This window comes from Marinomonas sp. IMCC 4694, from assembly GCF_008122525.1.
Lineage (GTDB): Bacteria > Pseudomonadota > Gammaproteobacteria > Pseudomonadales > Marinomonadaceae > Marinomonas.
In genome coordinates, this window is the sequence record NZ_VSRV01000001.1 from 807,399 (window position 1) to 922,741 (window position 115,343).

A 115,343-nucleotide genomic window follows, 5' to 3' on the forward strand; every position below is an offset into this window, starting at 1 on the left:
GCCGGTTCTGCTATTTTTGGTAAAGACGACTATAAGGCCGTTATCGACACGATGCGAGACGAGCTGGCGAGTGTGCGCCGATGAAAACGCCGCGTTATTTTTCGACTTGGTTTGAGGGGTGGCCTGAATTAGTGTGCTTGGATCTTGACGGCACCTTAGTAGACAGCGTGCCTGACATCGCAAGCGCCGTGGATGCAGCCTTGTATGAGCTCGGTTCAACCTTAGCGGGTGAAGATCTTGTTCGCAGCTGGGTCGGTTTTGGTTCGGCTAAGTTGATCGATCAAGCGTTAGAGTGGGCGAACCTAGAGACGGATCTGCACGGCGAAGCCTATCGTATTTTCTTATTGCATTATCGGGCTCACCTTACCGACAAAACGACCTTATACCCTAATGTGAAAGCCTTGCTCAAAGCGTTTAAACACAATGGTGTGCCCGTGGCGCTGATCACCAATAAACCCAGTGTGTTCGTTAAACCCATGCTGGATCATTTCGGCCTTACAGAGCAGTTTGGCTGGTTATTGGGCGGCGATACCTTGGAAGAGAAAAAACCGTCGGCATTGCCTTTGTTGTATTGCAGCGAGTCAATTGACGCTTTGCCAGAGAAATGTTTAATGATTGGTGATTCGATAACCGATTTTAATGCCGCGAAAAACGCCGGTTTTAAATGCGCACTGGTGACCTATGGTTACCATCAAGGCGTCGACTTAACCACATTGGGAGCCGACGCTATTCTGGATGATTTGGCTGAGTTACTGGTTTAATGACGTCTCGGGCAGCGCAGTCATCCGGCTGTTGTCTGCCATATGAACCGTGTGAGTTGGGAAAGCGACTTCGGCACCGTGCGACTCAATAATCTGCATGGCCTTGAACAAAACGTCTTGCTTGACGTTATGATAGGTGCGCCAGTCTACGGTTTTGGTGTAAGCATAGATGAAAAAATCCAGCGATGAAGGGCCAAACTGATTGAAATTTACCATGTAAGTTTCGTTGGTATCGAGGTCTTCATGAGTGGCAATCATTTGCTTGATGTCGGCCAAAATTGTTGGTAGTACATTAAAATCGTCGTAGCGCACGCCAAGCGTTTCATTGATGCGTCTGTGTGTCATGCGCGATGGGTTTTCCACAGAGATCAGTGAAAAAGTAGAATTGGGTACATACAAAGGGCGTTTTTCAAAAGTACGAATACGCGTCTGTCGCCAGCCAATGTGCTCTACCGTACCTTCAATGTCTTGATCGGGTGAACGCACCCAATCACCAATGGCAAAAGGTCGATCCAAATACACCATTAAGCCACCAAAAAAATTCGCCAACAGATCTTTCGCCGCGAAGCCTACCGCGATACCGCCAATACCGCCAAATGCTAGTACGCCAGATATACTGTAACCGAGCGTTTGTAATACCACCAAGGCCGCCGTAATGACGACAGAAGCCCGCAATAATTTACTGATGGCACTTGCTGTGGTGTAGTCCACGTGAGTGGCTAATTTGCTTGACGTCGTTAGGGTTTTTTCACACTCAGAAATACAGCGTAAAATAAACCAAGTTAGAATAACAATGACACCTATTCCGCGTATTGACTGGATGAGTGACGTAAAGCCAGGTTCGATTTCAGTGCCTGAAATTTCAGCGGCCACGCTAAGCCCTGTTAGCCAAATAAAAACACCGATGGGCTTTTGGGCCGCATGAATGAGCACATTATCCCATGGTGTTTTGGTTTTTTCGAGTTGACGGTCGATTCGGGCTAGTAACCGAGTGGCGACAAAATTGACCAAAAGCGTACCAAGAACAACGACAAAAACGCGCACAACCCAGTGCATCTTTGTGTCGCCTAAGCCTAAATATAGCTGCATTGTTTCCCAATTCATGATTCTACTTTGTCTCTTTTTATAATCGTGTAGGGGTTAAATCAGCAACAAGGTGCCTAACCCTAAAAAGGCCACGAAACCAACAATGTCAGTCACCGTGGTTAAAATAACCGACCCAGAGAGCGCCGGGTCGATGCGTAATTTATCGAGCAAGACGGGAATCAAAACCCCAGAGAGCGCGGCCATAATAATGTTGACAATAATAGCCAGTCCAATCACCGCGCCGAGCATGGGGCTTTCGAACCACCATAACGTTACAACACCAATCACGATCGCCCACAAAATCCCGTTTAATCCACCGACCTTGAGCTCTTTGGATAGGAGGGATTTTAAGTTACTTCGGGTGATTTGCCCGAGCGCCAAACCGCGTACGATTAAGGTTAAAGTCTGGCTGCCAGCAATACCGCCCATTGACGCGACGACGGGCATCAGTACGGCCAACGCAACGACTTGTTGCAGCGTGCCTTCAAAAATACCGATAAACGCCGACGCTAAAAATGCGGTCAGCAAGTTAATACCCAACCAGATACCGCGCGTTGCTGCGCTGCGTTTTACGGGCGCGAATAAGTCGGATTCCTCATTAAGGCCGGCGGTCGACATTTGTTGGGCTTCGTGTTCTAAACGCCACGTTTCCATGGCTAAGCCTGCGTGAAATCGACCGAGTAAAATTTGATTGTCGTCGACGACAGGCAGTGCAGACAGAGCAGAACGCTCAAGCAGCTCGGCTGCTTTGGTCAGTTCGGTGTCGGCGCGAATAAAAGAGCACTCTTCATCGATCAAGCTAGAAATGGGTTCGTGCCCTTGAGCTTTAAAGAGCTTGTCAAATTTTACACAACCAACCCAACGCCCTGTTCGGTTCACCAGGTAAACCATGTCGGTGTAATCTGGCGTGCTTTTTTTCAGTAATCTCAGTGCTTCTGATGTGCGTATGGATTGTGAAGCGATTAGTAATTCATGGTCAATCCAGCGACCAACGACATCGTCGTCGTAGACAATACCTTGTTGATAATATTCGCGTTGTTTGTTGTCCATCTGCTTGAGTGCGATGTCAACAAGGCGATCCGGTAGGGAGTCGGTGATTTCTAATAGATCTTCGGCGTCCACATCCGTGAATAAAGCTTCAATTTCGGAATCGTCGAGCTCTCGAAGTAATAGCTGGCGAGATTCCCCTCGCATTTCAACAAGAATATCAAGCCGATTGGCTTGTTTGATGTTTGCCCAGGCTTGTCGCCGTTGGGTAAGGGGAATGGACTCCAGGGCTAAGGCAACGTCGTCGGGCGTTAATTCAGAAATCAGCTTATTAATGGACTCTGGAGAATGCGCGTCCTGAATGAGAGTTTCGATGAGATCAGCGACTTGGCTATGCACAGACAGTCCTTAATTACACAAATGAGAAGGTAAAGATAACATGCTTTCTAGTGTGTGGTATAACCCCTTGTTGATCAAACAAGGCTCTGTTTTTGCACAAGATTACCTTAATCGTGAGAAAGTCAGTTGAAGGGGTGCTGTTGCCTTGAGGATCTTGGTGTTATACAAAATTCAGCGTATGAGGGCTGGTCCGATTGTCTATCCGAGGCAAGACAGTGTGTTCATGACAGTGTAGAATCTGCCCCTCAAAGGTAGGAGAACGGCCTTGGTATTTTCCGCTGACTGGTTTCACTAACCGATAGTATATTGATAGAGATTTTTTGAGCGCGCCCATATTTTATGTTACTGATGATCGACAATTATGACTCCTTCACTTACAACCTAGTGCAATATTTTTGCGAGTTGGGTGCCGAAGTACACACTTTTCGTAACGATGAAATTACCCTAGATGATATTGAGCGGCTTGCTCCTTCGCATTTGGTGATTTCTCCTGGACCTTGTACGCCGAATGAGGCGGGAGTTTCATTGGCGGCCATCGCTGCTTTCGCGGGTAAAATTCCTATTTTGGGTATTTGTTTAGGCCATCAAAGTATTGGTCAAGTCTTTGGTGGAAAGATCATTCGTGCTAAAAAAGTGATGCATGGTAAGACATCGCTTATTTACCACCACAATACCTCGGTTTTTTCTGGGCTGCCAAACCCGCAAACGGCGACGCGATACCATTCTTTAGTTGTCTCATCACAAGACCTACCAGATTGTCTTGAAGTGACGGCTTGGAGCCGAAACGAGGCCGGCGAAAACGATGAGATTATGGGGCTTCGTCACAAAACGCTTGATGTAGAAGGGGTGCAATTTCATCCTGAATCGATTTTAACCGAGGCGGGTCATGCCTTATTAGCCAATTTTTTATCACGATAGTGCGACGATCGTGGAGATAACAGAACAGGAGACGCAAGTGAATATTCAAAAAGCGATTGCGGCCGTGGTCGAATGTCAGGATTTGAGCGGTGATGAGATGAAAACCGTAATGACAGACATTATGACTGGGAAAACCACCCCCGCTCAGATAGGGGGTTTTTTAATCGCATTAAGAATGAAAGGTGAGACGGTTGAAGAAATTACCGCTGCCGCTCAAGTCATGCGGGCGCTGTCTAGTAAAGTCGAATTGGATCTTGATCACGTGGTTGATACCTGTGGTACCGGTGGTGATGGCGGTCACTTATTCAATGTTTCAACTGCATCCGCTTTTGTGGTGGCATCGGCAGGTGGCAAAGTGGCCAAACACGGTGGACGTTCTGTATCCTCTAAGTCGGGCAGTGCTGATGTTTTGGAGCAAGCGGGTATTTTTTTGGGTTTGAGTCCAGAGCAGGTTTGTCGTTGTATTGAAGAGATTGGTTTAGGGTTTATGTTCGCGCCAAATCATCATTCTGCGATGAAATATGCGGTTGGTCCTCGTAAAGAAATGGCGACCCGAACTATTTTTAACTTGCTTGGCCCATTGACCAATCCGGCGAATGCAAAACGTCAAGTAATGGGCGTATTTCACCAAAAGTGGGTGCGTCCGATTGCAGAAGTGCTTCAGGCGCTCGGCAGTGAGCATGTCATGGTGGTCCATTCGCAAGATGGTTTGGATGAAATTAGTATTGCCGCTCCTACGTATGTGGCCGAACTGAAAAATACTGAAATTACGGAATATGTTATTTCCCCCGTAGATTTTGGTATCCCATTGCAGTCTACGGACACGATCCAAGCCTTTGATGCCAATGAAAGTTTAGCCTTGATAAAAACCGCTTTGGAAGGCAAGGGGAAAGTTAATCCAGCCAGAGACATTGTGGCTCTTAATGCTGGTGCAGCGATTTATGTGGCGGGTATCGCCGATACCTTGGCGGAAGGCGTCAATATCGCAGAAGATGTGATTGGCGGTGGCACGGCGAAGGTCAAGATGTCTGAGTTGGCCAGCTTTACCCGTTGTTTTATGAGTCCTGATTCACTGTAATAAATAGGAGCAGTAGCCTAATGCAAGCAGAAACACCGACTATTTTGAAAAAAATCGTGGCTCGTAAGTACGAAGAAATCGCTGAGCGCAAAGCTCATACACCTTATGGAAACTTGGAAGTCGCGGCGTCTGTCGCTAATGTGCATAATGCGCCAAGAGGCTTTGCACAAGCATTAAGGCATAAAATTGCCCTTGGAAAAGCCGGTGTTATCGCGGAGATAAAACAAGCATCGCCGAGTAAAGGTGTTTTGCGTGCCCCGTTTTTTCCTGCAGACATCGCAAGGTCTTATGAAAGAGGGGGAGCGGCGTGTTTGTCTGTTTTAACCGATAAAGACTTTTTTCAAGGTCACGACGACTTTTTAGTTGAAGCGCGTGCAGCGTGTAAGCTCCCCGTGATCCGTAAAGATTTTATTGTTGACGAATATCAGGTGCTGGAAGCCAGAGCCATTGGTGCTGATTGTATCCTCTTGATTGCAGCGTGTTTAAGCGGGGAAAAACTGCGACAACTCGATACTATGGCGCGTGATTTAGGTATGGATGTGCTGGTGGAAGTTCACAATCGCCCAGAACTTGAGCTGGCGTTGGCTTTCACTGAAACAGAGTTATTTGGTATCAATAATCGTGATTTGCACACGTTTGAATTGAGTCTTGATCACACATTTGAATTGATGGATAGCGTACCTAAAGACCGTCTTATTGTGACGGAAAGTGGCATCCACACTCGAGACGATGTGGCCTTGATGCGTCAAAAAGACATACATGCGTTCTTAGTTGGCGAAGCCTTTATGCGCGCTGATGATCCGGGTGATAAATTAGCAGAACTGTTTCAGTCTTAAAATAATGGGTAAGGTGAAGTTATGAAAACAAGTGTTAGTTGGCAAGAAGACGTACATTTTACCGCTGAGACAGGGTCTGGTTTCAAAATAGAGATTGATGGCAACCAGGTAGCGGGTCCAAGACCTATGGAGCTTTTACTGGCAGGGTTGGGAGGGTGTACCTCTTATGATGTGGTTGGGATTCTTAAAAAATCTCGCCAAGACGTCGTGTCTTGCGTGGCGCAAATAGACGCTGACCGTGCTGATACCGTGCCTGCCGTCTTTACTGAAATCCGTGTGCACTTTGTTGTCACAGGTCGTGGTTTAAAAGAAAACGTTGTGGCGCGAGCGGTTAAGTTGTCCGCAGAAGAGTACTGTTCTGCATCTTTGATGTTGGAAAAAGGTGGTGTAAAAATCGTTCATAGCTTTGAAGTGCTCGAAGCGGAATAAGCAATGCGTTGATATAAAAAAAGCCGCTTTTAAGGGCGGCTTTTTTATGTGTGGTGTCCTCGGCAGACAAAGAATAGATATTTAAGTCATTGTCTTATATGTTTTTTATTTTATATTTTTTTTGATGATGCCCCCAATAATGCCCCCATTTTGCCAATGTGTTCGTATTGGTTTCATTGTGTTCTTTTTCCATAATAGCGCTGTATTTTCACTTGAGCTGGTCAAATTGCGTACAGAAAGTGCGCAATTATTTGAAGCACGATAGCTTATATCGTATCATTTGTGGTACAAAGGCTTATGGAAAATCAAAGTCGAAAGAAAGTCTCTGCGTGTTTCTATCGGTCGATCTCAGGTAGCGAGCCTTTGCGTGAATGGTTGTTGTCGTTGCCCAAGGAAGACAGAAGCGTTATCGGGCAGGATATTAAATTAGTGGAATATGGCTGGCCTGTTGGTATGCCTGTTTGTCGCTCAATGGGGAGCGGGTTATGGGAAGTGAGAACCACTTTAAGTGGTGGTCGTATTGCCCGTGTTTTGTTCTGCTTTCATGATGAGCGCTTAGTACTGCTCCATGGCTTCATTAAAAACACACAAAAAACACCAAAGCCAGACTTAGAGCTAGGCAAAAAACGCCAACGGGAGGTAGAGCATGGCTAATACACATATTGGTTCATCATTCGATGACTTTTTAGAAGAAGCGGGAGTGTTGGCGGAAACAAACGCTGTCGCAATTAAGCGAGTGATCGCATGGGAAATTCAACAAAAGATTGAAAGCGAACACCTGACCAAAACAAAAATGGCGCAAATAATGAACACGAGTCGTGCCGCGCTTGATCGGTTGTTAGACCCTAACAATACGTCAATTACCCTTCATACCTTGGATAACGCGGCCAAAGCCTTGGGTAAGACCCTTCGATTGGATTTAATTTAAAGTACGGGCGATCGTTTTCGGTTTGTTTAGTAACATTGCAATCTGGAGCGATTACATTCGTCGAATGGCGACCAATCACCCATTGAGTATGAAAACTCCTTTAGGAAAGTGTCCGGTTGGACTTGACCCGAACATTTAAGTTCTCGATCTTTGGGTGGCATAGCTAATCCTTTTGTATTTACGCTTTCAGTTCGGTTGGGTTGGGGGTATCCAATTGGAGGCATCGACTTTTGACTTTGCCTAAATGCCCCCAGTAATGTCCCCCAAAAGTGGGGGCATCAACTGAATCAATAGAAACTAATTGAAACCTTCTAAAAGCGAGAATAGGGCGATAGGCCAGTAAATACGAGGGTTTAAGGCATAAAAAAGCCGCTTTTAAGGGCGGCTTTTTTATGTGTGGTGTCCTCGGCAGGATTTGAACCTGCGACCTATCCCTTAGGAGGGGATTGCTCTATCCAGCTGAGCTACGGGGACGATCTTGATTAAAAGTTTATACATTAATTGTGTGGAAAATACAATAATCAATGTTTATATTATTGATTTGTATGGTTTTTTAAGCTCTGCCTAGGGTATGTTTACTGCTTATGGGCTGTGTCGACCCTCTTGCTGTATAAACTTTATTTTTGCTGCTGTGTCCTTGGAGTAGCTCGAATAGGTGTTTGTTGCGTTTCTGGAGGGTGTTCAAGATTCTTGCGTTAGTATGGTTTTTTGTTTTGCAGGATTTAAGTAGGACTTCGCACTCTTGCATCAGAAGGCGAATAACATCCATTGAGCTGTCTTGCTTACCTAACCAAGCTTTAAAGGCTTGTTCTGTCGGGTTTTTTCGATCGATTATGTCAAACTTAATGAGAATATTAATTCTTTTCTCATTAAGTTTGTTCATTTCGTTTAGCAAAAGCTGTTTTTTATTGGACAGAGTCAAGACGGTTTCACTGTCCAGTTTTCCATAAGCAAACCGCTCTTCATCAAGTGTGAGCGACAGTGCCTCGAGTATGTCTTTAGTTTTGCTAAATATAGGCGTGAGCGGAATCATAGAATGAGTCGAATGTAAGCTGTTAAGACATTACAGTTTAGAATAGTGAGTCCATTGATGCCATGTTACTGGCAAGCTTTTGTGTGTCTATCTTGTATTCGCCAGCGGCAATTGCGCTTTTAATTTGCTCTACCTTGTCCATATCTATGTCGGGTAAATTGTTAATTTTTGATTGCTGCGCCTGCATGGTTTGTGCCGCACCGCTTAGTTTGACCGTATCTTGTGCTAAGGTGCCGCTACTTACTTCCGTGTTATTCTTTTCAGTAGATCTGCTAGAAACGTCATCCTTTTGGAAACGCTCGCTCTTGTTAATGGTGTTTTGGTTTGTTACACCTGTAAACTGTATCGCCATTGAGTTTTCCGCCCTTCAATGATTGCCTTTCTACGTTGTCGGCGAGACTTGTGAAAACTTTAATAATAAAGCCTCATAAATTTTGAAATTATGGATTGCCGAACACTACTGTCAATAGTTTACAAGAACCTCACTGTTAGTTACAACTTTGGCGTATATAATTCGTTCAGAACTGGTGTTTTTTACACGGATTTGCTGTCCCTTGCTGCCGCTTTCTAAAGCGATGCCGTTCATCTTTACCGTAATGCTGCCGCTGCTTGCGGTTATTAAGACGCTATCGCCTTTTTTAACCAAGGTGGGTTGGTCGATAAGGTTATCTGTTATGACTGTGTTTATGCGCAGGTTGCGTGATGCTATCAGCCCGTAGGGTGTATTTTTGGGCGTGAAAATGTGACCTCTAAGGTTGGATATATCCACTTCGACAGTTGTTGTGTTGCCACGATTGATAACATGCCCTCTCGTAATGGGTGTGCTTGTTTTAATCGCTTCAATTGTGATCGATTGAGTAACGGGAATATACGATGTCCAAGCTGGTGTTTGGCAGCTGATTTCGTAGTTCGTGCGTTTAATGGCGTCGGGTCTTTGGTTTTTAACTTGGATGTCGTCGCTGTCGCAAGCAGGTAAATAGCTGAGCGCAGCAAGGTTGTTCATTGTAATGTTAATGATCGCATCGGGATAAATTTTTGACAGGCGAGGTATTTCAGTCTCATTGATGTAGAGGGTGATTTGTTCCTCGGGAGATTTTGCAGAAGTGAGTCCAATCTGTAAAAAAATGAGGGCCATAATCAGTCTTGTGATTGGCATGATTCGCTCTCTTTGATGGTTATTATGACGTTATAATTAAGATAGTTAGTAAAATTTTAGAAATCACTTTATCATTGGACGATACATTTTAACAATTCTAAGGTAAGCCCTTAGAATCATGCTTACAAATTTTGGAGGCGAATATGGCTGGCGTTTTGGATACGGTTAACCAACGGACACAGCTGGTCGGAGAAAACCGACTTGAATTGCTGTTGTTTCGTCTAAATGGTAAGCAAATTTACGGCATTAATGTTTTTAAAGTGAAAGAAGTGCTTCAGTGCCCTAAGCTCACAAGTATGCCTCATAGCTCCCCTGTCGTACGTGGTGTCGCTCACATTCGGGGTGGCACTATTCCTATTTTAGACTTGGGGTTAGCGACAGGCGCAAGCCCGATGGAAAATATCAGCCAATGCTTTGTTATCATCACAGAGTACAATCGTCGTATTCAAGGTTTTTTGGTTCGCGGTGTAGAGCGTATCGTTAATATGAATTGGAGTGATATACAGCCACCGCCAAAAGGTCTATTAAATGACAATTATTTGACCGCTGTGTGTCAAGTTGACAAGGAAATGGTTGAAATTATTGATGTTGAGCAGATTCTTTCCGAAGTGGCGCCGACCAAGCAAGACATATCGGATGGTATTTTGAATGATGGAATTACAGAGAACGCCAGAAAACATCATATACTGATTGTGGACGATTCATCCGTAGCGCGTAAGCAAATTAAGCGTTGTATGGAACAAGTTGGTTTTGTCACGACGGTGTTGTGTGACGGCAGAGAAGCGTTAAATTATCTACAGGCTATGGTTGCTGAAGGTAAAGACGTTACAAAAGAGTTTGCTATGGTGATTTCTGATATTGAGATGCCAGAAATGGATGGTTATACGCTCACTACCGCCATCAGAAATGACAGCCGTTTGCAGGATTTATTTATTCTACTTCATACGTCGTTAAGTGGTGTATTCAATGAAGCTATGGTTAAGAAAGTAGGTGCGGATGGCTTCTTAGCGAAGTTTCAACCTGATGAGCTTGCAAGATTAGCAATAGAAACAGTACAGGTCCAATCTGATCAGTAATTTGATTTATTAGCTTATTGGATTGTTATGATTGATCTGTTAGTTATGGAGTTTTAATGCTCAGTAGTACCAATGCAATCACACCGAATGGTTACTTACGTTTTAGAGACTATCTACAAAAAGTGTGTGGGATCTCACTAAGTGACAATAAGCAGTATTTAGTTGCTAGTCGTCTTGGTAAGGTGCTAGAGAGGGACGGTTTTGCAAGAATAGAGCAGCTTGTTGATGCTTTAGAGCGTATCGGCAGTTCTGCTTTAAAAGAAGAAGTCATTAATGCAATGACGACAAACGAAACGCTGTGGTTTAGAGATTCTCATCCTTTTATTATTCTGAAAGAGAAGATTCTCCCAGAAATGGTGGATGCGCCTTTAAGAATATGGTCTGCCGCTTCCTCTACTGGTCAAGAGCCTTACTCAATCAGTATGGTTATTGACGAATTTAAGGCGTCTCAGCCTGGTGTTTTGAAGTTTGGTGAGAAGATTGTTGCGACAGACATTTGCACTAATATTTTAGAACATGCAAAGCAGGGTGAATACGACAGTCTGGCCATTGCTAGGGGGTTGGGTGCCGACTTTCAGGGGCGCTATTTTGATAAGCTCAATGATGCCACTTGGAAAATAAGGTCTACCGTGAGTTCTCGAGTTGAATTCAGATATTTGAATCTCATTGAGTCATTTGCGGCGCTGGGAAAATTCGATGTGATTTTTTGCCGCAATGTTATGATTTATTTTACGACAGATCTAAAGTTAGACATTCTAAAAAGAATGCATGCTTCGTTGAAATCAGGAGGATATTTGTTTCTTGGTGGCTCTGAGGCAATCAGTGGATTGTCCGATTATTTCGAAATTGTGCAGTGCCGTCCAGGCATCGTCTACAAGGCTAAGGTTTTATAAGCCAAGGCTGTTTTCACCAAATTACTTCTCGTTTAAGGCTCATCTGCGTTGTGTGGATGGGCCTTTTTTTATGTCTATTCTCCTACTTTAATGTTGCCGCTTTTTGCCGTTGATCGTTGTTGTTTTTTTAAGGTTATGATTTTAAAGAGTTTTTATTTTGGCATTATAATTGCTTTAAATTTATTAACGATACTTTCTGTAATATTCATTGAGGATAAAATGGCCATATCTTTTGCAAGTGCATTTGCCGGATACGATAAGACATTGCAGTTTCGCAGTGATAGAGCGTCCGTGCTTGCTAATAATATCGCTAATGCCGATACGCCGAATTTTAAGGCTCGGGATATATCGTTCGACTCAATGCTAAGCAACGAGAGTAGTAAATTGTCCATGGTTGGAACCAATTCTAAACATATTTCTGGTCATGGTGCTTCAGGCGAGCCTGAAGGTTTGTTTTTTCGAAATGCAACCCAGCCATCTTTGGATGGCAATACGGTAGATATGCAAAGAGAGCAGGCGGAATATGCGCAGAACTCGATGCAGTTTGACACAAGTTTTATGCTGTTGGATAGGAAAATCAATGGCATGAGAAAAGCGCTTACTGGGAATTAATAACAATGTCTTTAAGTAATATTTTTACCATCTCTGGATCAGCAATGAGCGCTCAAACGGTACGTTTGAACACCATTGCAAGCAATATGGCGAATGTGGACAGTGCAGCAAGCGCGGCTGATCAAACCTACCGTGCTCGCAAGCCTATTTTTTCGCAAATGATGAACGACAATATGCGACGCTATGGCTGGAATAATGTTAAGTCAGATAACAGCGGTGCTGGGGTGGGCGTTAAGGTTGACGCTATTGTTGAGTCCGATGCACCTCTACAACCTCGCTATGAGCCAGATCACCCGATGGCCAATGAAGAGGGGTATGTGTTTTATCCAAATGTGAATCCAATGGAAGAAATGGCCGATATGATGTCAGCCTCTCGATCTTTTCAAACAAACGTTGAAATTATGAACTCCGCAAAAAGTATGATGCAAAAAATGCTCACGCTTGGGCAATCATAGGGGGTAGCTAATGACAGATATATCTAACGCAAAGGGTCTTGGCGGGCTGATTTCTCAATATGGCACTGAAGCGGCTAAATCAAAGGCTGGTATCGAGAAGCCTGAAGTGGATAAAAAAGACACCGCCTTAGCCGATCAGAATGTTTTTTTAAAGCTGTATATTGAGCAGCTAAAAGGCCAAGATCCGACGGCTCCTCAAGACACCAACGACATGGTTGCACAAATGTCTCAGTTTAGTTCCCTTGAGCGGCTGACCAGTATTTCGGATCAGCTTGAAAATATGGCGACGTCGTTGACATCGAACCAAGCGCTGAGTGCCTCGACGTTGGTAGGCAGATCCATAATGATGGAGGGTAATAAAGCGAAGGTGACTGAAAACGTAGACGCTGTCCAGCTTAGAACCACGCTGCCAGAAGGCTTACAGTCAGCGACATTAAAAATATACGATGCTGATAACCGCCTTGTCCGTACGACACCGCTGAAAAGTGATGAGTACAAATGGGACAAACTTGACAATGAAGGTCATGTTTTGCCACCTGGCGAATACCGTTTTGATGCGTCTTATGTCAATGATAAGGGTGAGACGTCAGCCCTCAGTACCCGTCTGCCAACGCGGATACAAGGCGTCACTATCAACGGTGAAAATGGCACTGAGCTGAATGTGGAAAATCACGGAAAAATCAAACTCACGAATGAATTAGAAATATTAGGGTAACTGGGGAATATTATGGGATTCAATACAGCGCTGTCTGGCATTAAAGCCTCTGCCGATTTTTTAAGTGTTACGGGTAATAATATCGCTAACTCTGATACAACAGGTTTTAAAAAATCTCGTATCGAATTTGATGATCTTTACAATACCAGTGTGCTCGGCGCAGGCAGTGGTAATAGTATTGGTTCCGGTGTGAGTGTGAGTGGTGTTTCGCAGGCGTTTTCGGCAGGTACCCTATCTTATACCGACAGCAACCTTGATCTGGCTATTGATGGCGGTGGTTTCTTTGTCGTGGATGCGGGTGTGACAAATTCATATACTCGAGCAGGCAATTTCAAATTAGATGAAAATGGCTTTTTGGTGACCAGCTCAGGTAATAACGTTCAGGGGTTTAATGCCGTAGACGGCGTGGTTGGTGGTAACTTAGAAGACCTTAAGATTCCTACTGAGCGTATTCCCCCTGAAGCAACGGCGAATATAAGTCTAACCATAAACTTAGACTCTAAAACCGAAGATGTTCCTCCTGTTATGAACGTGGACTTTGACCCTACTGATCCTGATACATATAACTTTACTCAGACTCAAGGTGTTCAGGACGCAAATGGTGTGTCTCATATCGTGACGTATTATTATGCGAAAAGTGATTTGCCAAACACTTATAAGGTGTATGCTACCGTCGATGGTAACGTTACCGATGACACTGGTGCTAAGTTCTTAGGTGACACCTACGCGACTTATAATTCGGCCGAAGGTGGTACGGATTATAATGGAGATGGTATTGAAGAGCAGCCCTACGAATTGTTGTACATTGGCGCTACAGTGCCTAATGCGGTTGACGTCGCGACCGGTACGAAAACGCCATTAGCGCTGGGTGGCACGTTAGGAGGAGTGGCCATTACATCGACATTGGCACCAACCGAGGTGCGTGATGCTCGTATTTCTGGGCGTGACGCCTTTAGCCCGCTGAATCCTGACTCTTACTCATACGGTAATACCAGAACCATTTACGACTCGCTCGGTGAGTCACATACTCTAGGGTATTATTTTATTAAACAGGGTGAAAATAATACTTACGAGATGCGTGTCACGATGGATGGTGAAGAAACATTCATTGATCCGATGAGCGGTGAGGAAACGCGTTATTTAGAAAAAAACACTTCAGTGATGTTCGATGCGGCTGGGAATCTAATGGGTACCTATCGAGGGATTCCTCCATTAGGGGTAGAGCAACCTATTACGCTAGAGGTGAGAGGGCTGGATCCGACCAATAGAAGTCAAATTGCGCCTCTTGATCTTGCTGGATCAACGCAGTTTGCTATCGCCAACACAGACTCTTTTGAGCAAGATGGTTTCTCGGCGGGTGAGTTGCAAGGGGTTTCTTTTGACAGCGAAGGTTTGCTGGTTGCGAATTACACCAACCAACAAACGGCAACACTTGGCCAGTTGGCTTTAGCCACATTCGACAGTACCAGCGGCTTGGTGCCGAATGGTCATACTGCATGGCTCGCAAGTAAAACGTCCGGGCCAGCCGATATTGGACGACCGAACTCCGGCACTTTGGGTAAAATTGCGGGTGGGGCGTTAGAAGAGTCGAACGTCGATCTTACGTCTGAATTGGTTGCTCTTATTGAGGCACAACGTAATTATCAGGCTAACAGCAAGACGTTAGAGACAGAAAACACAGTGACACAGACAATTATCAATCTTCGATAACGTCTTAAATACAGTCCATTTTGATACCGGGTTGGCCTTGCTATCCCGGTTTTTTTTTGCATTTTTTAGATGTTATTAGTTGGTATGATTCTTGAAGGATAACCGTCAAGTGAATTTAAATGGTTATGGATATTCTTCTAGGAGAAGGTAAGTGGATAAGGCCTTATATTTAGCCATGAGCGGCGGTGTACAAACCATGAACGCTCAGACAATACACGCTAACAACTTAGCCAACGTAAGCACAACGGGTTTTCGTTCAGATTTCGAGCAAGCTCGTGCCATGCCTGTCTATGGAGAGCATCATCCAAGCCGTGTTTACGCGATGACTGAGAACCCAGGAACACGGTTTGCCCAAGGTGACATGATACAAACCGGTCGAAATTTAGATGTGGCTGTAGCAGGCGACGGTTTTATAGCTGTCTATGATGAAGCTGGTCAAGAGGCCTATACACGCGCTGGCGATTTGCAAATTAATGCAGCAGGTCAATTAGTAACAGGCCGAGGGTTGCCGGTGGTTGGCACAGCAGGGCCCATTTTTTTGCCACCTTCTAGTAACATCAATATCACAGCGGATGGTTCAATCTCAATCGTCCCTCAAGGTGGCGCCGCCAACGAGGTCGCTGTTTTGAATCAGATTAAGTTAGTCAACCCAGATAAACAGAATGTGCGTAAAGAAGAAGATGGTCTATTGCATTCACGTGATGGTCAAACGTTCGCTGCAGACCCTAATGTGCAATTAGTCAGTGGTTTTATCGAGGGAAGTAACGTCAATGCTGTCGAAGAAATGACGCACGTTATGAACCTTGCGCGTCGTTTTGAAATGAACGTAAAAATGATGGACACCCTACGAGATAACGCGGACTCCTCTGCTCGGATATTACAGCGTGCCACCTAGCCAACAGGCTAGGCACAGTTAACAAATAATTGGATCAAACGAGAGGCTTTTATGAATTCGGCATTGTGGGTCAGTAAAACCGGTTTAAGTGCGATGGATAAGCAGTTAAACGTCGTTGCCAACAACTTGGCGAACGTCTCTACCACGGCGTTTAAAAAAGATCGTGCGGTATTTGAAGATCTTATGTACAAAGCGGTACGTGCGCCGGGTGGGTTAAGTGCTCAAAATGCAGAATTGCCATCTGGGTTGCAGTTAGGTACGGGTGTCAAAGTTGGAGCAACACAGAAAGATTTCTCCAACGGCGATTACAACATGACGGACAGACAGCTTGACATTGCCATACAAGGTAAAGGCTTTTTGCAGGTGTTGCAGCCGGATGGCACGATTGCTTATACGCGTGATGGCAGTCTGCAGTTGAATAGCCAAGGTCAAATTGTTACATCAGGCGGGTTGGTTGTTGAACCGGGTATTCAAATTGATCGTGATGCTGTCGATATTTTGATATCAGAAGATGGGGTCGTGTCGGTTCGCAAAACTTCCGACGCTGATGCGCAGCAGGTTGGAACCATCAACATTGCTGGCTTCATTAACCCCACAGGACTAAACGCCGCCGGACAAAATCTTTACACTGAAACCAATGCCAGTGGACCGCCATTGGTCGGGGTGCCCGGAACCGATTCCCTGGGCCGGATCGCCCAAGGCATGTTGGAAGCGTCCAACGTAAACTCGATTGAAGAATTGGTGAATATGATCACAACGCAAAGAGCGTACGAAATGAATTCAAAAGTCATCGCCTCGGCGGATGGGATGATGAGTTTTGCAATACAGCAGTTATAACTTGGTGAGCTAACTATGATAAAAATTAAAATGGCGATTGCCATCGTGTTGAGTGCTTGCCTTTCGGGCTGCCTTTCTTGGGACATTAACGCGCAAGCGGTTGCAGAAGCTGCCGCGGCTGGTGTGGCGGCGGCCGCAACGGACGCCGTGATCGATGCCGCAGCAGGCAATGAAACCCCGCCAGAGGAAACAGCACCGGTTGACGAACCCAGAAAAGGCTATGTACCGGACCCAAATGATCCGCTTAATGGCCCCAGTTTTAGCCAATCAATTCAGTCTGATGATCCGTATTACGCTCCTGTCTACCCGAATGGCATGTCACCCTCTCAGGCGCCAACAGGCGGTATTTATCAGGCCAGTATGGGAGACGTGTTTTTTGGCGACCAAAAAGCCAGCAAAGTGGGTGATATTTTAACCATTAATTTGAACGAAACAACGACATCGACAAAAGCCAATGCGGCCACGGTGTCAAAGTCGTCATCGGCCACGATCGACAACCCCACGGTGTTAGGACAAGAGCTCAAGGTCGATACAATACTTCCACAACAAGGTACGGACTTTTCAGGCAACGCATCCGCGAATCAAAATAACAGTTTAAACGGCACCATTTCAGTCACCGTTTACAAAGCGTATCCAAACGGTCAGTTAGCGGTTCGGGGTGAAAAGTGGTTACGTCTAAATCAAGGTGACGAATACATTCGTTTTTCTGGGGTGGTTCGTAAGCAAGATATTTCTCCAAACAATACCGTCGATTCTGAGCGCGTCGCCGACGCCAGGATTACCTACTCTGGGACTGGGGATGTGGCGGCAGGCAGCGAACAAGGTTGGGTAAGTCGCTTGCTGAATTCCAGCAATATGCCTTACTAATCAAATCATCGACTAATCGAGGGCTTTGCTTCCTCAAAGGGTAATGTAATGAAACTCATAACATTCGTCGTCTTATCTTTCTTGTCGTTGGCTGTTCAAGCTGAGCGTCTTAAAGATATCGCGAGCGTTCAAGGCGTTCGAGAAAACCAATTGTTTGGTTACGGTTTGGTCATTGGTTTGAATGGAACAGGTGACAGCACCCCGTTTACCAATCAGAGCTTCTCCAGCATGTTGTCGCGTTTTGGTGTGACCCTCCCAGATGGCGTAAGTGCAACGTCTAAAAACGTCGCCGCGGTTTCTTTGACAGCGACCTTGCCTGCGTTTTCTAAACCAGGACAGAAAATTGATGTGACGGCGTCGTCCATTGGCAACGCGAGTGCATTGCGTGGCGGGACGTTGTTGCTGTCCACCCTCAAAGGAGCTGATGGTGCTGTGTACGCCATTGCACAAGGCAATCTTGTGGTGGGTGGGATGGGAGCAGACGGCTCAAGAAACTCTGTGAATGTGCCGACGGTTGGACGTATACCCAATGGTGCGAGTGTCGAGCGCATGGTCGCCAGTAGTTTTAATACAGGCGATACCTTGACGTTTAACTTAAACCGCCCTGATTTTACCACGGCAAGACAAGTTACCGACACCATCAACAATCTTTTGGGTCCAGGTGTCGCGACCACATTAGATGCCACCTCGATACGCGTCTCAGCACCCAGAGATTCAAGTCAGCGAGTGACTTACCTGTCTATTCTTGAAAACCTAGAAGTGGAAGTAGCACAAGAGCGCGCCCGCATCGTGGTGAACTCCCGTACAGGTACGATCATCATTGGTCAACACGTTAAAGTCTCCCCCGCAGCGATCACCCATGGCAGCTTAACCGTCACGATCAGAGAGATACCGCCGGTAGTTGGGCAAGATGGCACCACCACAGGCGGCCAGACTATTATTTCCCCTCGTGAAGGTATTGAAATAGCGCCAAACAGTGGCCGAATGTTTGTTTTTGATCCTGGTGCATCATTGAACGATATTGTTCGTGCGGTTAATCAGGTGGGCGCGGCGCCCGGCGATGTGATGGCCATATTAGAAGGCTTAAAGCAAGCTGGTGCGATTAACGCTGACCTAGTCGTTATATAGGGTGACTCATGAATTCAATTCCGCCTAAGCAGGATTTCTTTGCTGACTTTTCAACCTTGACCGATCTGAAAACGAAAGCCGCCCAAAACCCAGACGCGGCGATCAAAGAAGTTGCACAACAGTTTGAGTCTATATTCATCAATATGCTGCTAAAGAATATGCGCTCGACAAATGAGGCCATTGGTAGCGGGCTTTTTTCCAGTGCGCAAACAAAGCAATATCAAGAAATGATGGACTCGCAGATGTCGCAAAGTATGGCGAAATCAGGCGGGATCGGTTTGTCGGAAGCGCTTATCCGTCAGTATCAGGCGCAACAGCAATCCCGTGTTGGGTCACCTGAAGCAAAAGCGCGTGGTGATACGGATTTCCTCAATCAAGTCGCAAAACAAGATCTGGTTAGAATACAAGCCTTGGCACATCGCGCCTCAACCGAATTTATGCGGAGCGTTCAGCCAAGTGCAGAGCAGGCAGCCAGTATGGCTGCAACGAATGGGGTATCCGCGGCGGGAAACATAGCGGCACCGTCGGCATTGTCCGTCGTGTTTGCCACCCCAGATGAATTTGTGGATAACCTCTGGCCTTATGCCCAGCGAGCGGCAGAAAAATTAGGAGTGAGTCCGAAGGCAATTTTAGCGCAGGCTGCGCTAGAAACAGGCTGGGGAAAATACCCCATCGCCAAAGAAAACGGCGCGGCCAGTTTTAATGTGTTTGGTATAAAAGCGGACACTCGATGGCAAGGCGATAGGGCTGTGGTGAATACATTGGAGTTTAGAGACGGAGTGGCAAAGCGAGAAAAAGCCGCTTTTCGTGCTTATGACTCGTTTTCACACAGTTTTGATGACTACGCCGATTTCTTAGCATCCAGTGATCGTTACAAAGAAGCCCTTCAGGCGGGTAAAGACGCGTCAATGTTTGCCGCTTCTTTACAGCAAAGTGGTTACGCAACCGATCCAAATTACTCTCAGAAAATGGACAGTATTATATTGAGTAAGTGGATACGAGGCTTGTAGAGGGGTTGGTCGATTAATGGTAAGTATTGGTAAAGTTTTTGCATATTCTGCCGATAGCCATTATTCAGTTTTAACATGATTTATGAAAAACCTACTAGGGGTGTGAGCGATGAGCTCAAATTTATATTCAATTGGTTTGTCTGGGCTTCAGTCCAGTAATGCTCGTATTAATACGACGAGTCAGAACACATCCAATGTGGATACAGAAGGCTACAGCCGTCAACGAACCGATACGGCGAGTTCTGCATTAGGCGGCGTTGTTCTTCGTGATACTTTTCGTCTGGTTGATAATTTTGTTAGCGCTCAGGTGCGTTCCGATACGTCCGAGTTTGCGTATTATGACGCACTTCATTCAATGATGACGGCCTCTGACAACTTGCTGTCAGAGCAAAATGTGGCCTTAACTGGTTATTTAGATAAAGCGTTTGGCGCTTTGCAGGCCGCCAATAATGACCCTACGTCTTCGTCATTAAGAGAACTTGCCCATTCGAGCTTTAAAGACCTCGTCAATCAATACAAAACTTTGTCCAGCATTGTCACGCGCCAAGAAGATTTAGTGGACGAGCAAATTTCCTCATCTTTAACAGAAGTGAACGCCATTGCAGACAAAATTTCAGACTTAAACGCCAAAATTTCACGAGAAGAAGGGGCGTCCTTTGCGTCTGCGAATGAGCTACGCGATCAGCAAGAGCAGCTAGCTAAAGATTTGTCAGAATTTCTCAGCATCAAAACACAGTTTAACGACAAAGGTCTCATGAATATTCATTTGTCTAATGGCCAGCCACTAGTGATGGACAACGCACCGACTGAGGTGTTTGTAAGGCCAAATGAGCTAAACCCTAAGCAAGTCGAGTTAGCGGTTAACTTTGGTGACCATAATGTGGGCTTGAAAATGGAGGGGTTAGGGGGCAGCGTGGGCGGTTTAGTAGATTACCGTTCTGAATTTAGTTCGTACGCCGATCGCACGTTGGGGCAGAGTGCTATTGCTATTTCTGACGCGATGAACGCACAAAACGCAAAGGGGTTAGATGCAAACGGTCATTTTGGGAAAGATATTTTCTCTCTGGCAAACATAGAGGTATACACCGCTTCTGACAGTGCGCGGAAATCCTCTGCCGTGGAGGTACGGGTATCTCAAGGTGAAGCTGCAAAAATTACCAAAGACACCTATGAGCTAGTCAAGGTTGATGATCAAATGTTCTCCATCAATAGGTACGATCTTAACAATCGGCCCGTTGGACAACCCGTGCTGCTTGATCCGTCGGCGACGGCGCTCACCAGTGATGGTTATTACAAACTCGACGCGTTGGGTTTAGATATTAAATTGAGCGATCTCAATGCCATTGAAAATGGCGACGTGTTTCGTTTTGTTCCTACGCAAGGCGCGGCGTCAAAATTAGGCCTTTTTGCCAAAAATGGAGACGATATCGCCTTGAGTTCTCCTATCGGTGTCGTCACGCATTCCAGTAATTTATCCAACGCTAAAATATCTGTCTCTGAGATTACCAGTACCCGCCCCGATGCCTCCGCTTTTTCTGCCGATGGTTCACTTTACCCGAGTTCGCCACACAGTATTTACTTTACATCGCCTAATTCTTACGTGGTTCGTGATTCGTCTGGGTCGGACGTTGCAGCGGTCGATAATGTTCTTCAATACAATAACTTACTTGAGCAAGCGGGTTTATCTATAAAAGCGGGGTTTGATGTTTCGATTTCTTCAACCCCTCGTGCGGGAGATGAATTTTCAATGAGCCCTGACGAAGTGGGCGTGGCCGATAATTTGAACGGCTTAGCACTGATGAATTTACAAAACCAGTCTTTGGTTGAAGGTAAGGCAAGTTTAACAAAAGCATTTGCTGGTTTTATTGCTCATGTTGGCGTCGAAGCGGCAGAAGCAAAAGGCCATGCGGCATCGAGTGAGGTGGTTTTGAACGACAGCACAAACCGTCGTGATCGATTGTCTGCGGTGAATCTCGACGAAGAAGCCGTAAATTTAATGAAATATCAGCAGTCCTATTCTGCTTCTGCACAGGTTATCACTGCAGCGCGTACGACGTTTGAAACCCTGCTTGGTATCATGAGGTAACTACATGCGAGTGACGAACAATTTAATTTATGGTCAGTCAAGCAGGGCGATCGGCCAAGCCAATGAAAAAATGATGAAGGTGCAAGAGAAAATTGCAGCTCAAACTGACATTGTAAAGCCTAGCGATAACCCCGTGGGGGCGAGCCAGTTATTAATGTACGAGGGCAGCAATAATCGCTTAAAACTGTTTGACGAATCGATAAAAATGGCAACCAGCAGCTTGGAATACCAAGAGGTTGCACTGGACAGCCTAAATGACTCATTGGATGACGCTCGCACCTTATTTATTCAAGCGCAAAACCATATAAACACGCAAGATGATATCGATGCAATTATTCAAGAAGTGACACTGATCACAGAGTCCATGGCGGAACTGATGAATTCTAAAAGTGCAGATGGTAACTACATCTTTGCCGGCACAGACACTCAGGGTCCTCCTTTTTTATTGGACGGTCAGGGGCGATATCAATGGGCCGGAAATGAAAGTGTGAGATACGCTCAAATCTCAGAAGACATGAAAATACCCATCACAGATTCAGGCAAAAAATTGTTTCAAGACATTTGGACCAACCGAACTTTTAGCTCCCAAGTGATTGCAGGGGATGTGTCATTAAAAGCGAGTGTCAAAAACCAGGGTGATTTTGATCAGTTTATGGACCGTCACTATGATCCACAGGACCCGTTACGTAATGTGTATGTCATCACCACTCTGCCTACAGGTGCTGAAAACGGTACGCTTCCTTCGGTTGATTTATCGCTGATTGGTTCGGAAAGTGAGGTCGATGCCAAAAGAAGAGAATCCTTTGATGGCACGCCAGGTGTTTTTAGTGTCACCAACAGTGCCGGTGACGTGGTGTCTTCAGGGTCCTATACAACGGGTAAGCCGATTAATTTTAATGGCATGTCGCTGTTATTGAGAGGGGCGCCTGGTGCCAGTGTCGGCGTTTCTTTAGACAAGCCAAAACGAGACAACGTGTTAAACGAGATTAATGACAGCCTGGTCACGTTAGGAAATAAAAATGCCACTGAGGAAGAGCGCTCTGCGGCGTTTTTTAGTGCCACTGAGAGTATCAATAATGCTCAGACTAAGGTCGGCGAGGGTCGGTCATCTGTCGGTGCCAGGCTCAACACACTAAGAGATAGGGAAGATTTCAGTTCGGCGAATCAATTATCCAATACAATTGCGCAAGATCGAGTGGGCGGTTTGGATCTTGCGGCAGCGGCGACAGAGCTGTCTATGAATGAATCGGCGTTGAATGCCTCTCAGCAGGTATTTACCCGAATCAGTAATCTCTCTCTTTTTAATAAAATGTAATGTGCCACAGGGTAAGGAATCAGTATGTCGGCGTTTGAAATAGAATCCTGTTTTGGGGCTGAGATTAATGTCGGGTATTTTGATATTTATGAAATACTCGATCTATTGGGCGTTAAAGAGGACGTGGTTAGTAATAATCGTGTGCAAAATTTAATCAAAAAACATGGGGAAAATGAACGTATTGTTGCGGTGGCTATTCGCCAAGTATTGTTAGACTTGCTCGCGCCAGCCCTAGAGAGTGTTTTTCTCCCTTTTGATCCTTATTTCTCCGACGATAAGCTCCAAAATACCAAAAAAGAGCGGCTGTATGATGCGCAAGAGCGCTTTCTTATTTTATGCCTTTCTATTGCAAATGGTCGTTCTGTCAAGAGTCTCAAAAAGCTCAACCCCGAACTTAATACCAAAGAGTTGAGGCAAAAAAATAAGCAAGGGCAGAACCTCTTTCGCTATTTCAGAGAAATGCTGAACGAGCATACACGAGAATTCATTCAAAGTTACAAAGCGCGTATGGAAGCGGTAAGCAATGAGGTCTCAGAGAGCACTGCGCAAAAAAAAGAGCCAAATGATCAAACTAATAGTGTCACCGGCATTAACGCTGCAGGTACTAACGTTGCTGGCGCTGAGGCGATGGAAAGCGCCTCAGCCGACGCCAAAGTAAACGGCGCAAAAAAAAACTCCAGTACAAAATTAACTCCCACCACGTTTGCCAATGAATCGACAATTGCCCTAAAGTTATTTCAAGATGGTAAAACACTGCTGTCAGACCAAGTTGAACGGTTTAAGCGGGGTGAATCACTTGATATGCTTGAGCTGATGAAATTTTGTCACCGACTCATTGAGTCTCATACGCGAAATAATTTTTCCTTAATGGCGATTAGAAATATCAAGGATGCCTCCACCTATTTGGGGTCGCATTCCATTGGTATGGCGGTGTTAGGAATTCATTTTGCTAAGGCGTTAAAATTATCCAATGCGTACGTAGAAGGCATAGCGTTAGGAGCGTTATTGTTTGATTTAGGGCGTTTTCGTTTGCCTGTTGCAATGATAATGAAATCCACCAAAATGACAGACAGTGAATTTGATCTATTTAGAAAACACATTCAATTTGGTGAGCAAATATTAAGCCGCTGTGAAGGTGTCCCCAAAATAGTTCATCACATGCTGGTGGACCACCACGAAAAAATAGATGGCACAGGGTATCCTATCGGTAAGCAAGGCCAAGAAATATCCGTGTATGGAAAAATGGCCGCGATTATCGATGCGTATGATGCGATGACGTCAGAACAAAGTCATAAAAAATCTATCGTTCCTATTCAGGCCTGTAGGCAAATGAAAAAAGAGTCAGGCACGGCGTTCGATGCTCAGTTATTGTCGGTGTTTTTAAAAAGTATAGGCCCTGTTCCTGTGGGCTCTTGTGTCCTTCTGTCAAATGGTCGCATTGGGTTTGTCTTAACACTCGACACCCAGCTTATGCCGGCTTTGATTCGGCAAGTTTACAGTATGACAAACAAAGCATTTATTGCCTCAACTGACGTTGAATTAGGTAAGTCTTCAAATTTAGCGATTCAAAAAGAAATCGATCCTCAAGCGTTTGGCTTGTTGTTCAGTGATCATGTTTCTTAGCTCGCCTCCTGGTTTTCTCTCTAAAATCCCCGCGTTATCTACCTCAAAATCGCACCTAGCTTCTCTGGGTTAAGGTGCTTTTGTGTCTTTGTATAAAATTTTTCACTTTAATGTTTAAAGTTTTTTCCTTTTTGTTCGATAACCTGATTGTAGCGTTTTTAAGGGTGTTCATAAAAAATGAACGGTTTAAAAACAAAAAATTAAAGATTTATATCGAGTTGTCGATAAGATAAATAAGAGACAAAAACCAAATAACTAATTAAATCAAAAGGTTGTCTCGTTAATAATTGTTTTAGGAGAGAATAAAATGTCTTTATATGTCAATACTAATGTTTCCTCGTTGAGCGCTCAGCGTTCTTTGTCGAGTTCGGCACGAGATTTAGATACGTCTTTTGAGCGTCTATCCACAGGTTACCGTATCAACAGTGCGGCGGATGATGCGGCGGGTCTTCAGATTTCTGATCGATTAACATCGCAAATTAATGGTTTGAACCAGTCTGTACGAAATGCAAATGATGGTATTTCTTTGGCTCAGACAGCAGAAGGCGCACTTGAAGAAACCACCAATATGCTTCAACGCATGAGAACGCTTTCTATTCAAGCGGCAAATGGTTCAAACACAGAAAAAGATCGTGTGGCCTTGCAGCAAGAGATGACTCAGTTGTCCACTGAAATCAACAGAATCGCAGAAACAACCACTTTTGGTGGCGCTAACCTGTTAGATGGCACATTTAATGGTGTGTTTCAAGTCGGCGCTGACTCTAATCAAACGATCAGCTTTACTTTGGCGTCTGGTGGGATAAGTAATTCAGTGGATTATGCCGGTAATGGCGGCTTTACTGTCTCCGGTTTGTCTGCAAACTCCGCGATAACAGCGCAAATTAGTGTGGCGACTGCGTCAGTTTCGAACGTGGCCAATGCGCAAAGCATGATTGATGTGTTGGATACCATGATTTCTGCGGTGGATTCTAAGCGTGCCGAATTGGGTGCCGTGCAAAACCGATTTAGCTCGACAATATCTAACTTGAGTAACGTGTCTGAAAACGTTTCTGCTGCTCGTGCTCGTGTTCGTGATGCTGACTTTGCACAAGAAACGGCGGCACTGACCAGTGCGCAAATATTACAGCAAGCAAGTAGCACTATTTTGGCTCAGGCGAATCAGCGCCCACAAACGGCTTTGTCTCTATTAGGAAACTAATGAGAAATAAAATTTAATGCGACTTAGATTGAGTCGTTATTTAAACGTCATTCCAGTTTTTCTCGGAATATAGGTTACTTCTCTCTCCTAGAGGTGCCTTTGCTGCCGGGTGATTTTTTCACCCGGCTTTTTTTTGTCTGAAATAACGTGGAAGTGCATTTTTATATTTTACCGAAAGGGTTTGCAGTGTGTTGAGTCGTGTGTTTTTCCGTTGCGATTGCGGGCTCAAAGGTCATCAAAAAAGAAGTAAGTGCTCGCGTAAGGATTGGCGTGTGGCTCTGACCTTGTTGTGTCGCAGTTTGCCAGCACTGCCATGTTGTAAGTCTGATTTGACGAATGCGTTTTGAGCGCACTGTTTTGACCATAATGCTGTGAAGAGGCCTGGTTAAGCTGGGGCGCTCCTATTTACAGCCGAGTTCAGTTATCACGCACCAGTGCTGTTGCGATAAGTCGTCGCTTTTTACCTATGGCTTTCACGTGTTTAGGTGTGATTAGAGTCTTTTGTCGTGAAGGGGTACCGCTCGTAGTGGCGGGCGAAAGACAAAAGTGTTGGTTCAAGGCGTCCTATGAAAGTGAACGAATAAAGCCGTCATTAGGAAGCTTGATTGAAACGTACTGGCTCGACCGGCGAATGGTTAGCTGTCGTCTTTGTGCCTATGTTATGCCTGAGCCATTGTGATGCGCAATGGTTAGAGAGGATTGGAATAGTGATTTTTTATTTGGCTCGCTGGTGGGTAGAAGCTTAGTGAATGGGCCTGTTTTTTTGTAACAGGGCTTTATATTGCCTGCGCTGTTGAATGTTGAATGTTGAGTGTTGAGTGAGTCCTATTTTGCGCTTTGAGCGTCTGCTGATGTTTGCTGTGCGATGCTTTTTCATGCTTGCGCAGGTTGAATTCGGATTCACGAGAGGTGCTGTGGTGCAAAAAAATAAAAGGTGCAGGGTAATGGCGGATTGTTAATGTTTTGACGCATTTTTTGGGGGTAATTACATCAAAAATAGAGGTTAAATATTGCCTCTCGTTGTGCTTTTTAAGGGTGTATTTTTGCCGCCTTTTGCGGTTGCTTGAACAGAGTTTTTGGGCTTTCTCGTGGGATATAGGTTAATCGGCTATTTACATCGTTTGTGAAAGAGGTGAGCGCAAAGTAAAAAAAGTATAAATGGAAGTTTGTTGTTTTAAAGTAATTAAAAACAACCAGTTAGGCAAATTTTTGCCGTGTGTGCGGTGTTTTTTTTCCGTGTAAGGGAAATAAAGTTCCGTAATTAATTAAAGGTTTTCAGGAAGGTGTCGAAAACCTATTACGATCTGCTTTTAGCAGGATTTCAAAATCTAGGAGGCTATAATGGCTCTTTATGTAAATACAAATACTTCATCGTTGAGTGCACAGCGTCAGTTGATGGGTTCATCCAAGTCGTTGGATACGTCATTTGAGCGTTTATCTTCTGGTTTGCGTATTAATAGCGCTTCTGATGATGCGGCGGGTCTGCTTATTTCAAACCGTTTAACGTCTCAAGTTAATGGTTTAAACCAATCCGTTCGAAACGCGAACGATGCCATTTCTTTAACACAAACGGCAGAAGGTGCTTTAGACGAAACATCGAACATGCTGCAACGTATGCGTACTTTGTCTATTCAGTCTGCAAACGGTTCTAACTCAGACAAAGATCGTGCGGCGATTCAACAAGAAGTGAGTCAGCTATCGACTGAAATTAACCGTATCGCATCCGATACCACCTTCGGTGGTGAGAATCTATTAAACGGTAATTTCACGGGTGTTTTCCAGGTTGGTGCGGATTCTAATCAAACCATCAGTTTTAATTTGACCAATGGTGGAATGAATAACACGATCGACTACGCAGGAAATGCCGGTTTTACCATGTCTGGTCTGTCAAGCAGCTCTACTACAGCTCAAGTTAGTGCAACTAGTGCTTCTGTGTCCTCGGTTGCCAACGCGCAAAGTATGATTGACGTGTTAGATACTATGATCGCGGCGGTTGACTCTAAGCGTTCTGAGTTGGGTGCGGTACAAAACCGTTTTGGCTCTACTATTAGTAACCTAAGCAACATCACTGAAAACGTATCGTCAGCGCGCTCACGTATTCGAGATGCAGATTTTGCTGAAGAAACGGCTAAGTTGACCAGCTCGCAAATTCTTCAACAAGCCAGCTCATCTATATTGGCTCAAGCAAACCAGCGTCCTCAAACAGCTTTGTCTTTGTTAGGCTAACTATTCGTGGTAGCGAAAAGCTAGGGCACCGCCCTGGCTTTTGTCTACGTGGAGGGACTTTGATATGTCTATTAATGGTTCGGATTTTTCTAAGCAAAGCCTAGGTTATGTGTCGAAACCTGAGCAGCGCGCGGGCGAAGACTTTGTGGCATTGCGTCAAAGCCATGCGAGAACGGTGCAAAATACAGCCGATGCCGGTCGTGCTGACAAAGACAATAGAAATACGCATTTTTTGAATATGCCCGCAAAGGTGGAACCGTCCGATATTGAAGCGGCGAACAATAAAATGTCTCAGTTAAATGTGCATTTAACATTTGAGATGACAGAAGACCGAGCGCAAAATATCGTCAAAGTGTTGGATCAATCAACGGGGGATGTGGTTCGTCAAATTCCCACTGAAGAGTTTCTGAAAATGTCAGAGCGAATTGATGCTATTATGAGTCAACTCAGTGATATTCGAGGAACCTTGGTCAACAGCGAGGTTTGATCAGACAGATAATGTGGCGTGTTAGGAGATAAGTATGTCGGTTGGCTCATTAGGTGCAGGGTCTGGTATAGATTTAGAGTCCCTTGTAAAACAAATGGTGAGCGCTCAAAAAGACGCAAAAGTGTCACTCTACCAAGGCAAAATTGACGGCTATGAAGCCGAGTTGTCGGCGTTAGGTCAAGTAGGGTCCGCAATTGATGTTTTTAAAACGTCAGTCAAAGCGTTAAATGATGATGACTTGTTTACAGGTAGAGATGCAAATATTGCTCAAAAGGAAGGGGAAGAGGTTGTTTCAATAACCACCGATAATACCGCTTCTAATGGAACGTTTGCGATTGATGTAAACCAGTTAGCAAAAGGCAGTCGTGTCATGTCAGCCCCTGGCCTTTTTTCTTCGCCTGAAGATGTCGTTACGGAAAAAGAGGCGACGTTAATTTTTAAAGCAGGCGACAATGAATTTTCTCTCGATGTAAAAGCCGGCACAACACTTGCCGAATTACGCTCTCAAATTAATACATCAGAAGACAATTTTGGCGTGTCTGCCAACTTGGTGGACGACGGCAATGGCCATTTATTTTTCACCGCTACATCTTCAATTCAGGGGGCGGGTAATACCCTCAAGATAATCAATACCTCTTATGTCCCTGATGATGTACCGGTTGTTGCTAAAGAAGAACCCGTCGTTGAAGAGCCTCCCAAGGACATAACAGAAGAAATTGACGCATTAGATTTAAAAGGCGACGACGTTGATTTTGCTAACGACGGTGAGATTCCTGTCGATGAAAAGCCACCTACGCCACCCGTTGAAAAAAAAGCAGAGCCTGATAGTGCTGATGCTCAAGACGCCGCCTCTGCACAAACTTCGGCCAACCGTTTAAACAGCTTGTCGACTGAAGGGGCTTTCGCTGGCATGTACACCCCGTTAGGTGAGCAAGCAAAAGATGCGATTATTACCGTCGACGGCATTCAAATTCGCAATCAAACCAACACGTTTGATGACGCGGTGGCTGGCTTGTCTATAGAGGCCCTTGCGTTAACCGATAAAAGCACCAAAGTTGACATTAGCTTTGATCAGAAAACAGTCCAAGAAACCATCGAAGGTTTTATCGCCTCTTATAATGACCTAGTTGGCTTGCTGCAGAAAAGTTCAGGTAAAGACGCGGTGCTCAGTGGCAACAGCATGGTGCGTAACCTTCAGTCCTCACTCTCAACAGAAATAATGACGAGCCATGGAGCGACTCGAACCTTCACCTCTATTTTTGACCTCGGGGTTAAAATGGATAATAACGGTTTTCTGGACTTTAATAGCAACAAATTTGAAGCCGCTATGAAAAAAGGCTACAGCGAAATCGCGCCGTTAATATCGGGTGAAAAAGGCCTAGCGCAATCGTTGGATGATCTGTTATCGAGTTACACCGGGTCCACTGGGATGACAAATTCATTAAAGGAATCCGTTCGTCGGTCGATAGATAGTACAGAGGGGACATTAGAGGCGTACGAAGAACGAATGGTTAAATATGAGGATTCATTGCGATCTAAGTTTGCGAGCTTAGATTCTCGTTTAGCTAATATGAATGCTCAAGGTGGTTATTTAAATTCCGTATTATCTAAAATGTAAATTGTCCCAAATTGTCCCAAATTGTCCTAAATGTATTAATGAGGTTGTGTATGTACAAGAGTAAAGGGATCCAAGCTTACAGAAAGGACTCTATAAAGTCCGATTTAGCTTCAGCAGACCCTCACCGTGTCATTCAGCTGTTAATGCAAGGCGCACTTGAAAAACTTGCGTTAGGTAAAGGCTGTATTGAACGTTCCGATTTGGCAGGGAAAGCCGATGCATTGACGCGCGCGGTGGAAATTATTAATGCTCTGCGCGACGCTCTAGATCGAGATGTTAACCCAGAATTAGTGGATAACCTTGAGTCTCTTTACGATTACATGGTGGTTCGTATTACCGAAGCCAGTGTTCAAAAAGACACGTCTATAATAGAGCAAGTTATGGGCCTTATTTTGCAGATTAAAGGTGCATGGGACCAGATTTCTTCAGCGGATAAGCAAATGGCGTATTCCGGTCAGGGTGAAGCGCGTGTCGGAGCAATTTAATGTTTGATGTGTCTTACTTAGCCGAATTAAGTAGGGCGTTAGAACAGAGCGTTATCGACCAAGACATAGAGAAAATACAGCAATTGTGTGATCGCAATCATGATTTTATTTTGTCTATTGAGCCGCAACCAGACCCTATCGACAACGAGAAAATCCGTCACTTCATCAACACACATAAAGTGGCCAATCAATTAGTGTCGACTGTGCATGCCGAGATGCAAAAGCAGCTTTACCAAGTTAAAAAAAACCGCCAAGGTGTTAATCAATATAAAGGCGTGAAAAATGCAAAATGAAGAAATACAGTTGTCACTTGAGCAGGCAGAAGCTTTTTTTGATATGTTCAAAAAAGGCACGGCACGTCTTAAAGAAAACGACAAAGCACTGACTCAGCGTTATCTAGATAACATGACCATTTTTGCAGAGGTCATGCCTCATATTTTTGAGTCTTTTCAGGATTATCAGCCCCAAAAACGTCATGTTTACGTAGAGGAGAATGGTGATTTAAACTTATATCGCGAAGATGTTGGTGTCCCTCTTTTCTCAACAGAACCCACATTGCAAGCCGCTCACAAAGTATCCTTGGCCTTTAAGGCGCCCAATAAAACTTTTTTGAACCTCGAACGCACAGACAAACACCCTAGTCGACATGTCTATTACAGCAATAAAATACTGGATCAAGTGAACCTGCAGGCAGAGGGATTGGCGTTGCAGGAAACATGGCCTGAGTTTTCTGGCTCGCTCATATTGTTTGGTGTTGAATTTGGCTACCAGCTCGAACTGATTCTGGCAGAGCGCGATATAAAGCATCTTTATCTTTATGAGTGCGATTTGGATTTTTTTTATTACTCGTTATTTGCCATAGAATGGCAGCCTATTCTTGAAAAGTTTAATAGAGATGGGCGCACTATCCATTTTTTTCTTGGCGTTAATCACGAAGAATTCACCGAAAAATACCTGCGTCAGCTAGAAGAGAATGGTTACTTCATGGCGCCAGAAACCATGTTGCACGTGTCTTACACCAGTCCAGAAAATAACTTAGCCATTGAATCTTTTAAAAAACAATACGCCCGTCAAGTCATGGGATGGGGATTCTTTGATGATGCTCTTATCGGCATTGCTCAAGGGTTAAAATCCCTCAGCCATACCAAATTAGCCTACTTTCCTGGCCACAATGCTTTGCCAAAATGGGCCGTAAATACCCCTGTTTTTATTTTAGGTAATGGCCCGTCTCTGGATCAAGGCATTGAATTAGTAAAAGAAGTGCGCGAACAGGTTCTGCTTATTTGTTGTGGCTCGACCATTAATACCCTTAAAAAGTTGGGCGTTACCCCCGACATTCATGTGGATATTGAACGACTGAAACAGACCGTCGATAAATTTCAATTTTTAGACCAAGACTACCTCGATAAAATATGGGGCTTGTCAGTGAATGTGATGCACCCAGGGTTATTTGACTGCTTTAAGCGCTCTGGAATGGCAATGAAACCGGGCGAAGCCATCACCTCACTGATGCTGAATCAGATTCGAGTTTCTGGTGACAATGCAGAATACGTACAGCTAAACTATTGTAATCCCGTCGTGGCCAATTTAGCGCTGGCCTATGTGCATTTATTTGGTTTTAACAACGTCTATTATTTAGGCGTTGATAATGGTTTCAAAGATAAAGGAAGCCATCATTCTGTTCACAGTGGTTACTATAAGGAAGGCAAAGAGACGGGTTTTCAAACCTTCCAAGAAGCGGCGCTCGTTCAGCGCGAAGGTAATTTTGGTGGTACAGTGTTTGCTACGGGGATCATGGACACATCGCGAGTTCAGCTTGAATCATTGACTCGACAGTTGAATCAACGCCGTAACTTTCAAAGCTTTAATCTTTCTGATGGGGCGAAAATTGAAGGCGTGACACCCCTTAAAATGGACGATGTGTTGATGATGGACCCAAAGGTGGATCACTCAAGATTGATTGATCTTCTTGAAGCCACTTTTTTTACCGACGCTCCTGCATCATTATTGGATCGATCTGCCGATTCGCTTATTTCAGTAGACGACTTCCGTAAAATCAGTCAAATATTGCAGCAAGGTTGGGATGAAAAAATCACCACAAGAGAGCAAGTGTGTGATTTGTTATGGTCCCATCATCGTCAAATTTATTTTTTGAAGGGCAGTATTCATCGTCATATTTTCGATCTTTTAATTGGCTCTTTTACGTATTCTGCGTTTTTGATCGTGCAGTTTATTTTCAAATACCAAGACGAAGCCGAAACGGTCAAGCGTGCGCGACACTTATTTATGCCATGGTGTGAATTTCTAGACGAAATGCCCAGCATGCTTCAGCAAGCATCGGAATACGTCGATCAAGGTAACGATCACCTCATCACTCATTATAACGGGTAAGCCGCGGCTAATTATGTTTGAGCAAACGCCATTTATTATTGCTGAATTATCGGGCAATCACGACCAAGACTTTGAACTGGCGAAAGCCATGATACACGCCGCAGCCAACGCCGGTGTCGATGCCATCAAATTGCAAACCTACACACCAGACACCATGACGCTCGATATCCGTCATGGAGAGTTTATGGTGTCAGAACGTGACAGCTTGTGGCGTGGCGAGAACCTCTACGATTTATACGCCAAAGCCTCAACCCCATGGGAATGGCATCAGCCGTTATTTGAATTGGCTGAGTCGTTAGGGCTGGTGGCCTTTAGTTCACCATTCGATTTAAGTGCCGTGGCGCTTTTAGAATCACTCAATGTGCCCCTGTACAAAATCGCCTCTTTTGAACTAACCGACATTCCGTTGATTCAAGCCGTGGCTCGTACCGGTAAGCCCATTATTATGTCTACAGGTATGGCAAGCTGTGCAGAAATTGAAGAGGCCGTTGCGACCATTCGTGCTATCGGCAATAACCCACTGACGCTACTCAAATGCACCAGTACTTATCCGGCCAAAATAGGCGATTCAAACTTAGCTACCATGGCTGATTTGGCCCATCGCACCGGCTGTGATGTAGGTTTATCTGACCATACTCAAGGCATAGCAGCCTCGGTGGCGGCCACAGCATTGGGCGCCACCGTGATTGAAAAGCACTTTGTGTTGGATCGTCGTGCCGGTGGCGTCGATGCGGCCTTTTCCATAGAACCTGCTGAAATGAAGATCTTGGTTGAGACTTGTCGTGCCGCTAAGGCTTCACTTGGCTCCGTGATGTATGGCGGTTCAGACGCTGAACAAGTGGCGAAAAAATACCGGCGTTCGATTTACGTAGCGACAGATCTACCGGCGGGCACCGTGTTAACCGACGCGCATTTAAAAATTATTCGACCGTCTTTGGGTTTAGCGCCTAAGTATTGGCCTGAGGTGCTCGGCAAAACTTTATCCACCGATGTGCAAAAAGGCCAGCCTTTGGCGTGGGATATGATGGCGTGAAAGCGCTGATTCGCGCCGATGCGTCGGTCGAGCTCGGCATGGGACATAGGGTGCGTTGCCAAGCATTAGCGCATGCGTTTACGCAATTAGGCTGGCATTGTCACTTTGTTGTTGATCGTCGCTATGAGGCTTTTTCGGCGTCAGAGGATTACCTGATTGATCGAGAAGAAGAAGGTATCGCCTTGGCGAAAACCGCTGATTTGATGATAGTAGATCATTATGGATACAGTGCCGACGCGATTAACGCCTTGTTTGAGGTTCAGCCGGCTCTCTTAGTGCTGGACGATATGAATGACCGTGGCAACTTCTCCGCCAAATGGTTGCTCAATCCACTTAATGAAACCTATTCCACCCATGTTGAGCATCCATTAACCGGCCGTCAGTACGCCTTGCTGCGACCTGAATTTCTAGCGCGATCTACTCAGCGTCAACATTGTCATGCTTCAAACCAACTATTGATTACCCTTGGCGGAACCGACCCGCTGGCGTTAACCTTGCCTATTTTGCAGGCACTCAAAGCAAGAGGGTTTCCGCTCAATGCGATTCAAGTGTTGTTAGGCGCCAAGGCAAACAACGCCGCAGCGGTGAAACAGTTTTGCGATGTGAATCAGATCGCACTGGAACAAGGTTTATCCGATGTGACACCGCTCATGAGCCGAGCAAAAATGGCCATTTCGGCCGCGGGCGGTACTTTATTTGAGTTGGCGTATTTTGGTGTGCCGACTTTGTTTGCTCAAACTGCCGACAACCAAACGCGTTCGCTGCAACAGCACGTGCCCTTGGGCTGGTGTGACTCAGTACGATTTGACTCAGTAGGCTTTGACACTGTGGCGCCACTTGAGCAAGCCGCTCAGGTGGCGTGTCTAGTGCAAAGGTTGGAACAAAAATGGCACGATAAAACCTGGCAACAAGCCGCACGCAACATCGCGCAGCAATGCGTTGATGGTCGAGGAGCGGAGCGTGTCGCCAAACAGGTGACGCATTATTTTATCCATCAACAAAACTGATTGTTCATGACAGGTTCAACTTCGATGCTTTTTTTAACAGCATAATTTGCGTAAGTCGCAGCCAGTCTTCTTCTGTGTCCAAGTCTTGAATGCGGTGTCTTGGTAACATCAAAGGCAAGGAGTGCGGCCCAAAAATCGCCTTATCGAACCAGTCTTGCGTGCGTGCCCAATAAAACTGGCCTGCATCATGTAGCGCTTCCACCAAATCTTGCGATCTTGATTGGATATGTTCAGGAAACATGGGCGCCAGTTCGCCTGTGGCGGTTATATGCAAGGCGCGCTGAATAGGAAACCCAAAAGTAGTAGCTGAAAAGCAAAAGCCTTCAATGTGAGCCAGTTGTGCTTGGCCTTGCTGTAAATCGGCAGGCGTTAACAGGGGGCACGTCGCATAAATCAAACAGGCTTCGTCTGGTTCGTTCCCTTCGTGGATCAAATACTGCAAGGCATGCTGCATCACGGGCGTGGTGCCGGTCATGTGATCGGATAAATCCGCTGGCCGTAAAAAAGGCGTTTCGGCGCCGAACGCTTGGGCAACCGCGGCAATATTGGTATCGTCAGTAGACACAATCACCCGATCAAACAAGCCTGACGCCAGCGCGGTTTCGATGGAATACGCAATCAGCGGTTTACCATCGAGTAAACGAATATTTTTTTTGGGAATGCGTTGGGAGCCACCACGGGCTGGAATCACGGCTACACGAGTCATTTACTTGATGCCTTGTTCAGCTAACGCGTGTGTTAAAACCGCCACCACATGGTACTGCTGTGCGGGGGTTAAGCCAACAAACAGAGGCAAACTCAGCGTGCGATGGTAATAGTCTTCCGCCACGGGGAAATCTCCCCAAGTAAAGCCCAGCGCCTGAAAGTAGGGCTGAGTATGCACTGGTATGTAGTGAACCTGCGTGCCAATATTCGCTGATCGTAAGGCATCAAACACTGCTTTGCGCGCCGATATATGCGATTGTGGCAACAAAATCGGATACAAATGCAACGACGACCGGCTGTCGTTGGATTGATACGGTAAGGTGATTGGCAAATCCCTTAATAGCTCCGCGTATAAAGCGAATTGCTGGTGGCGTTGGGCAATAAAGTCGTCCAATTTTGCCAACTGAGACAACCCCAACGCCGCTTGCAGCTCCGTCATGCGGTAATTGAACCCCAATGTGTGCTGTTCGTAATACCAGTCGCCCGGTGTCTGGGTCAATTCGTCTGGGGATTTTGTGATGCCTTGATGCGCGTGCGTGCGCATGTGTTTAGCCAGTTGCTCGTGGTTGGTCAGCGCCATGCCGCCTTCGGCTGAGGTGATGATTTTCACCGGATGAAAGCTAAACACACAAATGTCGCTGAGATGGCTGTTGCCCACATAATCGCCTTGGTAGAGCGCGCCAATCCCATGGGATGCGTCTTCGATGATGCGAAAGCCATACTCTTGCGATAACTGATGAATGGCCAACATGTCACAAGATTGACCCGCGAAATGCACTGGAATCACCACGTTAGGCAATGTATTGCTGAGCTTGGCGAGCGCTAATTTGTCCGCCAGCTTGTTGGCGCATAAATTGTAAGTATGCGGATCAATGTCGACAAAATCGACCGACGCACCACAGTAACGAGCGCAATTGGCCGACGCAATAAAGGTATTAGGCGACGTCCACACTCGATCGTCTGCTGTTACGCCCAATGCCAAACACGCCAAATGCAGCGCCGATGTCGCACTGTTTACTGCAACGGCATACTGGGCACCGACCTTGTTGGCCACGGCTTGCTCGAATTCTGCAACACAAGGGCCTTGCGTGAGAAAGTCAGATTGCAGCGTTTTGACGACGGCTGCTATGTCCTCTTTGCTGATGGATTGGCGGCCATAAGGGATGAAATCTGTGTTTATTACAGCCGTGTTCATCAATTCAGCGTGCTTCTTAATGTGCGTCATCGAAGGTTAAAATCTCTTCAATACTCAAAAAGTGCGGGTTGTTACCCGATTGGTATTCGTAACCTGGCTCCACAAGCGTTCCTATTTCATTTAATCGGCTGTGACCGAAATCCATATCATCTTGGTAAAATTTAATACTGGGCGAAATCACATAATGGTCTTTAAATTCATAGGTGTGATAAGAATCGTCAGCAGGACACATGACCTCATGGAGCTTTTCGCCAGGGCGAATGCCCACGTTTTTAGTGGGCAAATGGGGCGCGTAGGCCGCGGCCAAATCCAAAATTCGTACAGACGGAATTTTGGGAATAAAAATCTCACCACCGTGCATGCGTTGGAAGTTTTTTAACACAAAATCCACGCCCATGGGCAAAGTGATCCAAAAGCGTGTCATATCTGGGTGGGTGATGGGAATGGACTCGGCACCATCGGTTACGAGTTTTTGGAAAAACGGCACCACAGAGCCGCGAGAGCCGACCACATTGCCGTAGCGCACCACAGAGAATCGTGTACGACCTTGGCCAACCATGTTGTTGGCCGCCACAAACAGTTTATCGGAAGCGAGTTTAGTGGCGCCATATAAATTGATTGGTGCTGCGGCTTTGTCGGTGGAAAGAGCAATGACTTTTTCGACGTTATTGGCAATGGCCGCCGCAATCACATTTTCCGCTCCGTGAATGTTGGTTTTGATGCATTCCATCGGGTTGTATTCCGCGGCGGGCACCTGCTTTAACGCAGCGGCATGAATGACAAAATCCACATCGCGCATGGCTTGCGTCATGCGGTCTTTGTCGCGTACATCACCAATAAAATAACGCATACAAGGGGCATCAAAATCTTGCTGCATTTCGTATTGTTTTAGCTCGTCACGAGAATAAATCACCAGACGCTTGGGTTGGTAGTTGGCCAATAATGTTTTGACATACTCGCGGCCAAAAGAACCGGTTCCGCCTGTAATCAGGATACTTTTGTTGTTGAACATGTTGTTATACCAGGCCAAAAGGTGAAAAGTGTTGATGTCGACTCTTTGTCGTTATTCAGGTTATGAAAAGTATAATTGTACAAAGAATGTTTCTAATGTATCGACCTTTTTTGACAAAACATTAATGAAATCAACTATTCCCTTGTTGTGCTTTTATTGTAAGTTGTCGCGCCACGCAGGCCTCAATGTGATCATTGACCATGCCAGTGGCTTGCATAAAAGCATAGCAGGTGGTTGGGCCAAGAAATTTGAAGCCGCGTTTTTTTAAGTCCTTAGCGAATCGTGTAGACAGCTCAGTCACCGCAGGGCCATCAGTATGATGCTTCAGAGGATTGTTTATGATTTGATGATCACTAAACGCCCAGTAATAGTCGCTAAAAGAGCCGAAGGCGTCGACAATGTCTAAAAACGCTTTGGCGTTGTTAATGGTCGCTTCTATCTTGGCGCGATGGCGAACAATACGCTCATCGACTAATAAGCGTGCCACGTCGTTTTCGTTCATAGCGGCGACTTTAACCGGGTCGAAATTATGAAAAAGTGCTCGGTAGCCCTCACGTTTGCGTAAAATAGTGATCCAACTGAGGCCGGCTTGGGCGCTTTCGAGTACAATGCATTCAAATAAAGAGTGGTCGTCGTAAATGGGTCGTCCCCATTCGTGATCATGGTAATCCATGTATTCAGGCGATCCCAAACACCAAGCGCAACGTATTGTTTCCATAAAATTACCCTATTTAAACGAGATACTTTTTAAGTTTTTAAGACGAGATACTATGACCTTTAAACCAACCTATAGCAAAAAAGACGTGGAAGTTTTAAAAGACGAGTGTCTTTATAAAGGCTTTTTTGAAATGCGCAAACTGACTTTGCGTCATCGCCAGTTCAACGGCGGCTGGAGCAAACCCATGCAGCGGGAAATGATGGTGCGCAACGATGCTGTCTGTGTGCTGTTGTTTGACCCAGTAGCAAACAAAATACTGCTGATCGAGCAATTTCGCCCTGCGGTGATACGAAGCGAATCGCCATGGTTGCTAGAAGTGGTGGCGGGTATGGTTGAAGAGGGCGAAAGTGACGAAGTGGTGGCACGCCGAGAAGCGTTTGAAGAAGCGGGAGTCACCGTTAAACGCTTGGAATACATGTTTAAGTTTGTGCCGTCTCCCGGTGGATTGATGGAATACTTGCGTATGTACGTCGCAGAGTTCGATGCCAACCAAGTGGATCTGACTCAGTCTTATGGTTTGGATAATGAAAACGAAGACATCAAACTGCATTTGTTGGACGCTAACGACGCCGTTGAGTTACTCAAATACGACATTGAAAACGCCAGCACTATCATGGCATTACAGTGGTTTGCGCTGAATAAAGCCGATTTACTGGCGCGTTGGGGTTGCTGATTATGGCCGATACTTCCTATTCGTTGAAAAAAAACCGTCAATACGTACCGAATTTGGTCAGTTTACAGCAACTGGGCGAGCTGAATTATCGTCGCATGAACAAGCTCATCCGTGGTCAAGAAGAAATGAGCGCCTGGTGTTTTTCCGTTCATACATCGGGCGATCAAGAAAGTCGTTTGCGGTTGACCTTAGGCAAAGAAAGCCGCTTCACATCGGAAATCACCTTAGAGTTCGGCCCAGAAATGCAGCAAAAATTGCTGTTTAAAACCACCTTGTTAATGACAGTTCGTTTGTACCACGATGTGGGCATCGCAGAAATCACCGATGGACACCGCCAATACAGCGGCGTGTACCCTTATCCTAACGACGCCATGCTACACCGGGACGAGAAATTTCGCTTGAATCAGCAACTGGCTGATTTATTGGAATTGTGTTTAAAGCACGGTCATCGGTTGAATCATGTGATCTCTTTTGAGTTTACGTAAAGGTTGATAAAACAGTGAGTTCCTATGCCAGTACTGCTCTATATTCACTGGTTTAACAGTTCAGATCGGTCTCATAAAGCGACGGTGCTGATGGACGCGGCGGCGAAAATGGGGCAACCCAATGCCGTGCTTTCGCCGTGTTTGTCGTGGCAGCCAGCCAAAGCCATTGCTCAGCTTGAAGCCATGATAGAAAAGAATTTGTCTCAAGGGGTGACCTTGATAGGCAGCTCGCTGGGCGGCTTCTACGCGGCTTTTTTGGCGGAAAAGTACCACCTAAATACCGTGCTAGTGAACCCTGCGGTGCAAGCACCTACGCTGTTAACGCGACACTTAGGGCACCAACAAAACCCTTACACCAACGAAGCATACGAATTGACTGGGGCACACATGTTGGAACTGGAAAACTTGGTGATTGCCCAGCCCACGCCAAAACGTTATTGGCTCATGGTTCAAGAAGGCGACGAGGTATTAGATTATCGCGCGGCGTTAACTGCGTTCCCCCAAGTTGCACGGCTCACACAAGAAGCCGGCGGCGATCACAGATTCGTCGATTTTGAGCGTTTTACGGGTGATATTTTACGCTTTGCCCAAATAATCACCGACTAAACGACGGCTTTTATCAGAGCGTTTCACACGGTACAAAACCAATGATAGACTCTGTCCCATCGTATTTACATTAAAAAGCGTTATGCTATTTTTCTTCGCAGCGCTCGATCACATTGGAAATCACACGCATGTCGGCAACAGAATACAACGCGGGATCTATCGAAGTTCTCAGCGGTTTAGAACCGGTTCAAAAACGCCCGGGGATGTACACAGACACCACACGGCCAAACCACCTAGGGCAAGAAGTGATTGATAACTCGGTGGATGAAGCCCTCGCGGGTCATGCGGACCGCATCGAAGTCATTTTATACAAAGACGGCTCGTTGAGTGTGGAAGACAACGGCCGCGGTATGCCCGTCGACATTCATCCAGAAGAAGGCATTTCGGGGGTTGAGTTGATTTTGACCAAGCTCCACGCAGGCGGCAAATTTTCTGGCGATAACTACCAGTTTTCCGGTGGTTTGCACGGTGTGGGTGTGTCTGTGGTCAACGCCTTGTCGACGTCTTTAGAAGTGTGGGTGCGACGCAATGGCATTCAATATCACATAGGTTTTGAGCATGGCTTTAAAACGTCCGAATTAAAAGAAATCGGCACCGTTGGCAAAAAGAACACCGGCACCAAGGTGAAATTCACCGCCGACACCAAATATTTTGACAGCCCAAAATTCTCCTTGTCACGCCTGAAGCACTTGCTCAAAGCCAAAGCGGTATTGTGCTCTGGCTTGCACGTGGTCTTCATTGACCAAAGTGGCAGTACAGAAGTCCGCGAAGAATGGTTTTACCAAGATGGCTTAAAAGATTACTTGGCTTCAGCCAACGAAGGTTTTGTGCTCTTGCCTGATGAGCCATTTATTGGCGGTTTGAGTGAGAAAACCCAAGGCGTTGATTGGGCCGTGCAATGGTTGCCCGAAGGCGGCGATTTGGTTACGGAAAGTTACGTTAACCTGATCCCCACGGCGCAAGGCGGCACCCATGTGAATGGTCTGCGTACCGGCTTATTAGAAGCGATGCGAGAGTTTTGCGACTTTCATAGCTTGTTGCCCCGTGGCATTAAATTGGCCGCAGAAGATGTGTGGGATCGGTGCAGTTATGTGTTGTCGGCGAAACTTCAAGAGCCTCAGTTTTCGGGGCAAACCAAAGAACGTTTGTCGTCGCGTCAAATCGTGGCGTTTATTTCAGCGACCGTAAAAGACGCCTTTAGCTTGTGGCTAAACTCCCATGTGGAAGACGGCAAAAAGATTGCGGATATTGTGATCAATAGCGCGCAAAAACGTCTGCGTGCGAGCAAAAAAGTTGTACGTAAAAAAATCACCCAAGGCCCGGCTTTACCGGGGAAATTAGCCGATTGTTCTGGACAAGATACTTCTCGAAGCGAATTGTTTTTAGTCGAAGGTGACTCGGCGGGAGGCTCGGCTAAGCAAGCCCGTGAAAAAGACTTTCAAGCCATTTTGCCATTGCGCGGTAAGATCTTGAACACATGGGAAGTGGATTCAAACCAAGTGCTGGCGTCGCAAGAAATACACGACATGTCCGTTGCAATTGGCGTGGACCCTGGCGACGATGATTTAAGCGGTTTGCGTTATGGCAAAATTTGTATATTAGCCGATGCGGATTCCGATGGTTTGCACATCGCCACCTTGATCTGTGCCTTGTTTGTGAAGCATTTTCCGGCTTTGGTGAATAATGGGCATGTATTCGTGGCGATGCCACCCTTGTATCGAATCGACTTGGGCAAAGAAGTCTACTACGCCCTAGACGACGAGGAAAAAGACATCACTCTGCACAAAATTGCCGCTGAAAACAAACGCGGTACTCCCAATGTACAGCGCTTTAAGGGTTTGGGCGAAATGAACCCATCTCAGCTGCGCGAAACCACCATGGCACCGGATACACGTCGCTTAATTCAGCTCACCATGGAAGACAAACCAAACACCGACGAATTACTCGACAAACTACTGTCGAAGAAGCGCGCCGGCGACCGCAAACATTGGCTAGAAACCTATGGCAACTTAGCGATTGTGGATTAAAAACGGTGATCCAGTCGTTACGATAATCACGGCCTCCAACTAAATGGAAACGATGTAATGTCTCAAGAAAAAGATGACGATGTCATCAGCGAAGAAGTACTTTATGAAAAAATAGACCATTATTTACTGACGTTCGGCACAGATCGTTCACTCATGTGTGTGTCCGAACTGGATGGTTTTTTAACCGCGCTAGGGTGTTCCATGCAAGAGCTTGAGCCCGATGTTTGGCTGAATGCCATCTGGGGTGCAGATGAAGACCAGCCTGTGTGGGAATCCACCGAACAAGAAGACGAGTTTTTGAGCTTGGTGTTGATCATGTACATGGAAACCATGAACAGCTTGCTGTTTGGCGATTTTTACCCGGTGTACTTAGAACAAGAAGTCGATGGCGTATACAGTTTGCTGGTGGAAGAGTGGTGTGTGGGTTTTGTGCGAGGCGCTAAGTTAATCGGCATGGGAATCGGCGGTGATCGGGCCTTTTTTGATGATGTATTGGCCCCTGTGCGTTTATTTGGCACCGAAGCCGGCTGGGAAAAGCTCGAGACCATGGTCGACGCGGAAGTCTCGTTTTGGCGAGACAATTTAGAACCGTCGATTTTGCGATTGGTAACGCATTATCACCCAGAAATTAAAGCTGGCATAAAAGACACTCAAACTCGCACATTGCATTGAGTATTCTGAGCTTAATACGACCACTGAATTTTACTGTGTAGATCACAAAAAGCGTGGTAGTCACTGTGACTGCCACGCTTTTTATTGATCAGTGTAATGGTCAATTAAACCGTCAATATAACGGCCAATTTAGCCAACAACGCGGGCGATGCTCTCGCACAAATAATCGATATTGCTGTCACTGACACCGGCAATGCTCATACGGCCGGTATCCGCGATGTAAATCGCGTATTCGCTGCGCAAGGTACGAACTTGCTCTAGGGTTAAGCCAGAATACGAAAACATGCCCCGTTGATCTTGAATAAAGCTGAAATCTTTGCTCACCCCAGAAGCGGCCAGTTTCGCAACCAGCTTTTCACGCAAACCGTTGATACGATCACGCATGGCCGTTACTTCCAGTTCCCACTCTGCTTTGAGTTCTGGGCTGCTCATAATGGTGTACACCACCGCCGCACCATGAGCGGGTGGCATGGAGTAGTTGGCACGAATCGCCTGACCAATAATAGACAGAGCGGCATTCGCTTCGTCTGCGTTTGCAGCCATCACGCTTAAGCCACCGCAACGCTCACGGTAAATGCCAAAGTTCTTTGAAAAAGAGTTGGCAATCAGCATGTCAGGTACATTTGCCGCCATGTGGCGTAAGCCGGCGAGATCTTCGTCTAGGCCATCACCAAAACCTTGATAAGCCGCATCGACTAGCGGTAATAAGCCGCGCTCATTGACAAAGTCGGTGAGCACCTTCCAATGATCAAATTGCAAATCGATGCCCGTTGGGTTGTGGCAGCAAGCGTGCAACAACAACACATCGCCTGCTTTTACTTCCGCTTTTAGGGTCGCCATCATGTCGTCGAAGCGAAGGCCATTCGTCGCTGGGTCGTAGTAAGGGTAATCTTTCACTTCTACGCCGGCAGAATCAAAGATGGATTTGTGATTTCCCCACGTCGGATCACTCACCCAAAGACGAGCACCCGCCAAATTGGCGCTGATAAAATCCGCCGCAACTTTCAACGCGCCCGTACCGCCAGGTGTTTGGGTCGAACGAACGCGGCCAGAGGCCATCAGCGGATTGTTTTCGCCCAGTAATAAATCTTTGATGACGGCTTCAAACTCGGCGGCACCAAAAATACCCAAATAGCTTTTGGAATCTTCTTGTTCAAGCAAAATGGCTTCGGCTTTTTTGACGGTATTTAAAATCGGCGTATGGCCGTTATCGTCTTTGTACACACCCACACCCAAATCGATTTTCTTTGGATTTGGATCGAGTTTATGAGCCATGATAAGAGCTAAAAGAGGGTCGCCAGAAACAGCGTTAAGATGCTTGAACATGATGGTTGCGGGGTCCTTATTAGGGGTCGCGGTCACAGTGCCGCGACCATTTAGATGCATAAAAACAGTCGTTAAATTGAGTCTTCATTTTGCCTTTTTTATGACAAAATACAATGCAACAACAAGGTAAATTTCCTGGCCACTGTAAAGAAAAAAAGACACTTACTTTCACCCCATTCATGTGCTCCCTTTATGACTGCTTTTCAACCGCGTTTTAACACACTCGACCGCTGGCTACATGACCACGCTTTACTCTGGCAATTCGATACCTTTTTGCGCCTCGATACCCCATGGAAAGCGGCTTTCCCAGATTTGGCGGCGTATCTTGAACAGGTTGCGTTAACCGAACTCCACAGCGAGCGCTTTTACGACGACGTGTTTTGCCTATGTCCAAGTTTGGCTGTATCGCGAGATTGGACTCGTCCGGCTCTCACCCCTTTACCGCCGAAGCAAGAACAGACTCACCTAATGCCAAGCTATGTGGCGAACGGTATAAAAGGGCGAAAATGGGCGCAAATTCAAGCCTTTGTCGGCCATACGCCCGTAGCGAAACAGTACCTTGAGTGGTGTGCGGGCAAAGGGCATTTAGGCAAGCTGTTGGCGTTTGAACATGGCTGCCCCGTACACAGCCTAGAGTGGCAAAAAACGCTGTGTGACGCCGGCGAGCAAGAAGCCAAACGACTAAAAATAGCGCAAACTTTTACCCACGCCAATGTGCTCAAACATCAAGGCCAAGCGGCTTTGCAAGACACCGACTGTGTCGTGGCGTTGCATGCTTGTGGCGATTTGCATCGAGTTTTGCTCGAACAAGCCGTCGATGCACGCACGCAGCAAGTGTGTATTTCGCCTTGTTGTTATCACCTAACCCAAGACGCCGAATACCAGCCTTTGTCGACGTCGGCCAAGCAATCGGCGCTCACGCTTCGACAAGCCGATTTAAAACTCGCTGTCAAGGAAGTGGCCACGGCAGGTGCCCGTGAGCAGCGACTTAAACAACTCGAGCTTACTTACCGACTCGGCTTTGATGCATGGCAGCGCACCGCTCGCCAACAAGATCATTACCTGCCAGTGCCTTCCATACAAAAAGCCATATTAACTCAAGGCTTTACCGCATTTTGCCACTGGGCTGCAGAGCAAAAACAGCTTTCAGCCCTTTTGAACCAAGTGCCCTGTGACGGCTTTGAAAGTATGGGTGAACAACGCTATCAGCACGTCCAAAAACTCGAAGCCATCAGCCAGCTTTTTCGCCCGGCATTGGAATACTGGCTTGTTCTCGATCGTGCTCTGTTTTTAGAGGAAAATGGCTACTGCGTTGACATCGGCCCTTTTTGTGATAAAAATCTCACCCCTCGAAACTGGATGATAAGAGCCTCGCTTGGCACAGAACAAAAACTGCGCTAGATTGGGCTAGACAGTCAAAAATGCAAAGGATGCGAATAAATGGACACAGCGCAACGTTACTGGATGCTCGAACTCATTGCCTTTTGGGAAGGGCAAATTAACACCAAACCCCTCATGGCCGCCCTTGGTTTAACGCGGCAGAGCGTCAGCCATTTACTGACCCAATATCAACACGAGTTTCCTAACGCGCTAACCTACGACACCACACGTAAAGCCTATCAAGTGACCGACGACTTCGTCCCATACTACATCGATCAAACCGTAGATGAATACTTTGCATGGCTGAACTTTGGCCGCATTCCTACCTTTTCTCAAGAACCCACTCAGCGCACCCAATATCGTATAGACCCTTTGCCGCGCTTTGTTTCACCTCAAGTGATGCGGCCATTATTAAAAGCCGTTAAAGACCATGCTGCGGTAGACTGTGAATACTTATCGGTCGCCAGCAGCGACCCACAAGGCCGCTTGTTATACCCGCATTCCTTCGTCAAAACTGCCAACCGCTGGCATGTTCGAGCGTACTGCGCCCTGCGTGATCAATACCTCGACTTCGTACTCAGCCGCTTTCAAAGCGTCGCTTACGACGGTGATCCTGCCGTGCAAACCCAAGAACAAGACGTTCTTTGGACGACACAAGTGCCCTTGATATTGTCCCCAGACCCCCGCCTTACCGACAAACAAAAAAACGTCCTCGAAAACGACTACGGCATGACCAACGGCCAACTGCACATCACCACCCGCGCCGCTCTAGTGAAATACACCCTCGACGACCTGCAAATCAAAACCAAAATGCTCGAAGCCAACCCACAGGCCCAACAACTCGTCTGTGTAAACTATACCGACATAAAACAATGGTTATACGACTGAAAAACGCCGTTTAAACGGAAAACCGCCCAACACCTGTAAAGTTTTTTTACCTGTGTAAAACCACAGGATTGTTGAAACAAGAAGAGTGGGGCAAAGTGTCGTTAAGTTGCTCTATAAGCCAGAATAAAACAGAAATAGAAAACAACAGGAACCCCAAGAAGGAATTTTAAATGGAACAGTTTTCACCATCAGACATGAAAGCCATATTGCACTCCAAGCGCGCCAATATGTATTACCTAGAATATTGTCGCGTCATGCAAAAAGATGGGCGCGTTCTTTACCTGACTGAAACACTTTCTAATAAGAAGGCAGGAGAAAACCAATATTTTAATATCCCGATTGCCAACACAACAGTACTTCTTCTTGGTAACGGCACCTCTATCACCCAAGCCGCCATGCGTATGCTCGCTCAAGCCGGAGTATTAGTTGGGTTTTGTGGCGGTGGTGGAACGCCGCTTTATATGGCATGTGAAGTCGAATGGTTCACGCCTCAGAGTGAATATCGCCCCACCGAGTACCTGCATGGTTGGTTGCAATTTTGGTTTGATGACGGCAAACGCCTAGAAGCGGCAAAGACATTTCAAAGAACACGATTAGATTATTTAGAACGTATTTGGACAAAAGACAAAGACCTCAAAAGTGAGGGTTTTGCATTGCAAGACTCGATTTTGCAAACGTCTTTCCAAATTTTTCACAATCGCACCGATGCGGCGACCAAGCAGTCTGACTTATTGCTGACAGAAGCCCAACTTACCAAAGCACTTTATAAATACGCCGCGAATGCTGTGAACATTGAAGGTTTTAAGCGTGAGCATCAAGGCTCGACAAAAAATAGCAACGACAAAGCCAACGACTTCTTAAACCACGGCAATTATCTTGCCTATGGCTTAGCCGCTTGTTGTTTGTGGGTGCTTGGCATACCTCATGGTTTTGCTGTTATGCATGGCAAAACCCGACGCGGTGCCTTGGTGTTCGATGTCGCGGACTTGATAAAAGATGCCATCGTGCTGCCTTGGGCTTTTATTTGTGCCAAAGAAAACGCCACAGAACAAGAATTTCGTCAGCAGGTACTGCAAAAATTCACCGACCATAAAGCGCTGGATTTTATGTTTGATACGGTGAAATCCCTAGCATTACAAAGCCAAGGAGAAGAGTGATGGCTAGCAAGAACAAAGTAGTAAGCATCCTAGGTGAAAGCATCACAATAACCGATGATGACTATATTTCATTGACCAATATGCTCAAGGTAAAAGAGGGAGATTTTTTTATTTCAGATTGGCTTCGCAACCGCAACACAGTGGAGTATTTAGGCATTTGGGAACGCATCCACAACCCAGATTTTAATTATGGCGAATTCGCCACAATTAAAAGTTTGGAGCAAAAATAACCATGATGGTGACCTTTGTTTCTCAGTGCGAGAAAAACTCGCTCAAAAAAACACGGCGTGTTCTTGATGCCTTTGCCAACCGAATTGGCGACAACACCTGGCAAACTCTTATTACTGAAGATGGGCTTTTAACCGTCAAAAAAATGCTACGTAAAACCGCCAGCAAAAACACCGCCGTAAGCTGCCACTGGATACGCTCACGGTCGAGAAGTCAGTTTTTATGGGTAGTGGGGAATAAAACGAAATTTAATGAACAGGGTGTAGTGCCAGTGAATAGTACACGAAGAGATTTGCTAAAAAGTGAAATGGAAAACGATTGGCATTATTTGCCATTAATTAAAGCATTAGCAAGTTTAGCCGCGCTCCTACATGACTGGGGTAAAGCGACTAAACTGTTTCAAGAAAAGCTATCGCCGAACAGTAAAAATAAGTTCAAAGGTGATCCCATTCGACACGAATGGATCTCGCTTTTATTACTGCGTGCATTTGTTCAAACAACCAATAGCGCAACAGATGACGAATGGTTGGAAAAGCTTTACCAAGGAAATATCGACGAAGAACAACTAAAGATACTCGTTCAAAATTCGGCTTTAACGCCGTTAGCAAACTTGCCGCCGATAGCCCAGCTGATTGCATGGTTAATTGTTTCTCATCACCGCTTGCCTTCTTTATTTAAAGATCAATCTGGTATTTACAAAAGCGAGCAAGCGCAATCTATGAATATCATGTTGCGGCGCATCACCAAAGAGTGGGGTTATGAAAATCGTCAAAACGAAGCAGAATACCAAAAACGTTTAAAAAGCTGTTTTAGCTTCCCCAATGGATTGTTAAGCAACTCAAATCAGTGGCTGAAAAACGTCAAGCGTTGGTCTAAACATCTTATCGAAAATAAAGCTTATGCCCTGAAAAGTATCGAGAATGGCAGCTATCGTCTGGTATTGAATCACGCTCGTTTGTGCTTAATGTTGGGGGATCATTATTACTCTTCTCAAGACGCCGCTAAAGGGTGGGAAGACACCACAGGACTGTTTGCCAATACAGATAAAAACACCCAAGAATTGAAGCAAAAGCTAGATGAGCACTTAGTGGGTGTTGCCCAGCATTCAGCCAGAATTGCTCACTTGCTCCCTGCTTTTGAAAACGAGCCACCTTTTGCCGAAGACATCCAAACGTTACGAAAAGCAAGCCCGAAAGCGTTTCAATGGCAAGATAAGGCCGTTAATAAAATCACCGAATATTATCGAAGCATTGAACCCAATAAACTCAAGCAAGGTTTTTTTGCCGTTAATATGGCCAGCACGGGTTGTGGCAAAACCTTTGCTAACGCCAAAGTTATGCGGGCATTGTCCAAGGATCAGAAAAGTTTACGTTTTGTATTAGCGTTGGGGCTTCGTACCTTGACCTTGCAAACAGGACGAGAATATCGAGACAGAGTGGGCTTAGACAACAGCGAATTGGCCGTACTGATCGGCTCTCGTGCCGTGATGGAGTTAGATCAGCGTAATGTGGCGTTACAAATAAAAGAGTCTAATGAAAGTTCTGGTTCAGAGTCACAAGAGTCACTATTAAACGAAGATGTTGACTTTGATTGCGCCATTCCAGAGCACGCCTTAACGACGGTGTTAACCAAGCAGCGAGACAAGCAGTTTCTGTATGCTCCAGTGCTTGCTTGTACGATAGATCATCTCATGTCGGCCACAGAGACTAAGCGGGGCGGTCGTTACATATTACCGACTTTGCGGCTGATGTCTTCAGATCTTGTGATCGACGAAATTGACGACTTCACCGGAGACGACTTAATCGCCATCGGTCGGTTGATCCACCTAGCTGGCATGTTAGGGCGTAAAGTGATGATTTCTTCCGCCACGATTCCACCTCACATGGCAGAAGGTTACTTTAAAGCCTATCGGGATGGCTGGCGTTTATACTGTCAAACTCGCGATGCTAGCCCTATTATTGGCTGTGCTTGGATCGATGAATTTGCTACCGAAGTACAGAGTAACAGTGCAGAGAATCTTGAAAGTGCCATTTTGTCTTATAGAGACAATCATGCGGGCTTCATTCAGAAGCGGGTGGAAAAATTAGGCAAGCAACCCGCAAAACGTAAAGCGGACATTGCTTCTTGCCAAAGTATTATTGAGCAACATAAGACCCAAAGGCAACAGGATGTCGATGTTGTTGAGAGTAAGCAAGGTGCGTATTTTAGTGTGATTTTTCAACAAGCATGCTTAAAGCATGAAGCGCACTATTTTGAAGATCCAGTAACTCAGTTAAGAGTCTCTTTTGGTGTAGTACGTATGGCGAACATCTCGCCGTGTGTTGCCCTGACCAAGTATCTACTTACCAAGGCATTACCTAGTCATATCGAAGTGCGTGTTATGGCGTATCACAGTCAACAAGTTATGTTGTTGCGCTCTGAGCAAGAACGTCATTTGGACGAAGTGCTCAAACGCAAAGAGAAATCGGGCGAATTACCAAACGCACTAAAAAATTCAATTATTAGACAACATGTAAAGCGTATTCAGCAAAATCAACCAGACGTGCGCAATGTGCTCTTTATCTTAGTCGCTACGCCGGTTGAAGAAGTAGGGCGAGACCATGATTTTGATTGGGCCGTCATAGAACCTTCCTCTTACCGTGCCATTATTCAGCTCGCAGGGCGTGTGAGACGGCATCGAGAGGATAAAGTAGAGAGCACTAACATTGCGCTCATGCAATACAACTGGAAGGGCATTCGTGATACACAGCGAGAAGATTCAATTGTATTTAATCGACCTGGATTTGAAGAAAATAGCCTTTGCCTAGCACACCATAACCTAGATGATCTGCTCGATGTGGAGCAAATTGGCAAACGTCTGGATGCGATACCAAGAATTCAATTATCCGATCATTTAACCGCTAAATACATGCGTAACGTATCAGAAACCAACAGATTATCAGAACTCGAACACATCGCCACATGGCGCTGGTTAGCAAATTATAAAACGACAGGCAGCGATGCGCAGATTGGCCCTCACACTCTTCAAGGTTGGTTGAATCAGCATTGGTTTTTAACGGCTTTACCACAAATACTGACACCCTTTCGTCAAAGCCAAGCCAGTCTAAATACATATTTGGTATTTAGTGAACCACACCAAGCGAGCTTCTTCTGTGAAAAAGATGATGACGGCCATGTGATTAATCGAGAAGCTATACTCAATATTCGGCGGGAATCTCTAGACGATTTCGCTATGGCAAAGCTGTGGTTAACACGTGACTTTGATCAAAGTTGTATCACGTTGGCCTCAGAAAAAGACCTAAGCCAAAAAGTCGTTTCTATTCGCTATGGTGAATTGAATTTTCCTCATAATGAAAAGAAACAGTACGTTTATAACGATCAATTAGGGCTAGTAAAGCTATAAAAAAAGCCAGGGAGTTATAGCCCCTGGCTCAATAAACTGCGTGTACGGCAGTGTAATTACATTGGTACATTTTCTAAGCTGCTCGATTAGCAGAGCTGGATTGTAATGAGTTAACAATTAAAAGTCATCAACGACCAATTTTAAAAATTTCATTGCTACATGGTTGATTTATTTATTATTGAATGTATGATGTGTGAAAAGTAACCAATAAAAACTTTATTGCATTGCTAGTAAAACACCTTTTGAGAAAGGAATAGTCAGATTAGTGACTTGGTGAAAACAGAGAAGTGATTTTTATTTCAGAAAAAGGTCTTCAATTGCAGCGTATAGCAGCTAAAAAAGTTGTGTAAATGGGAAAAGGGAGAAAATAATGGATCAAAGTATCTCGGCTTTCTTTGAAGAAAGAAAAGCGGCTTGGTTAAAGAAAAACCTAAGTGCATCTATGTCAGAACTGGAAGTCACCGAAAAAGAGCAAGAATGTGAGAGCGTGTTTGCGCTAAAAAACTGGTTGCCGAATGCAGCAAAAAGAGCAGGGCAAATGTCTATCTCGACTCATCCCAGTAAGTTTAGTCATCCAAGTACTGGAGTAGGTGAGAAGAATAAGAAGAATTATACGTTTGTGACTCCTATAATTTTTTATGGGCGAAAGAAGAGTGATGGTTTTTTGCGAACAGGCAATGTTGCCGTAGCGGCGGATGCACTGGGTAATGCCGCCGCCCTTGACGTGTACAAATTCCTGACCCTGATTACGGACGATGGACAAAGCGTATTGCAACACTTGGAACAAGACTCTGAATTAGCGCAAGTCTTACTCACCTTCCCGAATGCCGATGAAGAACACAGTTATCAGACAGTAAAACAAGGCTTTTTAGCCATGTCGGCAAACGATGATGAGGTGATTACCAACTCCAAAATTAAACAAGTGTATTTTCCTATTGCCAAGCAACATGGCGAAACAACCTATCATCAACTATCGCTACTCACGGCATCGGGGATTATTTTCGAACTGCGTCAACGCCTCGACAAGATGCGCTTTGGCGAAGAAATAAAACGTGCCCGAGACAAGAGAAAATCCAATGAATACCACAACGGTTTCCGTGAAATATACGATTTAACCACTATCGGATATGGCGGTACCAAGCCACGAAATATCAGCGTATTGAATAACCAAAATGGGGGCAAAGCCCACCTTTTAATGAGCGTACCACCCGCGTTAAAAAACCGCGATACGCACTTCCCTAAAGTCGATTTTTTCCAACAAAGCGTGCATTACTTCCAATGCAGAGCGTTATTTCATCAGCTGCATACGCTCTATAAACGAGACGATAATAACATGCACATTCGGGCAGATAGAGACGAGCTATACCAGCAGATCATTGATCATCTTATTGAAAAAATGTGGCAGGTACGAGCCGTTGCCTCAGAGCAATACATAGACAGCGCCAGTCAATTATCCAAAGCGCAGACAACATGGCTATGCCCACAAGGTGAAACCTTAAGAGAAATGTCAGACGATTGGCTAGATGAAATTATTCAATCGATCACCACTTTTGTATTTTATGGTTACGAAAAAGTATTAGGTAAAAAAGCCATCAAGTTAGGTCTTGCAGAGCGTAAGCATATGGAAAAAATAGCGGAAGAAAACAAGGGGGCACTGCGATGAGTGGTGAAATTAAGAAACTATTAATTATCCCGCACTTGCGTGTTCATAACGCCAATGCCTTATCTAGCCCATTTACCATTGGTTTTCCTGCCATGACAGCATGGCTTGGGGCGGTTCATGCATTACAGCGAAAGCTCAATGCTAAAAACATTCCCGCTGACTTTATAGCGACAGGTGTTGTTTGCCATGATCTTAATTTGCAAACCCATAAAGGGAGCAATGACTTTGTTCATTCTATCGTTGGTACTGGGAACCCACTGGATAAAACAGGCGCAAGATCGTCTTTCATCGAAGAAGCTCGCTGCCACCTTGATGTTAGCTTGGTGATTCAGTTCGACAAAATCACCCTAGATGAGCAAGAAGGCTTACTTTTTTCTGTCACACAGTTACTTAATTCCCACATGAAAATCGCAGGCGGTGATATACAAGGTTTCAAAGCACCGTTTTGCCTTGTCTGTGAAGAAGGCAAAGAGGACGACATGAACAAAGTAAAGCGCGCCTTAATGCCAGGGTATGTTTTGATCGAACGACGAGAACTCATGGTGGACGCCATGGAAAGCGGCGCTGATGCCATTGAAGCACTCATTGATTATCTAGCGATTCACCATACTTGTGATCGACTTATCGACGAAGAAGAAAATGAAACCATAGAATGGCGTAGACATCGAAAGCTTGTTAACGATAAACCCGCTGGCTGGCTCGTTCCCATCGCCACAGGGTTCCATGCTATCAGTGACGTTGGGGAGGCAAAAAATCAACGAGACCCAGACGTGCCACATCGCTTCGCAGAAAGTATAGTGACATTAGGTGAGTTCAAAATGCCCCATCGGCTCAAAAGAATAGAAGACATGTTATGGCGTTACCACACAGAGGGTGATGTATACCTTTGTCATCAAGCGTCTCATGCGCACTTAGCATCGGCCACAACGGTTACCGATGAAGACGACGAATCAGAATTCTGATTAATTAAACCACTAAAAAGGATATTTATTATGGCTAAAAATGACACAGCTTCCGTATTGGCATTTGAGAAAAAATTGGTACTAAGCGATGGCTATATGTATGGCACAACGTGGGCGGATCGCAGCAAAATCTCGCCTCTAGCATTAAAAGAAAAATCCGTACGTGGCACCATTTCAAATCGTTTTAAAAACACTGATAAGGTCGCTTTTGCAAAAGACCCAGCTAAGTTGGATGCGAAGGTTGAAAGTGCCAACTTACAACGAGTCGACGCTTGTTCGCTCGACCTAAATCAAGACACCTTGAATTTACAATTTACTGTCAAAGTACTCGGTGGCATTTCCAAACCATCGGCTTGTAACAACGCAAATTTTAAGAAAAGTTACAGTGAAGCGGCTAAGGCTTATGTAGAAAAGCACGGATTCACCGAGTTGGCTCATCGTTATGCTACCAACATTGCCAATGCGCGTTTCTTATGGCGTAACCGCGTTGGTGCAGAAAAAATTGAAGTGCATGTAACCGCGAAAAATAGCGCTGTCAAAGAGTCATGGACATTTGATGCTACCCAGATTAGTACGCGCCACTTTGACACCCAAGATGCCAAAATTGACCAGCTTACTCACGTTATTGCCAAAGCTTTGGCCAGCGAAGATGACTTTATTCTACTAGACATTAGCTGCTTTACATTAATGGGGCGTGCTCAAGAGGTGTATCCAAGTGAAGAGCTTGTCTTAGACAAGGGTAATGATAAAAACAAAAAGAGCAAAATTCTTTATCACGTGAATGATGTCGCCGCAATGCACTCACAAAAACTGGGTAATGCTTTGCGAACCATCGACACCTGGTACCCAGATTATAGTGATCCAGAGTTGTCTGTTGGCCCTATCGCTGTTGAACCTTACGGCGCCGTTACCAACCTTGGTAAAGCCTTCCGCACACCAAAAGACAAACAAGATTTTTATACCTTCTTTGATGGCTGGGCACGTGGAGAAACCTTAACTCGAGTTGAAGACGAACATTATGTTATAGCGACGTTAGTTCGTGGTGGTGTCTTCGGAGAGAGTGATAAATAAGGAGAAGGTTATGAAGCACTATATAGACATAACCTTATTACCGAGTGAAGATATTGGCGTTCACTTTTTGTGGTCAAAGCTCATGATGCAAGTCCACCTTGCTCTTGTAGAATCTCAAGATGACAACCAGCAAGTGCCTGTCGCAGTGAGTTTTCCTAAATACCAAGCTAAGTCACAAGACAAAGTCGGTTTTATTGGAAATAAACTAAGACTGTTTGCAAATGATAAAAGCGATTTAGAACACTTGAATCTTGGAAAATGGTTAAATCGTCTTGATGACTACGTGCATATAAAAAACATAGCAGACGTTCCGAATGAGGTACTTGGCTATGAATCGTTTAATCGCCGGCGTAAATCGGGTTCGCCGGATAAACACATAAAGCGACGTATGAAGCGTCATGATGAAACAGTAGAGCAAGCAACCGCATTTTTTAAAGGGTACAGCATGGCTAAAGAAGATAAAGCGTTGCCCTTTATTCGAATGAAAAGCTTACATAGTGATAATGAGTTCTGCATGAGCATTACCCGAAAAGAGACTGTACCGTCGAGTAATAGCGTTAAATTCAATACGTATGGATTAAGTGCAAAAGGTGCTTTACCTAAGTTTTAATGAATAAAAATAGCCCTTTAAAAATATCCATGTAAAACAATGAGTTGCAATGTGTGAAAATTATATAGGTAAAATAATCAAATTTTATCTAACTGCATGTTGTAACTCATTTTTTTGTCATTAAAATACTCTTCACCGCCGAACAGGCGGCTTAGAAAATTGCGGGTTGAATTTAAACCTTTCAAGGAAGCTTCACCGCCGAACAGGCGGCTTAGAAAAGTACGTCCCCCCGACAACGCCAACACCTCCACTTCACCGCCGAACAGGCGGCTTAGAAAATCAACCGTGATAGCAAAAGAACCATCCGAAACTTCACCGCCGAACAGGCGGCTTAGAAAAAAACATTGATCACTGTCGAGCGGTGGCACTGCTTCACCGCCGAACAGGCGGCTTAGAAAATAGCAATGTGTTTGCCTAGCATGGCAGTGGACTTCACCGCCGAACAGGCGGCTTAGAAAAAACTAACTTTACCAGCACCTTTGCACAGCCACTTCACCGCCGAACAGGCGGCTTAGAAATAATTTAGTCGCCACCTCTGCCACGTCCTCACCTTCACCGCCGAACAGGCGGCTTAGAAATTAGAGCGGCCATCTTGAATCAACCGTTCAATCTTCACCGCCGAACAGGCGGCTTAGAAAAGTAATAAAACTATCATCAATATAAGCAATCTCTTCACCGCCGAACAGGCGGCTTAGAAAAGTTAGCACCACGCTTACCACGCTTACCACGCCTTCACCGCCGAACAGGCGGCTTAGAAAATGTTTAGTACTCCAGCACAAAGTGCCCTGTTCTTCACCGCCGAACAGGCGGCTTAGAAATTGGTGAACGTTTGCTTTTTTGGTGGAACGTACTTCACCGCCGAACAGGCGGCTTAGAAAAAGTAGCAACATTGGCCGAGCGATTAACAGCTCTTCACCGCCGAACAGGCGGCTTAGAAAAGAAGATCAACCAACCTACACCCTAGACGATGCTTCACCGCCGAACAGGCGGCTTAGAAAGTGACGTGTTGATCTCACAGTTATCAGAGGCACTTCACCGCCGAACAGGCGGCTTAGAAAAGTGAGCATGATGGTCGTCACCACATTAAGCACTTCACCGCCGAACAGGCGGCTTAGAAAACGCGTCGGATTTTAGGCGGTAGGTCCCGTGCCTTCACCGCCGAACAGGCGGCTTAGAAATTCAACGGCTAGGGGTATTTCTGCGCACCATTCTTCACCGCCGAACAGGCGGCTTAGAAATGAACTAGATGCTATTGTAAAACTCGTACTGTCTTCACCGCCGAACAGGCGGCTTAGAAATTGCTCATCCTTGTACAGCTTGGTACACACTCCTTCACCGCCGAACAGGCGGCTTAGAAATAATCAAAGAAACAGACAGTGATCAAATAAAACTTCACCGCCGAACAGGCGGCTTAGAAAATTCGCGGTAGCAGCCCAGTGGTTACACTCCTCTTCACCGCCGAACAGGCGGCTTAGAAATACAGCATTAACCGTTATACCATGAGTGTGATCTTCACCGCCGAACAGGCGGCTTAGAAAATCAGCAGTAGCAGCCCATTGGTTACACTCCGCTTCACCGCCGAACAGGCGGCTTAGAAACCAAGAGTCTCACTTCTCAATTGCTCTAAAATCTTCACCGCCGAACAGGCGGCTTAGAAAGATAGGTGTGTATTATGAAACTCTTTGTATACCTTCACCGCCGAACAGGCGGCTTAGAAAGCTTTGCAAATCACTAAAAAGGTGTTGTTATGCTTCACCGCCGAACAGGCGGCTTAGAAATGCAACGCTATTCAGCGCCGAGAAGTGCGACGCTTCACCGCCGAACAGGCGGCTTAGAAAATTGTTCGTAAAGCGCTCTTTGCTCATCCAAGCTTCACCGCCGAACAGGCGGCTTAGAAACATTGGGCCAGCGCGGTTCCGTTGGTTGGAAACTTCACCGCCGAACAGGCGGCTTAGAAAGATTGCGCGCCATAGCTGCCATTTTCGTGAATCTTCACCGCCGAACAGGCGGCTTAGAAAAGGTAGGTAGACCAGGTAGGTTGATCGGGTAGCTTAACCGCCGAACAGGCGGCTTAGAAAGTCTAACGTTGAACTGGCATTAGCAGCAAATCCTTCACCGCCGAACAGGCGGCTTAGAAAGTATACTGGTTTGATCGCAGTATCGCTGACAGCTTCACCGCCGAACAGGCGGCTTAGAAAGTTCAGCGAGTCACGTATATAATCACGAAAAACTTCACCGCCGAACAGGCGGCTTAGAAACACCACATAAAATTGTTTCTAAATCACGTTACCTTCACCGCCGAACAGGCGGCTTAGAAATTGACTGCTGAAACCCGAAAATTGCACACTAACTTCACCGCCGAACAGGCGGCTTAGAAAACATCGGAAGAGCCAGAGTCACTATTGGTGTCCTTCACCGCCGAACAGGCGGCTTAGAAATCCATTCGATGTAGATGAAGATGTGTTCGAAGCTTCACCGCCGAACAGGCGGCTTAGAAAGTCTAGGCCCTTTGGCCCATAGCTGTAGGCGACTTCACCGCCGAACAGGCGGCTTAGAAAACTTATGTGATGCTGACTTGCTCAGTGCTGACCTTCACCGCCGAACAGGCGGCTTAGAAAGTGACACCCAAGCAAAACCAAAATCGCAAGAACTTCACCGCCGAACAGGCGGCTTAGAAAAATATGAGAGTGCCCTACGTAACGTCACTTACCTTCACCGCCGAACAGGCGGCTTAGAAATATAAAGCCGCACTTCGCACCGCCAACCTTGACTTCACCGCCGAACAGGCGGCTTAGAAAGTGGTGGCAACTGGAACAACGCGTCCAATGCTCTTCACCGCCGAACAGGCGGCTTAGAAATACTCAAAAGATGCGGCGGGCAACCAGTCTGTCTTCACCGCCGAACAGGCGGCTTAGAAATTACACCGCTGTAATTGGGTTAACTTGCTGGACTTCACCGCCGAACAGGCGGCTTAGAAATTTTGGGAAAACGGGCGTTGTTCTATACCCAACTTCACCGCCGAACAGGCGGCTTAGAAAATGTTGATGCACCTCGTCACATTAGCGCAGATCTTCACCGCCGAACAGGCGGCTTAGAAACGTCGTCAAGATTGAACATTTTGGTGTATACCGCTTCACCGCCGAACAGGCGGCTTAGAAATGTTTCAGAGCTTTAAACTCTGCGCTTATTTCCTTCACCGCCGAACAGGCAGCTTAGAAAAAGTAGGTGCGCCGAGATCAGCGAACGCTTGACTTCACCGCCGAACAGGCGGCTTAGAAATTTTTAACCCCATCGAATTCGATGTATTTAACGTTTTTTCGAGCTGCCACGGTTTTGTGAAGGATTTTTTGTCGGGCTGAAGCCGTGACTACAAAACATTTAAAGATTAATCTTTTGCAGATACTCTGTTTAAGCGCAAGCTTTTTTATGTTCCTCGCTGAATAATTTTGATGAATCAAAAGGCGTGTTTGATTTAAAACACGCCCAGACTCCAGTCAGCATTTTGCGCATTACGGCACACATAGCTTGGATCTTTTTCTTACCTCGCGCGATTAACGCTTGGTAAAACGCCTTTGCGTTTGGGTCATGACGAACAGCTGACATCGCTGGCATAAATAGCGCACAGCGTAGATAAGTGTTACCCGCTTTACTCAGCCTGCCTGGACGGTTGAGGCTGCTACCAGATTGGTTAAGCCGTACATCTAAACCAGCGTATCGACTAACCTGATTGGCCTTAAGTGTTTCTGGTAAAATAATCAGCTCTCCTAGCATGGCAATAGCCGAGACTTCTCCAATGCCCTTAGCCGCTAGAATATTATTAAATTGCTGCACTATTTCAGCATCGCTTTTAATCATTTCTAGAGCAGCCGTACGCAAACGCTGAATACGATTTTCTAAAGATGCAATACCCTCTTGCTCATCAAGAATAACTACGCAAGACGTTCCTTCATAAGATGTCATGGCATGTAAGCGGTTTTTTGCTTTAGTACAGTCACCTGTTAAACGATTGATTTGTCTTGATATATCTCGTAATTTTAGTTTGTCTTTATGAGGAGGTGTCCACTTTTCAGGTGTCATGCGTTGTGCATATTCCGCCAGCAAGGCAGCGTCAATACTATCTGTTTTACTGTGCGCTAACTTCATCTGAGCAAAGTGATTAAAGCTCTTGGGATTAATCACACTAATAGATATTTTGGCATCATGAAGGGCAACGGCTAAATCTAAATAATAGATCCCTGTGGCCTCCATTACGATCAATTTCGGATGATGCTTTTGTAAGAATTCGATCAGTGTTGCTCTACCGCCAGGTGTTTGTTGAAACGTTTTTACGGAACTATTTTTATCATTCTGACGTACGACAAGATCAACGGTTTTTGCCGCGATATCAATACCTACAAATGTACTCATGGTTTGCGTACTCGTTAATTTAGTTAGATAATAATTACCGGTCCCTGACCTCGTACTTTTTACCACTCAACCTTGTAATACGAAGTCACCTTTGGGTGCTTCTTGATACTCTTCGAGATGAGTAAATGAGGCGGGGGCCACTCTACAAACGAGGTCAGTAAACTGCCTCAAGGTCGGCACGGCCTCCCGATAATAACTAAAGAATACACCTCAATAGCCATTAAGATCATCATACAAGGTCGGCATTTATATTTTTGGTGATTACACTAAGTCAAACAGTAGAGCTTTGACGTTTTGCTTGCTGATTCTTTCAAAGTTAATTTCTGATGTTTTTTCGATTTTTGCGCCGTCGCCAGGTTTAACGGTGATGCCATCGCCTAGGGACAGTTCGCCTTCGATTACATGGACGTAGTAATGGCGTTTGCTGTCGGCTTGCCATGTGGCTTGTTGCTGATCTTCTAGGATCAGTTGGATGAGTTGCATGTTTTGTTTAACGTGCAGTGTGCCATCTTTTCCATCAGGGGTGATGATGGTGGTGAAGCCTTGTGCTTGGCTAAATTCTTTCTGTTGGTAGCCCGGTTCTCCGCCCAGTGTATTTGGTTGAATCCAAATTTGTAGGAATTTCAGCATGTCTTTTTTAGAGGCATTGAATTCACTGTGGTAAACGCCTTTGCCTGCGGACATGAGTTGGTATTCTCCTGCGGGCAGTTCTTTTACGTTGCCTGCGCTGTCTTTATGGGCGATGGTGCCTTCTAATACTAGGCTGAGTATTTCCATGTCTCTGTGGCCATGAGTTTCGAAACCTGCGCCGGGTGTGACGGTGTCATCATTGATGACGCGCAGGTCTGAGAAGCCCATTTGCTGTGGGTCGTAGTAGCTGCCAAATGAAAAAGTATGATGGCTGTTTAACCAACCAAAGTTTGCGTGTCCACGGTCTTGGGCATTTCGTAGTGTAATCATAGTCTGTCTCCTTAATGGGCTGTCGCCCTGTTTGACGGTATGAGCCAAGTGTAGTAGTTGCCAAAAAGAAAGAAAATCGAAAGGTTTTGAGCTAGTATTTCAAAAAAATTGAACAAAGGTGTGGTATGTCTTGTGCGGTCACGTTAGAAGCCTTGCGAGTGTTGGAGGCGATTCATCAGTTGGGCAGTTTTTCAGCGGCGGCGCAGGCGTTGTTTAAGGTGCCATCGGCGTTGACTTATACGGTGAAGAAGCTGGAAGACGATTTGGGTGTGGCGTTGTTTGATCGTTCTCGGCAAAAAGCCGTGTTAACGCCTGCAGGGCATTTGGTGTTAGAGCAGGGGCGGGCGATTTTAGACGCGGCCATGCGCTTGGAGGATTCGGTTAAACAGCTTGAGTCTGGCTGGGAGCCGAAGTTAAGAATAGCGCGGGATACAGTATTATTAGAGTCGCCTTTGATGTCTGTTGTTGGGGATTTTTTAGCGCAAAATCGACCAGTGGAATTGACCTTGTCGGAAGAAGCGGTTGGTGGTGGCTGGGATGCGTTGCAGGATAATCGGGTCGATTTGGTTATTGGTGTAACGGGCGAGCTGCCAAAGGGAAATGTGCATATTCGGGCGATTGGTGAGATAGAGTTTGTGTTCGCAGTGGCGCCGACGCATCCGTTGGCGCTAACGCAAGGGGGGATTACAACGGCGCAATTACGCCAGTATCCTTCTATTGTGGTGGCTGACAGTTCAAAAATTTTGCCCGCGCGCAGCAGTGGTGTTTTTGAGAGCCGCCAAGTGCTTAGGGTTGATACGATGCGCAGTAAAATCCAAGCGCAATGTCTGGGTTTGGGTGTGGGGTATTTGCCCAAGCATCGTATTGTTGATGAGTTAGGTTCTGGGCGTTTGGTGTTGCGTCAGTGTGAATTGCCACGGCCGAATCAGAGGGCGTATTTGGCATGGCGTAAGGATGATCCTGGCAAAGGTTTGTCGTGGTTTGTAGCGCAATTGGCCGCGCAAGATTGGCAGCTTGTTTCAATTTAACCGTTTTATTTAAGGTGAAAGGCTTTTTTTAAGGCTAGACGCTGTTTTAAGGGGTATGTGTGTTTTCTCTTTCTCTTTCTGTGTTGCCGGTTTTTTTGCTGTTGATGGTGGGAGCCGTGTGTCAGCGTTGGCGTTTTCCGATGGAGGGTTTTTGGTCTGGGGTCGATACCTTGTCATATTGGGTGTTGTTTCCGGCGTTGTTGTTTAGCAAAACGTCTCAGATCGATTTCAGTAGCCCCATGTTGCCTAAGTACGCGTTTATTTTGTTGTTTGCTTTGTTGGTGACGGCGGTGTTTGTGTTTGTCAGTACGTGGCTGATGGGGGTGGTGGCGCCGACGGCGTCGTCTATGTTACAGGCGGGTGTGCGTTTTAATACCTTTGTGATGTTGGCATTGGCGGGCAGTTTGTACGGTAACGAGGGCTTGGTGTTGGCGGCGTTGGGCGCCTCGGTGTTGATTCCGTCTATTAATGTGTTTTTGGTGGTGTCGATGACGCTGATGCACGGGCCGTCTTCGGCGAGCGCTTCGTCTGCTTCGTTACCGCGTTTGTTAAGTGGTGCCTTGATTCGCAATCCTCTGATTGTGTCGATTGTGCTGGGCAGCAGTTTGAATTTATTAGGGCTAACGCCGATTATTTTAGTCTCTGATGTGCTGAGTATGTTGTCTCAGGCGGCCTTGCCTTTGGTGCTGTTGGCCGTTGGTGCGAGTGTGCGTTTTGAGACGGTTCGATCTGTTGGCATGAGTTTTGTGATGTCATCGTTGGCGCGTTTTGTGGTGTTTCCTTTGGTGATTGGCTTGATGTGCTGGTGGCTGGATGTGCGAGGTTTGCCGGCGTTGGTGGCGGTTTTATTTGGGGTGGTGCCAACGGCGACATCAGCGTATGCGTTGGCACGTCAGTTAGGCGGCGATGCAAAAAAAATGTCGGCGTACATTACGATGCAAACCTTGTTGTCGGTAGTGACTTTGCCGGTGAGTGTGTGGTTGAGTCAGGTGTATTTGGGGTGAGTTGAGGTGATATTGCGCACCTTTATGGTGCGCAATGGAAGGTTAAGCGTCAGTCGGGTCTTTGTAGATGTTTTGGTAGCAATAGTTGGTGGCTTCGACGAAGCCGTCCACACTGCCACAGTCAAAGCGTTTGCCTTTGAATTTGTACGCGAGAACACAGCCTTCGGTGGCTTGTTGCAAGATGGCGTCGGTGATTTGTACTTCACCGTTGCGGCCCGGTGGCGTGTTGCGGATTTTGTCAAAGATGTCAGGCGTTAGGATGTAGCGACCAATGATAGCCAAGTTAGAAGGCGCTTCTTCTTTTGTGGGTTTTTCCACCATGTCGGTGACGCGGTATAAGCCTTCCATCATGGATTCGCCTTTGATTACGCCGTATTTGTGTACTTCGTCTTCCGGCACTTCTTGTATGGCGACTATGGTGCAGCGGAACTGATTATAGAGTTTGACCATTTGTGCCATCACGCCATCTTCGTCTTCCCCAAAGCAGAGGTCATCGGCTAATACTACGCCAAAGGCTTCGTCGCCGATGAGCGGTTCGCCAGATAAAATGGCGTGGCCAAGCCCTAACATGTTGTTTTGGCGAGTATAAGAGAAGTTGACGTTGTCGATAAGGTGACGTATGCCATCGAGGTATTTTTCTTTGCTGGTGCCGGAAATTTGATGCTCTAACTCGTAGCTGATGTCGAAGTGGTCGGCGATGGCGCGTTTACCGCGACCTGTCACGAAGGTGACGTTGTCTAGGCCAGCATTGACGGCTTCTTCAACGCCGTATTGCACTAAAGGCTTGTTGACGATGGGCAGCATTTCTTTGGGCATGGATTTAGTGGCCGGTAAAAATCGGGTGCCATAGCCTGCAACAGGGAAGAGACATTTGCGAATCATAAATTTTCCTTAAAATATTTGTGTAATAACAGCCCTAAAGAAGCGGGTATGTCAGTGTCATTGAGCCGTTCTGACCTGTAGCCCTTTTTCAGTGTAAGGTTTTTTTTGTCACGTCTCTTATGACTGTGGTCAAGCGGTCCAATACAGAGGAGTTAAGTTTGTACCAATGCCAATAAAGAGGCAAGGCCAGACGTTTGTTTGGTCGCAAGGAGATGAGTTTCTTGCTTTGTACGTCCTGTTTTACTTGAACACTTGGAACCAAAGCACAGACTGTGCCACCCTTTACCAGCTCGACAAAACCATGCGACGAAGGATACCAGTGGCTGTTGCTGATGGTGGCAGACGCGCCTAGGCATTCGTTTTGGTAGCGTGTCCAGAGTTCGTCGTGTTCGTCGTAAATGAGTGAGGGCGATTGTAAAATGGATGCCGTGCTGAGGTCGCTGTGTAAGTAATGCGCAATAAAGTGTGGAGTGGCGACCAATTCGTAGTGCATGTAGCCAAGAAAAACAGAGTCTCCGCCGGCGACGGGGGTGCCAATTTGACTGAGGCAAGCCACTACTTGGCCATTTTGCAATAATGAGCGGGTTTGATTTTGGTCGGCGGCTTTGATGTGCAGCATGTTGCGGTCGGTATTTGAGAAGTCATGAACGACCTGAGTAAACCAGGTGGCCAGGACGTCATTGTTAACGGCGATTTTCAGTGGGTGGCGCGCTTGCTGGCTGGTGATGTTTTCTTTGATGCCTTCTTCTAACAAGGAGACCTTGTTGAAATGCGCCAGCAGTTGCTCGCCCAAAGGCGTGGCGATGACGGGTCTGGCTCGAATCACCAAGGGTTGACCGTATTCTTGTTCGAGCCGTTTGATGTTTTGCGATACCGCCGATTGCGTTAGGTTCAAAAAATGGGCGGCTTTGTCAAAGCTTTGAAATGTCAGTACGGCGTGAAGGCTGGTGAGTGCTTTGTAATCCATCATGCTGTTTTACTATTTTCCTGTTTTGCTTTTTATTTATTAATTTTTCTAATGAAGTTTTAATTAAATTAATTTTAATCTAAAGGCTGCGTCGAGTAAGATCAAGCGAAATTTGATGATTAAGGAAACAGCCATGTTGGCATTTTTGAGTGGTGCGATTACCGGCGGTGGGTTGATCATCGCGGTGGGCGCGCAGAACAGTTTTTTATTAGAGCAAGCACTGAAGCGGCATTATGCGTTTCCTATTGCGCTGTTGTTTATCGTAAGTGACGCGCTTTCTATTGCGCTAGGCGCATTTGGTTTGGGGTTGATTTTACAAAGTCATGATTGGCTGCTGTCGGTGTCTCGATGGGCGGGCGTAGGCTTTTTGGTGTGGTTCGCGTGGGGCAAATGGCGCGCGTCGTTTCAAGAAGAGCACTTGATTTTGGAACAAGTCGGTAAACGACTCGCCTTGTGGCCGTTGTGTATGATGGGGTTTGCGGTGACTTGGCTGAACCCGCATTTTTATTTGGATACGATGATTTTAATGGGCAGCTTGGCGAATCAATGGCAAGGCGATAAGTGGGCGTTTGTGTTGGGCGGTATTACAGCCTCGGTGGTGTGGTTTTTGTCGTTGGCGCTGGTGGGAAAAATGTGTGCAAAATGGCTCGAAAAAGCGGCGTTTTGGCGTTGGTTTAATCGCGTTAATGCGCTGTTAATTTGGAGTATTGCCTTGAAAATCGCCACGCAACCTATGTGATTCTAAGGGGTGGCGATGTATGGGGATTACAGTTTGATTTCCACTTCGTGAGGGTTTTCTTCTTCCGGGGCAGACGATGAGTCAGCGTCTACCAGCATTTCTGCAGTAGCAACAGAAGACACAGTTAAAGCCACGGGAATCTGATCTCCTTGGTCTTCGATGATCATCGCTGGTTGATGGTTGATGCGATATAGGGCAAACAGCGCCACCGATAAGTTCAGTGCGGCAACGAACCAAAATAAAGCGTCTATTCGTAGGGTGTCCATGAGCGCCGCGGCGATAAGAGGCCCCAGCATGCCCCCGACACCGTTCAGTAAAATCATGCCGCTACTGGCGGACAGAATTTGCTCTGGACGCAGTTGGTCATTCATGTGGGAAGACGCCAAAGAATACATGGGGAAGGTAAAAGCCCCCACCGCAAACATACCAATCATCATGAGTATTTGGTTATTAACACCACCTCCCAGTGGTACGATAAAAGCGGCTAGGGCACCGACAACACCGACCCACAACATGGTAACACGTCGGTCTTGGCGGTCAGAAAGTTTGCCTATGGGCCATTGTAACAACATGCCGCCCACGTAACTGGCACCAATGAAAATCGATATTTCGGCAATGTTCATGCCGATGCTTTTGGCATACAAGGCGCCCAATCCAAGCAGCGCGCCAGACGTTGCTCCAGCGATGGTGACTCCAGTAACCCCCAGTGGAGCGGTTTTTATTAGACCTAGTATATTGAGCTTTTCCGGGACGTTAATTGTGGGTGAGGGTGTGCGTACCAGTAATAAGGGCACCACAGCCAATGAGATCAAAACCGAGGTTAAAATGAACAAGCCGTAACCGCTTGGTGACGACAGATTTAATAAAAATTGGCTGATGGTTTGGCTGGCCCAAATTTCAATAATGTAAATCGAAAACAAGCGCCCACGGGTTTTGTTGGTGGCAATGTCGTTTAGCCAGCTTTCCGTCACGATAAATAAGCCGGCATAGCATAAGCCGGTGCCCATGCGCATGAGCATCCAAAACCAAGGATTGACCACCACAGATTGCATCAAAATAGTGATCGACGCCAAGGAAGCCACCGCAGCAAACACTCGAATATGCCCGACATTTTTCACCCAGGTAGGCACTAATAAAGACCCAATGATAAAGCCAAGGTAATAGGCTGACATGATCAAGCCGGTGGCGGTGGTATTAAACGCCTCGATTGAAGCCCGAATACCAATCAATGAGCTCTGCAAGGCACTTGCCATCGTTAAAATGGCAATGCCGATGAGCAGACTCCAGATAGGGAATAGGGTTTGCTTTAACATGTCTTATCCTTTCTTGAGCGAGTAACGCTGTATTTTTGAGTGGTTTGCTGTGCGGTTTAAGATTTGAGTTGGTTATTATTTCGGCAGACTATACCGATTGAATTTTCGATTGCAATCACTAATCGAGCTAATAAAAAGGAGTGTATAAAAACGCCTTAGGTTGAGTCATTTGAATGGTTTTGTCGTTCAGTCTTTGTATACGTTAGAGCCTCAGTCTGCTGGTAAGTACATAGGCTATTAAAGTACAAAAATCAAAGGCAAACCTGTGATGGTTTGTCTTTGATTTGATTTGTGTTTGTCTTGTTTAGTCCTCGCATTTACAGGGAATCCTGTGCGAATGGATTACGCTTTGGCCTGTTCGCTTGTGAAGTGTTTACCGAGCAAGGCATGATAAAAATTGTGATCGTTTAAAATCCCGATGCACTGATCGTGCTCTTCTAACACCATGAAAAGATTGGAGTGATACCGCAGTTCGACGGCATCGCGCATGGGAATGCTCGCGGGCACAACAAACACGGTATTGTCAGGTACAGTGCTAAGCTTCATATCGGGTGTCCAACGGGCGGTAGGAAGCTCGCCATGGGGGCCTTGTATCTTGGCCAGTGTATTGTTGTTTTCTAATGTCATCCAAATATTGTCGCTGACCGCAATGCGATCATTGGACACTACCAGCTCTGACAATGGCGTCATCAGTGAGCGGCCACGTAACACATTTAATGGGTTGGTATGAGCGACAAACTTTTCGACGTATTGCGTGGCGGGGTTCAGCACGATTTGCTCGGGAGCGTCTTCTTGAATGATTTTTGCAGATTCCATGATGGCAATTTTAGAGCCAATTTTTAGCGCTTCGTCTAGGTCATGGCTAACAAAAATAATGGTTTTGTTGAGGCGTTTTTGCAGCTCGATTAATTCGTCTTGTAGCTGAGAACGAATTAAGGGATCGAGCGCAGAAAAAGGCTCGTCCATTAACAAGACATCTGTGTCCATCACGAACGCTCGGGCGAGACCTACCCGCTGGCGCATACCGCCGGACAGTTCGTCGGGCTTTTTGTCTGCCCATTTGTCTAAACTGACCATTTTTAATTGTTCGCGCGCTTTTATCAGTCGCTCTGTTTTGGGCATGCCTTGCATTTCCAAACCAAAAGCCACGTTCTCGAGTACGGTCAACCATGGCATGAGCGCAAAGCTCTGAAACACCATGGACACGCGATGCGTTCGCATGTGACGAAGTTGGGTGTCGTTGCATTTGGCCATGTCGACCATGTCGTCACCATCTCTGACGAGGCAGCGTCCGCGGGCGATTTTGTTTAAGCCGTTTACCGCTCGCAATAAGGTGGATTTACCCGATCCTGATAAACCCATTAGGACGCAAATCTCACCTTCGTTGACTTCTATGTTGGCGTTTTGCACACCGACCACGTCCCCAGTCATGCCTAATATTTGATCTCGAGTGTGGCCTTTGTCCATAAGCGGCAGTGTTTTTGCTTTGTTTTCACCGAAGACGATATCGACGTTTTCAATTATTACAACAGGCATACCTTATCCCTCGTTTTTCGATGATGGAGACTTGCAAATGCGGTCAAGCATGATGGCGACCAAAACAATGGCAACGCCGGCTTCAAAGCCTTGAGAAATGTTTACCGTGTTGAGCGCTCTAACAACCGGCTTCCCTAATCCATCGGCGCCAACCAGCGCGGCAACCACGACCATAGATAAGGACAACATAATGCACTGAGTCACCCCGGCCATGATGTTTGGCATGGCGGCCGGTAATTCGACTTTATACAATAATTTGGACTTGGTGCAGCCAAACGCCAAGCCCGCTTCGATCAATTCGTTTGGCACCTTGCTTACGCCAAGGTACGTCAAACGAATTGGTGCTGCGATGGCAAAGATGATGGTGGAGATCAGTCCCGGGACGTAGCCTAAGCCAAATAAAATGAGAGTGGGGATCAAATACACAAACGTGGGGATGGTCTGCATCAGGTCTAAAATGGGTCGTAAAATGGTGTAAAGCCAGGGGCGATGCGCGGCGGCAATGCCGATAGGAACACCAATTAAGACGCTGATGGTGGTGGCTGAGACAACCAAGACTAAGGTTTGGATGGTTTCGATCCAGTACCCCATGTTGATAATAAGCAAAAGTGCCGCGGTGATAAAAATCAGTAAGCCTATGCTGCGATGTAAAAACCAAACGCCGATTAAAACGATGCCAATTACCGCAATTGGGTGAAGGTATTCAATGGCGTCAACTAACGTGACAATAAGGGTTTCTAAGGTGATAGAGACGAGGTCAAAAAATACGGAAGCTGCGGTAACCAGCCAATCAACAAAGTTTTCCATCCAAGCGCCAAGCGGGATTTTGTTCTCCGTTAGCCAATTCATATGTGTGCTCCCTTTCGTTTGATGACGCTGTGTTCGCCATTTTTGGCCAACACAGCGATTAGCTGCTAGTAATACACCAGCATGGTGCTCAAAATATTACAGGCCTAGGTGCGATTTAACGGCGCTAAGACCATTTGCGCCAGACGCTGTTGTAACGCCAGTGAGCCAAGTATCAAGCACTTGAGGGTGAGCTTTGAGCCATGCTTTCGCCGCGGCATCGGGCTTTTTGCCCTCGTCTAAAATGGCGCCCATAATTTCGTTTTCCATTGGTAACGTGAAAGCAAGATTGCTGACCAGTTTGCCGATGTTCGGGCATTCCTGAACGAAGCCTTTGCGCACATTCGTGTGAACATTAGCGCCCCCAAAGTTAGGCCCAAAGTAGTCGTCGCCACCAGAAAGGTATTCCATGTCAAAGTTGGCGTTCATGGGGTGGGGGGCCCAGCCTAGGAATGCGATCCATTTATCTCGACGTGCATTGCGGCTTACTTGCGACAGCATGCCAGCTTCACTGGATTCAACGAGTTGGAAGTTGCCCAGATCAAAGGCGTTGGAGTCGATCATGTCTTGAATGATGCGGTTGCCATCGTTGCCAGGTTCAATGCCGTACAGACGACCAGAAAATTCTTTTTTAAATTTTGCAATGTCAGCAAAATCCGTTACGCCGGCATCAAACGCACTTTTGCTGACCGCGATGGTGTATTTTGCACCTACTAAATTAGCGCCCAAATCTTCGACCGTACCGGCGTTAAGGTAAGGTTCAATATCGGCTTGCATGGTTGGCATCCAATTGCCTAAAAAGACATCAATGTCGCCATTCGCAAGAGAGGTGTATGTCACGGGCACAGACAGTAATTGAGTCTTGGTCTTATAGCCTAGGCCTTCGACGATTTCACTGGTCACGGCGGTGGTTGCTGTGATGTCTGTCCAACCCACGTCAGAAAAACGCACCGTTGAACAATCTGCAGCCATGGTTAAGCCGGACATGCCGGCAAGGCTCATAGCGATTACCGTTTTTTTTGTGCTAAGCAACATAGATGTACCCTCTTTATATTGAACTCAAAATGAATGAGCGAATACAGTGCCGAATAACGGCACTGAACGTGAACTCCTGAAACATTGAGCAACGCTCATTTTATTGGCGTGCCCAGTAATAATTCATACAGCAATAGTGCTTAACGTTAACAGTGCCTAGTGCTGTGGTTAATGGTGAGCGCGATGTTGAAACGCTAAATCCAAGTAATTTTGTATTTGTTCAGCCGCTTTTTGCTTGTCAATACCGCCGGCTAAAGAACCGCGTAGCCACATACCGTCTATCATGGCGGCTACGGTGAGCGCCATGTTACGCGCTTCTTTTGTGTTGAATTCTTCTTTCAGCACACAGACTAACGCGGTGTTTAAACGTCGTGAATAGACATTCTGCAACCGATACAAAGCCGGCTTGTGCATGGCGGATGCCCAAAACCCCATCCAAGTTTTAACCACTTGAGGGTGCGTTTGCGATTGACTAAAGCTGGCGACGACTATCGCCATGACTTTGTGTTTGGCTGACGTCTCTTTTGTTTTTTGGATGCTGATGGACAATATCTCAAAAAACTCTCGGATTAAGCTTTTCATTGTCGCTTCGTATAAGCCGTCTTTGCCGCCAAAGTAGTGATTAATAATGGCGGGAGATACGCCGGCTTTTTTGCCAATGACACTCACGGTCGCTCCCGCAAAGCCGTGTTTGTCTATCGCTTTTATGGCGGCCTCGATGAGCTGAGGTTTGCGAATTTCAGGCATTCCAACTTTAGGCATTTAGGATCCTTTTTTATTAAACAGCCGTTTAATGAAAACTATAGTAGGCTGATTGTGTGATTTAGGTCAACCCTTGACAAATTGAAAACTTAGTTCTCTAATTAATTTAACTGTTTGATTATTAAAAGAATTTAGTCTTTAAAAATATTTTTTGGTCTTTTTTGTGTGGCATTGTGTCGGTTTGAGATAACTATTGTGTTTTTTTCGGCCAAAAAAAGACGTTTTTTGTGTCGCTTGGCTGGTGTTTGCTGGTTTTATCATGTTAATTATAACGGTAAATACACAATGGGAGTGATGTTTAATGAATGCCTCTTTTTCGATGTTTGATGGCTTAGTCGACCGATCTAATAGCCACAGTGAAAAGTGGTCGAAGTATCCTGAAAGTGTAATCCCTATGTGGGTCGCTGACATGGATTTTGATGCGCCAGATTGCATTAAAGAATCGTTAAATCAACGCGTTGAGCAAGGTGTGTACGGCTACACTAAAACGCCGGAAGCATTGGAAAACGCCATTCAAAAACACCTTTCTCAACGCTATGGTTGGTCTGTTTCTGTCGGTGATCTCGTGCATTTGCCAGGTTTGGTCTGTGCGTTGCATTTGAGCGTTCGAGTCTACTCGGACAAGGAAGACGCTGTGGTTGTACCAGGCCCTGTCTACTACCATTTAACCAAGGCGCCCGAGTTGTCTGGGCGGACGGTGTTGCATGTTGACATGGTAATAGAGGCAGGGCGTTGGGTGCTCGATATGGCGCAATTTGAAGTGGCGTGCGCTGACCCTAAAAGCAAAATGATTCTGCTATGCAATCCGCATAATCCAGGTGGAACCGTGTACACCAAAACGGAGTTGTTGCGCATTCATGTGCTGGCTGAAAAGTACAATTTGGTGGTCGTCAGTGACGAGATTCATTGTGATTTGATTTTAGACGATGTACCGCATGTACCCTTCGCCAGTTTAAATGAAGAGGCAGCGAATCGAACGGTTACGTTAATGGCGCCAAGCAAAACGTTTAATATAGCGGGTTTGGGGTATGCCTTTGCCGTGATTGAAAACGCCACATTGCGCCAGGTGTTCCAGCAAGAGCGAGCTGGCCTTATTCCTTCTCCTAATTTGCTGGGATTGACCGCCGCAACCGCGGCTTACGAGAAAGGGCAAGAGTGGCATCAGTCTTTGCTCACTTATTTAACCCAAAATCGCGATGTTCTGATTGAGCGCCTCGCCAAAACACCGTTGAAAATGGCGAATTTGGAAGCCACGTATTTGGCTTGGATTGATGTGTCTGCGTTGTTATTAGACGATCCTTACGGTTTTTTTGTGGACGCGGGAGTTGGGGTCTCAAACGGTGCTGATTTTGGTAATCCGAATTTTGTACGTTTGAATTTTGGCTGTCCTCGATCGGTGTTGCATCAAGCGATGACGCGAATCGAAGTGGCTTTGGAAAAACATGGTTTTATGGCTTAAACCAAGCTAGATGTCTTCACAGTAGGAACAGATGATCGATTTTACCGTTCGTATTAGTATTTTTTTAGTGGTGTTTAGTTCGCTCATGACATGGCAATGGCTTGCGCCAAGGGGGCCGCTGTTACAGTGGAAGCAGCGCTGGCGTCATAATCTAATTTTGTTGATGCTTGGGTCACTGTGCGTCCGTTTGTTTCAGCCTTTGTTGTTGTCATTGGTGGCTTTGTCGAATCAAGACACGGGCTGGCTGAGTCAGTTAGGGTTGCCTTTTTGGTCGATCGTGATCATTAGCGTACTTTTGCTCGACGGCCTAATTTATTGGCAGCATCGGTTGTTTCATCGGGTGCCTTTGTTGTGGCGATTGCATCGTGTTCATCATTCCGACCCTGAGCTGGACGTGAGTTCTGCGATTCGCTTCCATCCAGTTGAAATTGTTTTATCCTTATGTATCAAAGCCTCGGCGGTATGGGTGTTTGGTATTCCAGTTGAAGCCGTGTTGATTTTTGATGTCTTGCTCAACGCGTCTGCCATGTTTAATCACACCAATGTCAGATTATCGCCGCGGCTGGAAAAGTGGGTGAAGGTACTGGTGGTGACGCCGGATATGCACCGTATTCATCACTCTCGTGTCAGCGAAGAAGCCAACAGTAACTACGGGTTCTTTTTAAGTATATGGGATGCCTTTTTTCGAAGCAAACGCAACCAAGCTTTACAGGGCGACGCCGCATTAAACATTGGTATGCCGGGTACTACCAAGTATCAACCGGCTACCCTGATCGATATTTTGGTTATGCCGCTAAAAACCTTTAAAAAATCTCGTAAAAGTGAATAGGAAATCATGATGAGTTATCACCAAGTGAGTTTTATTGAAATGCGTATTATTGGCTGCCTCATGGAAAAAGAGGTGACGACGCCAGACCAATATCCGCTGAGTGTGAACGCGCTGCTTAACGCGTGTAATCAAAAATCCAACCGTGACCCCGTGACTCAATTGACCGAGTTAGATGTTCAAGACGCACTCGATGCTTTAGTTTCTCGTGGCTTAGTGACCGAGATCAATGCGTCCAGCAGTCGTGTGAGTAAGTATCAACATAGGTTTTGCAATACCGAATTTTCTGACCTGCAATGGTCGCCAGCCGAAACAGCGGTCGTATGTTTGCTGTTTGTCCGTGGTGCTCAGACGCCCGGAGAGCTGCGTTCTCGTAGCGGTCGTTTGCATAATTTTGCCTCGCGTGAGGAGGTAGAAGCGGCTTTGTTGTCTTTACAGAGCAAGACTGGTGGGCCTTATGTTTGTCCGTTACCAAAAGAGCCTGGAAAGCGCGAGCAACGGTATCAAGAGTGTTTTTGCTCTGATTCTGAGCGCCCTGATGTGACGACAGCTTCCTCGGCTTCGGCTACGGTTGCGACCGAGGAGTATACGCAACAGCTTGAAGCCAAGGTTCAGGCATTAGAAGCGCATATTCAAACATTAAATGCGCGCATTCAAGCGCTTGAAAATGCGCATGGACTCTAGTTGGCTTACACGTCAAACTGAGCGCGTTTTAATGGAAATGCTTTTTACGATGATGACGGAGAGAATGCTATGAAGAAAATACGCTGGGGTATTATTGGGACAGGCCATATTGCGCATTTGTTTGCCAGTGATTTTTGTCATGTTAAGGCCGGTGAACTGCGTGCGGTGGCTTCTCGTCATAAAGCCTCTGCTGACGCGTTTTCGGAAGAGTTTGATATCGAATTGGCGTTTGTTGATTATTATTCACTGATCAATAGCCATGAAGTGGATGTTGTGTATATTGCTACGCCTCATGTGTACCATTTTGATTTAGCCAAGGCCTGTATTTTAGCGGGTAAGGCGGTGTTGTGTGAAAAGCCTTTTACGCTCAATGAAGGACAATCAAAAGAATTGTATGACTTGGCGTTGGAGCACAATGTTTTTGTCATGGAAGCCATGTGGACACGCTTTAATCCTGTGATTGAACAAGTGATTGAGTGGGTTGAAGACGGTGAAATCGGTGCGTTAAACAGCATTCAGGCGAGCTTTAATTTTGTGGCGCCAACGGACCCAGAGCACCGTTTGATGAAACTGGAAATGGGCGGTGGTGCTTTATTGGATATTGGTATTTATCCCGTGTTTTTGGCTCAATTATTCTTTGGAAAGCCGGACTTTGTGCAAAATCAAGCGGTGATTGGCGATACAGAAGTGGATCTGTTTGAGCAAATTTTATTAGGTTGGGAATCGGGTCAGTTGGCGTCGTTAGACGCTTCTTTGATTTCGTGCAATCCGAACCGTGCAACGTTATCTGGTTCTAAGGGTTATATCGAAATTGACTCACCATGGTACAAGGCTAAGTCTTGCCGTATTGTCAGTGCGGACAACACAGAGCGTGTTGTCTCCATTGATTTTCCTGGGCAGGGTTACCAGTTTGAAGTCGATGAGGTGAACCGCTGTTTAGAGGAAGGTCTATTGCAAAGCCCGAATTTCAGCTGGGAAGACAGCTTGGCTCTCATCGCGACGCTTGATGAAATTCGTCAAGATATTGGTTTGTACTATCCTGGTGAGGAGCAAGCCGCGGATGATCACCACGAGGCAGATGTGCATGAACATCACCACGAACACCATCATCACCATAAGCATTAGAATAACAAGGGCATAAAAAAGGGCATAAAAAAGGGTATAAAAAAAGGGCGACTTTTCCTTAGAAAAGTCGCCCTTTTTGTTGTAGTCGCCCTTTTTGCTGTAATAGTGGCCGTGTACTTTGCCAGTTTGACTAGCCTAAGTGCTTGTTTAGCATTGGCAATAGCACTTTAAATAATCGTGGCGACGCACATAGCACATTGCCTTTTTCTAGGCTTGGTGAGCCATCAAAGCCTGCGAACAAACAACCCGCTTCTTTAGCAATAAACAGCGGTGCCTGCATTTCCCATTCTTGAAGTTGAATACCCCAAGCCGCATCTAGGCGACCGGCCGCGACGTTGGCAAGCAGCAATGCGGGTGAATCTTGCATGACCGCACGAGCACCCTGACGAGCGATGTCGGTGAGCACAGCAAACTGTCCAGACATGGACGGCATTAAGCGATCGGTGCCAGGAAATTGTGCGCCAACGGTAACGTTTTCAAGGGTGCGAGCTGAACTGCTGCGGATTCGAGAATTGTTTAGATAAGCCCCACGGCCTTTACTGGCGTAAAACTCATCTTTGGTGTGAGGGTTTAGCACAAGAGCGTGCTCCACTTTACCAGCAACTAAATAGCTCATGGTAATGACGTTGCCGGTCAGGCCGCGAGAAAATAAGTGCTGCCCTTGAATGGCATCGACAATCCATTCACCTTCGTTGCCATTTTGTACTGTGCCTTGAAGGCGAGTGGTAATGGTGTCGCCAGGGTAGGCTTTTTCTAAGTGGTAAACAATGCTGCGTTCAGCGCCGGAGCACACGGTTTGATACACTTGTTCGGCCGACTGACCTTGCTCTTTATCAAACAAAAGTTTTTCTTGTGAATGAACGATGTATTCTGCCGCGGCGCGGGCTGCTTTCATTGCAATATTGATTCTAGGTTGCATAATTTACCGTCAATTATTCCGTCATTAAAATGCACGTATCGCTAAAAAAGCGATAAGTTGCTAAATAAAGTGTTAAAGAGCGAGCGTTCCGTTGTTCCTTCACCTAAAGTAGGTACCGAAATACGGTTGTTACCTTAGAGAGTGTATGAAAACCAAACGCCAAAATTTGAGCGCGAATTCTAGCTTAATAGCCTGTTTTTTACTAGGTATTTCTTGTTGGAAAAATGATCAGTTTGCTGTTCTGAGGTAAATATCTGCTAAGATGGGCGTATTTTTAGACTGTTATTAAGGCACTTAACACAATGCAAAACACCGTAAGAATAGTTCTGGTCAATACCTCGCATCCTGGCAACATTGGTGGCGCAGCTCGAGCCATGAAAAACATGGGTTTGGCTGAGTTATACTTAGTGGCGCCAAAGCATTATCCCAGCGATGAAGCGGTTAGCCGTGCCTCGGGTGCAACCGATATTTTAGACAATGCGGTGGTGGTAGAGACACTGGAAGAAGCCTTAGCAGATTGTCAGCTGGTGATTGGTACCAGTGCTCGTGAGCGCAATATTCCTTGGCCGCTGGTGGACCCAAGACAAGCCGCGGATTTGGTGTTTGATGAAGGGTTAGTCACGGCGTTTGTGTTTGGTCGTGAAGACCGTGGCTTAACCAATGAAGAGTTGCAGCGCTGCAATTATCATGTGCATATCCCATCTGTGGAGACGTTTAGCTCACTAAATTTAGGTGCTGCGGTGCAGGTGATTGCTTACGAACTAAGAATGAAATCACTCTTAATGAAAGACGCCCCTGTGGTCGCCAGTAAGTGGGATGTACCAGCGGCCAATGTTGAACAAATTGATTATTTACTTGAACATCTGGAAAAAGTGCTAGTAAAAACCGAGTTTTTAGACCCAGATATGCCTATGCAGGTGATGACGCGGTTTCGACGCTTGTTTCAGCGTTCGCGTTTAGATCAGCAGGAGCTTGGTATGCTGCGCGGTATGTTGACGTCGATGGAAAAGAAAATGAAGTAAAAGACGTTGACTGACCTTGATGGATGTAAAAAATCCGCAGAATGACAGATCATTCTGCGGATTTTTTAGTTCAGAGTGCCGTGCTTACGCTTTGCGTTCAGGACGACCTTCTTCTTGCCAGTAAGTGTGAAATTTCTGGCCGGGTTCTGCATCGACGCGTTCGTAGGTATGCGCGCCAAAGTAGTCGCGTTGCGCTTGCAATAAGTTAGCAGGCAATACTTCTGAACGGTAGCCATCAAAGTAAGCTAAGGCCGAAAAGAACGAGGGCGTTGGAACACCAGACTGCGCCGCTAAGACCACGGCTTTACGCAAACCAGACTGCTTGCTGTCCATGGCGTCTGCGAAGTAATCGTCTAATAGCAAGTTTTCAAGCTCGTGGTTTTCGTTAAACGCATCGGCGATTTTTTGTAGGAAAGACGCACGAATGATACAACCACCGCGCCAGATTTTGGCAATGGTGCTAAAATTCAGTACCCAGTCGTATTCGGCTTGAGCGGCACGTAACAATTGGAAACCCTGTGCATAAGCACAGATTTTTGCACAATAAAGCGCTTGTTCAATGGCGTTTTCTACGTCTTCAGCAATGATTTCACCACTTTCAACGTCCGCGGTTAATTTGCCTGCGGCAATTTCTCGTTCGCCAGTCAGCGTGCTTAGGGCACGTGCGTAAACTGATTCACTGATAATGCCCGCAGGTACGCCCATTTGTGTTGCGCTAATGGATGTCCAGCGACCTGTGCCTTTTTGGCCCGCACTGTCGAGAATCATATCCACTAATGGGGCGCCAGTAGCGTGGTCGTATTGTTGTAATATATCGGCGGTGATTTCAACAAGGTAGCTGTTTAAAATGCCTTGGTTCCATTTTGCAAATAGCTTCCCAATTTCTTCTGGTTCGTAACCCAATAAAGAACGCAGTAGGTGGTAGGCTTCACAAATCAGCTGCATGTCGGCGTATTCAATGCCGTTATGAACCATTTTTACATAGTGTCCTGCTCCATTGGGCCCAAGATAAGCGGTACAAGGCTCGCCTTCTGTCACGGGTTTTCCTGGAGTTTTGCTTTCAATAGGCTTTCCATCCGCGTCGACTTTTGCTGCAACGGCTTCCCACATAGGTTGTAAATATTTCCATGATTCTGCATCGCCTCCCGGCATCAACGAAGGACCAAAGCGAGCGCCTACTTCACCACCTGAAACGGCTGTGCCAAAGAATTTGAATTTTTCTTTGTATTCGGCTTCACGGCGAATGGTATCGGTCCATTGGCTATTGCCACAGTCAACAACGATGTCGTCGGCTTCTAGTCCTGCTTTGATAAGATTCAAGCAAACCGCATCCACTGGGTTACCGGCAGGTACGAGTACCACAATGACGCGAGGTTTAACGAGGTTAGACAGCATGACTTCCATGCTTGAACAGCCAATAATGCGCGCTTCAGCAGAAGAATCTGGACGTTCAGCCGCTTCGGTGTCAAGAACGTCTTGTACTTTGTGAGAGTCAAGATCAAAACCGGCAACGCGGTAACCGTGATCGGCTAAATTTAAGGCAAGGTTTTTACCCATGACACCCAGGCCGACAAAGCCAATATTGCAGTTCTGATTCGTTTTTAACATAAATATTGATCAACCTTTTGAGCTGTTTGGGAGAGGAAATTAAGAAAGAATCTTACCATGAAGCAGAGGGTTTCAGGACACATTAGGGCGAAGAAAAATTCAAATAAGTGTGTTTTTTTGATGTTTTTTAATAGAAAGCCTCCCCATTAGTGGCCTTTGCTATAGAAGGCGGGTCCTCATGGCGGCTTTGCTATATGGGTTCATCGAAAGTAATAATTTTTCTATTTAGTATTAAGGTCACTTTTTAGGAAGAAAATTACAAAAATTATTAACTATATGAGCATTTACTTTAGAGAAAAAGTGTATTTAATGGCATTTTTTTAAAAAAATTCAATAAAATCAATATCTTGACGTTTTTTTGAAAGTTTCATAAAAGTAATAAAATAACATATGGTTATAACAATATTTTTTTTTAGATTGTTTTGTTACTATCTTTTTTGACAGAAAAACGTTCGTAAGACAACGTTTGCATAACAGCAAGAATGACCAGACAACCTTGACAGTTCAGAGGACTTAGCAACATGAACTCCGTATCAGACGTAACTAGCATTCATACCAATTTAACGACACCGCAGTTGGTTGAAAAAGCCTTGCAAAAGGGTGAAGGTGTACTTGCAGACAACGGCGCTCTTGTCGTTGAAACAGGTGCTCGTACCGGACGTTCTCCTATGGATCGTTTCATCGTAGAAGAGGCGTCCAGTAAAGAGAATATTCATTGGGGGCCGGTAAATCGCCCATTCCCAGAAGCCAAGTTTGCGCCTTTGTGGGATCGGGTGGCGTCTTTTCTGGATGCTCAAGAGTCGTTTGTGTCTAATATTCATGTGGGGGCGGGAGACGATTATTACCTTCCTGTCATTATGCGCACTGAAACGGCTTGGCATCAGCTGTTTGGGCGTAATTTGTTTATTCGTCCCGACACGTATAACCCAGCGGACAAGGGGGAGTGGCAAATTTTGAATGCCCCTAACTTTGTCTGTGAACCTGACCGCGATGGAACAAACTCCGATGGTTGTGTGATTTTAAACTTTGCCGAGCGCAAAGTGCTGATTGCTGGCATGCGTTACGCGGGCGAAATGAAAAAAGCCATGTTCTCTGTACAAAACTATTTGCTGCCGGCGTACGATGTGTTGCCGATGCACTGCGCGGCTAATGTGGGTACAGAAGACGATGTCACTTTATTTTTCGGCCTGTCTGGAACGGGTAAAACGACCTTGTCTGCTGATCCTGAGCGCTTTCTTATTGGCGATGACGAGCACGGTTGGGGTAAGGATACGGTGTTTAATATTGAAGGGGGTTGTTATGCGAAGACCATCGATTTGTCACAAAAGAATGAGCCCATCATTTGGGACGCCATTAAGTTTGGTACTATCGTTGAAAACGTGGTGTTGGATGCTGAAACGAGAGTCGCAGATTACACGGATACGTCGTTGACTCAAAATGGTCGCGCTGGCTATCCGCGTGAGCACATCGAAAAGCGTGCCGCCGGTAACCGTGCCGGTGAGCCGAATGCCATTATTTTTTTAACGTGCGATTTGACCGGCGTATTGCCACCAGTTTCTGTGTTAACCAAAGAAGCCGCCGCTTATCACTTTTTGAGTGGTTACACGGCGTTGGTTGGCTCCACAGAAATGGGGGCTGGGACAGGCATAAAATCCACATTTTCAACATGTTTTGGCGCGCCTTTCTTCCCTCGTTCTGCGGATGTGTATGCGGATCTTTTGATTAAGCGTATTGAGGAGTTTGGCAGCAAAGTTTACTTAGTTAATACCGGTTGGACGGGGGGGGCTCATGGCCAAGGCGGTAAACGCTTTAGCATTCCTGTGACACGCGCAGTCATTTCAGCGATTCAATCTGGTGCGTTAGTGGATGTAGACACCGAGCATTTGGACGACGTGAACCTTGATGTTCCAATACAGGTTCCGGGTGTCGACAGTGTTTTATTGAACCCACGTAAAACATGGTCTGACCAGGCCGCTTATGAAGTACAAGCGAAAAACCTGATTGGGCAGTTTGTTGAAAACTTCAAAAAGTTTGATACGGTTTCTGAATCAATCGTAAGCGCGGGCCCTTCTCTTTAAGCGTTTTGTTGAACGTTTCCCAAAAAGCTGCGCATTTGCGCGGCTTTTTTGTTTCTGTCTGTTTTATAATCTAACGCTTCTCATTTTATTTCTGTGGTTTTTTACGTATGTTTATTGATAGTCATTGCCATCTTGATGTTGAGGCATTGGATGAGCAGCGTGACGGTTTAATGAAACGCTGTGCTGATGTTGGCATTGCCGGCTTTTTAGTGCCCGCTACGACGTACAAAAGCTGGTCGAAAATAGCGTCTTTGGCTGAACATTACCCGCAATGGCGTGTGGCCTATGGCTTGCATCCATATTTTTTGAACCAAGCTGAACGGAGCCACATCGAGTTGCTCGGTGAGCAGTCTGACGCATCGAATGCGCTTGCTGTGGGCGAGATCGGTTTAGATTGTTGGCCTGGCGCGATTGATTTGACGCTACAAATGGACTTTTTTCGAAGGCAGCTTAGCGTCTCAAAATCCCTACATTTGCCGGTCATTTTACACACTAGGAAAAGCGAGGATTTGGTGCTTAAATGTTTGCGGGACATCGGTGTAAAAGAGGGGGGTGTGGTGCACGCCTTTAACGGTAGCCTAGAGCAAGCGAAGCGCTTTGTTGATCTTGGTTTTGTGTTGGGTATTGGCGGTACGGTAACCTACTCAAGAGCAAAAAAAGCCCATCGCGTGCTGGCGTCGTTGAGTTCGCATTCGTTTGTGTTAGAGACCGACTCTCCCGATATGCCGCTGAGCGGTTTTCAGGGGCAAGTTAATACACCGCTTTCTATTCCTATGATCGCCCAGCACGTGGCGTCTATTAGGGGGGAGAGTGTCGAACAGATCAAAATGCAAACATACAATAACCTACTTAGTGTGTTTCCTAGGTGGAACGAGGATTTGTTTTGAACAATACATTAGACATTAATGCCCCTATTCGTATTCTTTTACTGGGCAGTGGTACAGAGGTGGGCTCGTCATTATTGCAGCTTTCTGAACAAAAAAATGAATTTGAATGGTTGTGTCCCGATGAATCTGTCTTGTTGGACGTGACAAAAAGGAGTGAACTGGACGCGCTGCAATACGATGTCGTTATCGACGCCTTGAGTTTGCGTCATGCATTACAAAGTGATTCTAAGAAACTGCAGGCCACTTTGTCTTACTTGAGTGAAAAAAACAATGCTACGTTAATTATGCTCAGCAGTGCGCGGGTATTCGCGGGTAATAAAAGCGTTCCCTATGCTGAGGTGGATGTTCCTGATGGTTTGGAGCCTTACGCACAGGCTTTGATTGAAACAGAAGTCATTGTTCTCAAGAACCCCAATAACATTGTATTAAGAACGGGCTGGCTGTTTAGTGGAAAAGGCGATGATTTTGTTTGTAGGACCCTCGGACTCATTCAAGATGGCGTGAACTTGGCGTACAAAGACGACTTGATTGGTAGTCCAACGCCCGTTTCAGACTTGGTTCGAGTGATTTTATCTATGGTAAACCAAGGGCATTATGGCGCTCAAAATACAGGCGTGTATCATTATTGCTGTGCTGAAGAGATCAGTTGGATTCGTCTTGTGGAGGCGATTGTGGCAACATCAGGGCAGTTTGATCCAAAAGCGCAAGTTGAAGTGGAAGCCATTGGGGAGTCAGGGTTAGAAGTACAAGAGACACTTGTGATGCAACGCCAGTCATTGTCTTGTCGAAGAATATTCAATCATTTTGGAATTAAGCAGCGTCCTTGGCGATCTAAGTTACGAACCCTAGTGAAAGAGTTGTATAAAGGGAGCTAAAAACCCATTTTTTGTCGAGGGTAAACACGCAAAGTAGGAGTTAATGTGAACAGAATGAATTACAAAGCCATTGTATTGGTGTTTATTCTTCAGTTAGTGATTGGGCTGGTTTGGTATACGTCGAGCCCAGCGTCGTTGTCCAGTCATGTTGCTCAAGTCGGCAGTGGGCGTCCTGAAGCCTCTATAATGCTGTTGTTTGCTGGTGCGATTTTGGCGTATGTTTTTTTTATGGCATGGCTGTTGACTCGAGTGAACGCCATGTCAATCTTGGGTCGTGTCTTATTCGTTGTGAGTGTGTGGTTGTGTATTGTGCTGCCGAATTATGTTTTTGTGGCGGTGCACCTGAATATGACTGGCTCTGATACCGTGTATTTATTGGCGTATGGCGCTTTAAATTGCGCCATTGCTGCGACTATATTGCCGTTATGGCCTTCTTCTCGATCTATCTTTAGAAACTGATCAATATCATTTATGCCCTAATAAAGGCTGCTCTGGGGCCACACAAGCCACACACTTAATCCGCTAAGCAATAGGCTCATCACCCCTTGTGTGGTGATGATAAGAAAATTGTATTGAGTGTTTGATTCACGTGATGAAGGTCGAATCAATATCTTTGCAATGGGAGTGACGAAACCACTTGCTAGCATCATCAGCATGACAGTAGTGGGAATGTCAGCCAATACATGACTCTGAGTCAGTACCCCAGCCAGCAGCAAAAAAGCAACTACGATGTGATGCTCGGTTTGTGTTGTTTTTAGCGCATAACTGGCGACGAGGTAGCCCATTAAGGCGGCCGCCAGTACGCCGAGTAATTGCCCCAATAATAAGCTTCCTCCTATCGAAACCACAGGTGACGACGCTCCTGCGGCAATCATAAGCCCGATTGTGGGCAGGTGAGTGAAGAAAAATCGCGTTCGATTGGTGTGCTCAACGGGTTTGTTTTGCGACATTGTCGTCAAAATAAAGTACAAGAAAGTCATCACCGCCCCGACGGCGGCCCCGCTTAGACTGACAAGTTGGCCTGAGTGCTTTAGTACTGGGTTTAACAACAAGTAAAACGACACGCCAAACAATAGCGCGATTAAGCTCTGCTTAACAACGCTTGGTTTTAATCGCATCAGTAAGCTGACGGCAATACCGATTAAGGCGGTGGTGCTGTAGTAATCGATGGCTTGGTTTGGGGGAAAGCTCAGGCCGGTATGCACCAGACTGAGCCCTATCACAAAGCCGCCGAGGTAGCCCAGAAAAGACGACGTAGGAAACCATTTGCCAGTTATCACACTGAAAATAAGGGCGGCTATAAAAGGGTAAACCGCCGTGTTTAACAGCATTAAAATCGTTGTGTTACTGGCTTGTTCGTACATCATGTTTCCTTTATTTAAAACCTTGTTTTTCGTTGTTTGCTATTACGTTATTGGCTCAATTTTATTACTGACGAATGCCTTCTACGTAGATCTCTATCATGGTGTTGTCAGAGACCCCTGGAATGAAGTATGTGATGCCAAAATCGCTACGTTGAATAACGGTGGTGGCCTCAAACCCTGCACGGTATCCACCCCATGGGTCTTTGCCTTCGCCAATTTTATTGACATCAAACCTGACTGCATTCGTGATGCCATGCAAAGTCAGGTCACCGGTTAGCGTGTTACCGTCAAAGTTTGTGCTTTTGAAGGTCAGTGTCGGAAATTGCTTGGCATCGAGAAAGTCTGGGCTTCGAAGGTGTTTATCACGAGCGTCATGGTTTGTGTCGACGCTGTCTGCTTTTATAATAAGAGACGCTCGGCCTGATTTTTCATTTTCAGGGTAGGAGAAATCGCCTTCAAACTCATTGAAGCGGCCCAGGGTGGTGCTCACACCTAAGTGACCAATTTTAAACGCCACGGCGGAGTGAGCCGGATCGATTTTATAATCGGCGGCCAACGTAAGACTTGATGCAAGGGCAAAGGCGCTGATCGTAACTATTTTCATACATTAATACCTGTTTTCATTGATAAGATAGGAATAGTGTAATGTGTTTAATTTTATAAACAATCAGGCTTGATATAAATTCAGTGTTTCGTATTATGGAATAATAAAGCCCTTATGTATGTTGAGGAAAGATGGATAAATTTCAGGCAATGAAGGTATTTTGTCGTGTTTATGAAGCCGATAGCTTCAAGTTAGCCAGTGACTCACTTGGCATCTCTCGGCCTATGGTGACGCGTTACGTAAATGCGATTGAGGAGGAGTTGGGCACTAAGTTGTTGCAGCGCAATACCCGGAACATCAGTGTCACAGAAGCCGGTAGGAAATATTATCAGCACTGTGTTTCTATATTGGATGCCATAGAGGAGGCGGAAGGCGAGATAGGTGAGTTGACTCAACAGCCAAAAGGCTTACTCAGAATCAGCATGCCAATGGATTTTGGTTTGTCGCATCTTGTGCCTCTGATCAATCAATTTAGCGTCTTGTACCCACAAATAATGCTCGATATTGAGTTCAACGACAAGCGTATCGATATGACCGAGTCCGGTGTAGATATTGCGATTCGTGGCGGAGATTTGGGTGGTGATCAATTTGTTGCTCGGCCCCTTTGCTACGCCAAGGGGTTTGTTTGTGCGTCGCCCGAATACATTAAAAAAAATGGCGCCATCAATGACGTTGACGATTTGCTAAATCATTCCTGTTTGGCGTATTTGAATGCCACCATGCCATACCGGTGGTCTTTGACGGACGGGAGCGGGCAGGTTCGCACAGTATCTATTTCAGGTGCATTCAGTGCAAATAATGGGAGCACTTTAACCCAGTTTGCGCTGTTGGGAATGGGGGTGATTTATCAGCCAGATTTTCTGGTCGAGAAATACCTTAAAACGGGTCAGTTGGTCAATTTATTGCCAAATTTTAGCGGTTATAAAATCGGTTTTTATGCGATCTATCCACAGCGAAAATTACTGCCCAGGAAGACACGTTTGTTTTTAGATTTTTTACAGAAAGCACTTTCCAGCACGGTGTCTTAGTGCGCTGAAAAGTAGTTTTCGCTCCATGGTGTTCAGTCTAGGCTATTTTAGATCGTCGAACTCATGATCAACATGAAGATTTATGGGCAATTTATAGCCAGGCAAACGGATCTCAGTGTCTGTAATAGAGAGGTCTTCACCTTCTAAAACATGAAAACCAAACTTATAGACAGGAAGCATTTCACCACGAATCATGGCTTGATTGTAGGCTTCTGCTGCTGTGCATACCGTGGTATTTCTTACTCGGTACGCGTCCAATTGTTCAGGGCTGTAGCGTTTTTCGAGCATGCTCATCGTGTGCTGGGGTGATAATAAGACCGCCGTCGCGTTGTTGCCACCAAATCCTTTCGAGTTCAATAGCGCCGCTTCAAAATAGTCTTTACCATAGTTCTGATGCTTAAGCTGAAAGGCTAAACCGTCTTGGTGTACGTCGTCAGCAATGGTGTGAGAAGTGGTGATGCCGGGTAAGATGCCGTCTTTCCATACACCTAATGACAGATGCAGCTGGTCGCCGCCTGCCGTGCCTTGAGAATGGCCAAGAAACGCTTTCATCGCGACAACGGGTATGCCCGTGGCACCAAAGCTCGTGGCTGCTTTGCTTAATACATGAGATTCAGTAATGCGGTTTTGCGGTGTGCTGGTGCCGTGGGCTTGAATGAACGTGCGTTGGGTTAAGCCATCGTTACCAATGATGTTTTGCAGGTAGGCCATGGCTTTGCTCATGGTCAAATAGTTGCCAATACCGGGAGCGGAAATGGATTTCTTATGGCCATCAGCATGAGAAAAAACCGCTGGAATAGCGCCAAATATTTCGGCCCCCAGCTCAATGGCCAGTTCATCGTCCATTAACAGGGTCCACTGACTGGATTCACCAATCGTGAAACCGCAGTTTTGCGCAAAAGGCCGGCAGCTTCGAGTGTGGTCTGGTTCCGCCTGATTGCTTATTTTATCTAAGGCGAGCAGAGCCGCGTCTTCCGCTAGGGCGCCCATTGTTCTAAACCCTTCGATGATTTCAGGGGTAATAGGCGCATCACTGCCACCGACCATTGCTACCCGGATTTTTCCAGACTTAATGCCGGTAATGGCTTTTTCCAGATTGAAAAAGTACGTCGCGCAGGCGCCAATTGAGGTACCAACATTGCCGACACTGCCTAATAAGTAGGCATTCACAAAGTCGGCCGGCATTTGAGCGTAGCCCAGAGGTAGGTGTTTTGATGTGGTGCGTTTGCCCATTAACGCTGACTTGAGCATGCCACCAAATCCTAAATCATCCATTTGCCCAATAGAGTTGGCGGCGTAGACAGCCATTTGATCAGGGGCGACGGTGTCGCGAATCGTTTCCCAGTCAATGCCGCTGCTCTTAATGGCATCGGAAGCGCCGTAAACGGTCATTTGTAACCCACGAGGGTGGTTTCGGCTCTGATACAGCTTGGAAGGGTCGAATCCTGTAGGCAGTTGTCCAGCCGCTTTCACTGACAGGGGACGGGTGTCTTTTATAAAGGTTTCTAAGTTGCCGTCAACGGTAACCTTGCTCAATGTGTCTGATAATGCTGTGACGTGCCAATTAGTTGGATGAACATTGGGTAACGAACGAGTTTTTATGGTAAAGCTGAGCTTTTCATCCGTATGGCCTGATTGCAAAGTGGTGGATTTATGCAAGACGACGTGATCAACATCGAATAAGTCACGATGGATTCGTCGTATAAGCGTCCGAGCCAAAAGCGTTTCTCCGATGCTGTCTACCAGCTCCGTGGCGTCCATGGCGTCGCCGCGGTCAGTGTACCAAAGGCCATCTTTGTATTGTGCCATATTGGTAATAGTAGCAAGGTCAAGAAGAACGTCCTGCTGAATTGAGCTTGGCAGAAGATCAAAAACAATACGGCGATAAGCTTGATGGGAAGAAGTACGACCAGCCGAATTGATTCCGCCAAAGCCAACGATAACAGGTAAACGGGCCAATTCAATTTCCTCGTTTTAAGAGTGGGTAAAATATTACGGTATTGTAATGAAGGGGGTGACGCATAGCCACCCCTGCACAACGTAAATTCGTCACAATAAGAGACAATTTACGGTGTTTAACCGCTGTTTATTCAGCACAATAGCTGTTTAGGGTTGCTCTGGTTTGACTTGAATGCGATTAAAGCGCCAGAGTTTGTTGTAGTTTATTAGGCTTTCAATTTCTTCAATGTAAGCTTGGCCACGTTCCGAATAATGCTGAAGACCCTGGGATAACGCGAGCCCAGTAATAATGTCATTTTTTTGGCGCAATTGAGCGCGTTCCGCTCTGAGTTGCTTGTAGGCGGCGTTGGTATTTAAGTTGTCAATGTAGGCAAACACCGATTCGCGAGCATCGTTAAACTTACGAACTTCGTGGTCGGCATCGCTGTCTCTTGATTCAGGTACTAGGCCGCAGCCTTTACGAAAACACCATTGACCAAAGTAATTGTTGCCTTGAGTCGCAAACCGCGACATCCCCCAAGCCGATTCGTTAGCGGCTTGAGCCAGTACCAGTGACGCGGGAATGATGTCGAGTCGGTTTAATAAGGCTTTTATATCGTCTTTATTGTAGCTTTCCAGCGGCGCCAGTTTATGGTCTTGACGCAGCTGCGATACCCATTTTATGTCTTTAGTCGTCAGTGTTGTTTGGTTGTTTAGTAAAGTGTTTAAGCGTTCTCTGTCTTTTAGGATGAGTGTGTTTTTCTCATTAATGAAAGGCGTTAAGAAACTAAAAAATGCTTGCTTACGTTCTTTTATATCTACAATCGCCGCAAAGTCAGGGCTGTCTTTTGGGATAGGGTGGGATTTGAAATAACTTTTTTCATCAGACGTGGCTTCGCCTGCTTCTTGTTGAGGTGAATTGGGTTGTGTTGTTTTCTTTATGGGGGGGGGTATTGTGTTTTGATGTGACGGCGCAGTGTCCTGCGCTGGTTCGTTTTGCTCAGTTTGCTTTTGAATATGGGCTTGTTTTGTCTGATTTTGCTCATTTTTTAGGGCGGTTGCTTTCATCCACAGCACGATGATAAGCGCAAATGAGATCACCCAGAGAATTTTCTTTTCCATAAACAACCACAAGTATCCAATATTAATAGCCAGTCAATCACACTAAGCAAGGCTTAGACAACAGGATGGCAAATGAAAAAACAACATTATTATCCTAAAAAAAAACCTATTTTAACAGAGTTTAGCCTAGGCTTCTTTAATTTGCCTTAATTCCTATTGTCCAGCTTGCTTGATCAGTCATTAGAACAGTGTGCTTGGGCCGGCAGGAATGATTTGAGTCGGGTTGATGTTTTTGTGACTGTAATAATAATGGCGTTTTATGTGCTGGATATTCACCGTTTTAGCAATGTTTGGCGTGTGGTATAGGCGCTTCATGTAAGCGTTTAGTTTTGGGTAATCTATAATGCGTTTTAGATTGCATTTAAAGTGACCAAAATACACCGCATCAAATCGAACTAATGTGGTGAAAAGCCGCCAATCGGCTTCTGTTTGTGTTTCTCCCAGCAGATAAGACTGAGCGTCCAAGGTCGCTTCCAAAAAATCTAATGTGTCAAATAGAGGCGTTAATGCTTCCTCGTAAGCCTCTTGTGTCGTGGCAAAGCCGCATTTATAAACACCATTATTGAGTGTGTGGTAAATGCGTTCGTTAAGGGTGTCAATCGCGTCGGCTTTTTCAGCGGGATAGAAGTCTAGGGTGTTGCCGGTTAGATCGTTAAAGGCGCGGTTTAAGATACGAATGATGTCTGATGATTCGTTCGAAACGATGGTGTGGTCTTGTTTATCCCATAAAATGGGGACAGTGACTCGGCCGCTGTATGCGGGCTTTGCTTTGGTGTAAAGCTGATGAGCGAAATGGAAATAGTGGATCGGGTCCCCCATGTCGGTGTGAGCATCGGTAAAGCGATCGTCTTGTTTGAGCTCCCAGCCATGAGTAAGCATGTCAGGGTGCACGCAACTCACGCTGATGAGGTTTTCTAGTTGTTTTAGTTGAATGAAGATCAGCGCGCGGTGGGCCCATGGGCAAGCAAGCGAGACGTACAAATGGTAACGTCCAGCGTGTGCAGGGAAGTGGCTTGGGTTGTTCGGGTCGCATTGGTTGGTTGGGTAAATCCAGTGTCTGAATTCGGATTCACTGCGAATAAATTTGCCTTTACTGGCTTTGGTGTCATACCACTGGTCGACCCATTGGCCTTCTACGAGTAACCCCATTGTAGCGTGTCCTGTTGGTTAAGATGGGTTCTATTATTCATTAAAACGACAGACTTTCGGGGCGCTTTATTGGTCGTATTTGATCGAATGATCCGATCAATAATGATGTTAGTAGGAAAATGGCCACAAAAGTAAAAAACTTGTTCAATCGGTCAGTTTTTTACTTTTGCCTATTGTACTAGCAAAACACCTGTTTATAATCATGCTATTGACAGAACATTGCGGTGTATGACACGTTTTTGTCGTCGCTCAATTACGGTGCCAACGTGGTGTAACAGTTCGCTTTTATGGTGAATGCCTATAGCCATAAAAGTCTCTGTTACGAGGGGGAATGGGGAGCTTTTAGCTCCCCTTTTTTATGGGTTTGTCACGTCAGATCGGGCGTTGGACTGAGCATTGAATGTCTGATTGAACTTACCGGTGAATTTATCATTCACCCACAACGCAAGTAAGATAATTCCTCCTCCGATGCTTAAACGCAGAATGTCGGCATCACGGTTCCAAAAAACCACATTGACAATAATGCCCGCTGGAATGAGTAAGTTGTTGGCCACAGCTAGGGTGCCAATGTTGACCATGGTGGCGCCTTTGTTCCAAGCAAAATAGCCAATGCCTGACGCGACTATGCCCAAGTACGTCAAAATCGACCATTGCAATGTTGTGGTGGGGAGTTTGTCTGGGTTTCCAAGCAGAATATAGCAGGGTATGACCACGGCCAATGCCCCCAAGAAAAACCAGCCAAAGACGGTGCGCTGAGGAAGGTCAGGGCGCTCTTTGGCGATTAAGCGTTTGTAGCCTACCTGCCCGGCTGCAAAGCAAAGATTGGCGCATTGTACGATAATCAGCCCTTTAATAAAGCCTTCATCAATCCCTTGGTAACGAATAGCCACTGCGCCTAAAATCGCAATCAGTGCACTGAAAGCAAAGCCGATATTGAGGCGACGGTCCAGCATGTCATTAATGAGCGTAACGTAGAGGGGCGTCATCACCGTAAACAAGAGCACTTCAGGCACAGACAAATACAGGAACGACTGGTAGTAAAATCCATACATTATGCCCAGTTGTAAGGCACCACATACCATCAATTTTAAAGCGATATTGGCTTCAATCTGACGCAACTTCAGAAACGGTAAGAAAATTACCGTCGCCAAGGCGACACGCATAAGAACAGAAAACCAAGCGTCCACTTGGCCGGCGAGATACACGCCGATTAAGCTAAATGAAAACGCCCACAAGAGAGTGACGGCAATGAGTATTGGCATGTTTTGTAGTCCTGAAAATAATTTCGCCGAGTGTACCGATTTCTGAGATGCGGGTAAAACAGTTTACTTGATTTGTATGACGGGTTTACGGGTGGTTTTTTTGTTCTTTTTAAGGCCGTTTTTGCGTGTGTTCTGGTTGAACTAGCGTACTAAGGCAACGGATTTGATCTGCGCCACCACGGATTGGCCTTTTTTTAGCGATAAGCGATGTGCCGACAAAGCGGTAATGCGCGCCAATACGGGGGTGTGACCAACGAGCAAACGCACCATTACTTTACTCGGGTCCTGCGGGTCATTTTCAATGTCATCGATGTGTGCGGATAAGCGATTAAGAACGCTGGAATCTACCGGTTCGCTCAGCGATATAGTGACGTCTCGGGATGGAATGCGAACACGGACGGCGTCGCCTATTTTTTCTTTCCCTTGCTTGAATGCGAGAGTTTGCTTATTTGGATTTTGATCTTGATCTGCAATGCTAAGCCAAGACAGCCCCCAGCGATCCTCTTGGCGCACAATGGTACCAGACACCACAACGCTGGCCCCCTGATGCCGAGAAAAAGAGGTGCCCAGTTTCCCCAGCAAGGTGTGGGTATCCCCTTGTTCGACGGCGCGACCTTTTTCCAGTAGTACCATGTGGTCGGCCAAACGAATCACTTCTTCCAGTGAATGGCTAACGTACAGAATAGGAATTCGGGCAGATTGGCACAGCTGTTCTAAGTACGGCAGGATGTCTTGTTTGATGGTCTCATCGAGGGCGGATAGGGGTTCGTCCATTAACAGTAATTTAGGTTGTATTAACATGGCCCTTGCCATGGCTACCCGTTGGCGTTCGCCGCCAGAAAGTTGGTCTGGATAATGGGATAAAACGGCTTTTATATTGAGCAGTTGGACGATTTCGTTGTACGAAACAACCGACTGAAAGGGATCGGCTCGTTTTATCGCAAACTGTATGTTTTCGCCAGCCGTTAGATGCGGGAATAGATTGGCATCTTGGAAAACGTAGCCGATGGGGCGCTTGTGTGCAGGCCGGAAATACCCTGGTTGTTGCCAAATTTCACCATTTAAACTGAGGGTGTTTTCTGTGTTGTTTCTGTTGTTTTTTTCTAGTCCGGCTAGACAGCGTAACAAGGTGGTTTTGCCTGAGCCGGAGGGTCCAAATAAAGCGGTGACACCGGAATTTGGCAAGGCTAAATCCAGATCAAGAGAGAAACTCCCTTGTTCGTTGTGGTGTTGAGCCACTTTAATGATCAGCGTATTGTTTTTTATAGATGACATTAAAATACATCGCTGGTTTTAGAGTGGCGGGGGCGTCGTTTTTGAGCTCGATACAAAAGCGTCAGTACCACAAAGGCAAAGGCGATCATTAAGATCGACAATGTGTGAGCGTGTCCGTATTCAAGGGCTTCAACGTGATCGTATATTTGCACCGAAATAACACGAGTTTCATTAGGAATGTTCCCGCCAATCATGAGCACAACACCAAATTCGCCAACCGTATGAGCAAAGCCCAGCACCGCGGCGCTGAGATAGCCGGGTTTTGCCAGTGGCAGCACCACATTAACAAAGGTGTCCAACGGCGAAGCGCGAAGTGTCGCAGCGGCGTCCAATGGGGATTCTCCTACAGCAATAAAAGCGTTCTGGATGGGTTGTACCACAAAGGGTAAAGAATGCAGCATGGACGCCACAACCAAACCAGAAAAGCTGAACGGCAACGGCGTGATACCTAAAGACTCAAGCCATTGCCCCATGGCGCCTTGCGGTCCAAGGAAGATCAATAAATAAAACCCCAATACTGTGGGTGGCAGTATTAAGGGCATGGCCACAATGGCATTTATTGGGCCTTTTAACCATGACTGGGTTCGAGCTAACCACCAGGCGATGGGCGTGCCGATGATCATTAACAATACGGTCACTATGGTGGCGAGCTTTAAGGTCAGCCAGATAGCGTCCAGGTCTTCTGAACTGAGTGACACGGTATTTCCTCCTATTCTGCGTAACCCATGTTAATGATCTGAGCCTGTGTGTCTGCACGCATCAAAAATGTCATAAACGTGGCGGCTAAGGCTTTGTTTTCTGATCTCGATAGTATTACGCCCCCTTGGTTGATGGGGCGGTACAGTTTAGTAGGGATATCTTTGGTATACCCTGTGATGCGGCCTGAGCGCACTTGCGAGAGCGCGACAAACCCAAGGTCGGCATTTTGTGAGTAAACAAATTGGTAGGTCTGGCTGATGTTTTCACCCTGAACCCGTTTGGATTCCGTACTGTCCCACCGTGTTAAGTGTTTCAATACGTCTTCAGCGGCTTTGCCATAAGGCGCCAAAGTAGGGTTGGCAATGGCGATACGATTGGCGTTGACGACGGCGGCTTCAAGTGTCAGTGCGTTTATCGGCTTTACTGACCAAAGCACCAGCTTGCCTTTGGCGTAAATAGTCAGGCTGTCAGGAAGGGCTAATTGTTCCTTACTGAGCGCGCGTGGCTTGACCAGATCGGCCGACAAAAAAACATCGAATGGGGCGTTGTTTTTGATTTGCGCATAAAACTTCCCAGAGGAGCCAAAGGACAGTCGAAGTGAGTGCCCAGTTTCTTGTTTAAACTGCGTCGCAATTTTTTTAATAGGGGCAATGAAGTTAGATGCGACAGCGATACTTAACTCCCCCGCAACTGACCGGGATGGCATCACAATGAGCAGTGTCGTGAGCAAAAACACGCTCAAAGCCCTCCCCATGGCATTAACAAAACGGTAAGACTTCACGGCTTCGCTCTTGATGAATTGTCTGAGTGGTTGGGTGACTAGGCAATTAATAAATAACAATTGCCTTGTTCAATGCCCACTGTGGCTTTTTTTAGATGGCTGCCTTGGCATGGACCGGTAATGCAAGTGCCGTCCAACGGTGAGAAAAGTGCGCCATGATGATGGCACTTTAGATAATCTTCGTCGTCGTCTAATACCGAGTCAGACGCTCCATGAAGGGGCTTTTTTTGATGCGGGCATAGGTTTTCGTAGGCAATAATTTTGCCTTGCTGCTTGGTCACAACAAAGCGGTATTTTTCTACTTCGATATTAAGCGCCTTGCCTTCAGGAAGATTTTGCGCATTAGGGATTAGATGCTTATTAAACACGTGATTACCGCACTTTTTTATAATAAATGTTTTGAAATCATAGTCGACTGGCACCACAAAAAAAGCGCAACAAATCGACTACATAAAACGCTTGTAATCAACGCACTCTAAAGTGCGATGAGTGATGAGTCAATATGTAAGAATTGTGTTAGTTTTTAACGGGCGTTGCTTGCGTGCAGTAAGCTCCCTATACTTGACGCATATGGCTAAGAAAACTCCTGCAAAATCCTCACGTAAGTCCTCGAAAAAATCGAAACGACGCGCCAAACCTTCTTTTTTGAAGAGGCTATGTCTTGCCTGTTTAAAATGGCTGTTTATTGTTGGTCTGTTGGCCAGTTTGCCTTTTTCCCTCTGGGTTTGGTGGCTCAATGGTCAGGTGGTTGCCCGATTTGAAGGGCAAAAATGGCAAGTCCCCTCCGAGGTGTACAGCGCACCGATTGTGCTTACCAATGGCGCTCCGTGGAAAAAGCAAGATTTAGAGGCGCTATTAGAAGAAACGGGCTATCGCTTTGGTCGAAATAGCCAAAATGTCGGTTGGGCAGCACGAAGCAGTACAAAGGTAAGTGCTCACTTACGTTCATATGTTGATCAGTCTGGCTTCCACGACAGTCAAAGGCGCATTTTTTCGTTTCAAAGCGGTCACTTGGTTATTCAGACCTTAAGTGGGGACGAGGTCACAGAAGCGAGAATAGAGCCTCAACGTATTGGCTACTTGTATGGGGGTAATACAGAAAGTCGCCAAATATTGACGTATGAAGAGATCCCCAAGCCGCTAATTGACATTCTTATTGCGGTGGAAGATCAAGATTTTTACCAACATTGGGGGATTTCACTGACGGGCATGGCTCGAGCTGTGGTTGTTAATCTGACTCAAGGTGCGAGACGTCAAGGTGGGTCTACCCTGACGCAGCAGTTAGTTAAAAATATGTATTTAAGTTCTGAGCGGACTTACACGCGCAAACTCACGGAAGTGGTGATGAGTGTGTTGCTTGAATACCATTATTCAAAGGCGTCGATTATTACGGCGTACATGAACGAGGTGTATCTGGCGCAATTGGGCAACAGCGCGCTGCATGGTTTTGCTGCAGCGAGTGAGCATTTTTTTGGTCGCCCTTTAAACGAATTAAATATTGATGAAATGGCGTTATTAGTGGGCATGGTTAAAGGTCCTTCTCTTTATAACCCAGAACGCTCGCCAGTGCGTGCCAAAGACCGGCGTGACACGGTACTTGGAGTACTAAAGAGCCAGGGGCGTTTGTCGGCTGAGGGCTACCGTCGTTCAGTAAAGCAGCCCATTCGTCTCGCGGATAAAAAGAAACAGCGTTCTGTGTATGGGGATTATTTAGATTTAGTCGCATTGCAATTGTCACGAGACTTTGATGAAACGACGTTGGCAACGCAAAATTTGCGCATTTATACCGGTGTTGATATTCGGGCTCAGCGCACAGCGAGTGCTGCGATGCAGCGCCAAGTTGGTGTATTAGAAAAAAATGACAAAAAACTAAAAGGTTTGCAAGGCGCCATGGTCGTCACCGATAGAGTGTCGGGGCAGGTCCGTGCCGTAGTGGGCTCCAGTGATCAGTATTACACGGGCTTTAATAGGGCGTTGGGCGCGGTTAGGCCGATTGGCTCTTTGGTCAAACCGCCCTTGTATTTATCGGCTTTAGCAACAGGGCGTTACACTTGGTGGACACAGATCGACGACAAACGCATCAAATTTAATGTGGGAGGGCAGATTTGGCAGCCAGAAAATTATGATCGTAAGGTGCATGGCGTGGTTCATCTTTATGAGGCGATGGCGAAGTCGTACAATTTGGCCACCGTATCTTTGGCCGAGCAAATTGGTTTTGATCGAGTGGGTGATACATTACGCCAGTTAGGGGTTAAGCGGCCTTTTACTATGCATCCTGCCGTCGCTTTAGGTTCTTTGGAGTTGTCGCCTTTTGAAGTGTCTCGCCTTTATCAGCCCATTGCTTCACAAGGCAAGAGCAGTGAGCTGGGCGTTGTGCTTGCTGTGATGGATCAAAAAGATCGACTTTTAAAACGGTTTGATCAAGCCAAAGACGTGCCCTTTACCGACGCCTTACTCGCGGTGACGTTGGAGGGTATGACCCAAACACCACAGATTGGTACGGCGCGAGCCGCTCAGTCAGTCTTCCCTAATCTGCGTTTTGCGGCCAAAACAGGCACCACAAATCAACAAAAAGACAGTTGGTTTGTCGGGATTACGGGCGGTTATTCGACCACCGTGTGGTTGGGGGACGATGACAATGTGCCGCTTAGTATCACCGGCAGCAGCGGTGCACAAAAGGTGTGGATCGATTTTATGCGTGGAATGAACCCAATGTCTTTGCCGATCATTCTACCGCCTGGCGCGGCGCGTTTTAATCTGGTGGATGATGAGTTCAAACTAGCGAGTGATCGCTGTAATAATACGGTATCACTGGCCTTTATTTTGGGAACGGAACCAAAAGACAGTCGTTCATGTTTGTGGCCTTTTTAGGAAAGTTTCGTGTTTATGCACTAGTATTATTAACAGCGTCAAAATAATGTTGTTAACAATGTCAAGCGTAGTGTGATTGTGTAAGTATTTTTAGAGGTCTCGTAGTTTGTTAAATGAAAAAATTATTACGTAATTTACGTGTGCTGAGTGTTTGGCATTGAGTGTTATCACACCAAGGGGTGACTTGTATGCGGCTCTATCTACATTTAATAGGGTGTTTGTTGGGATTGATCCTGGTCCTGTCGAACACCAGCGTTGCTGCTGAAAAAGCCGCTGTCACGTCGTCGTGTCGCGCTTTAACGGCGTCAGGAAATGCAGAATACCCGCCCTTTTTATGGCGCCAGAAAGACATGGTTAATGAGTTGATGGGCATTAATCGCCTCATTATCGACGAACTCAGCCGCCGCATCGAGATACCGATTGCATTAACCTATGTCGGCCCGTGGTCACGAGCTCAGGGAGACGTGAAGAACGGCCGAGTGGATCTGTTAGCGGGCGCGTTTTACACCAATGAGCGCGCAAACTATATGGATTACTTTGCCCCTGTGCTGCTGCATACCACCAGCGTGGTGTGGCAGAGCAAAGATAAGCCCTTTGTGTTCCATCAAAAAGAAGATTTACAGGGAAAGTGGGGTGTTACTGTTATTAATAACAGTTTAGGGCAAGAATTTGATCAGTATGCGAAGCGCAATTTAAATATTTTGTCAGTAGCCAGTATTTCACAAGCCTTACGAATGTTAGCCGCGGACCGAGTAGACTACGTTTTATACGAAAAAAATCCGGCTTACGCGTACGCTTCTTTGCTTGGGTTGTCTGATTCTGTTGTGTCTATGTCACCTCATTTAAGCAGTGAGGGTTTGTATCTGACCATGTCTAAGCGGTCTTCATGCAACAACCCCGTTGTAAAGCAGGCGATCGTTGAGGCATTGCAAAAGATGCAACAAGAGGGGTTTACCGATCAGGCCATTCTTGAGGGTGTGCAAGCTTGGGAAAGCCAAGCTCGCAGCGATATATCCCTAAATTAGCGCCACTTTACTGATTCAGCAGCGAGCGGTATAAGCTCACCCATTGATCGGTCACAGCGTCCCAGCTGTGATTGCATTGCATGGCATTTTTTTGTTTTTGCAACCAATGAGGTGTGTCGTAAAAACACGCCATAGTGCGTTCCATTGCGGCTTGCAAATCGTCTTTGTTGGCTTCATGGAAAACAAACCCATTGGGGTTATCGCCGCCTTCAAAAACCGTGTCAGCAAGCCCTCCTGTGTGTCTGACAACGGGTAATGTGCCATATTTTAGCGCATACAGTTGAGTCAACCCACACGGTTCAAAGCGTGAAGGGATAAGCAGAGCGTCGATGCCGGCTTGGATTCGATGAGAATAGTCTTCAAAATAACCAATGCGAACGGCGACCTGAGTTGGGTATTGTTCTTGTAGCTGAAGGTAGCGTGTTTCTAATGATGCGTCTCCAGCCCCAAGTACGACCAAGCGTGCGCCTTTTTGCAATAAGGCAGGCATCGCTTCCAGTATAAGGTCTAAGCCCTTTTGTTCAGTGAGTCGACTGACAACCCCAAATAAAGGGAAAGTAATGTCTTCGGATAAATGATTCTCTTGTAGCAAGGCAAGCTTGTTCGCTTGTTTTTGTCCAAGCGTATTGGCGCTGTATTGATGTGCAATGTGCGCGTCCTTTTCAGGCGACCACTGATCGTAATCAACACCATTTAAAATGCCGATTAACTTAGTTTGCATTGCACGGAGCGTTCCATCTAACCCGTCTCCATACTCGGGCGTCAGTATTTCTCTGGCGTAAGTTGGGCTGACGGTGGTGATCGCATCGGCGTACACTAAGCCCGCTTTTAATCCTGAGAAGCGCCCATAAAATTCCATACCATGCAAACTGAGTAATTCCGACGACAGATGCAGATCAGAAAATTGATCCATGTCAAAACTTCCGTTATAACGTAAATTATGTACGGTGGTCACAATCGGCGGATGATCAACTTTCCAGCTTTCAAGATACGCCGCGGCAAAACCCGTTTGCCAGTCATTCAAATGAAGTATGTCGGCCTGCCATTGTGTAAGCTCACCGTCACACGCCAGCCTCGCTGCTGCCCATGATAATGCCGCAAAACGAACGTGATTATCGGTAAAGTCGATACCCTGTTTGTCTACGTAAGGCCCGTCATCGCGTTCATAAAGTGCTTGGCATTGCACGAGCCAAACAGGTATGTTGTTTTCAGGGATACAGGTTTCGAGTAGGATCAAATCCCCTACGCCAAATGGGTTTCCTAGGTTGATCGTGTTTTGAATTGGCGCTACCTTTTCAAGTATGCCTCGGTAAGCAGGCATAATGAGTTTGACGTCATGACCCTTTTTCCTTAAGGCGACAGGCAGTGCACCAGCCACATCGGCCAGTCCTCCTGTTTTAATGAGAGGGTAGATTTCGGAGGCAGCAAAGAGTATTTTCATTATCAGTCATCTTGTTGATTAGGAATAATGATTAGAGTATACCTTAATCATACTTCTATTAGAGTGTGTTGATAAAAATTTTAAGGGCATCACATGGATTTAAATACAGCGCGCATGAAAACTCTGTCCATTATATTAGCCGGTGGACGTGGCTCAAGACTTAAACAATTAACGGATAATCGTTCGAAACCTGCGGTTCCTATTGCCGGTAAGTACAAAATTATTGATTTTCCATTGTCCAACTGCATCAACTCAGGGATGCGTCGGATTGCGGTGCTGACTCAATACCGGTCACACACGTTAAACCAGCACGTACAACGTGGTTGGAATTTCTTACGCTCGGATTTCAACGAATTTATCGAGCTTTGGCCGGCTCAGCAACAAACGGGCAGTGATTGGTATCGAGGTACGGCGGACGCGGTTTATCAGAATTTAAGCATGATCGATAGTTTAGACAGTGAATATATTTTAATCCTCGCGGGAGATCACGTTTATAAACAAGATTACAGCGTGATGCTGGAAGATCATATTGAAAGTGGTGCCGACGTGACGGTGGCCTGCATTGAGGTACCGATTGAAGAGGCGGATCAATTTGGTATTATGCACGTGGACGAAGGTGACAATATTATTGCCTTCGAAGAGAAACCTTCCAATCCTCCTACCGTGCCTGGTAAACCCAATGTGGCGTTAGCCAGCATGGGGATTTATATATTTAATACGAAATTTCTATCTGAAAATTTACACTCAGACGCCAGTGATGATGATTCTAGCCATGACTTTGGTAAAGATCTTATCCCGCTTTTCGTGGGTCGCAGTAAAATCAAAGCGCACCATTTTTCGCGCAGTGTGATCAATAACCCCAGTTACCCAAGTGCGCCTTACTGGCGTGATGTGGGTACGTTAACGGCTTATTGGGAAGCGAATATGGATCTAACACGCCTCGTCCCAGAATTGGACTTGTACGACGAAGAATGGCCCATCCGCACCATGCAATATCAGCGCCCTGCGGCGAAGTTTAATTACAACTATGAAGAGCGCATCGGGACGGCTTTAAACTCTGTCGTTTCAGCAGGTTGTATTGTGTCTGGTTCGACGGTAGAACAGTCTATTTTATTCAATAACGTACGGGTCAATTCGTATTCCCATGTGGATAAGTCGGTGATTTTGCCGCGCGGGGACATTGGGCGTCATTGTCGTTTAACCAAAGTGATTGTGGATTCTGATTGCTGCATTCCGGAAGGCACAGTTATTGGCGAAGACGCAGTGGCGGATGCGGCTCGATTCTATCGTAACTCCGACGGAATTACCTTGGTGACACAAGCCATGATAGAAGCACTGCAAGACTGATTAAGCGTTCCTGTACCAATAAGCCTCAGCCTTTTGCTGGGGCTTTTTTATGGCTTGATTTTTGGGGGTATGATTGAAAAATGCTAAAGTGGTCGCATAAGTAGAATCTAAGTGTTTTTTTACTCATCATGTAAGTAAGAAGAGGTTATCCCCGTAACCTGTGGATAACCCTATTGGTGATGCTGTGATAACTCATGCAAAAGCAGTCACGGCAACGCTTTGATGATAGGTGTACGTTTCTTCTTCAGTTTTTCAATCTTGATACGATGTTGCATACGTATCTCGATTATTTTTCCTATTAATGAGGTCTTTTATGTTTACGGGTATTGTTCAGGGTAAGGCAACGGTCAAGCTTACAAACCAGGTGGGGCGTAACAAACGCCTTGTTATTGATTTCCCTACAGGCGTTATGTTGGGGCAGCAACTTGGGGCCAGTGTGGCCATTAACGGTGTTTGCCTTACCGTGTCTGACATGACCCATGACGAGCTGACATTTGATGTCATCGATACGACGTTGGCATTAACCAATGTTGGTTTGTTGCAAACCGGCGATATAGTGAACTTCGAACGAGCGGCCAGAATGGGCGATGAGGTCGGAGGGCACATTATGTCTGGCCATATTATGACGTCTGTTGCGGTGTCACGAGTCGAAAAAGTAGAAGACAGTGTGCATATTCGTTTTACCACAGATCGCCAAAACGAAGTGGATGCTAGGCGGTATTTGTTCGATAAGGGGTATGTGGGGCTTAATGGTGCGAGCTTAACCATCAGTGCCATTGGCGATGATTGGCTGGAAGTCTCCTTAATACCAGAAACCTTGCGGTTAACCACATTTGATAAATTGACAGTGGGTGATCGGGTCAACCTTGAAATAGACGCCCACACGCAAGCCACCGTAGACACAGTTGAGCGTATTTTAAAACAGCGTGGCATTGTTCTACCTTAAGCGGATTATTGTTTGTATGCAGAGCACGCCAATAGAATGGGTGAAGGGCGATTGAGTTCGCCTTTGAAATAAATGGAGTCCTTGCTTGATTTTCGGTAGAATGCTCGCCAATTTCTATCCTGAATGCGAGTGTATTCGCTGGTGTTCATCCAAACATCGCTTTTAAAGTGTGAGTAAATAGTGTCCTCTAATAATCTTAAGCACATACGCAATTTCTCGATCATTGCGCACATTGATCACGGAAAATCCACATTAGCCGACCGTTTCATTCAAACCTGCGAAGGTCTGAGCGAGCGTGAAATGTCTGCCCAAGTTCTTGATTCTATGGATATTGAGCGTGAGCGCGGTATCACTATCAAGGCGCAAAGTGTGACCTTGGATTACCATGCTAAAGATGGTCAAACTTATCAGCTAAATTTCATTGATACTCCAGGGCACGTGGATTTTTCCTACGAAGTGTCTCGTTCCCTAGCGGCTTGTGAAGGCGCCTTGCTAGTAGTCGATGCGGCGCAAGGCGTGGAAGCTCAGTCCGTAGCAAACTGCTATACCGCGATCGAGCAGGGTCTCGAAGTTATGCCGGTGTTGAATAAAATCGATTTGCCTCAGGCCGAACCAGAGCGAGTCAGTGCCGAGATAGAAGAAATTATCGGTATCGACGCAATGAACGCGGTGACATGCTCTGCTAAAACTGGCATGGGGGTAGACGATGTTTTAGAGCGTCTAATCGCGACTATTCCACCGCCAGAAGGCGATGTTGATGCACCACTCCAAGCACTGATTATTGACTCTTGGTTCGATAACTACTTGGGTGTTGTTTCTTTAGTGCGTATTAAGCAAGGTACCTTGCGCAAGAAAGACAAAATTTTCATCAAATCGACTAAGCAAACGCACCCTGTTGATATGACCGGTATTTTCACGCCTAAGCGCAAAGAAACCGGTGTGTTAAGAGCGGGAGAAGTGGGCTTTGTCGTGGCAGGCATCAAAGACATCCATGGCGCCCCAGTAGGCGACACCATCACTCATGCTTCTACGCCCAATGTGGCTCAGTTGGCGGGTTTTAAGAAAGTAAAACCTCAGGTGTATGCGGGTGTTTTCCCTGTTAGCTCAGACGATTATGAAGATTTTCGTGTGGCGCTGGATAAGTTGACATTGAACGATGCGTCTTTGTTTTTCGAGCCGGAAAGCTCTGATGCATTAGGGTTTGGTTTCCGTTGTGGTTTCCTTGGCATGCTGCACATGGAAATCATTCAAGAGCGTTTAGAGCGCGAATACAATTTAGACCTGATCACCACGGCGCCAACGGTTGTCTATGAAATTGAGCTAAACAATGGCGACGTAATCAACGTTGATAGCCCGTCTAAAATGCCCGATTTAGGCACTATCAAAGAAATGCGCGAGCCGATCGTTGAAGCCAATATTTTGGTCCCGCAAGAGTACTTGGGTAACGTGATTACCTTGTGTATTGAAAAGCGTGGTGTTCAAAAAGACATGCTCTACGTCGGTCGTCAGGTGCAATTGCGCTATGAATTGCCTATGAATGAAGTCGTTATGGACTTTTTTGACAAACTCAAATCATGCAGTCGTGGTTTTGCGTCATTGGATTACAGTTTTTCTCACTTCAATGCGGCGCCGTTAGTGCGTTTGGATATATTGATAAACGGTGAGCGAGTCGATGCGTTAGCCTTGATCATGCACAAAGACAACGTGCAATACAAAGGCCGTGCCTTATGTGAAAAAATGAAAGAGCTGATTCCTCGTCAGATGTTCGATGTGGCAATTCAAGGCGCCGTTGGCGCGAAAGTGATTTCTCGTACGACGGTAAAGGCTTTGCGCAAAAACGTGATCGCCAAATGTTACGGTGGCGATGTTAGCCGTAAGAAAAAGCTATTGCAGAAGCAGAAAGAAGGTAAGAAACGCATGAAGCAAGTGGGTAACGTAGAAGTACCTCAATCCGCTTTCCTTGCGGTTTTGCAGTTGGACAGCTAGCCAGTTAATCAACGGGCGTGTATTTGCACGCTTTGGTGGAGTAAGTAAGTATGGGTTTTGATTTCGAGTTGATACTGGCCATCGCATTTTTGGTGACGGGTGTGTTTTGGATCTATGATCGTATTGTGTATTTGCCGAAGCGAAAGTTGGCATTGGCAAACATGACGCCTGAAGCACGTGGTGCTATAAACAAAGAAGCGCAACAAAGGCTAGCGCAAACACCGCGTTTTGTTGTTGAAGTGAAATCTTACTTTGTGATTATTGCGGTCATTTTTGGCTTACGTTCGTTTGTGGTCGAACCTTTTCAAATTCCCTCAGGCTCTATGTTGCCGACGTTAGAAATCGGTGACTTTATTCTGGTGAATAAATTTGAGTACGGTCTGCGTTTACCCGTGTTGAACACCGTGATTATCCCTACGACAGAACCTAAACAAGGGGATGTGGTGGTGTTTAAATATCCGCGTGATCCTAGTTTAAATTACATTAAACGTTTGATTGGCTTGCCGGGAGATACGGTAGCCTATCGTAATAAAGTGCTGACAGTGAATGGTACGCCAGTGAGTAAAGCGTTTTTGGCGAAACTGCCCATTTCGTTAAACCCAAGTCAAGAGCCAGTGGATGTATTTTCTGAGCAATTAGGCGACGTTCAACACGATATATACAACAGTTATCGTTTTACCCCACAAGAAGGCGAGTGGACGGTTCCGGCTGGACATTACTTTGTGATGGGCGATAACAGAGACAACAGCGCAGACAGCCGTTTTTGGGGCTTTGTGCCAGATGAAAACATGAAAGGCCGCGCTTTTTATGTTTGGCTGCATTGGGATGAGTTTTTAAGTCTCCCAAGCTTTAAAAATAACGGTTTGATTGAATAGTATTTTTTGGAGAAATTTTGAGTTCATCGTATCAGAAGCTGAGTCGGCGAATAGGGTACTTTTTCGCTGACCTTGGACTGCTTGAGCTGGCGCTAACGCACCGTAGTTTTGGTGGCAAAAATAATGAGCGCCTTGAGTTTCTTGGTGATTCAATCCTTAACTATGTGATTGCGGAAGATTTATTTCACCGTTTTCCTAAGGCCAAAGAAGGTGAATTGAGTCGGCTGCGAGCCTCTTTGGTGAAGGGTGACACCTTGGCCGAACTGGCAAGAGAGTTTGAGCTTGGTGACTATCTTAAATTGGGGGCTGGCGAATTAAAAAGCGGTGGTTTTAGACGTGACTCTATCTTAGCGGATACGGTTGAGGGCATTATTGGCGGCATGTATTTAGACGCTGGTATGGACGTTTGTCGTCAACATATCTTGGCGTGGTACAAAGAGCGTTTAGACGCAACGTCTTTAAAAATAGTGACCAAAGACGCCAAAACACGTCTTCAAGAATATCTACAAGCTCGTAAGCATGCTTTGCCTCAATACGAAGTGGTGAACATTGTTGGCGAACCCCATGATCAATTGTTCTATGTGCATTGCTTTATTGAATTGTGTGAAGAGGCGATTGAAGGCAAGGGCAACAGTCGCCGTATTGCTGAGCAAAACGCCGCGACGAAAGCCTTGAAAAAACTGGAAAAGAAACATGTCTGACGTTGAAGTTGAAGTAACGCACTGTGGTTATATCGCCATAGTTGGGCGCCCTAATGTGGGTAAATCTACCCTGTTGAATCATATATTGGGTCAAAAACTGTCGATTACTTCCCGTAAGCCGCAAACCACTCGCGATCAGATTTTGGGTGTGAAAACCGAAGGTCATGTGCAGGCAATCTACGTTGATACTCCTGGATTGCATTTGGGGGAAGCAAAAGCCATTAACCGTATCATGAATAAAACCGCGGCAGCGGCATTGAAAGATGTGGATTTGGTGTTGTTTGTCATTGATGCTGATCGCTGGACGGAAGAAGACGAATCTGTGTTGCAAAAAGTCAAGCAGGCTCGTTGTCCAGTGATTTTAGTGGTCAACAAAGTGGATCAACTGGATCAAAAAACCGACCTGTTGCCGCGTTTGGCGAATTTATCCGATCGCATGAACTTTGCTCAAATTGTCCCTATTTCGGCTTTGCGTAACAATAACCTAGATCGTTTAGAGCGTTTGGTCGAAAGCTACATGCCAGAAGGAACGCAGTTTTACCCTGAAGATCAGATTACCAATCGCAGTTCGCGTTTTTTAGCGGCTGAAATTGTGCGTGAAAAAATCACGCGTCAGCTAGGGCAGGAAGTGCCTTATGAAGTGGCGGTGCAAATTGAAGAGTTTGTTTACGAAGAGTCAGCGATTCACATAAGTGCGCTTATTCTGGTTGAACGTAATGGTCAAAAACGCATTATTATCGGCGAACGTGGCGATAAAATTAAGCTAATTGGCAAAGAAGCGCGCATTGATATGGAAAACTTATTTCAACATAAGGTAATGCTTAATCTTTGGATCAAGGTTCGTTCGGGTTGGTCAGACGACGAGCGCGCGCTTGCGAGCTTAGGTTATCAGGAAGAGTAAGTCGAATGCGCGTGTCGGCGTATGTGATCCACACTCGTCCTTTTCAAGACGGCAGGATCTTGCTTGATCTATTGACTCAAGAGCAGGGTTTGATCCGAGGCGTGTGGCGGCTACCCAAAAAAGAGGCTCGGGTCATACCTGGGCCTTTTTTGTGTTATGACGCTGAGCTTACGGGTCGCGGTGACTTAAAAACCATAAAGAGTTTAGAGTCGATCAAGACGTCTTTTTCATTAGAGGGGCTGCCTTTGTATGCGGCCTTGTATGTGCACGAATTGCTAGAGAAATTATTGCCGCTGAATCTGCCTTTGCCCGATATGTTTATCTTGTACCAATGGTTGATCCGCAGTTTGCACTCTGGTGCGCCTATTGCGCCTCTGTTACGACGTTTTGAAGTCGGGCTGTTTGCTGAGTTGGGTGTGGGTATTAATATGGTGTCGACGGGGCGAGGTGAGTTAATCGATTCGCGTCAGCTGTATCAGTTTCATTACAAGTTTGGTTTGCGCCCGTATCATGGAGAAACGCCAAAGCAATTGCCCATGCTGTTTGTCGAGGGGCAAGTTGCTATGAATTATCACTCAGGGCAGTGGACCAATAAGCAGGTGTTGAGTTTAGCTAAAGAATTGCATCGACACTGGTTAGATAGCCTGTTGAATGGCAAACCTGTGGTGGCCAGGCGTTTATTGCCGAAGTCGCCTTTTCAGGGTGAGCGGCATTTGGGTGTGCCTATTTTTCGGGCCTAATGTAGCGTCATATTGACAGTTTATAAGGGGGATATGTGATTATCGGTATTGGTACAGATTTGGTGGATATTGCTCGAATTGCACAGTCTGTTGCGCGTCTAGGAGAGCGCTTTATTGACCGAATTCTGACACCGGAAGAAAAATCTCATTGGTTAGCTATCCGTAATCTCGACAAGGCGAATGCATTTGTGGCCAAGCGCTTTGCAGCAAAAGAAGCCGCAGTGAAAGCGCTGGGGACTGGTATTGCTTCGGGTGTGAGCTTTCAGCATTTTACGGTCAGTAATTTACCCAGTGGACAACCGATATTAACGGTTGATTCGAGTGTTCATGAGCGCTTTGATTTTCCTGTTGCTTGGCACTTGAGTCTAACGGATGAAAAGGCCTACGCTCAGGCGTTTGTTGTACTCGAATCGAACGGCTGATCCCAAGGAATGAGCAGGCGATGGTCGAGCAGTTCTTCTATCGCCTCGATGAAGTCCTCAGCGACCCCTTCTGCGTTTTCAAGCCCTAATTCTTTTAAATGGGTTTCTAAAAAACCAGCGTGGCGCGCTATGTTAACCGTACCTGTGTATTTAGAAGCGCCGTGGATTCGGTGTACGACCTCGATGAGTTTCTTGGTATCTTGGTGTTCTAAATGATGCTGAATGAGCTTTTTTTCATCGTCTAAGGAATCCGCTAGCATATCAAACATGTCTTTTGCTATGTCGGTTTTGCCATCAACAATTGCCAACGCCTTTTCTAAGTCAAAAATACCCATTAATTTGGCATCGATCTGATCTTGCAGTGTTTCGGTGGTAGAGCACCAGGTGTCTATGGTGTTCAGAAGAAGCTCCTCATCAATGGGTTTGGTTAGGTAGGCGTTCATGCCACTGGACAGCATTTGTTGTTGTTCAGACGCTAAAGCATGAGCGGTCAGGGCAATGATGGGCGTGTTCGTGTAGTGTGCTAATTGGCGTATGTGTTGTGTGGTTTCCATGCCATCCATTTCGGGCATTTGAATGTCCATAAAAATAAGATCATACGTGGTGTGTTCTGCCATTGCGATGGCTTGTTTACCACTGTAGGCCAATGAGATGTTTACTCCAATAGGAAGCAGCCAATGGTTGATGAGCTGCAAATTAATCGGGGAATCGTCAACGGCTAAAATATTGAGCCCTTTAAGTTTATCATGCAATGCATTGATTGGCTGCGATGCTTTACTGTGAGGCTGCCCGGGCGTCTCGTTTAGACGTTGCAGAGCATTATAAAGCCGGTCTTGCCCAATTGGCTTGAGTAGAATGTCGCTGCAGAGGCTTTTTAGGTCTTGATAGTGCGCTATTTGCCCAGGGGGTTGAATCATTACTATGCACGGGATTGAAAATTGTTGGGTTGAATAGGTGATTAATTCGCGTGCTTCCGCCACGCTTTTTGCGTCGGGCATCACGCTTAATAAAATGCAGTCAATGCGGTTTTTTGGAGTATTCATCTGCGCAACAACGTGTTCTAAATCGGAACCGCTGCTGCAGCCAACGCCTATGCTTTGTAGGTAGCTATTTAGGTAGCTTTTGTAAGTGGGGCTGGGTTCAAGTAAGACGACTTGAATATTGAGTGCGTCTTTATGAGGGCTTTGTTTATTCGACGTTTTTAGGGTGATGGTGAAGCGAAACGTAGAGCCAATACTGGGGTCGCTGCTCACCTCAATTTTCCCTCGCATCTGTTCGACCAATTTTTTAGTGATGACCAACCCCAGCCCAGTTCCACCAAATTGTCTGGTGGTGCTGGTATCAACCTGGGAAAAGGGTTTAAAAAGACGGTTTATTTTATGCTCAGGTATGCCAATTCCGGTGTCGATAATTTGGAAAGATAGGGTGACGTCTTGGTTTTTGTGTGAGGCAATCGAGACTTTGGTTCGTACCGAGCCTTGATGTGTAAATTTAATCGCATTACCAATCAAATTGGTCAGTATCTGTCGCACTCGCGTGCCGTCACCAATAAACCATTCTGGTATGTTTTGGCTGTATTCCGGTACAAGGTCGATTTTTTTTTCTTTGGTCAGTAAGTTGATGCTGAGAATTTGGTACACATCGTCGATGAGCGCCTTTAAATTGAAATGATTGCTTTCTAAGCTTAGCTTGCCAGCTTCTATTTTAGAAAAGTCCAATATGTCGCCAATGATGGTCAGAAGGCTGTTGGTTGACTGCTCTATGGTATCGACATACAGCCGTTGCTGTGTATCGGTAATGTCTTTCTGTAAGGTTTTTGTGTAGCCCAAAATGGCATTGAGTGGCGTTCGGACCTCGTGGCTAATATTGGCCAGAAATTGCGATTTTAAACGGTTGGATTCCATGGCTTCACGGTTAGCAATGTGCAACTGGGCGCTTTTCTCTTCCATACTGTCCATGCTGCGACGAATGTCTTCGGTCGATTGTTCTATACCGGCAATAAGCTCTTCATTATGGTGTTCCAGGCGCTCGGTAAGGTCGAGTAAATCTTTTTGAAGGGTTGCGTATTCGGGGGGGAGCTTTATTAGTTTTGCGGCGGAAAAGTGGCCTTTGACCAGTTTGGTAATGGCGTTTGCCAAACGGTCTACTGGTTGGGTGAGCGTTTTGGCGATGCGTAACGCGCTTAATACAATCGCTAGGTTAAACAGCAGTAAAATAAAGACTGTGAGAGCGGCGTACTGATATTTTTCTATTTGAATGCCCGATTTGTTGGTTTCTATCTTTACCCAGCCGATGAGGCTGCGCTGGTCAATTGGGTTAAACAGGTCGGCTTGCGTTTTAAAGACGCTGTCAGGGGCGTTACTGGTGTAGTAAATGGCGCTCATGGAGTCTAAATAAGTGGGGTATTCTTTGACGTAGGCGTCTTCCGAGAAGAGAGTGGCTTGTGAGTCGTTGCTTTGTGAAGGGGCTTTGCCTAACTCAGCAATCATTTTTTGTTCGCTATTAAACAGTCGGACGCTACTGATGTCTTGATTATTAAGGGCGTTTTGCAAGATACGGTACATCATATTTTGATCAGAAAAGACAATGGCGTATTCGCTGGTGGTAGCGACTTGCTCAGTAATGTGAGAGGTACGTTCGTATAGATGACGGTTTAAATCATGAAAACGTGTGCTGATAAGAAGTGCACCAGCCAGTAATGACACCATAAACACAGGCGCAAAGAGTGCCCAGAAAAGCGTATTGCTCAAATGAGCGGTTAATAAGCGAGCAAAAGGAAGCTTCATAAAATTATATGTTAGTTCTATAAGGGGTTAAAAAATCCGTTAATAGCAAGCTAAGCTGCCTAAGTTTTTTCGGCGCTGACATTCGTGTTCATAATGGTCGCACATTTGTTTTTCACGATTGGATGGGTTGACAATATAGGCACATGCCCGCCACTCTTTTCTCAACTCGGCGGGGTGTAATCCGCTCAGATCCGCTGTGGGTTGTTCGCAGCTAGTCACCATCCGTAATAACAGTAGTAGCGTGGAAAAACGTAGGATGAACATATCTATTACCCTAGAATGCGCAATTTAACCTAAGTTTATAACGCTTTCTTATTGTACTGTTTGGTCTAAGTGTTCTTAAATAGACGTAATCTATTAAGTGTCATTCCCTAAGTCATTAATGTCAACGAAGTTTTTTATGATCCAATACCCGAGTATCGAGTCCCTTATTGGGCAAACCCCATTGGTTCGCTTGCAGCGAATCAATCCTAACCCAAACAATACTATTTTGTTAAAGCTTGAAGGTCAGAATCCTGCGGGTTCAGTGAAAGATCGCCCTGCATTAAACATGATCGTTCAAGCAGAATTGCGCGGTGATATAAAGCCCGGTGATAGTTTGATTGAAGCGACCAGTGGCAATACGGGCATTGCGTTGGCTATGGCTGCTGCCATTAAAGGCTACAAAATGCATTTGATTATGCCGGATAACATGAGCCAAGAACGCAAATCAGCGATGTCGGCGTATGGGGCTATTTTGCATTTAGTCACCAAAGAACAAGGTATGGAAAGAGCGCGTGATCTGGCTCAAGAAATGCAAGCTCAGGGTGTCGGCATTGTTTTAAACCAGTTTGCCAATCAAGATAATCCCAACGCGCATTATGTGTCTACAGGGCCGGAGATTTGGCAGCAAACCCAAGGAACCGTCACGCACTTTGTGAGCTCAATGGGCACAACGGGTACTATTATGGGGGTGTCTCATTATCTTAAAGAACAAAATAATGACATTCAAATCATTGGCCTACAACCTCAAGATGGGGCCAGTATTCCTGGCATACGTCGTTGGCCAAAAGCGTATTTGCCTTCTATTTTCGATGCGGCTCGTGTTGATCATGTAATGGATGTCTCACAGCACGACGCGGAAGTGACCATGCGTCGTCTTGCAAAAGAAGAAGGTATTTTTTGTGGTGTGTCTTCTGGCGGCTCAGTTGCAACGGCGATGGCTTTATCCAAAACACTTAATAACGCGGTTATCGTGGCGATCGTGTGTGATCGAGGTGATCGTTATTTGTCGACGGGTGTTTTCGATGCTTAAAGGGCGAATCACGTATTAAGCGCCGCTTTCGTTTCCCGTTCGCTAAACAGATGCGATAGAATAGCAGCGCGTTTATCCTATACTCTGGAAAAGAGAGCCTCTTTTGAGAAGAAGAACCCCCCCGCGTCGAACCGCCAAACCTCAGCCGATAGGTCCTGTCCAGACTTATCAGGTGGATGGTTTAACTCATGAAGCAAAAGGTGTTGCACGTTTGCAAGGTAAAGTCACTTTTATAGAAGGGGCTTTGCCTGGTGAAACGGTGAATGCCCAAGTTACCAAAGCGGGGCGTCGGTTTGATGAAGCCATGCTCGTCAGCCTCATAGAACCTAGCGTCCATCGAATTTCCCCTTCCTGTGAACATTTTTCAGTGTGCGGTGGTTGCCGTTTTCAGCACTTGGCCGGCGACCAGCAGTTGGCAGCGAAATCTGCTTGGCTGCAGGGGCAGTTTCGTAACCTCCTACGTCATCAAACCATAGAGGTGCTGTCCGATGCGTCCACTGGATATCGTCGTCGCGCACGTATTGCGATTGATGTTGTCAAAGGCCATGCTGTGATGGGGTTTCGAGGCAAAGCCTCGAGTGACATTGTGCCCATTGAACGTTGCGTGGTCTTGACCGAGTCCTTGCAAGGTGCTTTTGTATCATTAAAAGCCAATATGATGGGTAATGCGTTGGCGCCGTCTGTTGGGCACATCGAGTTATTGGAAGACAGTAAAGGTGTCTCCGTGGTGTTTCGTTTAACGACGGACATCTCAGAGAGGCTTGAAAACGATTGGCAAGAATGGGCTGATGGTGCTGGTATTATCATCTATTGGCAAGCACCAAAATCGAGCAAGGCTGACGTGGCTCTTGAAAAAATGCGCTACTATGATTTGGGTGAGTTAAGATTGCATTTTCATCCGCAAGATTTTATTCAAGTAAATGCCGCAATGAACAAAAAGATGGTAGCGCAAGCCATCGACTGGTTAAATCTTACCCGCCATGATGTGGTATTAGACTTGTTTTGTGGTGTGGGTAATTTTACTTTGCCACTCGCTCAGCACGTCAAATCGGTCATTGGTGTGGAAGTGCAAGACACCATGGTGCAAGCTGCAAAAGAGAATGCGCGTGTTAATAACATCGACAATGCCTCTTTTTTGGCGGCCGATTTAACTCAAGCGGATGCGATAACGACCAGCGCGAATGCGTTATTGCGTGCTGGTGTGACGAAAATACTGCTTGATCCCCCCCGCGCTGGCGCACTTGAATTTTTAGATAGCATAATAAAAATAGCGCCGACGCAAATATTGTATGTTTCTTGCAATGCTTCTACGTTAGCGAGGGATGCCGACTATTTGGTCGCAAAGGGATACCATGTGACACGCATCGGCTTGATGGATATGTTTCCTCAAACATCCCATGTAGAAAGCATGATGTTGTTGCAAAAAAAGAAGTAAATTGAAGGGAGGATGCATGGTAACGGTTAGAAAAGATCACCCTGTTTTAGAAGATGGCAGTGTCGATATTGATGCGTGGATGGGGCATTTTTCTCATCTGATCGATGACAGTGCTCGCGTTCCAGTACGAATGGCGTGTGAATTAGCGCGTCAAGCGGAATTGCAATGCGCTCGTCCCTCGTATTGGGGGGCGCAAGCGAGTACTTTTCGCGCAGGACTGGAGATGGTTGAAATTTTATCCGGTTTTCGGGCGGATCAAGACTCCCTTGTCGCCGCGGCGCTGTATCGCGTGGTACGCGAAGATCAGTTGCCTATTACGCGAGTCACCGACATGTTTGGTCGTAAAGTCTCTTCGATTATTGAAGGGGTCATACGCATGGGGGAGGTGTCTAAAAACCTCACTGCAGATACCGCCGTCGAAGTATTAGGTCGCAGTGATAATCAGCTAGAATCGCTGCGTAAAATGCTGGTGTCTATCATTGACGATGTCCGTGTGGTACTCATTAAGTTGGCCGAGCGCGCGTGTGCGATCAAAGAAGCCAAACATCAGGACGAAGCGCGTCGAGTTGCCGTTGCCTTAGAAGTGCAAAGTGTGTATGCCCCGCTGGCGCATCGATTAGGTATTGGTCACATCAAATGGGAGCTTGAAGACCTTTCCTTTCGTTATTTATACCCCTCAGATTACAAACGAATTGCTAACTGGTTGGATGAAAAACGTCTAGACCGCCAGCAGTTTATTGACGACGTAATTCAGCTTTTAGATGAACGCCTTAAAAACATCAATATTCACGCTGACTTGATGGGTAGAGCCAAACATATCTACAGTATTTGGCGCAAGATGAAGCGTAAAAACATCGGCTTCGATGAAGTATACGACGTAAGAGCCGTTCGTATTTTGGTTGATCAGCCAATGGAATGTTATGGCGTGTTGGGGGTTGTGCATAATTTATGGCGCCCCATTCCGCAAGAGTTTGATGATTACATAAGTAACCCCAAAACCAATGGTTATCAGTCGTTACACACGGCGGTAATCGGACCGCAAGGTCGTGCATTGGAAATCCAAATTCGTACTCATAAAATGCATGAAGATGCGGAGTTAGGTGTTTGCGCCCACTGGAAATACAAGGGTACAGATTTAAGCTCAAACAGCTCCAGTTACGAAGAAAAGCTACAGTGGCTGAGAACTATTCTGGATTTTCATGAAGTGCAGGGCGACTTGGAGTCGCTGTCTGAGCAGGTTCGAAGTGACATTGAGCAAGATCGTATCTATGTGTTTACCCCTGATGGGCACGTGGTGGATTTGCCCATCAACGCCACCGCAGTGGATTTTGCGTATCGTGTGCATACCGAAATTGGTCATCGATGCCGTGGCGCGAAGGTCAACGGTAAGATCATTTCCTTGGTTACTCAGCTCAAAACCGGCGACAAGGTTGAAATACTTACCACCAGAGAAGGTGGACCTAGCCGTGATTGGCTTCATCCTACGCTTGGGTATGTTCAAACCAACCGAGCCAGAGCTAAAATACAGAATTGGTTTCGTAAAGAAGATCGCGAAAAGAACTTAGAAGCGGGCAAAAACTTATTAGACAAGCAGTTAAAGCGTCTTGGTCTTGAAGACAATCGCATTGATCTGCAAGCGATCTCGTCACGTTTTAATTTTTCCTATGCGGATGAGGTATACGTAGCGCTGGGCGCAGGGGACATTCAATTAGCTCGTGTATTAAGAGTGATTGATGACTTTTACAGTCTCAACGGCGAAACGGCGGCGCCGCGACCTATTCGCCTGAAAAAAAGCCGCCATAAATCATCTGACAATGACATTCATATTTTAGGCGTAGGCAAACTTCTTACCCAGATGGCGAAGTGCTGTACGCCTATCCCGGGGGATGACATTGTGGGCTTTATTACCCAAGGGCGTGGTGTGTCGGTTCATCGCCAAGATTGTATCAATATCGTACAGTTAGGGCTGGATGAGCCCGAACGCATTATCGATGTGAGCTGGGGTGAAGAGTTAGACAATCAATACCCGGTTAACATTCAGGTCGAAGCTTACGACCGTACAGGGCTGTTAAACGACATTACTAGCTTGTTGGCAAACGAAAAAGTGAATTTATTGTCGATGAATACGCTATCCGCTAAAGAAAACCATACCGCGTGTATTCGCTTTACTATTGAGGTTGGCGAGCTGAGTGTGTTAAGCAAATTGCTGCATCGTATTAATCAATTGCCCAATGTGTTGAATGTGTTCAGAGAGCGTGATTTTTGAGCGAGTCAGCCGTTTTGATAGAGCCAATGAGCAAACTCAAGCACCTAATGCGTTGTTTGCGTGA

At 46.0% G+C, this 115,343-nt stretch carries 105 protein-coding genes, 1 tRNA gene and 1 CRISPR repeat array (2 of these 107 cut by a window edge); of the genes, 72 read left to right on the forward strand and 34 right to left on the reverse strand.

Annotated features, from left to right (window positions below):
- Window positions 1-84, forward strand: partial view of a ribulose-phosphate 3-epimerase gene (gene rpe / locus FXV75_RS03695; RefSeq protein WP_148831231.1) — the final stretch only. It extends 591 nt beyond the left edge of the window; only the last 84 of its 675 coding nucleotides appear in the window; its start codon lies off the left edge, out of view; the stop codon is at window positions 82-84.
- On the forward strand, window positions 81-761 hold the full coding sequence (locus tag FXV75_RS03700) for a phosphoglycolate phosphatase (protein ID WP_148831232.1): 681 nt from the start codon (window positions 81-83) through the stop codon (window positions 759-761). The genes rpe and FXV75_RS03700 overlap by 4 nt, the downstream gene beginning before the upstream one ends.
- Here the strand turns inward: FXV75_RS03700 and FXV75_RS03705 are convergent.
- The gene (locus FXV75_RS03705) at window positions 750-1,865 is read right to left on the reverse strand and encodes a mechanosensitive ion channel family protein (protein WP_187424843.1); all 1,116 of its coding nucleotides are present in this window, start codon (window positions 1,863-1,865) and stop codon (window positions 750-752) included. The genes FXV75_RS03700 and FXV75_RS03705 overlap by 12 nt on opposite strands.
- 36 nt (window positions 1,866-1,901) lie before the next feature.
- Window positions 1,902-3,233, reverse strand: a complete 1,332-nt coding sequence (locus tag FXV75_RS03710) for a magnesium transporter (protein WP_148831233.1) — start codon at window positions 3,231-3,233, stop codon at window positions 1,902-1,904.
- A 339-nt stretch (window positions 3,234-3,572) separates the two neighbouring features.
- On the opposite strand from FXV75_RS03710, the gene FXV75_RS03715 reads away from it, so the two are divergent.
- The 6 genes from FXV75_RS03715 (at window position 3,573) to FXV75_RS03740 (ending at window position 7,422) form a co-directional block, all read left to right on the forward strand.
- Entirely contained in the window at window positions 3,573-4,151 is a 579-nt protein-coding gene (locus tag FXV75_RS03715) for an anthranilate synthase component II (protein ID WP_148831234.1), read from the forward strand.
- Window positions 4,152-4,188: 37 nt separating this feature from the next.
- Window positions 4,189-5,229: an anthranilate phosphoribosyltransferase gene (gene trpD / locus FXV75_RS03720; protein ID WP_148831235.1), complete on the forward strand. Its 1,041-nt coding sequence runs from the start codon at window positions 4,189-4,191 to the stop codon at window positions 5,227-5,229.
- Window positions 5,230-5,249: 20 nt separating this feature from the next.
- Window positions 5,250-6,065 carry an indole-3-glycerol phosphate synthase TrpC gene (gene trpC, locus FXV75_RS03725; RefSeq protein WP_148831236.1) on the forward strand — a complete coding sequence of 272 codons (816 nt, stop codon included), beginning with the start codon at window positions 5,250-5,252 and terminating at the stop codon, window positions 6,063-6,065.
- A gap of 21 nt (window positions 6,066-6,086) precedes the next feature.
- Entirely contained in the window at window positions 6,087-6,494 is a 408-nt protein-coding gene (locus FXV75_RS03730) for an OsmC family protein (RefSeq protein WP_148831237.1), read from the forward strand.
- A gap of 297 nt (window positions 6,495-6,791) precedes the next feature.
- On the forward strand, window positions 6,792-7,148 hold the full coding sequence (locus tag FXV75_RS03735; protein ID WP_148831238.1) for a type II toxin-antitoxin system RelE/ParE family toxin: 357 nt from the start codon (window positions 6,792-6,794) through the stop codon (window positions 7,146-7,148).
- A complete protein-coding gene (locus FXV75_RS03740) occupies window positions 7,141-7,422 on the forward strand; it encodes an XRE family transcriptional regulator (protein WP_148831239.1) in 282 nt (93 codons plus the stop codon). Before FXV75_RS03735 ends, FXV75_RS03740 begins: the two co-directional genes overlap by 8 nt.
- A 397-nt stretch (window positions 7,423-7,819) precedes the next feature.
- Here the strand turns inward: FXV75_RS03740 and FXV75_RS03745 are convergent.
- The 4 genes from FXV75_RS03745 to flgA form a co-directional block, all read right to left on the reverse strand.
- A tRNA-Arg gene (locus FXV75_RS03745) sits at window positions 7,820-7,896 on the reverse strand.
- Between the two features lie 79 nt (window positions 7,897-7,975).
- The gene (locus FXV75_RS03750) at window positions 7,976-8,455 is read right to left on the reverse strand and encodes a flagella synthesis protein FlgN (RefSeq protein WP_148831240.1); all 480 of its coding nucleotides are present in this window, start codon (window positions 8,453-8,455) and stop codon (window positions 7,976-7,978) included.
- 37 nt (window positions 8,456-8,492) lie between these two features.
- On the reverse strand, window positions 8,493-8,807 hold the full coding sequence (gene flgM / locus FXV75_RS03755; RefSeq protein ID WP_148831241.1) for a flagellar biosynthesis anti-sigma factor FlgM: 315 nt from the start codon (window positions 8,805-8,807) through the stop codon (window positions 8,493-8,495).
- Between the two features lie 111 nt (window positions 8,808-8,918).
- Window positions 8,919-9,611, reverse strand: a complete 693-nt coding sequence (gene flgA / locus FXV75_RS03760; protein WP_148831242.1) for a flagellar basal body P-ring formation chaperone FlgA — start codon at window positions 9,609-9,611, stop codon at window positions 8,919-8,921.
- Between the two features lie 143 nt (window positions 9,612-9,754).
- Here flgA and FXV75_RS03765 point away from each other — a divergent pair, with 143 nt between their 5' ends.
- The 23 genes from FXV75_RS03765 (at window position 9,755) to FXV75_RS03875 (ending at window position 35,278) form a co-directional block, all read left to right on the forward strand.
- The gene (locus FXV75_RS03765) at window positions 9,755-10,687 is read left to right on the forward strand and encodes a chemotaxis protein CheV (protein WP_148831243.1); all 933 of its coding nucleotides are present in this window, start codon (window positions 9,755-9,757) and stop codon (window positions 10,685-10,687) included.
- A 56-nt stretch (window positions 10,688-10,743) separates the two neighbouring features.
- Window positions 10,744-11,580, forward strand: a complete 837-nt coding sequence (locus FXV75_RS03770; protein WP_148831244.1) for a CheR family methyltransferase — start codon at window positions 10,744-10,746, stop codon at window positions 11,578-11,580.
- A 219-nt stretch (window positions 11,581-11,799) separates the two neighbouring features.
- Window positions 11,800-12,192, forward strand: a complete 393-nt coding sequence (flgB, locus tag FXV75_RS03775) for a flagellar basal body rod protein FlgB (RefSeq protein ID WP_148831245.1) — start codon at window positions 11,800-11,802, stop codon at window positions 12,190-12,192.
- Window positions 12,193-12,197: 5 nt separating this feature from the next.
- The gene (gene flgC, locus FXV75_RS03780; RefSeq protein ID WP_148831246.1) at window positions 12,198-12,647 is read left to right on the forward strand and encodes a flagellar basal body rod protein FlgC; all 450 of its coding nucleotides are present in this window, start codon (window positions 12,198-12,200) and stop codon (window positions 12,645-12,647) included.
- Window positions 12,648-12,657: 10 nt separating this feature from the next.
- A complete protein-coding gene (locus tag FXV75_RS03785) occupies window positions 12,658-13,362 on the forward strand; it encodes a flagellar hook assembly protein FlgD (protein WP_148831247.1) in 705 nt (234 codons plus the stop codon).
- A gap of 12 nt (window positions 13,363-13,374) precedes the next feature.
- A complete protein-coding gene (locus tag FXV75_RS03790) occupies window positions 13,375-15,072 on the forward strand; it encodes a flagellar hook-basal body complex protein (RefSeq protein ID WP_148831248.1) in 1,698 nt (565 codons plus the stop codon).
- Window positions 15,073-15,223: 151 nt separating this feature from the next.
- Complete coding sequence (gene flgF, locus FXV75_RS03795; protein WP_148831249.1) at window positions 15,224-15,967, forward strand: flagellar basal-body rod protein FlgF; 744 nt, start codon at window positions 15,224-15,226, stop codon at window positions 15,965-15,967.
- A gap of 51 nt (window positions 15,968-16,018) precedes the next feature.
- Entirely contained in the window at window positions 16,019-16,804 is a 786-nt protein-coding gene (gene flgG / locus FXV75_RS03800) for a flagellar basal-body rod protein FlgG (RefSeq protein WP_148831250.1), read from the forward strand.
- A gap of 15 nt (window positions 16,805-16,819) precedes the next feature.
- Window positions 16,820-17,671 (forward strand): flagellar basal body L-ring protein FlgH, encoded by an 852-nt coding sequence (locus FXV75_RS03805; protein WP_148831251.1) that lies wholly within the window; start codon window positions 16,820-16,822, stop codon window positions 17,669-17,671.
- Between the two features lie 48 nt (window positions 17,672-17,719).
- The gene (locus tag FXV75_RS03810) at window positions 17,720-18,799 is read left to right on the forward strand and encodes a flagellar basal body P-ring protein FlgI (RefSeq protein ID WP_148831252.1); all 1,080 of its coding nucleotides are present in this window, start codon (window positions 17,720-17,722) and stop codon (window positions 18,797-18,799) included.
- 8 nt (window positions 18,800-18,807) lie between these two features.
- Window positions 18,808-19,809 (forward strand): flagellar assembly peptidoglycan hydrolase FlgJ, encoded by a 1,002-nt coding sequence (gene flgJ, locus FXV75_RS03815; RefSeq protein ID WP_148831253.1) that lies wholly within the window; start codon window positions 18,808-18,810, stop codon window positions 19,807-19,809.
- 109 nt (window positions 19,810-19,918) lie between these two features.
- Window positions 19,919-21,895, forward strand: coding sequence for a flagellar hook-associated protein FlgK (gene flgK / locus FXV75_RS03820; RefSeq protein WP_148831254.1), 1,977 nt, complete (start codon window positions 19,919-19,921; stop codon window positions 21,893-21,895).
- A 4-nt stretch (window positions 21,896-21,899) separates the two neighbouring features.
- Entirely contained in the window at window positions 21,900-23,210 is a 1,311-nt protein-coding gene (gene flgL / locus FXV75_RS03825; protein WP_148831255.1) for a flagellar hook-associated protein FlgL, read from the forward strand.
- A 24-nt stretch (window positions 23,211-23,234) separates the two neighbouring features.
- Entirely contained in the window at window positions 23,235-24,833 is a 1,599-nt protein-coding gene (locus FXV75_RS03830) for an HD-GYP domain-containing protein (RefSeq protein WP_148831256.1), read from the forward strand.
- Between the two features lie 307 nt (window positions 24,834-25,140).
- A complete protein-coding gene (locus tag FXV75_RS03835; RefSeq protein ID WP_148831257.1) occupies window positions 25,141-26,031 on the forward strand; it encodes a flagellin in 891 nt (296 codons plus the stop codon).
- 1,341 nt (window positions 26,032-27,372) lie between these two features.
- Entirely contained in the window at window positions 27,373-28,257 is an 885-nt protein-coding gene (locus FXV75_RS03840; RefSeq protein WP_148831258.1) for a flagellin, read from the forward strand.
- Between the two features lie 64 nt (window positions 28,258-28,321).
- The gene (locus FXV75_RS03845; protein ID WP_148831259.1) at window positions 28,322-28,744 is read left to right on the forward strand and encodes a flagellar protein FlaG; all 423 of its coding nucleotides are present in this window, start codon (window positions 28,322-28,324) and stop codon (window positions 28,742-28,744) included.
- Between the two features lie 34 nt (window positions 28,745-28,778).
- Entirely contained in the window at window positions 28,779-30,362 is a 1,584-nt protein-coding gene (fliD, locus tag FXV75_RS03850; protein WP_148831260.1) for a flagellar filament capping protein FliD, read from the forward strand.
- Window positions 30,363-30,412: 50 nt separating this feature from the next.
- Complete coding sequence (gene fliS, locus FXV75_RS03855) at window positions 30,413-30,847, forward strand: flagellar export chaperone FliS (RefSeq protein ID WP_148831261.1); 435 nt, start codon at window positions 30,413-30,415, stop codon at window positions 30,845-30,847.
- Window positions 30,847-31,140 carry a hypothetical protein gene (locus FXV75_RS03860; RefSeq protein ID WP_148831262.1) on the forward strand — a complete coding sequence of 98 codons (294 nt, stop codon included), beginning with the start codon at window positions 30,847-30,849 and terminating at the stop codon, window positions 31,138-31,140. The genes fliS and FXV75_RS03860 overlap by 1 nt, the downstream gene beginning before the upstream one ends.
- On the forward strand, window positions 31,130-33,238 hold the full coding sequence (locus FXV75_RS03865) for a 6-hydroxymethylpterin diphosphokinase MptE-like protein (RefSeq protein ID WP_148831263.1): 2,109 nt from the start codon (window positions 31,130-31,132) through the stop codon (window positions 33,236-33,238). The genes FXV75_RS03860 and FXV75_RS03865 overlap by 11 nt, the downstream gene beginning before the upstream one ends.
- 13 nt (window positions 33,239-33,251) lie before the next feature.
- The gene (gene pseI / locus FXV75_RS03870) at window positions 33,252-34,271 is read left to right on the forward strand and encodes a pseudaminic acid synthase (protein ID WP_148831264.1); all 1,020 of its coding nucleotides are present in this window, start codon (window positions 33,252-33,254) and stop codon (window positions 34,269-34,271) included.
- A complete protein-coding gene (locus tag FXV75_RS03875; RefSeq protein ID WP_148831265.1) occupies window positions 34,268-35,278 on the forward strand; it encodes a PseG/SpsG family protein in 1,011 nt (336 codons plus the stop codon). Before pseI ends, FXV75_RS03875 begins: the two co-directional genes overlap by 4 nt.
- 4 nt (window positions 35,279-35,282) lie before the next feature.
- Here FXV75_RS03875 and pseF read toward each other — a convergent pair whose 3' ends face one another.
- From pseF to FXV75_RS03895, 4 genes are all read right to left on the reverse strand, one after another.
- Window positions 35,283-35,984: a pseudaminic acid cytidylyltransferase gene (gene pseF, locus FXV75_RS03880; protein ID WP_148831266.1), complete on the reverse strand. Its 702-nt coding sequence runs from the start codon at window positions 35,982-35,984 to the stop codon at window positions 35,283-35,285.
- Window positions 35,985-37,208, reverse strand: coding sequence for a UDP-4-amino-4,6-dideoxy-N-acetyl-beta-L-altrosamine transaminase (gene pseC, locus FXV75_RS03885; protein WP_262368457.1), 1,224 nt, complete (start codon window positions 37,206-37,208; stop codon window positions 35,985-35,987).
- Complete coding sequence (gene pseB, locus FXV75_RS03890; protein ID WP_148831267.1) at window positions 37,195-38,190, reverse strand: UDP-N-acetylglucosamine 4,6-dehydratase (inverting); 996 nt, start codon at window positions 38,188-38,190, stop codon at window positions 37,195-37,197. The genes pseC and pseB overlap by 14 nt, the downstream gene beginning before the upstream one ends.
- 130 nt (window positions 38,191-38,320) lie before the next feature.
- Window positions 38,321-38,908, reverse strand: a complete 588-nt coding sequence (locus FXV75_RS03895; RefSeq protein ID WP_148831268.1) for a DNA-3-methyladenine glycosylase I — start codon at window positions 38,906-38,908, stop codon at window positions 38,321-38,323.
- A gap of 52 nt (window positions 38,909-38,960) precedes the next feature.
- Here FXV75_RS03895 and FXV75_RS03900 point away from each other — a divergent pair, with 52 nt between their 5' ends.
- The 5 genes from FXV75_RS03900 (at window position 38,961) to FXV75_RS03920 (ending at window position 43,371) form a co-directional block, all read left to right on the forward strand.
- A complete protein-coding gene (locus FXV75_RS03900; RefSeq protein ID WP_148831269.1) occupies window positions 38,961-39,581 on the forward strand; it encodes an NUDIX domain-containing protein in 621 nt (206 codons plus the stop codon).
- A 2-nt stretch (window positions 39,582-39,583) separates the two neighbouring features.
- Window positions 39,584-40,066 (forward strand): DUF1249 domain-containing protein, encoded by a 483-nt coding sequence (locus FXV75_RS03905; RefSeq protein WP_148831270.1) that lies wholly within the window; start codon window positions 39,584-39,586, stop codon window positions 40,064-40,066.
- A 24-nt stretch (window positions 40,067-40,090) separates the two neighbouring features.
- The gene (locus FXV75_RS03910) at window positions 40,091-40,672 is read left to right on the forward strand and encodes a YqiA/YcfP family alpha/beta fold hydrolase (protein ID WP_148831271.1); all 582 of its coding nucleotides are present in this window, start codon (window positions 40,091-40,093) and stop codon (window positions 40,670-40,672) included.
- Between the two features lie 119 nt (window positions 40,673-40,791).
- Window positions 40,792-42,699 (forward strand): DNA topoisomerase IV subunit B, encoded by a 1,908-nt coding sequence (gene parE / locus FXV75_RS03915; protein WP_316247121.1) that lies wholly within the window; start codon window positions 40,792-40,794, stop codon window positions 42,697-42,699.
- A 57-nt stretch (window positions 42,700-42,756) separates the two neighbouring features.
- On the forward strand, window positions 42,757-43,371 hold the full coding sequence (locus FXV75_RS03920; RefSeq protein ID WP_148831273.1) for a UPF0149 family protein: 615 nt from the start codon (window positions 42,757-42,759) through the stop codon (window positions 43,369-43,371).
- Window positions 43,372-43,500: 129 nt separating this feature from the next.
- Here the strand turns inward: FXV75_RS03920 and FXV75_RS03925 are convergent, their stop codons facing one another.
- Window positions 43,501-44,697 carry an amino acid aminotransferase gene (locus tag FXV75_RS03925; RefSeq protein ID WP_148835207.1) on the reverse strand — a complete coding sequence of 399 codons (1,197 nt, stop codon included), beginning with the start codon at window positions 44,695-44,697 and terminating at the stop codon, window positions 43,501-43,503.
- Window positions 44,698-44,889: 192 nt separating this feature from the next.
- On the opposite strand from FXV75_RS03925, the gene FXV75_RS03930 reads away from it, so the two are divergent.
- The 9 genes from FXV75_RS03930 (at window position 44,890) to cas6f (ending at window position 56,059) form a co-directional block, all read left to right on the forward strand.
- Window positions 44,890-46,098: a methyltransferase gene (locus tag FXV75_RS03930; protein WP_148831274.1), complete on the forward strand. Its 1,209-nt coding sequence runs from the start codon at window positions 44,890-44,892 to the stop codon at window positions 46,096-46,098.
- A 39-nt stretch (window positions 46,099-46,137) separates the two neighbouring features.
- Complete coding sequence (locus FXV75_RS03935) at window positions 46,138-46,965, forward strand: WYL domain-containing protein (RefSeq protein ID WP_148831275.1); 828 nt, start codon at window positions 46,138-46,140, stop codon at window positions 46,963-46,965.
- Window positions 46,966-47,135: 170 nt separating this feature from the next.
- Window positions 47,136-48,122, forward strand: a complete 987-nt coding sequence (gene cas1f / locus FXV75_RS03940) for a type I-F CRISPR-associated endonuclease Cas1f (RefSeq protein WP_148831276.1) — start codon at window positions 47,136-47,138, stop codon at window positions 48,120-48,122.
- Window positions 48,122-48,352, forward strand: coding sequence for a KilA-N domain-containing protein (locus FXV75_RS03945; protein ID WP_148831277.1), 231 nt, complete (start codon window positions 48,122-48,124; stop codon window positions 48,350-48,352). Before cas1f ends, FXV75_RS03945 begins: the two co-directional genes overlap by 1 nt.
- 2 nt (window positions 48,353-48,354) lie before the next feature.
- Window positions 48,355-51,753 (forward strand): type I-F CRISPR-associated helicase Cas3f, encoded by a 3,399-nt coding sequence (gene cas3f / locus FXV75_RS03950; protein WP_148831278.1) that lies wholly within the window; start codon window positions 48,355-48,357, stop codon window positions 51,751-51,753.
- Between the two features lie 370 nt (window positions 51,754-52,123).
- Window positions 52,124-53,416: a type I-F CRISPR-associated protein Csy1 gene (gene csy1, locus FXV75_RS03955; protein ID WP_222863084.1), complete on the forward strand. Its 1,293-nt coding sequence runs from the start codon at window positions 52,124-52,126 to the stop codon at window positions 53,414-53,416.
- The gene (csy2, locus tag FXV75_RS03960) at window positions 53,413-54,378 is read left to right on the forward strand and encodes a type I-F CRISPR-associated protein Csy2 (protein ID WP_148831280.1); all 966 of its coding nucleotides are present in this window, start codon (window positions 53,413-53,415) and stop codon (window positions 54,376-54,378) included. The genes csy1 and csy2 overlap by 4 nt, the downstream gene beginning before the upstream one ends.
- A 30-nt stretch (window positions 54,379-54,408) precedes the next feature.
- Window positions 54,409-55,449, forward strand: coding sequence for a type I-F CRISPR-associated protein Csy3 (gene csy3 / locus FXV75_RS03965; protein ID WP_148831281.1), 1,041 nt, complete (start codon window positions 54,409-54,411; stop codon window positions 55,447-55,449).
- Between the two features lie 10 nt (window positions 55,450-55,459).
- Window positions 55,460-56,059 carry a type I-F CRISPR-associated endoribonuclease Cas6/Csy4 gene (gene cas6f / locus FXV75_RS03970; RefSeq protein WP_148831282.1) on the forward strand — a complete coding sequence of 200 codons (600 nt, stop codon included), beginning with the start codon at window positions 55,460-55,462 and terminating at the stop codon, window positions 56,057-56,059.
- 130 nt (window positions 56,060-56,189) lie between these two features.
- A CRISPR array of direct repeats spans window positions 56,190-59,338; the repeat unit is 28 nt; unit sequence CTTCACCGCCGAACAGGCGGCTTAGAAA.
- A 129-nt stretch (window positions 59,339-59,467) separates the two neighbouring features.
- Here cas6f and FXV75_RS03975 read toward each other — a convergent pair.
- Window positions 59,468-60,466 (reverse strand): IS110 family transposase, encoded by a 999-nt coding sequence (locus FXV75_RS03975; RefSeq protein WP_148831283.1) that lies wholly within the window; start codon window positions 60,464-60,466, stop codon window positions 59,468-59,470.
- Between the two features lie 261 nt (window positions 60,467-60,727).
- On the reverse strand, window positions 60,728-61,426 hold the full coding sequence (locus FXV75_RS03980; protein WP_148831284.1) for a pirin family protein: 699 nt from the start codon (window positions 61,424-61,426) through the stop codon (window positions 60,728-60,730).
- Between the two features lie 125 nt (window positions 61,427-61,551).
- On the opposite strand from FXV75_RS03980, the gene FXV75_RS03985 reads away from it, so the two are divergent.
- Both FXV75_RS03985 and FXV75_RS03990 read left to right on the forward strand, forming a co-directional pair.
- Window positions 61,552-62,454 carry a LysR substrate-binding domain-containing protein gene (locus FXV75_RS03985; RefSeq protein ID WP_148831285.1) on the forward strand — a complete coding sequence of 301 codons (903 nt, stop codon included), beginning with the start codon at window positions 61,552-61,554 and terminating at the stop codon, window positions 62,452-62,454.
- Window positions 62,455-62,513: 59 nt separating this feature from the next.
- Window positions 62,514-63,458, forward strand: coding sequence for an AEC family transporter (locus FXV75_RS03990; protein ID WP_148831286.1), 945 nt, complete (start codon window positions 62,514-62,516; stop codon window positions 63,456-63,458).
- A 42-nt stretch (window positions 63,459-63,500) separates the two neighbouring features.
- Here the strand turns inward: FXV75_RS03990 and galU are convergent, their stop codons facing one another.
- Window positions 63,501-64,340: a UTP--glucose-1-phosphate uridylyltransferase GalU gene (gene galU / locus FXV75_RS03995; RefSeq protein ID WP_148831287.1), complete on the reverse strand. Its 840-nt coding sequence runs from the start codon at window positions 64,338-64,340 to the stop codon at window positions 63,501-63,503.
- Between the two features lie 88 nt (window positions 64,341-64,428).
- Window positions 64,429-65,310, reverse strand: a complete 882-nt coding sequence (locus FXV75_RS04000) for an ArgP/LysG family DNA-binding transcriptional regulator (protein WP_148831288.1) — start codon at window positions 65,308-65,310, stop codon at window positions 64,429-64,431.
- Window positions 65,311-65,440: 130 nt separating this feature from the next.
- Between FXV75_RS04000 and FXV75_RS04005 the strand changes: the two genes are divergently transcribed.
- A complete protein-coding gene (locus tag FXV75_RS04005; RefSeq protein WP_148831289.1) occupies window positions 65,441-66,046 on the forward strand; it encodes a LysE/ArgO family amino acid transporter in 606 nt (201 codons plus the stop codon).
- Between the two features lie 26 nt (window positions 66,047-66,072).
- On the opposite strand, the gene FXV75_RS04010 is transcribed toward FXV75_RS04005, so the two are convergent.
- The 5 genes from FXV75_RS04010 to betI all read right to left on the reverse strand — a co-directional run bounded on the left by FXV75_RS04010 (window position 66,073) and on the right by betI (window position 71,538).
- The gene (locus tag FXV75_RS04010) at window positions 66,073-67,359 is read right to left on the reverse strand and encodes an MFS transporter (RefSeq protein ID WP_148831290.1); all 1,287 of its coding nucleotides are present in this window, start codon (window positions 67,357-67,359) and stop codon (window positions 66,073-66,075) included.
- 342 nt (window positions 67,360-67,701) lie between these two features.
- Window positions 67,702-68,895 (reverse strand): choline ABC transporter ATP-binding protein, encoded by a 1,194-nt coding sequence (gene choV, locus FXV75_RS04015; RefSeq protein ID WP_148831291.1) that lies wholly within the window; start codon window positions 68,893-68,895, stop codon window positions 67,702-67,704.
- Between the two features lie 3 nt (window positions 68,896-68,898).
- The gene (gene choW / locus FXV75_RS04020; RefSeq protein ID WP_148831292.1) at window positions 68,899-69,744 is read right to left on the reverse strand and encodes a choline ABC transporter permease subunit; all 846 of its coding nucleotides are present in this window, start codon (window positions 69,742-69,744) and stop codon (window positions 68,899-68,901) included.
- 96 nt (window positions 69,745-69,840) lie between these two features.
- Window positions 69,841-70,743: a choline ABC transporter substrate-binding protein gene (locus tag FXV75_RS04025; RefSeq protein ID WP_410428252.1), complete on the reverse strand. Its 903-nt coding sequence runs from the start codon at window positions 70,741-70,743 to the stop codon at window positions 69,841-69,843.
- A gap of 201 nt (window positions 70,744-70,944) precedes the next feature.
- Window positions 70,945-71,538, reverse strand: coding sequence for a transcriptional regulator BetI (betI, locus tag FXV75_RS04030; protein ID WP_148831294.1), 594 nt, complete (start codon window positions 71,536-71,538; stop codon window positions 70,945-70,947).
- A gap of 301 nt (window positions 71,539-71,839) precedes the next feature.
- Here betI and FXV75_RS04035 point away from each other — a divergent pair, with 301 nt between their 5' ends.
- From FXV75_RS04035 to FXV75_RS04050, 4 genes are all read left to right on the forward strand, one after another.
- On the forward strand, window positions 71,840-72,997 hold the full coding sequence (locus FXV75_RS04035) for a MalY/PatB family protein (RefSeq protein WP_148831295.1): 1,158 nt from the start codon (window positions 71,840-71,842) through the stop codon (window positions 72,995-72,997).
- A 31-nt stretch (window positions 72,998-73,028) separates the two neighbouring features.
- On the forward strand, window positions 73,029-73,826 hold the full coding sequence (locus FXV75_RS04040; protein ID WP_148831296.1) for a sterol desaturase family protein: 798 nt from the start codon (window positions 73,029-73,031) through the stop codon (window positions 73,824-73,826).
- Between the two features lie 9 nt (window positions 73,827-73,835).
- The gene (locus FXV75_RS04045) at window positions 73,836-74,507 is read left to right on the forward strand and encodes a YceH family protein (RefSeq protein WP_148835208.1); all 672 of its coding nucleotides are present in this window, start codon (window positions 73,836-73,838) and stop codon (window positions 74,505-74,507) included.
- A gap of 69 nt (window positions 74,508-74,576) precedes the next feature.
- The gene (locus FXV75_RS04050; protein WP_148831297.1) at window positions 74,577-75,632 is read left to right on the forward strand and encodes a Gfo/Idh/MocA family protein; all 1,056 of its coding nucleotides are present in this window, start codon (window positions 74,577-74,579) and stop codon (window positions 75,630-75,632) included.
- 130 nt (window positions 75,633-75,762) lie between these two features.
- Here FXV75_RS04050 and FXV75_RS04055 read toward each other — a convergent pair whose 3' ends face one another.
- The gene (locus FXV75_RS04055; protein ID WP_148831298.1) at window positions 75,763-76,551 is read right to left on the reverse strand and encodes an inositol monophosphatase family protein; all 789 of its coding nucleotides are present in this window, start codon (window positions 76,549-76,551) and stop codon (window positions 75,763-75,765) included.
- A gap of 302 nt (window positions 76,552-76,853) precedes the next feature.
- Here FXV75_RS04055 and FXV75_RS04060 point away from each other — a divergent pair, with 302 nt between their 5' ends.
- A complete protein-coding gene (locus FXV75_RS04060) occupies window positions 76,854-77,573 on the forward strand; it encodes an RNA methyltransferase (RefSeq protein WP_148831299.1) in 720 nt (239 codons plus the stop codon).
- 84 nt (window positions 77,574-77,657) lie between these two features.
- Here FXV75_RS04060 and gndA read toward each other — a convergent pair whose 3' ends face one another.
- Window positions 77,658-79,181 carry an NADP-dependent phosphogluconate dehydrogenase gene (gndA, locus tag FXV75_RS04065; RefSeq protein WP_148831300.1) on the reverse strand — a complete coding sequence of 508 codons (1,524 nt, stop codon included), beginning with the start codon at window positions 79,179-79,181 and terminating at the stop codon, window positions 77,658-77,660.
- A 521-nt stretch (window positions 79,182-79,702) separates the two neighbouring features.
- Between gndA and FXV75_RS04070 the strand changes: the two genes are divergently transcribed.
- The 4 genes from FXV75_RS04070 (at window position 79,703) to FXV75_RS04085 (ending at window position 83,480) form a co-directional block, all read left to right on the forward strand.
- Window positions 79,703-81,259 carry a phosphoenolpyruvate carboxykinase gene (locus FXV75_RS04070; RefSeq protein WP_148831301.1) on the forward strand — a complete coding sequence of 519 codons (1,557 nt, stop codon included), beginning with the start codon at window positions 79,703-79,705 and terminating at the stop codon, window positions 81,257-81,259.
- A gap of 107 nt (window positions 81,260-81,366) precedes the next feature.
- Window positions 81,367-82,146, forward strand: coding sequence for a TatD family hydrolase (locus FXV75_RS04075; protein WP_148831302.1), 780 nt, complete (start codon window positions 81,367-81,369; stop codon window positions 82,144-82,146).
- Complete coding sequence (locus FXV75_RS04080) at window positions 82,143-83,021, forward strand: SDR family oxidoreductase (protein ID WP_148831303.1); 879 nt, start codon at window positions 82,143-82,145, stop codon at window positions 83,019-83,021. The genes FXV75_RS04075 and FXV75_RS04080 overlap by 4 nt, the downstream gene beginning before the upstream one ends.
- Window positions 83,022-83,066: 45 nt before the next feature.
- The gene (locus FXV75_RS04085; protein ID WP_148831304.1) at window positions 83,067-83,480 is read left to right on the forward strand and encodes a hypothetical protein; all 414 of its coding nucleotides are present in this window, start codon (window positions 83,067-83,069) and stop codon (window positions 83,478-83,480) included.
- Window positions 83,481-83,497: 17 nt separating this feature from the next.
- Here FXV75_RS04085 and FXV75_RS04090 read toward each other — a convergent pair whose 3' ends face one another.
- Both FXV75_RS04090 and FXV75_RS04095 read right to left on the reverse strand, forming a co-directional pair.
- Window positions 83,498-84,388, reverse strand: a complete 891-nt coding sequence (locus FXV75_RS04090; RefSeq protein ID WP_262368458.1) for a hypothetical protein — start codon at window positions 84,386-84,388, stop codon at window positions 83,498-83,500.
- Between the two features lie 61 nt (window positions 84,389-84,449).
- A complete protein-coding gene (locus FXV75_RS04095; protein WP_148831305.1) occupies window positions 84,450-84,989 on the reverse strand; it encodes a YceI family protein in 540 nt (179 codons plus the stop codon).
- Window positions 84,990-85,120: 131 nt separating this feature from the next.
- Between FXV75_RS04095 and FXV75_RS04100 the strand changes: the two genes are divergently transcribed.
- On the forward strand, window positions 85,121-86,017 hold the full coding sequence (locus FXV75_RS04100; protein WP_148831306.1) for a LysR family transcriptional regulator: 897 nt from the start codon (window positions 85,121-85,123) through the stop codon (window positions 86,015-86,017).
- 42 nt (window positions 86,018-86,059) lie between these two features.
- Here the strand turns inward: FXV75_RS04100 and FXV75_RS04105 are convergent, their stop codons facing one another.
- From FXV75_RS04105 to FXV75_RS04140, 8 genes are all read right to left on the reverse strand, one after another.
- On the reverse strand, window positions 86,060-87,976 hold the full coding sequence (locus FXV75_RS04105) for a beta-ketoacyl synthase (RefSeq protein ID WP_148831307.1): 1,917 nt from the start codon (window positions 87,974-87,976) through the stop codon (window positions 86,060-86,062).
- 147 nt (window positions 87,977-88,123) lie between these two features.
- Entirely contained in the window at window positions 88,124-89,077 is a 954-nt protein-coding gene (locus tag FXV75_RS04110; protein WP_148831308.1) for a glucosaminidase domain-containing protein, read from the reverse strand.
- 180 nt (window positions 89,078-89,257) lie between these two features.
- Window positions 89,258-90,226, reverse strand: coding sequence for a glutathione S-transferase family protein (locus FXV75_RS04115; protein ID WP_148831309.1), 969 nt, complete (start codon window positions 90,224-90,226; stop codon window positions 89,258-89,260).
- Between the two features lie 356 nt (window positions 90,227-90,582).
- Window positions 90,583-91,488, reverse strand: coding sequence for a carboxylate/amino acid/amine transporter (locus FXV75_RS04120; protein WP_148831310.1), 906 nt, complete (start codon window positions 91,486-91,488; stop codon window positions 90,583-90,585).
- Between the two features lie 141 nt (window positions 91,489-91,629).
- On the reverse strand, window positions 91,630-92,763 hold the full coding sequence (gene modC, locus FXV75_RS04125) for a molybdenum ABC transporter ATP-binding protein (RefSeq protein ID WP_148831311.1): 1,134 nt from the start codon (window positions 92,761-92,763) through the stop codon (window positions 91,630-91,632).
- The gene (gene modB / locus FXV75_RS04130; RefSeq protein ID WP_148831312.1) at window positions 92,763-93,461 is read right to left on the reverse strand and encodes a molybdate ABC transporter permease subunit; all 699 of its coding nucleotides are present in this window, start codon (window positions 93,459-93,461) and stop codon (window positions 92,763-92,765) included. Before modB ends, modC begins: the two co-directional genes overlap by 1 nt.
- A gap of 11 nt (window positions 93,462-93,472) precedes the next feature.
- The gene (gene modA / locus FXV75_RS04135) at window positions 93,473-94,243 is read right to left on the reverse strand and encodes a molybdate ABC transporter substrate-binding protein (protein ID WP_222863085.1); all 771 of its coding nucleotides are present in this window, start codon (window positions 94,241-94,243) and stop codon (window positions 93,473-93,475) included.
- Between the two features lie 38 nt (window positions 94,244-94,281).
- A complete protein-coding gene (locus FXV75_RS04140; RefSeq protein WP_148831313.1) occupies window positions 94,282-94,611 on the reverse strand; it encodes a Rieske (2Fe-2S) protein in 330 nt (109 codons plus the stop codon).
- 202 nt (window positions 94,612-94,813) lie between these two features.
- Between FXV75_RS04140 and FXV75_RS04145 the strand changes: the two genes are divergently transcribed.
- Both FXV75_RS04145 and FXV75_RS04150 read left to right on the forward strand, forming a co-directional pair.
- A complete protein-coding gene (locus FXV75_RS04145) occupies window positions 94,814-97,114 on the forward strand; it encodes a transglycosylase domain-containing protein (RefSeq protein WP_148831314.1) in 2,301 nt (766 codons plus the stop codon).
- A 188-nt stretch (window positions 97,115-97,302) separates the two neighbouring features.
- Window positions 97,303-98,139 carry a substrate-binding periplasmic protein gene (locus FXV75_RS04150; RefSeq protein ID WP_148831315.1) on the forward strand — a complete coding sequence of 279 codons (837 nt, stop codon included), beginning with the start codon at window positions 97,303-97,305 and terminating at the stop codon, window positions 98,137-98,139.
- Between the two features lie 7 nt (window positions 98,140-98,146).
- Here the strand turns inward: FXV75_RS04150 and glgA are convergent, their stop codons facing one another.
- On the reverse strand, window positions 98,147-99,580 hold the full coding sequence (gene glgA, locus FXV75_RS04155; RefSeq protein ID WP_148831316.1) for a glycogen synthase GlgA: 1,434 nt from the start codon (window positions 99,578-99,580) through the stop codon (window positions 98,147-98,149).
- Between the two features lie 93 nt (window positions 99,581-99,673).
- Here glgA and glgC point away from each other — a divergent pair, with 93 nt between their 5' ends.
- The 8 genes from glgC to acpS all read left to right on the forward strand — a co-directional run bounded on the left by glgC (window position 99,674) and on the right by acpS (window position 107,498).
- Window positions 99,674-100,927: a glucose-1-phosphate adenylyltransferase gene (gene glgC / locus FXV75_RS04160; RefSeq protein WP_148831317.1), complete on the forward strand. Its 1,254-nt coding sequence runs from the start codon at window positions 99,674-99,676 to the stop codon at window positions 100,925-100,927.
- Window positions 100,928-101,240: 313 nt separating this feature from the next.
- A complete protein-coding gene (locus FXV75_RS04165) occupies window positions 101,241-101,873 on the forward strand; it encodes a riboflavin synthase subunit alpha (protein WP_148831318.1) in 633 nt (210 codons plus the stop codon).
- Between the two features lie 180 nt (window positions 101,874-102,053).
- Window positions 102,054-103,859: a translation elongation factor 4 gene (gene lepA / locus FXV75_RS04170; RefSeq protein WP_148831319.1), complete on the forward strand. Its 1,806-nt coding sequence runs from the start codon at window positions 102,054-102,056 to the stop codon at window positions 103,857-103,859.
- A 50-nt stretch (window positions 103,860-103,909) separates the two neighbouring features.
- On the forward strand, window positions 103,910-104,734 hold the full coding sequence (gene lepB, locus FXV75_RS04175; protein WP_148831320.1) for a signal peptidase I: 825 nt from the start codon (window positions 103,910-103,912) through the stop codon (window positions 104,732-104,734).
- A 17-nt stretch (window positions 104,735-104,751) separates the two neighbouring features.
- Window positions 104,752-105,435 (forward strand): ribonuclease III, encoded by a 684-nt coding sequence (gene rnc / locus FXV75_RS04180; RefSeq protein WP_148831321.1) that lies wholly within the window; start codon window positions 104,752-104,754, stop codon window positions 105,433-105,435.
- Entirely contained in the window at window positions 105,428-106,336 is a 909-nt protein-coding gene (era, locus tag FXV75_RS04185) for a GTPase Era (protein ID WP_148831322.1), read from the forward strand. Before rnc ends, era begins: the two co-directional genes overlap by 8 nt.
- Before the next feature lie 5 nt (window positions 106,337-106,341).
- Entirely contained in the window at window positions 106,342-107,076 is a 735-nt protein-coding gene (locus tag FXV75_RS04190; RefSeq protein ID WP_148831323.1) for a DNA repair protein RecO, read from the forward strand.
- Between the two features lie 35 nt (window positions 107,077-107,111).
- Window positions 107,112-107,498, forward strand: coding sequence for a holo-ACP synthase (acpS, locus tag FXV75_RS04195; RefSeq protein WP_148831324.1), 387 nt, complete (start codon window positions 107,112-107,114; stop codon window positions 107,496-107,498).
- Here acpS and FXV75_RS04200 read toward each other — a convergent pair.
- Complete coding sequence (locus FXV75_RS04200) at window positions 107,465-110,284, reverse strand: response regulator (RefSeq protein WP_148831325.1); 2,820 nt, start codon at window positions 110,282-110,284, stop codon at window positions 107,465-107,467. The two genes, acpS and FXV75_RS04200, sit on opposite strands and share 34 nt — an antisense overlap.
- A 400-nt stretch (window positions 110,285-110,684) precedes the next feature.
- On the opposite strand from FXV75_RS04200, the gene cysM reads away from it, so the two are divergent.
- From cysM to mazG, 4 genes are all read left to right on the forward strand, one after another.
- Window positions 110,685-111,578 (forward strand): cysteine synthase CysM, encoded by an 894-nt coding sequence (gene cysM, locus FXV75_RS04205; RefSeq protein WP_148831326.1) that lies wholly within the window; start codon window positions 110,685-110,687, stop codon window positions 111,576-111,578.
- A gap of 103 nt (window positions 111,579-111,681) precedes the next feature.
- A complete protein-coding gene (rlmD, locus tag FXV75_RS04210; RefSeq protein ID WP_148831327.1) occupies window positions 111,682-113,013 on the forward strand; it encodes a 23S rRNA (uracil(1939)-C(5))-methyltransferase RlmD in 1,332 nt (443 codons plus the stop codon).
- A gap of 16 nt (window positions 113,014-113,029) precedes the next feature.
- Window positions 113,030-115,279 carry a GTP diphosphokinase gene (gene relA, locus FXV75_RS04215; RefSeq protein ID WP_148831328.1) on the forward strand — a complete coding sequence of 750 codons (2,250 nt, stop codon included), beginning with the start codon at window positions 113,030-113,032 and terminating at the stop codon, window positions 115,277-115,279.
- A protein-coding gene (gene mazG, locus FXV75_RS04220; protein ID WP_316247082.1) for a nucleoside triphosphate pyrophosphohydrolase crosses the window boundary here: on the forward strand, window positions 115,276-115,343 show its 5' end (the start). The gene runs 775 nt beyond the window's last position; the window shows 68 of its 843 coding nt (coding positions 1-68); the start codon lies at window positions 115,276-115,278; its stop codon lies beyond the right edge, outside the window. The genes relA and mazG overlap by 4 nt, the downstream gene beginning before the upstream one ends.

Coding starts and splice junctions, on each gene's coding strand:
- FXV75_RS03985 (WP_148831285.1), top strand. CDS start 61,552: ATGTCTTGTGCGGTCACGTTAGAAGCCTTGCGAGTGTTGGAGGCGATT.
- FXV75_RS04095 (WP_148831305.1), bottom strand. CDS start 84,989: ATGAAAATAGTTACGATCAGCGCCTTTGCCCTTGCATCAAGTCTTACG.
- flgJ (WP_148831253.1), top strand. CDS start 18,808: ATGAATTCAATTCCGCCTAAGCAGGATTTCTTTGCTGACTTTTCAACC.
- FXV75_RS03730 (WP_148831237.1), top strand. CDS start 6,087: ATGAAAACAAGTGTTAGTTGGCAAGAAGACGTACATTTTACCGCTGAG.
- FXV75_RS03810 (WP_148831252.1), top strand. CDS start 17,720: ATGAAACTCATAACATTCGTCGTCTTATCTTTCTTGTCGTTGGCTGTT.
- flgC (WP_148831246.1), top strand. CDS start 12,198: ATGTCTTTAAGTAATATTTTTACCATCTCTGGATCAGCAATGAGCGCT.
- FXV75_RS03835 (WP_148831257.1), top strand. CDS start 25,141: ATGTCTTTATATGTCAATACTAATGTTTCCTCGTTGAGCGCTCAGCGT.
- FXV75_RS04190 (WP_148831323.1), top strand. CDS start 106,342: ATGCGCGTGTCGGCGTATGTGATCCACACTCGTCCTTTTCAAGACGGC.
- FXV75_RS04090 (WP_262368458.1), bottom strand. CDS start 84,388: ATGATGTACGAACAAGCCAGTAACACAACGATTTTAATGCTGTTAAAC.
- pseI (WP_148831264.1), top strand. CDS start 33,252: ATGTTTGAGCAAACGCCATTTATTATTGCTGAATTATCGGGCAATCAC.
- FXV75_RS03935 (WP_148831275.1), top strand. CDS start 46,138: ATGGACACAGCGCAACGTTACTGGATGCTCGAACTCATTGCCTTTTGG.
- FXV75_RS04055 (WP_148831298.1), bottom strand. CDS start 76,551: ATGCAACCTAGAATCAATATTGCAATGAAAGCAGCCCGCGCCGCGGCA.
- lepB (WP_148831320.1), top strand. CDS start 103,910: ATGGGTTTTGATTTCGAGTTGATACTGGCCATCGCATTTTTGGTGACG.
- FXV75_RS03905 (WP_148831270.1), top strand. CDS start 39,584: ATGGCCGATACTTCCTATTCGTTGAAAAAAAACCGTCAATACGTACCG.
- flgK (WP_148831254.1), top strand. CDS start 19,919: ATGAGCTCAAATTTATATTCAATTGGTTTGTCTGGGCTTCAGTCCAGT.
- era (WP_148831322.1), top strand. CDS start 105,428: ATGTCTGACGTTGAAGTTGAAGTAACGCACTGTGGTTATATCGCCATA.
- FXV75_RS04100 (WP_148831306.1), top strand. CDS start 85,121: ATGGATAAATTTCAGGCAATGAAGGTATTTTGTCGTGTTTATGAAGCC.
- FXV75_RS04145 (WP_148831314.1), top strand. CDS start 94,814: ATGGCTAAGAAAACTCCTGCAAAATCCTCACGTAAGTCCTCGAAAAAA.
- galU (WP_148831287.1), bottom strand. CDS start 64,340: ATGATTCGCAAATGTCTCTTCCCTGTTGCAGGCTATGGCACCCGATTT.
- FXV75_RS04025 (WP_410428252.1), bottom strand. CDS start 70,743: ATGAGCCTTGCCGGCATGTCCGGCTTAACCATGGCTGCAGATTGTTCA.
- FXV75_RS03740 (WP_148831239.1), top strand. CDS start 7,141: ATGGCTAATACACATATTGGTTCATCATTCGATGACTTTTTAGAAGAA.
- flgM (WP_148831241.1), bottom strand. CDS start 8,807: ATGGCGATACAGTTTACAGGTGTAACAAACCAAAACACCATTAACAAG.
- cysM (WP_148831326.1), top strand. CDS start 110,685: ATGATCCAATACCCGAGTATCGAGTCCCTTATTGGGCAAACCCCATTG.
- FXV75_RS04070 (WP_148831301.1), top strand. CDS start 79,703: ATGAACTCCGTATCAGACGTAACTAGCATTCATACCAATTTAACGACA.
- flgA (WP_148831242.1), bottom strand. CDS start 9,611: ATGCCAATCACAAGACTGATTATGGCCCTCATTTTTTTACAGATTGGA.
- FXV75_RS04120 (WP_148831310.1), bottom strand. CDS start 91,488: ATGCCAATACTCATTGCCGTCACTCTCTTGTGGGCGTTTTCATTTAGC.
- FXV75_RS03925 (WP_148835207.1), bottom strand. CDS start 44,697: ATGTTCAAGCATCTTAACGCTGTTTCTGGCGACCCTCTTTTAGCTCTT.
- flgL (WP_148831255.1), top strand. CDS start 21,900: ATGCGAGTGACGAACAATTTAATTTATGGTCAGTCAAGCAGGGCGATC.
- FXV75_RS03750 (WP_148831240.1), bottom strand. CDS start 8,455: ATGATTCCGCTCACGCCTATATTTAGCAAAACTAAAGACATACTCGAG.
- fliS (WP_148831261.1), top strand. CDS start 30,413: ATGTACAAGAGTAAAGGGATCCAAGCTTACAGAAAGGACTCTATAAAG.
- FXV75_RS03975 (WP_148831283.1), bottom strand. CDS start 60,466: ATGAGTACATTTGTAGGTATTGATATCGCGGCAAAAACCGTTGATCTT.
- flgG (WP_148831250.1), top strand. CDS start 16,019: ATGAATTCGGCATTGTGGGTCAGTAAAACCGGTTTAAGTGCGATGGAT.
- FXV75_RS04005 (WP_148831289.1), top strand. CDS start 65,441: ATGTTGGCATTTTTGAGTGGTGCGATTACCGGCGGTGGGTTGATCATC.
- flgB (WP_148831245.1), top strand. CDS start 11,800: ATGGCCATATCTTTTGCAAGTGCATTTGCCGGATACGATAAGACATTG.
- modC (WP_148831311.1), bottom strand. CDS start 92,763: ATGTCATCTATAAAAAACAATACGCTGATCATTAAAGTGGCTCAACAC.
- pseB (WP_148831267.1), bottom strand. CDS start 38,190: ATGTTCAACAACAAAAGTATCCTGATTACAGGCGGAACCGGTTCTTTT.
- trpC (WP_148831236.1), top strand. CDS start 5,250: ATGCAAGCAGAAACACCGACTATTTTGAAAAAAATCGTGGCTCGTAAG.
- FXV75_RS04000 (WP_148831288.1), bottom strand. CDS start 65,310: ATGATGGATTACAAAGCACTCACCAGCCTTCACGCCGTACTGACATTT.
- FXV75_RS03845 (WP_148831259.1), top strand. CDS start 28,322: ATGTCTATTAATGGTTCGGATTTTTCTAAGCAAAGCCTAGGTTATGTG.
- pseC (WP_262368457.1), bottom strand. CDS start 37,208: ATGACGCACATTAAGAAGCACGCTGAATTGATGAACACGGCTGTAATA.
- FXV75_RS04110 (WP_148831308.1), bottom strand. CDS start 89,077: ATGGAAAAGAAAATTCTCTGGGTGATCTCATTTGCGCTTATCATCGTG.
- FXV75_RS03770 (WP_148831244.1), top strand. CDS start 10,744: ATGCTCAGTAGTACCAATGCAATCACACCGAATGGTTACTTACGTTTT.
- FXV75_RS04115 (WP_148831309.1), bottom strand. CDS start 90,226: ATGGGGTTACTCGTAGAAGGCCAATGGGTCGACCAGTGGTATGACACC.
- FXV75_RS03900 (WP_148831269.1), top strand. CDS start 38,961: ATGACCTTTAAACCAACCTATAGCAAAAAAGACGTGGAAGTTTTAAAA.
- FXV75_RS03805 (WP_148831251.1), top strand. CDS start 16,820: ATGATAAAAATTAAAATGGCGATTGCCATCGTGTTGAGTGCTTGCCTT.
- csy3 (WP_148831281.1), top strand. CDS start 54,409: ATGGCTAAAAATGACACAGCTTCCGTATTGGCATTTGAGAAAAAATTG.
- FXV75_RS04150 (WP_148831315.1), top strand. CDS start 97,303: ATGCGGCTCTATCTACATTTAATAGGGTGTTTGTTGGGATTGATCCTG.
- relA (WP_148831328.1), top strand. CDS start 113,030: ATGGTAACGGTTAGAAAAGATCACCCTGTTTTAGAAGATGGCAGTGTC.
- FXV75_RS03705 (WP_187424843.1), bottom strand. CDS start 1,865: ATGAATTGGGAAACAATGCAGCTATATTTAGGCTTAGGCGACACAAAG.
- FXV75_RS04040 (WP_148831296.1), top strand. CDS start 73,029: ATGATCGATTTTACCGTTCGTATTAGTATTTTTTTAGTGGTGTTTAGT.
- FXV75_RS04060 (WP_148831299.1), top strand. CDS start 76,854: ATGCAAAACACCGTAAGAATAGTTCTGGTCAATACCTCGCATCCTGGC.
- FXV75_RS04010 (WP_148831290.1), bottom strand. CDS start 67,359: ATGTTAAAGCAAACCCTATTCCCTATCTGGAGTCTGCTCATCGGCATT.
- choW (WP_148831292.1), bottom strand. CDS start 69,744: ATGAATTGGCTAACGGAGAACAAAATCCCGCTTGGCGCTTGGATGGAA.
- gndA (WP_148831300.1), bottom strand. CDS start 79,181: ATGTTAAAAACGAATCAGAACTGCAATATTGGCTTTGTCGGCCTGGGT.
- FXV75_RS03920 (WP_148831273.1), top strand. CDS start 42,757: ATGTCTCAAGAAAAAGATGACGATGTCATCAGCGAAGAAGTACTTTAT.
- FXV75_RS04165 (WP_148831318.1), top strand. CDS start 101,241: ATGTTTACGGGTATTGTTCAGGGTAAGGCAACGGTCAAGCTTACAAAC.
- cas1f (WP_148831276.1), top strand. CDS start 47,136: ATGGAACAGTTTTCACCATCAGACATGAAAGCCATATTGCACTCCAAG.
- FXV75_RS04075 (WP_148831302.1), top strand. CDS start 81,367: ATGTTTATTGATAGTCATTGCCATCTTGATGTTGAGGCATTGGATGAG.
- fliD (WP_148831260.1), top strand. CDS start 28,779: ATGTCGGTTGGCTCATTAGGTGCAGGGTCTGGTATAGATTTAGAGTCC.
- cas3f (WP_148831278.1), top strand. CDS start 48,355: ATGATGGTGACCTTTGTTTCTCAGTGCGAGAAAAACTCGCTCAAAAAA.
- FXV75_RS03910 (WP_148831271.1), top strand. CDS start 40,091: ATGCCAGTACTGCTCTATATTCACTGGTTTAACAGTTCAGATCGGTCT.
- FXV75_RS03895 (WP_148831268.1), bottom strand. CDS start 38,908: ATGGAAACAATACGTTGCGCTTGGTGTTTGGGATCGCCTGAATACATG.
- FXV75_RS04045 (WP_148835208.1), top strand. CDS start 73,836: ATGAGTTATCACCAAGTGAGTTTTATTGAAATGCGTATTATTGGCTGC.
- FXV75_RS04050 (WP_148831297.1), top strand. CDS start 74,577: ATGAAGAAAATACGCTGGGGTATTATTGGGACAGGCCATATTGCGCAT.
- FXV75_RS03790 (WP_148831248.1), top strand. CDS start 13,375: ATGGGATTCAATACAGCGCTGTCTGGCATTAAAGCCTCTGCCGATTTT.
- FXV75_RS03700 (WP_148831232.1), top strand. CDS start 81: ATGAAAACGCCGCGTTATTTTTCGACTTGGTTTGAGGGGTGGCCTGAA.
- betI (WP_148831294.1), bottom strand. CDS start 71,538: ATGCCTAAAGTTGGAATGCCTGAAATTCGCAAACCTCAGCTCATCGAG.
- glgA (WP_148831316.1), bottom strand. CDS start 99,580: ATGAAAATACTCTTTGCTGCCTCCGAAATCTACCCTCTCATTAAAACA.
- FXV75_RS03715 (WP_148831234.1), top strand. CDS start 3,573: ATGTTACTGATGATCGACAATTATGACTCCTTCACTTACAACCTAGTG.
- FXV75_RS04200 (WP_148831325.1), bottom strand. CDS start 110,284: ATGAAGCTTCCTTTTGCTCGCTTATTAACCGCTCATTTGAGCAATACG.
- FXV75_RS03980 (WP_148831284.1), bottom strand. CDS start 61,426: ATGATTACACTACGAAATGCCCAAGACCGTGGACACGCAAACTTTGGT.
- FXV75_RS03735 (WP_148831238.1), top strand. CDS start 6,792: ATGGAAAATCAAAGTCGAAAGAAAGTCTCTGCGTGTTTCTATCGGTCG.
- FXV75_RS03785 (WP_148831247.1), top strand. CDS start 12,658: ATGACAGATATATCTAACGCAAAGGGTCTTGGCGGGCTGATTTCTCAA.
- cas6f (WP_148831282.1), top strand. CDS start 55,460: ATGAAGCACTATATAGACATAACCTTATTACCGAGTGAAGATATTGGC.
- csy1 (WP_222863084.1), top strand. CDS start 52,124: ATGGATCAAAGTATCTCGGCTTTCTTTGAAGAAAGAAAAGCGGCTTGG.
- FXV75_RS03865 (WP_148831263.1), top strand. CDS start 31,130: ATGCAAAATGAAGAAATACAGTTGTCACTTGAGCAGGCAGAAGCTTTT.
- FXV75_RS03860 (WP_148831262.1), top strand. CDS start 30,847: ATGTTTGATGTGTCTTACTTAGCCGAATTAAGTAGGGCGTTAGAACAG.
- pseF (WP_148831266.1), bottom strand. CDS start 35,984: ATGACTCGTGTAGCCGTGATTCCAGCCCGTGGTGGCTCCCAACGCATT.
- FXV75_RS03840 (WP_148831258.1), top strand. CDS start 27,373: ATGGCTCTTTATGTAAATACAAATACTTCATCGTTGAGTGCACAGCGT.
- glgC (WP_148831317.1), top strand. CDS start 99,674: ATGGATTTAAATACAGCGCGCATGAAAACTCTGTCCATTATATTAGCC.
- FXV75_RS03765 (WP_148831243.1), top strand. CDS start 9,755: ATGGCTGGCGTTTTGGATACGGTTAACCAACGGACACAGCTGGTCGGA.
- choV (WP_148831291.1), bottom strand. CDS start 68,895: ATGCCTGTTGTAATAATTGAAAACGTCGATATCGTCTTCGGTGAAAAC.
- FXV75_RS03930 (WP_148831274.1), top strand. CDS start 44,890: ATGACTGCTTTTCAACCGCGTTTTAACACACTCGACCGCTGGCTACAT.
- FXV75_RS03945 (WP_148831277.1), top strand. CDS start 48,122: ATGGCTAGCAAGAACAAAGTAGTAAGCATCCTAGGTGAAAGCATCACA.
- csy2 (WP_148831280.1), top strand. CDS start 53,413: ATGAGTGGTGAAATTAAGAAACTATTAATTATCCCGCACTTGCGTGTT.
- FXV75_RS03830 (WP_148831256.1), top strand. CDS start 23,235: ATGTCGGCGTTTGAAATAGAATCCTGTTTTGGGGCTGAGATTAATGTC.
- FXV75_RS04035 (WP_148831295.1), top strand. CDS start 71,840: ATGAATGCCTCTTTTTCGATGTTTGATGGCTTAGTCGACCGATCTAAT.